The sequence below is a fragment of the Mumia flava genome (genome assembly GCF_002797495.1).
Taxonomy (GTDB): domain Bacteria; phylum Actinomycetota; class Actinomycetes; order Propionibacteriales; family Nocardioidaceae; genus Mumia; species Mumia flava.
Genome location: NZ_PGEZ01000001.1, coordinates 732282 through 844995, shown reverse-complemented (window position 1 = coordinate 844995; position 112714 = coordinate 732282). Strand labels below are relative to the sequence as shown.

The window sequence follows — 112714 nt, the reverse complement described above, 5'->3', positions numbered from 1 at the left end:
GGGATCGGCCGCGCCATCGCGGTCCGCCTCGCCTGCTCGGGGTGGGAGGTCTATGGCGGGGTCCGTACGGAGGCGGCCGGCAAGGAGCTGGCCGCCGAGTCGGAACTGATCACGCCGGTCGAGCTCGACCTCACCGTCCCCGCGCACCTCGCCGCGCTCGACCGCGAGCTCCCCGAACGGCTCGACGCACTCGTCAACAACGCCGGCATCGCGGTCGCCGGACCGGTCGAGACGTTGTCCTCGGCGGACATGCACCACCAGTTCGACGTCAACCTGATCGGCCCGCTCGCGCTCACGCGCACCGTGTTGCCGCGTCTGCGCCGGACACGTGGGCGCGTCGTCTTCATCTCGTCGATCAACGGCAGGGTGTCGTTCCCGTTCACGGGCCTGTACAACGCCTCGAAGTACGCGACCGAGGCGGTGGCCGACTGCCTGAGGGTGGAGCTGCGCCCGTTCGGCGTCCAGGTGGCCGTCGTCGAGCCGGGGGTGACCGACACCGACCCGTGGCACGAGATGGACCGGCTGCTCGACGAGCTCGAGGCCGGCCTCACCCCCGAGCACCAGCGGCTGTACGCGCCGCACTTCGCCGGCGAGCGCCGGCTGGTCGGCAGGATCCGCCGGAACGCGAAGCCGCCCGAGCGCGTCGCCGCCGCTGTCGAGCGGCAGCTCGGTCGACGGCGGATGAGGCCGCGCACGGTGGTCGGGACGGATGCGCGCACGATCCTCGCGATGAAGGCGGTGCTGCCGGCTCGCGGTCTCGACGCGGTCTGGGCGCAGGGTCTGGGGTTCTAGCGGACCTGAGCACGTCCGCGGTCAGGGCCGAAGCCGGTCGAGGAAGTCGGCGACGAGCGGGGCGATCTCCTCCAGATGGTCCTCGAGGGCGAAGTGGCCGGTCCGGAAGAGGTGCAGCTCGGCGTCCGGCAGATCCCGGAGGTACGCGGTGGCGCCGGGTGCCGGGAAGAACGGGTCGTCCGCGCCCCACACGATCAGGGTCGCGGGCCGGTGCGTGCGCAGCCACGACTGCCATCGCGGGTAGCGCTCGACGTTGGCGTGGTAGTCGAACGCGATGGCGATCTGGGCGCGGACCCTGCCGGGCTGCTCCAGGAAGTACTGGTCGAGGATCCACGAGTCGGGGGCGAGCAGCTCGGGTCGCGTCACCCCGGTCACGTACTGGCTGCGCGTGCCCGACAGGGTCAGCAGGTCGGCGATCGTGTCGGTGGCGCCGGGTGTGTCGGGCCGCAGCGCGATGAAGTCGCGCGCCCCGGCGGAGAGCCCTTCCTCGTAAGCGTTGCCGTTCTGCACGATCAGGCCGGTGATCTGCGCGGCTCGGCGCTGCGCGAGGCGGAATCCGACGGGGGCGCCGAAGTCGAAGACGTACAGCGCGAACCGCTCGAGCCCGATCGCCGTCACGAAGGCGTCGACGACCTCCGCGAGGTGGTCGAAGGTGAACGAGAAGCCGTCGGGAGTCTGCGTGTGACCGAAGCCGGGGTAGTCCGGCGCGACGAGGCGGTACCGCGACCCCAGCACGTCGAGCAGGCGGCGGAACTGGTGCGACGCCGAGGGGAACCCGTGCAGCAGCAACAGCGTCGGGGCGCCGGCGCGGTCGGGAACGGACTCGCGGAAGAAGACGCGGACGTCGCCCACGGCCAGCGTGCGGTGGACCACGCGTGCGGTCATGGTTCGGCTCCTCTCGCCGCCACCATGCTGACCCGGGCGGACGGCGGTGCACAGCGCCCCGGCAGGAACCCATCGCGACGCGGCCGTTCAGCGGCTGTCGCGCAGCTCGGCTCGCTGGAATCGTCGTGGCTACCGACGACCCCGGGAGCACGATGACGCAGACCACCACGAGCGCGACGCTCGACGAGGCGCGCGCCGTCCTCGCCGCGCAGCCCTTCAGCGCGCTTCTGGGTGCGCGGCTGGCGGAGTTCGGCGACGGGTTCGCCGTCCTCGAGATCGACCTCGACGACCGGCACCGCCAGCAGCTCGGGTACGCGCACGGTGGCGTCTGGGCGTACGCCGCCGACAACGCGATCACGTTCGCCGGGGGCAGCGTCCTCGGGCCGCGGGTGCTGACCGGCGGCATCACCGTCGACTACCTCCGGCCGGCCCGCACCGGCGTGCTGGTGGCTCGGGCCCGGGTGGTTCATCGCAGTGCGCGCCAGGCCGTGTGCCAGGCGACACTGGGCCTCGCAGGGGACGACGCCCCGTACGCCGTGGCCCACGGTCGCGTGACGGTGGCGTCGGAGAGGACGCGCACGTGAGCGCGCACCCGACGATCGCGGCGTACCTCGAGACTCTCGACGCGGCACGCGCTGAGACCCTCGCCGCGCTGTGCGACCTGATCCAGGACGTCGATCCCCGGATCGAGGGCTCGATCAAGTGGAACGCGCCCAGCTTCGCCATCACGGATCACTTCGCGACGACGGGCCTCGAACGCACCGCGCCCGCCGTCCGACTCGTGCTGCACACGGGCGCGCGCAGGCAGTCGGTGCCCGTACGGATCGTGGTCGACGACCCGCGCTCCCTGCTCTCGTGGCGTGGAGCCGACCGGGCGACGGTCAGGTTCGTCGGGGTGGACGACGTCGCCGGGTGCGCTGACGACCTGCGCAGCATCCTGCGTCAGTGGATCGACCAGACCCAGGGAGTCGCAACCCGAGGAGCGAGGACATGAGCACGAACCGAGACGTCGTGATCACCCCGGCGGCCGGCCAGGCGGCCGCGTGGTCGTGGGGCCGGGTGGCAGGACTCGGCCTCGTGGCGGTGCTCGTCAACCTCCTGCTGCTCGCCGTCGGCCACGCGCTCGGGGCCGACTACGACGTCGGCCAGGAGGTGCCGGTGCGGGTCGAGCACCTCCTGGCCGGCACCCTCGTCCCGTTCGTCCTCGCGAGCACGCTGCTGTGGCTCCTCACCCGGAACCACGCCCCGCGGCGGCGGCCCCTGGCGAGGGTGGGGCTGGGACTGGGCGTCCTGTCCGCGCTCGCGCCTGCCCTGTCGGCGGAGTCGGCCGAGTCGGCGCTCTTCCTCGCCGCGATGCACGTGGTGACGGCGGCGCTCTGGTACGTCGCCGTCGCGCCACGGCCGCGCGTGTGAGGACCGCGTGCGTCTCGGTCGTTCGCGCGCCCGCGCCCGGGCGAGCGGGGTGTGGGGCTACCCCGACCGGCGGGCGCGATAGGCGGCGACGGCGTTGCGGTTGCCGCAGGTGACCGAGCAGAACCGCTTCGAGCGGTTGCGTGAGAGGTCGAGCACGAGGCCGTCGCAGTCGGCGTCGGCGCAGACCGCGAGCCGGCTGAGCTCGTCGGCGCGGATGACGTCGACCATCGACATGGCGGTCTCGACCGCGATCCGGGCTGCCAGCGGTGCGTCGTCGCCGATGGCGTGGATGTGCCAGTCGGTGTCGCCGTGCCGGACGAGCTGGGGGAGGGCATCGTGCTCGGCGAGCAGCGCGTTCGTCAGGGCGACCGCCTCGTCGCGCTCCGCGGTCAGCAGCGCCCGCAGCGGTCCGCGCAGCGCGCGCACGTCCGCGAGCTCGGACGCGGTGCCGTCGTGGCGGCCGGTGTAGCCGTGCTCGTGGAAGAACCGGTCGAGCGCCTCGACGCTGTCGAAGTCAGACGGCGGCTCCATCGCGTTGACCAGGGCGACGGCGGCTTGCATCGCCGCCTCGGTGTCATGCGCAAAAGCCATGTTGACAGATTACACGCCTCGAGCCTACCGTCATGAGCCATGAGCACTATGGCCCATGACGCCGCCGCGGCGGGCGCGACTGCCGCCGGCCCTCGCACGGCGAGCGGGCTCGGGTTCGCTCTGACCTCGGCCCTGGCGTTCGGACTGTCCGGGCCGATCGCCAGCCCGCTGTTCGACGCCGGCTGGAGCACCGGCGCCGTGACCCTGCTGCGGATCGGGCTCGGCGCCGTCGTGGTCGTCCCGTTCGGGCTCGTCGCCCTCCGCGGTCGGTGGGGCGTCCTGCGCCGCAACGCCCGTCTGGTCGTGCTGTACGGGCTGCTGGCGGTGGTCGGCGCGCAGTTCTGCTACTTCGCCGCGATCCAGCGGATGCAGGTCGGGCCTGCCCTGCTGATCGAGTACACCGCGCCGGTCGCCGTGGTGGTCTGGTTCTGGCTCCGGCACGGCCAGCGGCCGGGACCGGTCACACTCGTCGGTGCCCTGCTCGCCGCGCTCGGGCTGTTCTTCGTCCTCGACCTGCTCGGTGGCGCGACCCTCGATCCGATCGGGGTGTTGTGGGCCCTCGGTGCCATGGTCGGCGCCGCGACGTACTTCGTGATCAACGGCGACCTGGACAACGGGCTGCCGCCGCTGGCTCTGGCAGCGGGTGGACTGCTCGTCGGAGCGACCGGTCTCGGGTCGCTCGCCCTCGTCGGGCTGCTGCCGATGACCGCGACGACGGCGCCCGTCGGGCTCGCCGGAGCGACGGTGCCGTGGTGGCTGCCCGTGGCGCTGCTCGGTGCGGTCACGGCCGGCGTCGCCTACGTGAGCGGGATCGCCGCCGGCCGGCGTCTCGGGTCACGCCTCTCGTCGTTCGTCGCGCTGCTCGAGGTGGTCGCGGCGGTGCTCTTCGCCTGGCTGCTGCTCGACGAGCTTCCGCGCGCGGTCCAGCTGCTCGGCGGTGTGCTGATCCTGGCCGGCGTGGTCGCCGTCCGCCTCGGCGAGGAGCGTACGGCGGCCGTCGTCGCGTCGGCGGTGCCGGTTGGTGACTCCGAACCGTCCACGAGACCCCCGCATGCCGGAGAATGCGAGGGCGCGCCGCCGGGCGCGGTGTGATCGACCGACGGACGGAGACGGCGATGGATCCCTGGCAGGTCGAGCTCCTGGACCTCGACGCGTACCTCGCGCGGCTGGGGATCGCCGCGCGCGAGCCGAGCCGGGACGCCCTCGACGAGCTGCACGAGGCCCACGTCCGGTCCTTCACCTTCGACAACATCGACGTGCTGCTCGGTCAGCATCCCGGCGTCGGGCTCGACGCCGTCCAGGAGAAGTTCCTCGGCCGCGGGCGGGGCGGGTACTGCTTCGAGCACACGACGCTGGTGGCGGCCGCGTTGCAGCGGCTCGGCTACGCGGTGACGCGACGGCTCGCCCGGGTCGGCGATCCGGCGAAGGAGGAGGTCCAGGGCCGTACGCACATGGTCGTCGAGGTCGCGCTCGGCGAGGAGCGGCTGCTCTGCGACCCGGGCTTCGGGATGAGTCTGCTGCGCCCGATCGCGATGGACGGCGACGGCTCGAGCGAGGACGACCAGGACGGCTGGCCCTACCGGCTGGTCCCCGCCGCCGACCCGACCCGGTGGGCGCTCGAGCGCCTGCGTGAGCAGGGTTGGGAGGTCGCGCACACCACCGACGAGCTTCCGGTCGCCCCGGTCGACATCCGGATCGGCCACCACTTCACCAGCACCTTCCCCGGGTCGCACTTCACCCGGGGGTTGCTGCTCACCAAGCACCAGCCCGGGCGACACGTCACCGTCACGACCGACCGCCTGACCGTGCGGCGTCCCGGCAGCGAGACCGAGCACCGGCCGCTGGCCGACGGCGAGCTGGACGTCTGGCTCGACGAGCTGGAGGTCGGTCTCCGAGCCGACGAGCGCCAGCGCCTGCACAGCCGGATCGGTGAGCTTCGCCGCTGACCCCGAGGGCGGTCGGCCCAGCCGTTCGGGCCGGGCGGAATGCGCGGCGTCGCGGCGGACTCATCCGTCGCCGGTGCCACCGCCGCGAGTCCTGCGCAGGCGCCGCCCCCGCGCGATGTCTTCCCGTTCCTTCTCAGCCGCCTTGTCGCTCCTGCGGGTGTCCCGCGGGGGCAGCTGGATCGCCTCCTCGGCAGCGAGCCCTGCCTGCAGCTCGCGACCGCGCTCGAGCTCGGCGTCCAGCTCGGCGCCGAAGAGCAGCGCGAGGTTGGTGATCCACAGCCAGAGCAGGAACACGACGACGCCCGCGAGCGATCCGTACGTCGTGTCGTAGCGGGAGAAGTTCGCCACGTAGAAGCCGAACAGGCCCGACGCGACGACCCAGGTGAAGATCGCGACGACGGCGCCGACGCTGATCCAGCGGAACTTCGGCTGCTTCACGTTCGGTGTCGCGTAGTAGAGCAGAGCGACGATCACGACGACGACCACGAGCAGCACCGGCCACTTCGCGATGCTCCACGCAGTCACGGCGGCGTCGCCGAGACCGATCGCGTTTCCCACCGCCCGCGCGGCCGGTCCGGTGAGTACGAGCCCGAGCGCCACGACCGCGGTCAGCGCCACCGTGATGACGGTGACGACGAGCATCGCGGGACGCAGCTTCCAGATCGGCCGACCCTCCTCGATCTCGTAGACCCGGTTCATCCCACGGCTGAACGCGTTCACGTATCCGGAGGCCGACCAGAGGGCGACCGCGAGCCCGATCACGAGGCCGAGGCCTGCGCTCTGGCTCCGGCTGAGCTGGGTGAGGGTCGGTTCGACGGTGTCGGCCGCGCTCGAGGCGCCGACGTCGCGAAGGATCTGCACCAGGGTGCTGACGGTCTCGTCGCCCTGCCCGACGATCCCGACGAGCGACAGGATCGCGATCGCCGCGGGGAACAGTGCCAGGACGGAGTAGTACGTCAGCGCGGCGGCGAGGTCGGTGCACTGGTCGTCGAGGAGCTCGCGCGCGGTCTTGCGCAGGACGTAGAGCCACGACGGCTTCGTCAGGTCGTCGGGGGAGGCCGGCTTGGTCGGCGCGTCCGGGTCCGGGGCGCGCGACCGTGGTGCGCCCGGCTCGTCGGCGCCGCGCTCAGACATCGCCGGCCTCACTGTCGTCTGCGCAGCCACGCACCGACCAGGACTGCAGCAACGGCGGCAGCTGCCACCCCCGCCGCGACCGAGGTCGCGGCGGGAGTCGGTCGCCCGTGCTCGTCGGTGGCCCCGTCACGGACCGAGCGAACGTGGCGGGCCGCGGCGCTCGTCGTCTGGTGGACCTGATCACGCACCCGCGACTTGACGTCGAGCTTGGCCGCGAGCTGGTCGACGGTCTCGGCGAGCTCGTCACGGGTGTGGTCGATCTCGGCCTGCAGGTCGGCCGCCCGTCCGTGGTCCGTACCTCGGCTCGCGTCGTTGCTGTGGGTCATGGGTCCTCCCGGACTCGTTCGGTGGGTCGGCGCGTGCGCGCGGTGCCGTTCCTGGGCGTCGAGCCGGCGTCGATTCAGGTGACGGTCAGTGGTCCCGTGCGTGCTGGATCGCGTCGACATCGGCCTTGACGTTGTCCACGGCCCGCTTCGGCAGCGGGGGCGTGGCCCTCTTGACGCGGTTGCGGCCCATCAGCGCCGCGAACCCGGCGGCGGCCAGGAGGAGCACGGCGACGATCAAGGCTGCGAGCCAGGCGTCCACGACCAGCGCCAGCGCCAGAACGGCGGTCGCGACGAGCGTCCCGACCCCGTACAGGGCGAGCAGACCGGCAGCGCCGAGGATCCCGGCTCCGATCCCTGCCTGCTTCGCCTTGCCCGTGACCTCGAGCTGAGCGAGCCGCAGCTCGTCGCGCACGAGGGTCGACAGCTCGCTCGAGAGCCGTGAGACCAGCTCGCCGGTCGACGGTTCGTCCGCCGCCGAGCCCGCGGGGCCGGCGTCCTGCCGTGGAGCCGAGCTCACTGCCCGCCTCCGCGCACGTAACCCGGTTCGGGATCGTCGGAGCCGACCCTCTCCTTGACCGTGTCTGCGACCTTCGCGCCCGCCTCGCCCGCCTTCTCGGTGACGATCGTGCCGGCCGCGTCGGCCTTCTCCCGTACGCGCGGATCGCGCCAGATCCCCTGCGCCTTCTCCGCCATCTGCTCGTAGCGCTCGCGGCCCGCCCGTGCTCCCAGCACGTAACCGGCACCGAGTCCTACGAGGAACGACAACTTTCCTGCCATGACACCCTCCTCGGACAGCCTCGTCGTAGGGAGTTCCCATCCGGGCGCGATCCCATGCGTCCGAACCGGGACCGGTTTCGAGACGACAGGTCGCTGCGGCGCACCGGCTCCCCGGCTCGCGCGTCACCGGAGGGCTGCTGGCACGGGGCTCACGCCGGCTCGGGCGTCTCGTCGACCGGCCGCGCGAGCTCGGCGAGCACCCAGCGTGCCGTCTCGGCCATCACGGGGTCGGGGTCGTCGAGTCGTGCGAGCGCGAGTGCGGCCGCAGCCGGCCCGAGCGTGGCCGGTGCCGCGTAGAGGGCGCAGACGCGCAACCACGGGTCTCCCCACGTGTCGTCGACGTCCTCGACCAGGCCCGGCACGGACTCCACCAACGTGAGGGGAGTGGTCGGTGCGTACGCGGCCAGGGCCTCGGCACGCGCCCGGTCGTCGCCGACCGGATCGACGAGCCCGAGTGCCAGACGCGCGGTGCGGTGGCCGAGGGTGACCTCGAACATCTCCAGGGCCAGCCCACGCTCGTCGGTCTCGCCGAGCGCACGGACCGCCCGCGTCACCGACTCGTGCCCGTGCGCGAGGGCGAGGACGACGGACGCCTGCTGCGCCGAGGCCTCGAGCAGGTCGCGCAGCGCCTGGCGGAGCGGGGCGGTCTGGGGCTCGTCGTCGATCAGGTCGAGCATCGCCAGCACCTGGGCCGCTCGCGCGGCCTCGGACTCCAGCGCCGTGCGCACGTCGTCACGTGACCGCGAGGGGTAGGCGGGGGTCGCGACACCCCAGGGCTGGTCGGTGTCGACCAGCGCCGCCCGGCCGACGCTCACGTCGACCGGGTCGGTGCTCGCGAGCAGCCGGTCGACCGCAGCCTGCTGGTCCGCGTCACGGATCGTCAGGGACGTGGGTCGCCACGGAGGCTCGGCCAGACGTCGCCGCAGGCCGGAGCCGTACTCGCGGTGGGCCCACAGGGTCAGGAGCAGCCACGCCGACGACAGCACGAGCGTCACCAGCTCGACCACCCGGACGTCCAGGCCGAGCGACTGCCGCAGGATCAGGAACAGCCCGACGAACCCGAGTGCCAGCGGAACACCGGCGGCCTCGACGGCGGTCTGCGCGCGGAGGCGGGCGAGCGTGGGCAGCGCCTGGTAGGTCGCGTTCACCGACGTACGGGTGGTTCCGTCCATGAGTGCGAGGTGCACGACCTGCTGGGCGCAGACCAGGACGAAGAAGGCCGTGGCGGCGGCACCGACGGCGTAGCCCGCGACCGTCGCAGCGAGCGCGACCAGCGCCAGCGCGGCCGGGTTGGCCGCGAGGCCGAACCCGACGCCCCAGCGCGTCAGCAACCGTCCCGCGAGCAGGACCACGAAGGCGATCGCCAGCACGTTCGTGAGTGCGCCGAAGAGCCCTTGGAAGCGGGTGAGATCGCCGACGTCGGGGTAGCGGACCGCCGCGCGCTCCCAGACCAGGAAGTCGAGCAGCTGCGTGAGGGCGGCCGCGAGGACCTGGTAGCCGAAGACGGCGAGGACGAGCCGGTCCGGGCGGATCCGGCGGAGCCGGGGACGTGCGGCGCTGCGCTCCTGGGGGTCGGGACGGACCCGGAGCTCGCCGGGGAAGCGACGCGCGGTCGCGTGGGCCAGCGCGAGCATGACCGCGCAGACCACGACGTCGAGCGCGAGCAGACGGGCGGGACCCCCCAGCGGTTCGACGAGGACGGCCGCGAGGATGCCTCCGAGCGCGAACCCCGCCGGGAACCCGGCGAAGACGCGCGGCAGGCTCGCCTTGATCTGGCGCACGTCCAGCAGCCGGCCGGCCTGGGCGCCGACCAGGACGAACCCGAGCGGGATGATCAGCGGGAACAGGACGATCAGGCCGAAGGTGACCCACAGGGCGTCCGTGATCTCCAGCGCGATCCAGGCCGCCAGCACGACGACGAGGTAGGTCGCCAGGACCACCGCGGCGAGGGCGGCGAGGGAGAGCCGGAGCTGGGCCCGGCGCATCGACGCCGACACGGCGACCCCGGCGGCAGCCACGGTCAGGTACGCGTACGGGAGTGCGTCCGCGCCGTAGCGCGACAGGAACAGCGCACTCGCGGGCACGACGAGGAACGCGACCATCAGCCCCAGGGCGACCGCCTGCCCGGTGAGCAGCGCGAGGCGGGTCCTCATCTCGCAGGCGGGGCGTGGATCTCGCGGATCCGGCGGACGAGCTCCGTGATGACGCCGAGCGCGACCTCGGGGCGGGCGCGGACGGCTTCGGTGAACGCCGCCCTGCTCAGGCGGAACGCGAGCACCGAGCCGAGCGCCGTGACCGTCGCGGACCGTGCCTGGGGATCGAGGACCTCCAGCTCGCCGACGACCGAGCCCGGACCCAGCCGCACCTGCCGGTCGCTGCGCACGACCTCGACGTCGCCGGTCACGACCACGAAGAGCCAGTCCTCGACGGCGCCCTCGCGGATCAGGACCTCGCCGGCCGCGAACTCCACCTCGTCGAGGGCAGTCGCGAGCCCGGCCAGGACACGGTCCGGAGTGGCCGCGAAGAGGTCGACGTGCCTGAGGTGAGCCACCCGCTCGACGGTGACCAGCATGAGGGGAGTTTAGGACGGTACGGGAGGATCGCGCCCCACGAATGCACGGGCTGCGTCGCGGCCCCTGCCCGTCAGGCGACCGTCAGGACGATCTTGCCGATGTGCTCGTGGCGCTGGAACGTCGCCTGCGCCTCCGCGAGCTCCTCCAGCCGGAAGCGCGCCGCGACGACCGGCCTGACCTCACCGTGGCGGGCGGCGTCGAGCAGCGTGGCGAAGTGCTCGCGCGTGTGCATCGACGACCCGACCAGGCTGAGGTTGTGGAGGTACAGCCGGCGCAGGTCGTACTCGACGACCGCGCCGGCCACGGCCCCGGCGATGACCCACCGCCCGTCGTCGCGGACCAGCGGGGTGAGCTCGGCGACCAGCGGCCCGCCGGCCACGTCGGCGACCGCGTCGATCCCGTCCGGCGCCAGCATGCGGACCTGCTCGGCGACGTCGCGGCCGCGGTCGACGACCTCGGCGGCTCCGGCCGCCCGGACCCCCTCGGCCTTCGCTGCGCTGCTGACGGCGATCACCCGGGCGCCGCGGGCCGAGGCGAGCTGCACGAGCGCGAGGCCGACCCCGCCGGACGCTCCGGTGACGACGACGGTCTCGCCGTCGGCGACGCCTCCACGTTCGAGCATCCCCATCGCCGTCCCGTACGCGACCGGGAGCGTCGCCAGCTCCGCGTCGGTGAGCGGCGACCCGGTGACGTCGTGAGCCTGGTCGGCCCGCACCACCACGTACTGTGCGAACCCGCCGTCGGCCTCGCTGCCGAGCAGCCCGACCGGGGGAGCGGCCGGGGTCTCGTCGCGGTACAGCGCCGGGTCGACGAGGACCCGCTGCCCGACCCGCGCCCCGTCGACGCCGTCCCCCACCTCGGTGATCTCGCCGGCGATGTCACCGCCCTGGATCCGGGGGAACGCGATCGGGCCGCGCCAGCCCGCTCGGGCGTCCGGGTCGCCCGGGAGCCCGTACGCGCCCTCGCGCGTCCACAGGTCGGTGTTGTTGAGCGCGGCCGAACGCACCCGTACGAGCACCTGGCCGTGGCCCGCCGTCGGCCTCGGCCAGTCGTCGTGCCACTGGAGCACGTCCGGTCCGCCGTGGGCGGTGAGCACCTGTGCCGTCATGGTCCGCATGCTCGCCATGGTGGCACCGGCATCAAGCCCCATTCGGCTGACGACCGGGTCGGTGGTCCCGGCAACCGGGACCACCGACCGTGGACCGCTCGATCACGAGCCGAGCAGGTCCTCCATCACGGCGATCTCCTCGGTCTGGGACGACGCGACCGACTCGGCCAGCTCGACGGCGTCGTCGAAGGCGCCGTCCGAGATCTCGGCGCGGGCCATCGCGACCGCACCCTCGTGGTGCTCGATCATCATCTCCAGCCACAGCTGCTGGAAACGGTCACCGTCGGCGCCCTCCAGCTCGGCCATCTGGTCGGCGGACATCATCCCGGGCATCGGTTCGCCCTCGCCGGATCCGGACTCGCCGTGGGCGTGACCGTGGTCGCGCACGGTGTCGGGAACGGGCTCGCCCCAGTCCTCGAGCCAGTCGGTCATCTCCTCGATCTCGGGCCACTGGGCCTCACGGATGTCGTCGGCGAGCTGCTGGACCTCGGGGTCGAGGTCGTGCTCGAGGGTGAGGTCCACCATCGCCAGCGCCTGGGCGTGGTGGGGGATCATGTCCGACGCGAACGTCACGTCGGCGTCGTTGTAGGTGTCGCCGTTGCTGGCTGTCCGGGTCTGGCCGGACGCGCCGTCCTCCGAGCACGCCGCCACCATCGAGGTGGCGACGAGCATCGCGGCGAGCACGGTGAGCTTCTTGAGCATGGGTCTCTCCTGGGAGCTGTGGGTCGATGGGCAGGCTGAGGACCCGACGCGACGTGCGCGCCGGACCGGGCTGCCCCTCAGGTCCGCAGGACCGACAGCTCGTACAGGCAGGGCGGTGGCCGGAACCTCCGACCCGGTGGTCGCATCGGCGCCCACCTGCGTGCGATCGGAGCGATGCCGATCAGCCCACCTCGCGTCCCGCGGAGCACCAGCCGCAGCGCGAAGGCGGCGAGCACCGCGAGGCACAGGCCTGCCACGGCCAGCGCCGCGGTGCCGCTCGCGTCGAGCGACCCGACGACGTGCATCGCGTCGCGGGCGTCGGTGCGGGCGCGGCCGTGGTCGGCGGTACGGGGCGAACCGCCGGCGCTCGACGCCGTGGCTGCACCGTGCTCCGTCGTGGTCGCCGACGGTGCCGCGCCGAGTGCGTGGTGGGCGGCGCCGTGCTCGCTCAGTCCGTGCATCGCGAGCACTCCGGCGATCGCGGCGACGAGCCCGAGGACGCGCAGCAGCGCACGGTGGCGGTGTCGCTGCGCTGCGTCCGGTGTCGTCATCGTCGGCCAGTCTAGGGGCTGGGCCGTGCCGGTCATCGCGCGTGCACGGCGTCGCTGCGGGCGCCCGTCGGCTGCTCGGCGTCGGCGCCGTCGCCGAGCGGCGCTGCGGCCTCGGGGGACAGGTCCAGGCGGCGCAGCAGCTGCGCGTTGAGCGCGACCACGACCGTGGACAGCGACATCAGGATCGCGCCGACCGACATCGGGAGGACGAACCCGACGGGGGCGAGGACGCCGGCCGCGAGCGGGACGGCGATCAGGTTGTAGCCCGCGCCCCAGGCGAGGTTCTGCACGCTCTTGCGGTACGCCGCCCGGGACAGCTCGATCACCGACAGCACCGAGCGGGGGTCGTCCGACGCCAGGATGATGCCGGCCGATCCGATCGCCACGTCGGTCCCGGCGCCGATCGCGATCCCGACGTCGGCCGTCGCGAGCGCGGGAGCGTCGTTGACGCCGTCGCCGACCATGGCGACCCGTCGCCCCTCGCCTTGGAGCTCGGTGACCTTCGACGACTTGTCCTCCGGTCGGACGCCCGCGTACACGCGGTCGATGTCGAGCTCGGCGGCGACGGCCCGTGCGACCGCCTCGGCGTCGCCGGTGATCATGACGACGTCGACGCCGCGGTCGTGCAGGGCTCTCACGGCCGCGCGGGACTCGGGGCGGATCTCGTCCGCGAGTCGCAGCGCGCCGGCCACGGCGTCGTCGACGACGACGTGCAGGATGATCGCGCCCTCGTCCCGCCAGGACGCGGCGACCGCGAGCTCGTCGGCTCCGGCCTGCTCCAGCAGCGCCGGACCACCGACCCGGACCGTGTGGCCGTCGACCGTCGCCGAGACGCCCACCGCCGGGTGCGAGGCGAAGTCGCGGGCGGACGGTACGGAGAGGTCCCGGTCGCCGGCGGCGCGGACGATCGCCCGGGCGAGCGGGTGCTCCGAGTCGGCCTCGGCCGCGGCCGCGAGCACCAGGACGTCGTCGGCGGCGGAGTCCGGCGCCGGCTCGACGGCGGTGACCGTGGGCTGCCCCTTCGTCAGGGTCCCGGTCTTGTCGAAGAGCACGGTGTCGACGCCGCGCATCGCCTCCATCGCGAGCCGGTCCTTGACCAGCACCCCGCCACGCGCGGCCCGCTCGGTGGAGATCGAGATCACCAGCGGGATGGCGAGCCCCAGGGCGTGCGGGCAGGCGATCACGAGGACCGTGATGGTCCGGACGACCCCTTCGTCGGGCATCCCGAGCAGCGCCCAGACGGCGAACGTGACGACGGCCGACCCGAGCGCGAACCAGAACAGCCAGCCCGCGGCGGTGTCGGCCAGCCGCTGTGCTCGGGACCCGGACGACTGCGCGTCCGAGACGAGCCTCTGGATCCCGGCCAGGGTCGTCTCGTCGCCGGTCGCGGTCACCTCCACCCGCAGTCCGGAGTCCGTCGCGACCGTGCCGGCGACGACGTCGTCGCCCGTCTCGCGCCGCACGGTCCGGGACTCGCCGGTGATCATCGACTCGTCCATCGCAGCCGAGCCGTCGACGACACGCCCGTCCGCGGGCACGCTGCCGCCGGGCCGGACCAGCACGACGTCGCCGATCTCCAGGTCGCCCGGCGCGACCGTCACGGTCCCGTCACCCTCGACCCGCTCGGCCTCGTCCGGGAGCAGGGCCGCGAGCGAGTCGAGCGCGGAGGTGGTCCGGGCCAGGGAGCGCATCTCGATCCAGTGGCCGAGCAGCATGATCACGACCAGCAGCGCCAGCTCCCACCAGAAGTCCAGGTGGTGCGCGAGCAGACCCAGCGTCGAGCCCCAGGAGGCGAGGAAGGCGACGGTCAGGGCGAGCGCGACGAGCAGCATCATCCCGGGCCGGCGGGCCCGGACCTCGGAGACGGCGCCGGTCAGGAACGGACGACCGAACCAGCCGTACAGCACTGTGCCGAGGACGGGGGAGACCCACGTGATCCCGGGAACGTCCGGCAGCGCGTAGCCGAGCAGGTCGGCGAACATCTGCGACAGCAGCACGGTCGGCACGGCGAGCACCAGCGAGCCCCAGAACAGGCGGCGGAACATCGCCACGTGGTCGCCGTGTCCGCTGTGTCCCGCTCCGCCGTGGCCGCTGTGCTCGTGGTGGGCGTCGTGGCCGGCGTGCTCGTGCTGCGTGCTCATCCTCACTCCTCCAAGATACCCTTAGGGGGTATACAGCCGACAGTAGCGCCGGACGAGGGACGATGCAAGAGGAGGGGCGTCAGAGCAGCGACGGGCCGAAGGTCATCGCGAAGTCCGGCGCCGTCAGGTGCAGGACAGGTCGCCCGTCGGCCAGCCACGCGAGGGGTCCGGCCGCCGGGATCCGCCACGCCGCGGTCGTCCGCGCGAGGGTGCCGCGCGCCACGATCCGGCTGGGCCAGGCGGTGCCGTCGGTCGTCGCCTGGATCGTGCGGGTCCGCAGCGGCAGCGGGAGCCTGACGGCCCGGCCCCCGGGACCGAAGGCGGCCGCGGCCAGGGGCGGGCCACCGGGCAGCCGTGCGGCCGTCGGGTCGTCGAACGACGCGAGCTCCTTCGGGATCCCCCAGAGCGCCCGACCGCCGGCCCGCGACTCGGGGCTGTCGACCCAGATGTCGGTGATGCACAGTCCCGGCGTGCGACCGTGGCGTACGGCGACGCCGGCGAGCAGCTCGTGGTACGCGAGCAGCCCGGACGGCGCGTAGTCGACGAACACCGACACCGCCAGCGCCGTGCGCCCGATGCGCAGCGGACGGGTCCCGTGCGGCAGCGGAGGGACCGCGTCCGTCGCGACGCGCCAGAGCGTGATCCAGCCGCGGCCGGACAGGTCCCACGGCTCCGGCGGGTACGCCCGGCCGGTCATCGGTCGCCACCGGCCGGCGCGCTGGTCTCCGGCACGAAGTCGGCCAGCGCGAGCTCGGCGGCCCGGTCGACGTACTCGCGGACGAGGCCGGGCCAGTTCGTGCTGATCCGCCCGCCCCGCTCGCGGTACCAGCTGGTGCAGCCCGCCCAGACGCTGTCGCGGAGGCGGTCCTGGATCTCGACGTCGTAGGCGTCGGCGACGTCGGCGCGCACCTCGAGCGCCCGACGTCCGGCCCCGAGCGCGGCCGCTGCCCGGCCGATCGCGCGGGCCTGCGCCTCCATCATCGTGATGATCGAGGAACCGCCGAGATTCGTGTTCGGGCCGTAGACGAGGAACAGGTTGGGGAACCCGGGGACCGTCATCCCGAGGTGGGCCCGGGCGCCGTCGCGCCACACGTCGTGGATCCTGGCCCCGTCGCGGCCGACCACGTCGACGTCCGCGAGGAAACGCGTCGCGGCGAAGCCCGTGCCCCAGATCAGCACGTCCGCGCGGTGCAGCCGGCCGTCGGCCGTGCGGACGCCGTCGCGCTCGACGCCCACGAGGTCGTCGGTCACCACGTCGACGTGGTCGCGCGTCAGCGCCGGGTACCAGTCGTTCGAGAACAGCAGGCGCTTGCAGCCGAGCGGGAAGTCGGGGACGAGCCGGGCACGCAGCGCCGGGTCGCGGACCTGGGCACGCAGCTGGAGCCGCCACACGGTCTCCAGCGCACCGACCAGCGGGCCGCGCTCGGTCATCGCGCGGTTCAGCTGCTCGGACAGTGCCCAGGTCAGCCGGCGCCCGAACCGCTGGGTGCTCGGGAACCGGCCGTACGCGCGCCGGTGCAGGGCGGTGTAGCGCCGGTCGAGCTTCGGCACGACGTACGGAGCGGTCCGCTGGAAGACCGTCATCGCGCCGACGGCGTCGACGATCCGCGGGACGAACTGGATGGCGCTGGCGCCCGTCCCGATCACCGCGACGCGCCGGCCGGCGAGGTCGACCTCGTGGTCCCAGCGCGCGGAGTGGAACGCCGGCCCGGCGAACCGGTCGGCGCCGGGGACCGGGGGGACCACCGGCTCGCTGAGCTGTCCCTGCGCCATCACGAGCAGCTCCGCCTCGTACGACCGGCCGCCGGCGACCTCGACGGTCCACGTCGCCGCGGACTCGTCCCAGCGTGCCGACGTGACCCTCGCGCCGGTCCGGACGAGGTCGAGCAGGCCCGAGCGACGGGCTTCACGACGGACGTAGTCGAGGATCTCCGGCTGGCGGGCGTAGCGGCGGGTCCAGCCGGGGTTCGGCGACCACGACCACGAGTAGAGCGAGGAGGGCACGTCGCACGCCGCCCCGGGGTAGTGGTTGTCCCGCCACACGCCGCCGACGTCCTCGGCGCGCTCGAGGACGGTGATGTCCCCGATGCCGCGTCGGCGGAGCTCGGCGGCGGCGCCGAGGCCGCCGAGTCCGGCGCCGACGACGATCGCGCGGGGGAGTCGTGGGCCCATGCCGGAACGCTAGACGCGTGCCGGGGCGACGTGCGAGACATCGGGGGACACCTGATCGATAATTTCGGCCATGATCCGGCTGGAGCCTCCCGCGGCACGAGACTGGGCGTTCCCGCGCGCGGTCACCGCGATCGCCGTCCTGGTCGAGTGCGGCCGCGAGCACGGCGTCGACGACGCGACGCTCCTCCGCGGGACCGGCCTCGCGCCGAGCGCCGTCGGTGACCACGAGCAGGTGGTGACCGCTGCGCAGGAGCTGCAGGTGGTTCGCAACCTCCGCAGGGCGGTGCCCGGTGTCTCGGGGACGACCGTGGGGTCGCGGTACCACCTCACGACCTTCGGGATCTTCGGGTTCGCGCTGCTCAGCAGCCGGACGGTGCTCGAGGCAGCGAACCTCGCCCTCCGGTTCGTCGACCTCAGCTTCGCGTTCGCGATCCCGGCCGGTGACCTCGACGGGGACGACGTCGTGGTGACGCTCGACGAGCAGGGCGTGCCGGACGACGTGCGCTCGTTCCTGGTCGAGCGCGATCTCGCGGCGATCCACACCTGCCTCGACGAGCTGCGGCCGGGGGGAGTCCCGCTGCGCCGCGCCGCGTTCACGCACCCCGCTCCGTCGGCCGGGGCCGCGCGGTCGGCCGCCGCGGTCCTCGGGCTCGAGCCGTCGTACGGGGCGGACCGCAGCCTGATCGCGTTCGACGCGGCCCTGCTGGCCGAGCCGCTGCCGCTCGGGAACTCCCAGGCTCGCGCGACGGCCGAGGGTCTGTGCCGCGCCGTCGTCTCCCGACGCCGCGAGCGGCACGGCATCGCCCAGCAGGTCCGCGTGCTCGTGACGCAGCACGTCCTGACCGGTGCGCCCATGGAGGTCGTGGCGGCCGACCTCGGCCTGAGCGTGCGGACGCTGAGGCGTCGGCTCGCCGACGCCGGCACCTCCTACCGAGCTCTGCTCGACGAGGTGCGCCGCTCGCTGGCCGAGGAGCTGCTCGCCTCCGGGGGGCTCTCGGTGGAGGACGCGGCGTTGCGGCTCGGGTACGCCGAGGCGTCCAGCTTCATCGCGGCGTTCCGCCGGTGGACGGGGGTCACCCCGACGGGCTGGCGTGATGACGACGCGTCACGGCCCGGGCTTGCATCCCGTACCCAGGTACAGGTCTAGCGTGAGGGGAGGGACGGCACACGACCAGGAGGTCGCCATGACCACGTTCTCGGCACCGGACGCCTGCACCCTTCCGAGTGCGGCCCAGCCCCTGCGAGTGGCGGAGTTCGCGGACCTGTTCGGGTCCCGCCGCGCGCTCGTGTCGCGCGAGCGCCCGACCGTGCTCCGGATCGAGCTCGAGGCCGAGCCCGGACTGGCCGCAGCCGTCGAGGACCTGACGCGGCGGGAGACGCGGTGCTGCTCGTTCTTCGACTTCGCCGTACGGGAGGTCGGCGGGGCCGTCACGCTGCGGGTCGGGGTCCCCGAGACCGAGGTCGAGGTGCTCGACGGGCTGCAGGCTCTGGCCGAGGCGGGGCCGGGCGATGCGCAGCGGTGAGGTCGCCCGTGCGGCGGACGTCAACCTCCAGACGCTGCGCTACTACGAGCGGCGCGGGCTCCTGCCCGAGCCCCGCCGGAGCAACGGCGGGCATCGGGACTACCCCGACGACGCCGTCGTCACGCTCCGGGTGATCAAGGCGGCCCAGCGGCTCGGCTTCACGCTGGCGGAGGTCGCCGACCTGCTCGAGGTCGGACGGCACCACCACGGAGGGATCGGTCCGGGCCTCCAGGCGCGGGCGAGGGCCAAGATCGCCGAGGTCGACGCACGGGTCGCCGACCTGGAGACGATGCGCGCGACGCTGGTCGCCGCGGTGGACGCCGGCTGCACCGATCTCCTGGCCTGCGCCGAGGCGGAGGACTGCCCGATCCCGTTCGCCGGGATCGCCGGGTCAGAGTCCGCCCGACACCGCTGACGGCCCCGCTGCGGGTTCCGGCCGAGGGAGACCGGTCACGCCGGGATCCGCCACCGGGTCGAGACCCGCGACGTGCGCGAGGAAGCCGTCCACGAGCGCGTGCGCGCGAGCACGGCTGCGCTCCTCGGCGGCGGCGGTCTCGCGGACGAGGCGGTCCGGGTCGATCCCGCGGGCGCGGGCGGCCTCGGCGTCCCCGCTCGCCAGCCAGCCGGCGAGCACGGCGCCGTCGAGCTCGGGGTGGAACTGCACCGCGAGGTTGCGGCGCAGGACGAAGGCCTGGGACGCAGCCGCGTTGCGGGCGATCTCGACCGCACCGGGCGGCACCGTCCAGGCGTCGAAGTGCCACTGGAACCACGGCCCGTCGGCGACGATCCGCGGGTCCGTGCTCGTGACCTCGGTCCAGCCGATCTCGGGGCTGCTCGACGCGGCGACCGTGCCGCCGTGGGCCTCGGCGAGGAGCTGACCGCCGAAGCAGATCCCGAGCACCGGGACCCCCGCGGCGTCGGCGCGACGCAGCTGCGCGAGCTCGTCGACGACCCACGAGCCGACCGACGCCCGGTCGTAGACCGACCAGGGGGATCCGAGCACGACGACGGCGTCGTAGTCGGTGGGGTCGGGGAAGCGCGGCTCGACGTCCGGGGAGGCGAACCGCTCGGCGGGCACGACCTGGTGGACGTCGAGGTCGACGCCGAGCTGCTCGAGCCGCTGCCCGACGTGGCCCGCGGGCGAGACGTGGTCGTGGGCGATCACCAGCACCTGCACGGTCGTGGCCTTCCGGTCGGGGACGGCGGTGGGGTGGGGATCCCCCTCGGACCCCCACCCCACCACGGAGCGCGGTCAGCGCGCGACGTGATCCTTCTTCGGGATCGCGTCGTCGTACGGCGCGGTGCTGCGGTCGTGCAGCGGGTGGACGGCCATGTAGATCAGGCCGACCGCGACCACGACGAGCCCGGACAGGGCGACGATCCAGTTGTCGTACCAGGCCGCGTCGGGGGTCCGCGGCCAGGCCATGTTGATCATCGCGACCACGCCGTAGACCAGGGCGGCGATGTTGACGGGCAGGCCCCACGCGCCCAGGGTGTACTTCCCGCTCGGGACCCAGCCCTTCAGGCGCGCGCGGAGCGCGGCCAGCACGACCATCTGGAAGCCCAGGTAGATCCCGAGGGCGGCGAAGCTGATGATCTTCGTGATCGCGTCCTCGGAGACCTTCGAGCCGATCACGATCACCGCCGGCACGACGGCCGCGACGATCAGGGCGTACGGCGGGACGTGGCGCTTGGCCGAGAACTTCTTCAGCAGCGAGCTGCCCATGATCATGTCGTCGCGGCCGTAGGAGTACGCCAGCCGGGACGCGGCAGCCTGGAGGCTGATCGCGCACGACAGGAACGACAGCAGCACGACGAGGAGGACGATCTTGGCGCCGGTCGAGCCGAAGGCCTCGTTCAGCACGGTGCTGACCGGGTCGGCGTCCTCGCCCGAGATCACTGCGCCGATGTCGGTCACGGCCAGGACGAGGGCGAGGCACACGAACGTCGCGGCTGCTCCGCCGATGTAGATGGTGCGGCGCATGGCCTTCGGGATCAGGCGGCCCGGGTCCTTGACCTCCTCGGCGACGTCACCGCACGCCTCGAAGCCGTAGTACTGGTAGATGCCGATCAGGGCGGCGGCCGCGAAGGCCGGCAGGTAGCTGCCGTCTCCCTCGGTGCCGAACGTGTCGAACAGGACGCCGAAGGACTGCTCGCGGTGCGCGATGAGCAGCCAGCCGCCCACGACGAGGGCGCCGAGGATCTCGGCCGTGAACCCGATCATCGCGGCCGTCGCGAGGACGCGGGTGCCCATCAGGTTGATCAGGGTCGCGAGGAGCAGCAGCCCGAGCGCGCAGAGGATCGTCGTGTTGACGCTCGCGTCGAAGCCGAAGGTGGCGGCGATGTACGGGCCGGCTCCGTAGACGACCGAGGCGATCGTGACCAGGAGGGCGACCATGTAGACCCAGCCGGTCATCCAGGCGTAGCGGCGCCCCCACAATCGTCGCGCCCACGGGTAGACCCCGCCGGCCACCGGGTACTGGGCGACGACCTCGCTGAACACGAGGGCGACCATCAGCTGACCGAGCCCGACGATGACGAAGCTCCAGATCATCGGGGGACCGCCGGTCGCGAGGGCGAAGGCGAAGAGGGTGTAGACGCCCACGACCGGCGACAAGTAGGTGAAGCCGAGGGAGAAGTTGGCCCACGGGCTCATGTCGCGTCGGAAGTCGGACTCGTAGCCCAGCGCGTGGAGGTGGGCGGCGTCGGACTGGTCTTCGTACTCGTAGTAGCCGTCGGCCTCGCCGGCCGGCCTCGTCGGAGTTGACATACGCATTCCTGTCGGTGGTGGGCACTGTGACCCGGGTAACAGACGGCGAAAGACTACAATTTTGTGGGATTTAGGGTCAAGGGGTGTGCTGCGACTGTCGCGGAGGTCTTACGCGCCCTTAACATGACGACGTCGCCACCGGCGCTCGCAGCGCCCGCGTCCGCAGAAGGAGACCGCATGTCCGGCCTGACGCCGCTGCTCGCACCCCCCTCCACCGGCGGTCGCGCCGACGAGGTCGTCGCGCGGGTCAGCGAGGCGATCCACCTCGGCCTGCTGAGCGACGGTGAGAAGCTGCCGACCGAGGTCGAGCTGGCAGCCCAGTTCGGGGTGGCGCCGATGACCGTGCGTGACGCGCTCGCGGCCCTGCGCGACGAGGGGCTGGTCGAGACCCGCCGGGGCCGCCACGGCGGCTCGTTCGTACGGCGACCGCAGTCGCCGCCGGTCGGTCCGCTGAAGCAGCGGCTGGCCGAGATGTCGGTCTCGGGCATCCGCGACCTGGTCGACGAGCACGTCGCGGTCGCCGGGCAGGCGGCGCGGCTCGCGGCCGAGCGTGCGTCGTCGGCCAACGTGCGACGGCTGTTCACGCTCACCGACCAGCTCGGCTCGGCGGACAACCGCGGCGACCGGATCCGCGCCGACTGCCGCTTCCACATCGAGATCGCCGTGGCGTCGCAGTCGACCCGACTCGCGCGGCGCGAGGTCGGTCTCCAGGCCGAGGTCTCCGGGATGCTCTGGCTCCCCTCGGACGCCGAGTCGGACGTGACCGGCACGGTCGAGGAGCACCACGCGATCGCCGTGGCCGTGACCGGTGAGGACCCCGAGGCCGCGCGCAGGCTGGCCGAGGACCACGTCGCAGGCAACCTGCGACGCCTGGTGCAGCGACATCTCCAGCTGATCGAGGAAGGAGCAACGACGTGAGCAGCGCAGACCCCCACGACGGCGCCGGCGTCGCAGCCGAGACCCTGGCGCGGATCGTCGCGCCCGCCTTCGAGCGGCTCGACGGCCTCGCGAGCGCCGTGCAGCGCAGCTGCCCGCCGGGTGCGACCGGCTGGTCGGAGGCGCAGATGCGTGACGTCCGGACCCAGATCGAGGAGCGGATCGGCGACGACCCCGTGCAGGTCGGGATGGGGTTCCTCGCCGCGCCGGGGCTGGTCGACGGCCAGGACCGCTACATGCTCTGGTGGCAGCAGCACGAGGGTCGCACGTCGCGGCTGCTGCTCAACTTCGACCGCTCGAGCATCGACGTCTACGACTACGTGGAGATGGAGTGGTTCCAGTACGGCGCCGACGGCCCGGACCGCGTCGCCTACGGCCCGTACTTCGACTACTCCGGCTCCGAGCGCTACGTCATCACCGCGACGGTCCCCGTCGAGATCGAGGGCCGCTTCGTCGGCGTGGTCGGCGTCGACCTGCTGTTCGAGGAGCTCGAGCGCCGTCTCGTCGCCGCGCTGCGACGCGCCGAGTTCGAGGCCGTCGTCGTCAACGCCGAGCGACGCGTGATCGTCGCGAACACCGCGCGCTGGATCCCCGGAGCGCGCCTGCGCAGCGCCCCGCAGGTGGGTGATCCGGTCGACGGCGCCGCGATCAGCGCAGTCGCCGAGATCCCGCTCGGGATCGGCTGGACGGTGGCGACGACGGACCAGGAGCTGCGAAAAGAGTTCGGCCGAAGGTCTTGACAGATATACCTCCATTTTTAGAGTCTTAGGCGAAAGGTCGTCCTGAGACTCTGGCTTTGGAGGTATTCGATGCAGACCCTCGCCACCGATGAGGCGCCGGTCCTCGACGTCACCGACCCCGCCTTCTCGATCACCTCCGACGCGGTGCACGACGCGCGCGAGCAGAGCTGGTACGCGACCACCCCGTACGGGCTGGCGGTGCTGCGCTACGACGAGATGAGCCGCCTGCTCAAGCACCCCAGGCTGCGGCAGGGCAGCGTCGCGTGGCCCGCTCACAACGGCGTGACCGAGGGCCCGTTCGCGCGCTGGTGGGCGAGCTGGATCCTGAACAAGGAGGGTGCGGAGCACCACCGGCTGCGCCGCCTGATGAACCCGGCGTTCTCGCCGAAGCTGATCGGCGGGCTGGTCCCGCGCTTCCAGGCGCTCGCGACCGAGCTGATCGACGGCTTCGCCGAGCCGGACCGGTGCGAGTTCGTGAGCGAGTTCGCCGAGCCGTACGCGGCGCGCGTCATCGCGATCATGCTCGGGATCTCCGAGGACGAGTGGCCGATCATCGCTCGTGAGTCCGTCACGCTGGGGCTCGCGATGGGCGTCACGATCGCCGACGACCTGCCGCAGATCGAGGGTGCGCTCGAGCGGCTGTACGCCTACTGCGACGAGCTGATCGCCGACCGGCGCGCGCATCCCCGCGACGACTTCGTCACCGCTCTCGTCCACGCCGCCCGCGCCGAGGACGGACGGCTGAGCGACACCGAGCTGCGCGACGCGATGGTGCTGCTGATCTTCGGCGGCTTCGACACCACCCGCAACCAGCTCGGGCTCGCGATGCAGACCTTCAGCCGCCACCTCGACCAGTGGGAGCTGCTGGCCGAGCGTCCCGATCTCGGGCGCGCTGCCGTCGAGGAGGTGATGCGGGTCAACCCCACCGTGCGCTGGGTGACCCGGGAGGTGCTCGAGGACTTCGAGTTCCAGGGCGTCGAGCTGCGCACGGGTACGACCCTGCACCTGTTCAGCGAGTCGGCCGGCACCGATCCCCGGACGTTCACGGCCGGCTTCGACCTCACCGCCGAGCGCAAGCCGCACTTCGGGTTCGGCGGCGGAGCCCACCACTGCCTCGGGCACTTCGTCGCGCGCTCCGACATGAGCGAGGCGCTGCCCCTGCTCGCCCGGCGGATGCGCGACATCCGTCTGCTGCCCGGCGACGACTGGCTGCCCGACTCCGGCAACACCGGTCCGACCCGGCTGCCGGTCGGCTTCACGCCGGCCTGACCCGACCACCACGAGGAGACACCATGAAGGTCACGGTCGACCTGGGCCTGTGCCAGGACCACGGTCAGTGCGCGATCGCCGCGCCCGAGGTTTTCGCCATCAACGACGAGGGCCGCCTGGAGTACGACTCCACGCCGTCCGACGAGCTGCTCGAGTTCGTCGAGGAGGCGGCCGACGTGTGCCCCGTCCAGGCGATCCTGATCGCGGACCGATGAGCAGCCAGCACGCGGTCGTGGTCGGCGCCTCCCTGGCCGGCCTGCGCGCGGCCGAGCAGCTGCGCGCCGCCGGTCACGCCGGAGCGATCACCGTCCTCGGCGCGGAGCAGCACCTCCCGTACAACCGGCCTCCGCTGTCGAAGGAGGTGCTCGCCGGGGCCGAGCCCGCGACGCCGGCCGAGCTCGCCGAGCGGCTCGCGTTCCGCCGTCGCAGGAGCGTCGCGGACGTCGACTTCCGGCTGGGCGACGCGGTCGTCGCCGCTGACCTCGCGCAGCAGACCCTCCGCACCGCCTCCGGCTCTGCCGTCGCCTACGACGGCCTGGTCGTCGCCACCGGCCTGCGGCCCCGCTGGCTCGACGTCCCCGGTCCGGTCGTCGGACGTCACGTGCTGCGCACCGTCGAGGACTGTCACACGCTGCGGACCGCGCTCGCGCGGTCCGGCCCCGCGACGGTCGTCGTGGTCGGCGCGGGCTTCGTCGGGTGCGAGGTCGCCTCGACGCTGCGCCGGCTCGGTCACGAGGTGACCGTCGTGGAGCCTGCCGGGCGCCCGATGGAGCGCGTGCTCGGTCCGGAGCTGGCGGCCGCGGTGCAGCGGCACCACGAGAGCCACGGGATCCGGTTCCGGCTCGGCGCGGGTGTCACCGGGTTCGCCGGGGACGAACGGGTCGAGGGCGTCGCCCTGACCACCGGTGAGCTCCTCGCCGCCGACCACGTCGTCGAGGCGGTCGGATCGGTCTGCAACGTCGGGTGGCTGGCCGGTGGCCCGCTGGACCTGACCGACGGCGTCCTGACCGACAACGCCTTGGCGGCCGTCGGCGCCGAGCGCGTCGTCGCCGTCGGCGACGTCGCACGGTTCCCCAACCCGCTCTTCGACGACGAGCCGCGACGGGTCGAGCACTGGTCGATCCCCACCGACACCGCGAAGCGCGCGGCGGCGACGCTCGTCGCCCTCATGCGTGGCGAGCGGCCGGACCCGGAGCCGTTCTGCCCCGTCCCCTCGTTCTGGAGCGACCAGCTCGACCTGCGCCTGCAGAGCTTCGGCTCGCCGGCCCTGGCCGACGAGGTCGCGATCTCCGAGGGCGATCCCGACGGCCTCGTCGACGGCGTCCTCGCGACGTACCGCCGCGACGGCCGGCTCGTCGGCCGGATCGCCGTCAACCTGACCCCGGCGCGCCAGCGCGACCTCCGCAACGACCTCGCGGCCCTCGTGCCCGCGTGACCCGCCTTCGACCAGAGGAAGTCCCATGACCACCAGCGCACTCGACCAGCATCGGCAGCTCAACGCCGCGAGCCCGGACCTCGTCGCCGCCCTCGACACGATCCGCGACCGCGGCGTGAAGTACGTGTACTTCCAGGCCGTCAGCATCACCGGACGCGTCGTCGGCAAGGTCGTCCCCGCGACCCACCTCGAGCGGCTCGCGGTGAAGGGCGTGCAGCAGCACCGCACGGCGGCGGCGAACCTCCAGACGACCCGCGAGGGCGTGCTCCTCGGCGGCGGTGTCGGGGCCGCCGAGTACACCGCGCTCCCGGACCTCGACACGTTCGCCGTCCTCCCCTGGGACCACGACTTCGCCCGGGTGTTCTGCCGGCTCTACGAGCCCGACCACCTGTCCGCCGGCCTCGCCGGTGCACCGTACGCGGCGGACAGCCGCGGCGTGCTCGCCCGGGTGCACCGCGAGTTCACCGAGCGGACCGGCCTGGAGATGCGGACCGGCTGCGAGCCGGAGATGACCTGGAAGGGGGACGGGCTCGAGGGTCGGTTCCGTCCGGAGTCCAGCCCGGCTTACCACATCGAGCACCTCGAGCGGAACCGTCCGATCGTCGCCAAGGTGATCGCGTACGCGCAGGCGCTCGGCCTCGACATGATCGAGGGCGACTACGAGGACGAGTACCAGATCGAGCTCAACTTCATGTACGACCGCGCGGACCTGACCGCCGACCGCCTGGTCACGTACCGCCAGGTCTGCAAGCAGGTCGCCCGGGAGCTGGGGATCGAGGCGAGCTTCATGCCGAAGCCCGCCACCGGGATGATGGGCAACGGCTGTCACCACAACCTCAGCTTCTGGCGCGACGGCGTCAACGTCCTGGAGGACCCGGGCGTCACCGAGCTGCACCTCTCGGAGGTCGGCCAGCACGCGCTCGGCGGGCTGCTGGCCCACTCCGCGGGGGCGATGCTGATCAACGGCTCGACGGTGAACTCGTACAAGCGCTACTGGGACGCCGGGCAGTTCGCGCCCTCGCGGATCAACTGGGGCCTGGACAACAAGACCTGCACGGTCCGGCTGTCGGCGAACGGCCGTCTGGAGTACAAGCTCCCCGACGCGGCCGTCAACCCGTACCTGTCGCACGCCGTGATCCTGGCCGCGTGCGAGGACGGGCTGAAGAACGACACCGACCCCGGCGCCCCCACCTCGGGATCGTCCTACGACGCGCCGGACGACCAGCGCTTCGGGCGGCTGCCGACCACGCTCGGGGAGGCGATCGGCGCGTTCCGCGACGACGCGGTCCTCACCGCGGCGCTCGGCGAGGAGCTGAGCGGACTGCTGGTCGACTACCACGCCGACGAGTGGGCGCGCTTCTGCGGCGCGGTCACCGACTGGGAGCTCGCGACCTACTGGGACGACGCGCCGTGAGCGGGGTCCTGAGGCTGGCGTGCATCGACGCCGACGCTCCGCCGCTGTTCACGCCGTACTCGGACGAGTCCGGCCGCGGCGGGTACGAGCCCGCGGTCGCGGACCTGATCGCGGCCGAGCTCGGCCGTACGGTCGCGTGGGTGCGCGTTCCGTGGACCGAGATGATCCCGGCCGTCCAGGCCGGGGACGCCGACGGCGTGCTCTGCGGGCAGGGGATCACGGAGTCGCGCCAGGAGCAGGTCGACTTCACCCGGCCGTACGCCGTGTTCCACGAGGGCGTGCTGGTGCGGCGCGGGTCGGGGATCGCCGGACCGGCCGACCTGGTCGGCAGGCCGGTGGCGGCGATCGAGGGCAGCACGAACCTCGCGCTCGCGCAGACGTTCACCGGTGCGGTTCCCGTGCCCTTCGGCTCCGGCGGCAGCGACGACGTGTACGCCGACATGCTGGCCGCGCTCGAGAAGGAGGAGGTGGACGCGGTCGTCGACGACGACGTCGTGTTCGTCCCGCTCGGCGAGAGCGACCCGCGCTTCGAGCTCGCGTTCACGGTCAGGACCGGGAACCGGTGGGGGATCGGTGTCTCCAAGGACCGGCCGGACGTCCTGGCGGAGCTGGACGGGGCGCTGGCGCGGGTGATCGCCGACGGCCGGCACCGGGCCGTGTGGCAGGAGTGGTTGCCGACGCTGGAGTACCCCTTCGAGAGCGGTGCGTGACGTGCGGCCGCTGGTGGCGGTGATCGGGCGGCGTGCCGACTCCGTGCCGATCCTGCGGTTCAGCGCCACGCTCGCGGCCGAGGCGATCTGCGAGGCGGTCCATGCCGCCGGCGGCGAGCCGGCTGTGCTCCACGGTCCGGCGGCCGACCCGTGCGCCGGTCTGGCCGAGCGGCTCGAGCGGTTCGACGGGCTGCTGCTGCCCGGGGGCGCGGACCTGGGACCGGACCGCTACGGCCAGGAGCCCCACCCGCTGACCACCGCGGTGGTCGCGTTCCAGGACGACCTCGACCTCGCCACCGCCCGGGCCATGGTGGAGGTCGGGCTGCCGTCGCTGGCCGTGTGCCGCGGGATGCAGGTCCTCAACGTCGCGCTCGGCGGGACCCTGCACCAGCACGTGACCGAGGACGGGGTCGCCCACCACGACTCCGTCCACGAGGTCGACGTGGCGCCGGGCTCGCGGCTGCGCTCGATCGTCGGGGCGGCGCGGATCGACGTGTCGTCGTACCACCACCAGGCGCTGGACGTGGTCGCGCCCGACCTCGTGGTGACGGCGAGGTCGGACGACGGCGTGGTCGAGGCGGTCGAGCACCGCACCGCTGACGTCGTCGCCGTGCAGTGGCACCCCGAGGACCTCCACGCGACCTCGGCGACCGACGCCGCGCTCTTCGCCGATCTGGTCGAGCGCGCGCAGAAGCGGATGGTGTCGAGGTGAGCGTCGTCGTCCGCCTCGAGGAGGTGCTCGCCGGGATCGAGCCTCCCGACGACCCGGTCGCGCGGGTCGCCGTGCTGGTCTCGCTGAACTTCCCGGACATGGACGAGGCGGTCGCGGCGCTGGTCCGCCGGTTCACCCGGGTCACGCTCGCGACGTTGACCGCCCTCGGGGCGTCCTTCGAGCTGTTCGACACCTCCGGTCCGCTCGCCGACCCGGCGGCCGTGCAGCGCTGCGACGGGCTGCTGCTGCTCGGCGGCGGCGACATCGACCCCGCCTGCTACGGAGCGCCCGGCCTCGACGTGCCCAACTCCTACGGCACGGACCGCCGCGCGGACCACGATGCGATGGCCGCCATCGACGCCGCCGAGTCGGGCGGTCTGCCGGTGCTGGGGATCTGCCGCGGCTCGCAGCTGATCAACGTCCATCGCGGCGGCACGATCGTGCCGGACATCACCGACTACGCGCTGCACCGCGGCGGACCGGGCGAGCCGATGTTCCTCGACGAGGAGATCGGCATCGTCGGCGAGACCCGGCTGCTGTCGATCCTCGGCGTCGACCGCGTGATCGCCCGGTCGGGCCACCACCAGGCGGTCGCGGTCCTCGGCGCCGGGCTGGTCCTGGCGGCGCGGGCGCGCGACGGGGTGATCGAGGGCTTCGAGGACCCGTCCCGGTGGACGATCGGGGTGCAGTGGCACCCCGAGGACGACGACGGGCCGACCCGGGACCGGATGCGCCTGTTCCGCAGCTTCGTCGAGGCGTGCGCCGCACGCGAACCCACGACCCCCACGAGAGGTGTTGGAGAAGATGACCGAGTACTCAGTACGTGACCCCCGTTCGGGCGAGCTCGTCCGGACCTACCCGACCGCCACCGACGAGCAGATCGAGCAGGCGCTCACCCGCGCGTACGGCGCGGCGCGCGGCTGGGGCCGCACGACCGACGTCGCCGAGCGCGCCCGGCTGCTCGGGCGCGTCGCGGACCTCCACGAGGAGCGCGTCGACGAGCTCGCCGCGATCATCGTCCGCGAGATGGGCAAGCCCGAGGACGAGGCCCGTGGCGAGGTGGAGTTCAGCGCGGCGATCTACCGCTACTACGCCGACAACGCAGCACGCTTCCTCGCCGACGAGCCGATCGCGCTGCTCGACGGCGGCGGCGACGCGGTGATCCGGCGGAGCCCGGTGGGCGTGCTGCTCGGGATCATGCCGTGGAACTTCCCGGCCTACCAGGTCGCGCGGTTCGCCGGCCCGAACCTCGTCACCGGCAACACGATCGTGCTCAAGCACGCCCCGCAGTGCCCGGAGTCGGCCGCCGCGCTCCAGGCGATCATGGACGACGCGGGCTATCCCGACGGTGCCTACGTGAACGTGTACGCGACCAACGAGCAGGTCGCGACGATGATCGCCGACTCGCGCGTGCAGGGCGTGTCGCTGACCGGCTCGGAGCGGGCGGGCGCGGCGGTGGCCGAGATCGCCGGCCGCCACCTGAAGAAGGTCGTGCTCGAGCTCGGCGGGTCCGACCCGTTCGTGGTGCTCGGCGCCGACGACCTGCCCGCCACGGTGCAGGCCGCGGTCGACGCGCGGGTCTACAACACCGGCCAGGCCTGCAACGCCGGCAAGCGCTTCATCGTGATCGACGCGCTGTACGACGAGTTCGTCGCGCTGTTCGGCGACGCGCTGGCCGAGGCCGCGCCGGCGACGCCGCTGTCGTCGGTCGCGGCCGCCGACCGGCTCGCCGAGCAGATCGATCGTGCGGTCGCGGGCGGGGCGAAGCTGCGGACCAGCGGCGAGCGCGACGGCGCGTTCTTCCCCTCGGGTCTGCTGACCGACGTCACCGAGGACAACCCGGTCTTCGGCGAGGAGCTGTTCGGGCCGGTGGCGATGGTCTTCCGGGTCTCGTCGGAGGCGGACGCGATCCGGGTGGCGAACGACACCCCGTACGGTCTGGGGTCGTACGTCTTCACCCCGGACGCCGACCAGGCGCGCCGTGTCGCCGACCAGCTCGACGTCGGGATGGTCTTCGTCAACGGCGTCAACGCGGACGGGGTCGAGCTGCCCTTCGGCGGGGTGAAGCGCTCCGGCTTCGGTCGCGAGCTCGGCCGGTACGGCATCGAGGAGTTCGTCAACAAGAAGCTGATCCGGACGATCGAGCCGTCGTGACGCACGCGGACCCAGCGGCGGCACCGTCGTCGGGCGGGAGCGCGGCACCGTCCGCGCGCCCGCTCGACGGCGTGCTGGTCGCGGACTTCAGCCGCGTCCTCGCGGGCCCGCTCGCCGCGGTCATGCTGGCCGACCTCGGCGCGGAGGTGATCAAGGTCGAGCGCCCCGGCACCGGGGACGACACCCGGCACTGGGGTCCGCCGTGGACGCAGACCGGCAGCTCGTACTTCGCCTGCGCGAACCGGTCCAAGAAGTCGGTCGAGCTCGACCTCGCCGACCCGGGCGACCGCGCGCTCGCCCACGAGCTCGCCGCGCGCTGCGACGTGCTGATCGAGAACTTCCGGGTCGGCACGCTGGACCGGCACGGTCTGGGGTACGAGTCCGTCCGCGCGATCAACCCCCGGGCCGTCTACGCGTCGATCACCGGCTTCGGCACCGCCGGCGGAGCCGACCTCGCGGGCTACGACTTCCTGGTCCAGGCCGTCGGCGGCCTGATGAGCATCACCGGTGACGACGCGCCGACGAAGGCCGGGGTCGCGCTCGTCGACGTGCTGACCGCGAAGGACGCCACGATCGGCATCCTCGCGGCGCTGCAGGCGCGCGAACGCACCGGGAGCGGGCAACGCGTGGAGGTCAACCTCCTCTCCAGCCTGCTGGGCTCGCTCGCCAACCAGGCCTCGTCCTACCTCGCCACGGGCCGTGCCCCGACCCGGATGGGCAACCAGCACCCCTCGATCGCGCCGTACGAGACGCTCGCCGCGAAGGACGGCGACCTGGCGGTGTGCTGCGGCAACGACCGCCAGTTCGGACGGCTGACCGCGGTGCTGGGGCGCCCGGAGCTGGCCGACGACCCGCGCTTCGCGACCAACGCCGACCGGGTCGGCCACCGGGCGGCGCTCGTCGCCGAGCTCGAAGGTCCGCTCGCGGACGACACCGTGGACGTCTGGGTCGAACGGCTCAGCGCGGTCGGTGTCCCCACGGGGAAGGTCGGGAGCATCGCCGACGGGTTCGCCCTCGCCGAGCGTCTCGGCCTGGAGCCGACGGTGCCCGTCGGTGCCGACGACCCGCACCAGGTCCGCAACCCGATCAGCTTCTCCGCCACCCCCGTCTCGGCCTACGCGCCGCCTCCGCGCCTGGGCGAGCACAACGACCACGTCCGCCGCTTCCTGACCGAGGAGTCCCGATGAGCACCACCACCCGCCGTCCGGTCGAGCCGCTCGACCTCGCCGGCATCGACGACCTGCTGAGCCCGGACGAGCTGGCGGTCCGCGCGTCGGTCCGTCAGCTGTGCGACGAGCGGATCGACCCGTACGTCGCGGACTGGTTCGAGCGCGGGTCGATCGACGACGTCCGCGGGCTCGCCAAGGAGCTCGGCAGCCTCGGTGTGCTCGGGATGCACCTGGAGGGGTACGGCTGCGCGGGCATGTCGGCGACGGAGTACGGGCTCGCGTGCCTCGAGCTCGAGGCGACCGACTCGGGGATCCGGTCGCTGGTCTCCGTCCAGGGGTCGCTCGCGATGTTCGCGATCTGGCGCTGGGGGAGCGAGCAGCACAAGCAGGAGTGGCTGCCGCGGATGGCGGCCGGCGAGGCGATCGGCTGCTTCGGGCTGACCGAGCCCGACGCCGGGTCGGACCCGGGCAGCATGCGGACCCGGGCGCGTCGCGACGGCTCCGACTGGGTGCTCGACGGCCGCAAGATGTGGATCACGAACGGCACCGTCGCCGACGTGGCGGTCGTGTGGGCGCAGACCGACGAGGGCGTCCGCGGCTTCGTGGTGCCGACGACGACGACCGGCTTCAGCGCACCGGAGATCAAGCACAAGCAGTCGTTGCGGGCGTCGGTGACGAGCGAGCTGGTGCTGGACGGCGTCCGGCTGCCGGGCGATGCCGTCCTGCCCGAGGTGGTCGGGCTGCGAGGGCCGCTGAGCTGCCTCAACGAGGCGCGGTACGGGATCGTCTGGGGAGCGCTGGGGGCCGCGCGGTCGTGCCTGGAGGCGGCGCTGGACTACGCCGGCGAGCGGGTGCAGTTCGGACGGCCGATCTCGGCGTTCCAGCTCACCCAGCAGAAGCTCGTCGACATGAACCTCGAGTACACCAAGGGCCTGCTGCTCGCCCTGCACCTCGGCCGCCGCAAGGATGCCGGTGCGCTGCGTCCGGAGCAGGTGAGCCTGGGCAAGCTGAACAACGTGCGCGAGGCGCTCGAGATCTGTCGTACGGCCCGGACCGTGCTCGGCGCGAACGGGATCTCCCTGGAGTACCCGGTGATCCGGCACATGAACAACCTCGAGTCCGTGCTGACCTACGAGGGGACGGTGGAGATGCACACCCTCGTCGTCGGGCAGGCGATGACCGGGCACCCCGCGTTCCGCTGAGCCGACCTATTGACAGACGTCGATACGAGCGGCAGAGTGACGCTCGTATCGACGATCGTCAATCTGAAGGTGGCTCACATGTCCGAACTCCCGGTGGTCGTGATCGGAGCGGGTCCGCAGGGGCTCGCCGCTGCTGCGCACCTGCTCGAGCGCGGGATCGAGCCGCTCGTCCTGGAGTGCGGTGACGGCCCGGGTGCGGCGGTCGCGGAGTGGGGGCACGTGCGGCTGTTCTCGGCGTGGCCGGAGCTGGTCGACCCGGCGTCGGCGCGGCTGCTCGAAGCGACCGGGTGGTCCGCGCCGACCGACGGCTACCCCACCGGCGCCGCCTGGGTCGAGCGCTACCTGGCGCCGCTGGGGCGGGTGCTCGGCGATCACGTGCGGTACGGCGCGCGGGTGACCGGGGCGTCGCGGCGCGGGCGGGACCGGCTGGTCGACGCCGACCGCGGCGCGCAGCCGTTCACCGTGCACGTCGTCGATGCCGACGGGCGCGAGTCGCGGGTCCTCGCCCGCGCCGTGGTGGACGCCGCCGGCACCTGGCGTACGCCCAACCCCGCGGGCGCGGACGGACTGCCGGCGCTCGGGGAGCGGGCGCACGCCGGCCTCCTCTCGTACGCCGTGCCCGACGCCGCGTCGCCCGAGCGGTTCGCCGGCCGGCACGCGGTCGTCATCGGGGCCGGGCACTCGGCGCTGCACGCGATCATCGAGCTCGACCGGATCGCCGAGGAGCACCCTGGCACCGCGATCACCTGGGCCGTGCGGCGCGCGGACACCGCCAACGCGTTCGGCGGCGGCGCCGCCGACCAGCTCGCCCGGCGTGGCGCCCTCGGCGTCCACGCGCGCCGCGCGGTCGAGCGTGGCCGGGTCGAGGTCGTCACCGGCTTCCGCACGGCCGAGATCCGGCGTACGGACGACCGTGCCGTCGTGGTCGACGAGCAGGGGCGTGCGCTCGCGCCCGCCGACGTGGTCGTCGTGCTGACGGGCTTCCGGCCCGACCACACGTATCTCTCCGAGCTGCGCCTCGACCTCGACCCTGCGCTCGAGGCGCCCCGGCGGATCGCCGCCGAGATCGACCCGAACATCCACTCGTGCGGGTCGGTCCAGGCGACCGGTGCGCGGGATCTCGCGCACGAGCAGGAGCCCGGTCTCTACCTGGTCGGGATGAAGTCGTACGGGCGCGCGCCGACGTTCCTCGCGATGACCGGCTACGAGCAGGTCCGCAGCGTGGTCGCGATGCTGGCCGGCGACGTCGAGGCCGCCGAGCGGGTCGAGCTCGCGCTCCCGGACACAGGAGTGTGCGGCGGATCCGGGCTGTACGACGAGCCGGCCGGCGCCGCCGGCGGCTGCTGCACTCCGGCCCCGCAGCTGCTCACGATCGGGGGGAGCTCGGAGTCGCTCGGCTGACCCGGTCGTGCCCGCTCAGGGTCGGGCGGCGACGTCCAGGCCGTCGAGCAGCGACAGCACGCGCCGTTCGATCTCGTCGCGGATCGGTCGGACGTGCGCGAGGTCCTCGTTCGCCGGGTCCGGGAGGTCCCAGTCCTCGTACCGGGTGCCGGGGTAGTGCGGGCAGGTGTCGCCGCACCCCATGGTGACGACCACGTCGGCGGCGCGGACGGTCTCCTCGGTCCACGGCTTGGGGAACTCGGTGGCGATGTCGATGCCACGCTCGGCCATCGCCGCCACGGCGACCTCGTCGACCGCTGCGGCGGGCTCGGAGCCGCCGGACCACCCGATCACGCGGTCGCCCCCGTACTGCTGGAGATAGCCCAGTGCCATCTGGGACCGTCCGGCGTTGTGGACGCACAGGAAGAGCACGGCCGGGCGGGTGTCGTCGTGTCGCTCCTCGACCCTCGCGAGCGCGTGGAGCCGTTGGCGTGCGAACCGCTCGGCGAGCACGGGCACGTAGGTCGTGACGACGGCGTGGGCGGCGAGATCGTCGAACGACGCCCGGAGGAGCCGCTCGATGGTCGCGGTGTCGAAAGTGCTCCCGAACTCGTCGGCGAGCCGGGTCACCGCTGAGTCGAGCGCGAGCTGCTGGTCGATCATGTGGAGCGGGTCGGTGCTCATCGTCGAGCCTTCCGTGCTGTGGTGCGGTGCTTCAGGGCGAGAGGCGAGCGGCGAGCGCCGTCACGCGGCCCTCGAGCTCGTCGTAGGCGGTGTCGAACGCCGCCGGCGTGCCGATGCGCACGGGGTCGGGGACCGACCAGTGCAGGTCGTTGGGCACGGCGAGCTCCTCGTGGGCCAGGTCGCACACGGTCACCACGAGGTCGCCGGCCTCGGCGACGTCGACGAGAGCGCGCGGGCGTCGCCGCGGGAGGGGGAGAGCGCGGCGCCGGGCGACGTCGAGCGCGCCGGGATCGATCGCCTCCGCCGGGTGCGTGCCGGCCGACGCCGAGCGGATCGGGCTGTGCTGACGCCACAGCGCCGCCGCCAGGTGCGAGCGCGCGGAGTTGGCGGTGCAGACGAACACGACGCGTGCCGGAGTCTCGATGCGGGGCGGTGCCGCATCGAGCGCGTCCTCGACCAGGCGGAGGTACTGACGGCGGCCGTCGCCCTGAGACGGGTGGGACGTGACCAGGCCTGCCTCGCGCAGCACCTTCAGGTGGTGGGCGAGCAGGTTCGAGGAGATCCCGAGGAGCTCGGCCAGCTCGCTGGAGGATGCGTCCCCCAGCGCGAGGACGTCGACGATCCGCAGTCGTGCAGGGTCGCTCAGTGCACCGAAGACGGCGGCACGGTGCTCCAGGGTCGCTGTTCGCTCATCGTTCATTGACTCAAGTTTGACTGAGGTAATCTGATCGGTCAAGATGCTCCCGTGACTTCATCGCTCCCACGACGGCTGCTCGCCGAGTTCCTCGGGACGGGGCTGCTCGTCGCCGTGGTCGTCGGCTCCGGCATCGCCGCCCAGCGGCTCTCGCCCGACGACGTCGGCCTCCAGCTCCTCGAGAACTCGCTGGCCACCACGTTCGGGCTGGCGGCCCTGATCCTGATGTTCGGCCCCGTCTCCGGCGCCCACTTCAACCCCGTCGTGTCGATCGCCGACTGGTTCCTGGGGCGACGGTCGGGCAAGGGCCTGCCCGTGCCCGACCTCGGCGCGTACGTGGTGGCGCAGGTGGCGGGCGGCGTCGCCGGCGCGGTGCTCGCGAACGCGATGTTCGAGGTCGACCAGGCGATCTCCACGAAGGACCGCCTGGGCGGCGGCCACCTCCTCAGCGAGGTCGTGGCGACCGCCGGCCTGGTCGCGCTGATCTTCGCGCTCGTCCGCAGCAACCGCGGCGCCCTGGCCGCGCCCACGGTCGGCATCTACATCGGCGCCGCCTACTGGTTCACCAGCTCCACGTCGTTCGCCAACCCGGCGGTGACCGTCGGACGGATCTTCTCCGACACCTTCGCCGGGATCGCGCCCGCCTCCGCGCCCGCGTTCATCGCCATGCAGGTCGTGGGCATGGCGGTCGCGATCCTCGTCGTGCTGGCGCTCTACCCCGATGCCGGCGAGAAGGCCGACGACGTGGTGGTCCCGCACTCCTCCTGACCCGTTCCCCACCGACTCGAGACGAGGACCGAACATGAAGCTGGTCGCGATCGGCGGCAGCGACGCCGGCATCTCCGCCGCGCTGCGCGCCCGCGAGCTCGACCCGGGCGCCGACGTCACCGTCGTGGTCGCCGACGCCTACCCGAACTTCTCGATCTGCGGCATCCCGTACTACGTGTCCGGCGAGGTCACGCACTGGCGCAACCTCGCGCACCGCACCCACGCCGACCTCGAGGCGACCGGCACGACCTTGCGGCTGGACACCCTCGCCACCGACATCGACGTCGACGGGAAGCGCCTGGTCGTGCGCAACCCCGACGGCAGCACCGACGCACTCGCGTACGACGCACTGGTCGTCGGGACCGGCGCGGTCCCGGCCGTGCCGCCGATCGACGGCCTGGCGAGCCTCGGGCCGGCCGACGGGGTCCACCTGCTGCACTCGATGGGCGACACCTTCGCGCTCACCGACGCGCTCGAGCGGATCGAGCCGAGGACGGCCTTGATCGTCGGCGCGGGCTACGTCGGGCTGGAGATGGCCGAAGGACTGACCGCGCGCGGCATCGCGGTCACCCAGGTCGAGCGGCTCGGCGAGGTGCTCCCGACGGTCGACGAGGAGCTCGGCGCGATCGTGCGCGACGAGCTCGTCGAGCGCGGTGTCGACGTCCGGACCGGCGCGACCGTGACGTCGATCGGCACGACCGGGTCCGGCCTGCGCGTCGACGGCCGGACCGACGACGGGGAGACCGTGGGCTGGGACGTCGACCTCGTGCTCGTCGTCGTCGGCGTGCGCCCCGACACCGACCTGCTGGTCCGGGCAGGCGCCGAGACGGGCCCCGGCGGCGCCGTGGTGGTCGAGGAGTCGATGGCGACGAACCTCCCGTACGTGTGGGCGGCCGGCGACTGCGTGGTCACGCACCACCGCCAGCTCGGGACCACGTACCTCCCGCTCGGCACGACCGCGCACAAGCAGGGACGCGTCGCGGGGGAGAACGCACTCGGCGGCGCGGCACGGTTCGCCGGCTCGGTGGGGACGCAGGTGGTCAAGGTCTTCGACGTGGTGGCGGCACGGACCGGTCTGCGCGAGCACGAGGCACGTACGGCCGGGTTCGCGCCGGTCTCGACCACGGTCGCCGTCGACGACCACAAGGCGTACTACCCGGGCGCCACCCCGATCACGATCCGGATCACCGGCGACGCCGAGACCGGGCGGCTGCTCGGGGCGCAGCTGGTCGGGCGCCGGGGAGCGGAGGTCGCGAAGCGCGTCGACACCTACGCCACCGCCCTCTTCCACGCGATGACGGTCGCGGACCTGACCGCGCTCGACCTGGCGTACACACCACCGCTCGGCTCGCCGTGGGACGCCGTCCAGATGGCGACGCAGGCGTGGGTCGCGGAGCACCAGCGCGACGCCGAGCGCGCGGCCCTCGCCGCGACTCGGTAGCGCCGGGCTACTCCTCCGGGCTGCGGGCCGACAGGTTCCACACGGCGACGGCCAGACCACCCCAGATCACCAGGATCGCCACGATCATCATCGCGATCGCCTCACCGCTCATCAGCGCACCTCCTCATCGGGTCGCGACCGGTCGGTCCGGTCCGGGCCCGGCCTGGTCGGCGGCAGGTCCGGGACCTCCAGCGAGGTGCCGGGTCGCCACGGCACGAGTGCCGCCAGGAAGCCGAACACGATCACGATCCCGGCGGCGCCCCAGCCGAAGACCGCGAGCATCCACTCGGGGTACCCGCCGTACGGCTCCTCGAGGGTGTCGAGGAAGTCCCGGATCAGCACGTAGGCGAGGGCGATCGGCGCGACCACGGCGATCAGCGCACGCCACCACGCTCCGACGTGCACCGAGGTGTGGTCGTTCAGCGCCTCGGCCAGCGACGGCAGCGCACGCACGGCGTAGGCCAGCACGACCATGCTGACGACCGCGACGAGCAGGATCCCGAACTTGTTGATGAAGTTGTCCACGATGTCCAGCACGTACAGACCGGACGTCGTGCCGAGGAAGATCAGGCTGACGATCGCCGCCGGGATCGAGACGGCGAGCGTGGCGCCGCGCCGGGTCATCTCGAACTTGTCGCGGACCGCCGAGATCACCACCTCGATCACGCTGACCAGCGAGGTGAAGCCGGCGATCACCAACGAGCCGAAGAACAGCACGCCGAGGAACGCGCCGAGCGGCGCCTCGCTGATGATCGTCGGGAACGCGATGAACGCGAGACCGACGCCGGAGCTGGCGACCTCGCTCACCTGCACGCCGGACGCCTGCGCCATGAACCCGAGCGCGGCGAACACGCCGATGCCGGCGAGCAGCTCGAAGCCGGAGTTCGAGAAGCCGACGACCAGGCCGGAGCCCGGCATGTCGGTGCCGCGCCGCACGTACGAGGCGTAGGTGATCATGATGCCGAAGCCGATCGACAGCGAGAAGAAGATCTGCCCGTACGCCGCGGCCCACACACCTGGCTCGCTCAGCGCGTCCCAGTTCGGGGTGAAGAGCGTGTTCAGGCCCTCGCCCGCCCCGTCGAGCGTGAGGGCGTAGATCACGAGCACCGCGAACGCGACGATCAGGATCGGGATGAAGATCATCGACATCGCACCGATCCCGCGCTGCACCCCCAGGACGAGCACGACGATCAGCGCGAGCCAGACCAGCGCGAGCGGGAACACGACGCCGGCGACGAAGTCCATCGTGACGCCGGGGTCACCGACCTGGAGGAACTCGCCGAAGAAGTACGCCTCGGCGTCGTCGCCCCACGCCTCGGTGAACGAGAAGAGCGTGTAGCGGACGGCCCAGGCCAGGACCGCCGCGTAGTAGACCGCGATCATGAAGCAGATCCCGACCTGCCACCAGCCCAGTCCCTCGGTCCCGCGGGACTGTCGTGCGAACGACAACGGCGCCGAACCGCGGTTGCGGTGACCGAGCGCGTAGTCGAGCAGAAGGAACGGGATGCCCGCGGTCAGCAGCGCGACGAGGTACGGGAGGATGAACGCGCCGCCGCCGTTCTCGTACGCGACGTACGGGAAGCGCCAGATGTTGCCCAACCCGACGGCCGACCCGATCGCAGCCAGGATGAAGACCCGGCGTGAGGTGAATGCGCCCCGGCGTTCCTCGCTGGGGGTGGTGTCGACGTGGCTCACGGCTCCTCCGGTGTGGTGGACGTTCTGCGGGCCGACCATAGGCCCGCCGAGCGTGGTCCGCATCACGAATTCAGCGCGGACGGCCGGGTCGGAGCGGTCCGTGGCCGGGGGTCGGGCCGGTCAGTACGACGGGCAGGCGCCCGCAGCGGGCGGCTCGACCGGATCCGACTCCAGCGCGTCGGTGGCGCGGGCGCGCCCGAGGTTCCACTCCAGCCAGCTGTCCGTGTCGGGCTCCCGTCCGGCGAGCGCGCACTGCCGGATCAGCGGCGGCGCGTCGTCGAGGACGGGCACGGCGTCGGCGGAGAGGTCGCTGAGGTAGCGGCTGTCGACCCGGCCCGAGTCCGCGTAGCGGTCCAGGTTGCGCTCGGCCACCCACGCGTCCGGGTTGATCGAGGCGAGGCCGAGGAGGGCGACGACGCCGGTGATCACCGCGAACCGCGGCAGCCACGCGCCACGCAGCGTGACCCCCGCGGCCAGCACGGCGAGCACGAGCACCCCGAGCCAGCCCTCGAAGACGTCGACGAGCAGACGCAGCCGGGTGAAGCCGTACGCGTCCTGGTACACGTCCATCCGGTACAGGGCCGAGGCCACGACGACGAGCGTCTGCACGCACAGCAGCCCGAGGGCTGCCCGCAGCCACGCCCGGTCCGCCGCGCTGTCGCGGCGGGCCTTGCGTGCGGCGACACCGACGACCAGCAGGGTCAGGGCGGTCGCGACGGTGAGCTGGCCGAAGCCCTGGTGGACGTAGTCGGCGTAGGTGATGCCGGTCGTGCGCAGCAGGTAGTCGTGACCGCCGAAGACGACGGTCGCCTGCGCCAGCAGGAACGCGGCGAAGACGGCGTCCACGACGAGCACCGGTGCGAGCCACTCGTACCGCTGTGCGACGGGTCGCGACCGGCGGCCGTCGCGCTCGACGCGCGGCGGGTTCAGTGCGACGTACGCCGCGGCGAGGACCGCGCCGCCGACCGCCACGGTGACGAAGGCGCGGAGCACGAACGTGTCCATCGTGAGGTCCGGGATCACGGCGTCGATCCACTCGGCGAGCAGGGCGTCGGCCGAGGCGAACAAAGCCCCGAACACGATCAGCGCCAGGATCGACAGCACTCCCGTCCGCAGCAGCGCGGCGCCGCGGCCGAGGCCGGTGAGCGTCGCGAGCGTCCGTCCGAGCCAGGGGACCCCGCGCAGCCCCGCGAGCGGCCAGGCCAGGCCCGACAGGACGAAGCCGAGCAGGCTGCGCGCGCCGGTCACCGCCGAGACGCACAGGGCTGCCCCGGCCAGCAGGCAGAGCACCGTGATCCACTCGGCGGCGCGGACCGAGGCGGTGGCTGCGAGCAGCGCGCACAAGCCGGCGCAGACCAGCGTGTACGGATCGGTGCGGCGCCGGCTCGCGGTCAGGACCACCGCGCCCGCGGCGAGGAGGACGAGTGTCGTGCCGAGCCCGAGGTCGTGGAACGGGAGCACGAGACCGCCGAGCACACCGACCGCGAGGGCTCCGAGGAGGATCGGGAGGCGGGCTGAGGTCCGGTCCGGCCAGAACTCGCCGAAGACGTCGTCGAGGATCGGCCGGGGCGCGACGTCGACGGGTGCCGACGGCGGGGTCGGCGCGGCCGGCGGTGGCGTGGCTGCGGGCACGGGCATCTCCTTCGTTCGTTCCTGCGGGCTGACAGGACGGTTCGCGGGGTCGGCGGCGGGCGTACGGCGTGCGCCGTCCGCCTGGGTCAGCGGCAGCTCGACGCGGACCCGGCCACCCGGCTCGCCCGGCTCGGGGTTGACGAAGCCGATCGTCCCGCCGTGCAGGTCGGTGACCCAGCGAGCGATCGCGAGCCCGAGGCCGGTCCCGCCGCCGCCCTCGGTCGCGCTCAGCGTGCCGAACGGCTCGAAGACCCGGTCACGGTCCTGCTGCTCGACGCCGGGTCCGGAGTCGAGGATCTCGAGGCGCACCCGGGCGCCGTGGCGGCGCGCCGTCACCCGGACGCTCGCCCCGGCCGGGCTGTGCCGGGAGGCGTTGTCCAGCAGGTTGGCGACCAGCTGGTGGAGCCGGGCCGGGTCCGCCTCCACCTCCAGGTCCGTCGGGTCGATCGCGACGGCGTACGACACGGGCCGGCCGAGTCCCTCGGCCTCGCGCACCGCGTCGGCCAGCAGGGTGCGCAGCGCCACCCGCTCCGGGTCCAGCGGAGCCTTCCCTGCGTCGACGCGGGCGAGGTCGAGCAGGTCCTCGACGAGCGCGCTGAGCCGCTCGGCCTGGTCGAGCGCGACCCGCAGGGCGGCGGGGTCGGCGGGACCGACCCCGTCGGCGAGGTTCTCCAGGACGGCGCAGAGCCCGGCGAGCGGGGTGCGGAGCTCGTGGCTGACGTTCGCGACCAGCTCGCGGCGCTGTCGGTCGACGGCGTCGAGGTCGCGCGCCATCGTGTTGAAGGCGCGTGCCAGCTCTCCGACCTCGTCGCCGCCGCCGTCGGCGACGCGGACCGCGTAGTCGCCGGTCGCCATCCGACGGGCCGCCTCGGTCATCTGCCGCAGCGGGGCGGTCATCCCGACCGCGAGCAGCTGGGTGACGGCGAGCGCGAGCAGGATCGTGACCGGGATGCTCAGCCACAGCGGCACGCCGCCGATCTCCCCGACCACGGCGACCGTGGCCGCCACCGCCGCGCTCGCGACCACCAGGAGCCCGAGCTTGACCTTGATCGAGGTCACCGGGGCGAGCGGTTCGCGGCTCATGCCGGGTCCTCGGTTCGCGGGTCGTCGGTGCGCGCGTCGTCCGTGCTGAGGGCGTAGCCGACGCCGTGGACGGTGCGGATCCGCTGCGACCCGACCTTCGCCCGCAGGCCGCGGACGTGGCTGTCGAGCGTGCGGGTCCCGGTGGCACCGGGCCAGCCCCAGACCTCCGCCATCAGGCGCTCGCGGGTGATCACCGTCCCGGGCGCCGACGCGAGGCAGGCGAGGAGGTCGAACTCCGTCGGCGTCAGCCGCACCTCGTCCCCGTCGCGCCAGAGGCGGCGGGCGTCGAGGTCGAGGCGCAGGCCCGCGAGCTCCAGCGGCCGACGTCCGGCGAGGTCCGCGGCGCGCTCGACCCGTCGGAGCAGCGCGCCGACCCGGGCCACCAGCTCGCGCATCCGGAACGGCTTGGTCAGGTAGTCGTCGGCGCCGACGCCCAGCCCGACCAGGATGTCGGCCTCCTCGGTCCGGGCGGTCAGCATCAGCACCGGGACGGGCTGCGCGGCCTGGATCCGCCGGCACACCTCGTACCCGTCGAAGCCCGGGAGCATCACGTCGAGGACCACGAGGTCGGCCGGCTCCCGCTCGAAGGCGGCCACGGCGCCGGGGCCGTCGGCGGCCCGCGCCACGGCGTACCCCTCGGTGGCGAGACGGTCGGCCACGGCCTGGTTGATCACCGGGTCGTCCTCGACGACGAGGACCCGCCGCTGTCGTGTGCTCATGCCGGAAGGCTACGAGCGTCGGGCTGCAGAGGGTGCGGACGACGTGTGCAGGTTTCGTGCAGGTTCGCCGGGTCAGCGGGGGTCCGGGTCGACTTCGACGACGACCTTGCCGCGGTTGTGGCCCGCCATCAGCCGGGCGAACGCCGCACCGGCGCTCTCGAGGCCACGATGGCGCTCCTCGTGCAGGCGCAGGCCGCCCGTCCGCAGCAGCGCTCCGACCGCGTCGACGAAGGCGGGCTCGAGGTCCCCGTGGTCGTGGACGACCATCCCGTGCACCTGCGCCCGCGCCGCCATGATCGTGCCGGCCGGCAGGGTCGTACGGCCCGCGCCGTTGTACTGGTCCATCAGGCCGCACAGCGACACGCGCGCGCCGAGGGAGAGCTGCGCGAGCACGCCGTCGAGCGTGGCCTGGTCGCCCATGTGCAGGTAGCAGTCGACGCGCTCGGGGCACGCGCGCCGCAGCGCGCCGGTCCATCCGTCCTCGCCGCGCACGACCGCGGCGTCGTAGCCGAGGCCGAGCGCGTCGTCGGCCTTGGCTGACGAGCCCGTGATCGCCACCGTGCGTGCGCCGCGGGCCCGCGCCAGCGCCCCGGCGACCGCTCCGACCCCGCCCGTGGCCGCGGACACGACGACCGTCTCACCGCGCCCCGGCCGCAGGTGTCGCTCGATCGCGGCGTAGGCGGTGAGGCCCGGCATGCCGAGCGCGCCGAGCGCCGCGGACGGTCGTACGCCCGTGGGCACCGAGACCGGGCGGACCGCACGGGCCGGGACGACGGCGTGGCTGCGCCACCCGGTCTCGGCGACCACCCAGGTGCCGACCGGGACGGTCGGGTCGTCCGATGCCAGGACCCGGGCGACCGACCGGCCGGGGACGACGCCGCCGATCGCGACTGCCGGGTCGTCGAGGTGGGTGCCGGCGAGCGTGGAGCGCAGGTACGGGTCCAGCGAGAGGTCGGCGACGCCGAGCAGGACGTCCTCGACGCCCCGCTCGGGCAGGTCGGTCACGGTGACGGTGACGTCGTCGGTGCGGGGGAGCCCGTCCGGGCGGCGGCGCAGCACCACCGCCCGTACGGAAGTCGGGGTCGTCACGGTCGTCCTCCCGGTCGCGCGGTGGTGGTGCCCACGATGCGGAACACCGTTCCAGACTCCCTCCGCCGGTGTCCAGCGGCTGCTAGCGTGCCGTCCACTGCGGGGGTCGTCACGACATCGGGAGGTGCGATGGCGGTACCGGCCGGTGCGTCGGGCCGACGAGCCCGGATCTACGGTCCCCTGGTCTCGGTCGCCGACCTCGACGCGCAGACCCGCTTCCTGGCGGACGTCGTCGGCATGGACGTCCGCGGCGAGGGGCGGCTCGACGCCGACGCCGGCGCGGCGCTCGTCGGGCCGGGCGCGGGCGCGGTCGACCTCCGTCTGCTCGAGACGCCCGGGACACCGACCGGGGCGCTGCTGTGCTGCTCCGGCCCGTCCGGCGACGAGCCGGGACCGACCGGCGTCCCCCGGGAGCGGTCCCTGCTGAAGGCCGTCGACGTCTACGCCCCCGACCTCGAGGCCGCGCTGGGGCACGCGCACGGACTCGGGTACGCCCGGCTCGGCGCGATCGCGCGCTACGACCTCCCGGGCGGCACGCTGCGCGAGGCTCACGTCGCGGGTCCGGACGAGGTCCGGGTCGCGATGCTGTCCGGCGACCCGACGTTCTTCACATCGTTCGTCCGGGTCACCGACCGGCGCACCAGCGAGGTCCTGAGCCTGCCGCTGCCGGTCGACGACGCCGAGCCGTCGGTCGCCTTCTACGCCGACGTGCTCGGCTGGGAGGTCGTGTACGAGTACGCGATCGACGGCCCGTCGCTGTCCGCGCTCGTCGGGTCGGCCGGGCCCGTCACGCTGCGCGCGCGCAACGTCGGCACGGCGACGCGCGACCCGTATCTCGGACTCGTGACGTACGAGACGTCCGGGCGCACGCTGCAACCCGACCGCCCGTCCTCGCACGGGCGCCGGGATGCGCCGCGACGAGGGCTGGTGGGCCTGGTCGTGGCGGGCGACGCCGACGACGCTCGGACGCGAGCGGGCGACTCGCGCAGCGGGCCGGTCGTCGACCTCGCCCTGTCGTGCGTCGGTGCCGTCCGGGCCACCCGCATCCGGCCGCCGCACGGCGTTCCCCACGTCGTGGTCGGAGGCCTCGCATGAGCGCCGTCACTGCGGCGGACGTGGTCGTCGTCGGCGCGGGTGCGGCCGGGATCGCCTGCGCCGTCCGCGCGGCCCGCGCCGGCGCCCGGGTGGTCCTGGTGGAGAAGGACACCCGGATCGGCGGGACCCTGCACCTCACCGGCGGCCATCTGGCCGCCGCCGGGACTCGGCGCCAGCGCGAGCGAGGGATCGACGACACCCCGCAGGACCACCTCGACGACCTGACGCGGATCAGCCGCGGCACCGCACGGCGCGACCTCGCCGACCGGTTCGTCCGCCACGCCGCCGCGACCGTCGACTGGCTCGTCGACCTCGGCCTGGATCTCGCGCCGGAGACCCCGAGGATCGTGCACGGCCACGAGCCGTACGGCACGCCGCGGACGTACTACGGGGTCGACGCCGGGATGTCGCTGCTCGCCGTACTGGAGCGCGAGCTCGACCACGTCGCACGACCGGGCGGGGTCGAGGTGTGGACGCGGGCGGCCGTCGTCGGCCTGCTCACCGACGCCGGCGGCCGGGTGGTCGGCGTCGAGGCGGACCGGGCCGGCGCCGACGTCGAGGTGCGCGCGCCCGCGGTGGTGCTGGCCACCGGCGGCTACGGCGCGTCGCCCGAGCTGTTCGCCGAGCTCGAGGGCGTCCCGCTGGTCTCCGCGGCCTCGCGGACCTCGACCGGCGACGGCATCCACCTCGGCCTGAGCGCCGGCGCCCGCCTCCAGGGCCAGGGGATGCACCTGCCGTCGTTCGGCGGGCTGCCGGACGCGGCCACCCCCGGGCGGGCGAACTGGGCCGACCGCCAGCTGCTCACGGCCGAGCGGCCCCCGGTCGAGATCTACGTGGACGCGCGGGGCCGCCGCTGGGTGGCCGAGGACGAGCCGTCGATCGACGAGAAGGAGCGGGCGCTCGCCAGGCTCGACGACGGCACCTTCTGGACCGTCTTCGACGAGGCCGCGCTCACCGAGGCGTCCGGGTCGCGCCGCCGGCTGGTGGTCGGCAAGGAGCCCGACGAGGTGCGGGCGATGGCGAACCGTCGCGTCGGCGTGCACGCCGCTGGCTCGGTGGCGGAGCTCGCGCTCGCGGCCGGGATCGACGCCGACGGGCTGGTCGCCACGGTCGCGGAGTACGGCGAGGCGGTGGCGGCGGGGACCGACCCTCGCTTCGGGCGGCGCCACCTGCCGGCGCCGATCGCGACGCCGCCGTTCTACGCGATCCGCAACCACGCGATCACGCTCGTCACGTTCCAGGGCCTCGACGTCGACGACGCGATGCGCGTCCGGTCCGAGCACGGCGTGCCGATCGACGGGCTGTACGCGGTCGGCGAGGTGATCGGCGCCGGGGCGACCTGCGGCAACAGCTTCTGCTCCGGGATGCTCCTCACCCCCGCCATCACCTTCGGCCGTCTGCTCGGCGACCGGCTGGGCGCGGCCACCCGTACGGGAGCCGCGTGACCCGACACTGTCAGTCGTCCGGGCTAGCGTCGTGTGCATGGGTATCGAGGTACGTCCGGCCACGTCGTTCGACGACGTCGCGACGATGGTCGGCCCCAAGCGACCGGACGCGAACGTCTGCTGGTGCCTGAGCTACCGGCTGCCGTCGAAGGAGAACGTCGCGCTCGCCGGCCCGGAGCGCGGTGAGCGCGTGCGCGAGCTCCTCGGTGAGGACCCGCCGCCGGGCGTGCTCGCGTACGACGGCGACGAGGTGGTCGGATGGGCGGCGGTCCACCCGCGCGCGCACACCAGCTTCGCCCGCAACCGCAAGATCCCGCACGTCGACGACCTCGACGTGTGGTCTCTGTGGTGCGTCCGGGTGCGTCCGGGCCACCGCGGTCAGGGCATCGCGCACGACCTGGTCGCCGGCGCGGTGGCGCACGCGCGCGAGAGAGGCGCCCCTGCGATCGAGGGCTACCCGGTCGACAACGCCGGCGCGAAGGTCGATCTGACGATGGCCTACGTCGGGACCCGTGCGCTGTTCGAGCGCGCGGGGTTCGTCAAGGCCGCCGACACGACCTCGCGGAGCAACGGGATGCCGCGCGTCCTGATGCGGCTCGACCTGCGCTGAGTGGCAGCCCGTGATGCTCAGCGGCCGGACTTGCTGAGGTCGACCCTGGCGGGGGTGCTCGCGTCGTTGCCTGCACAGCACCCGTCAGCACACCCGTCGTCGGCGACGCCCTGTCCGCGGGCATCCTCACGGAGGTCAGGACGGCCGAGCGGGGCTGGCGTGCAGGCGCACGCCTCGCCGCGCCAGGCCTCGAACCCCTCGCGGGCGGCGACGGCCGCGATCACGAGCGCCGCGACCGGGTCCGCCCAGGACCAGCCCAGCGTCGCATTCAGCAGCAGGCCACCGAGGAGCACGGCCGACAGATACGTGCACAGCAGCGTCTGCGTGGAGTCGGCGACGACGGCGCCGGAGCCGAGTGCCCGCCCCGTCCGACGCTGGGCCCACGAGAGGAACGGCATGATCACCAGCGATGCGGCGGCCAGACCGATGCCCACGGGAGAGGTGTCGGGCTCGTGACCTACGAGCAGTGCACGCACCGACTCGAACGCCACATAGCCGGCCAGCGCGAAGAACGACAGGGCCATCAGTCGGAGCGCTCGGTCTTCACGGGCCTCCGGCATCGGGTGGCGGAACTGCCAGAGGATGATCAGGCCGCTGCTGACCTCGACGGTCGAGTCCAAGCCGAAGCCCACGAGCGCGACCGAACCGGCCACCAGGCCGGCACTGATCGCCACCACGGCCTCGACGAGGTTGTAGGCGACCGAGGCGGCGGCGAGCAGCTGCGCTCGGCGGCCGAGGACGCGTCGCCGTGACGGGTCGGTCACCCGCTGGCGGCTCCCCGGGCTCACGGGGTGGTCCTGTCTCCGTAGACCGGGCACAGCACCACGGCGTCCCCGGTCTCTGCCAGCAGGACCTCCGCTGCCGCGAAGACCCGGCGCACCGCGTCAGGGTGGGACAGCGAGAACACCGAGGCGCGGCCCTGCGGGCGCGAGCTGACCAGACCGCAGTCACGCAGGCACGCGAGGTGCTTGGAGACCGTCGACTGGGCGAGGCCGAGGTGGGCCGTGAGTTCGGCGACGTTGTGCTCCCCGAGCATCAGGTGGCGCAGGATCGCGACTCGTGACGGGTCGCTCATGCCGCGGAACAAGCAAGCCGCCGCCGTGCTCGCCGCCACCTCGCGCGGTTCCGGGACGGGTCGGTGCCGCACCGAGCTCTGCATCGCCATTCGGCGATGATAGCGCCAGGTGGGACTCTGGTGGTGGTGACGTCGACACGCTAGAACGGAGACATGGACGCCCTCGTTCCAGACCGCCCCCGGCTGATCGTCCTCGACGTCAACGAGACCCTGTCGGACATGGCGCCGATCGGCGACCGGCTCGCCGACGTCGGAGCCGACCGCGCGCTCGCGCCGGTGTGGTTCTCGGGGTTGCTGCGTGACGGTTTCGCCCTCACGGTGCACGCCGAGAACCCGACGTTCGCCGACCTGGCCGCCGACGGGCTCAGCAGGCTGCTCGCCCCGACCAGCCCGGCGGCGCGGCTCGACGACGACGTCGCGCACGTCCTCGCCGGTTTCGGTGCGCTGCCGTGCCACCCCGACGTGGTCGACGGGATCGGCGCGCTCGCCGATCTGGGCATCCGGCTCGTCACCCTGACGAACGGCGCCACCGCCGTCGCCGACGGACTGCTCGGTCGGGCCGGCGTGCGTGACCGGCTCGACGCGCTGCTGTCGGTGGAGCAGGCGGGCGTGTGGAAGCCCGACGCCCGCGCCTACGCGTACGCCCTGGAGCAGTGCGGGGTCGCCGCGGCGGACGCGATGCTCGTCGCCGTGCACCCGTGGGACACCGACGGCGCCGTCCGGGCCGGGATGCGGGCGGCGTGGATCGACCGGGCCGGCTCCGGCGCGTACCCGTCGTACTTCCGTGCACCGACCATCACCGCCGGCTCGCTCGTCGAGCTCGCCGAGCGGCTCGGCTGACGCGGGTGGCGGAGTCGAGCGGGTCGGGAGAGAGCGAGCCGGGGACGAGCGAGCCCGGTCAGCGCGACGGCGGCGAGTCGCTTCTCACCGTCGTCGTCGCGCTGCTCGCGAACGGCCTGCTCGCGGTCGCGAAGACCGCGGCCGCGGTGCTGAGCGGCTCGGCCGCGATGGTGGCGGAGGCGGCGCACTCGTGGGCGGACACCGGCAACGAGGTGTTCCTGCTGGTCGCCGAGCGCAGCGGCAGCCGGCCCCGCGACGAGAGCCATCCACGTGGCTACGGACGCGCGACGTACGCGTGGTCCCTGATCGCGGGCTTCGGCCTGTTCGCCGCCGGCGCCGTGGTCTCGGTGTGGCACGGCGTCAGCGAGCTCGGCTCCGACGTCGAGGAGACCGACTACCTGATCAACTACGTCGTCCTGGCGGTCGCGCTGGTGATGGAAGGAACGTCCTTCTTCCAGGCGAGCCGGCAGGTGCGTGGGGACGCTCGACGGACGGGACTGCACCCGCTGCGCTTCGTGGCACGGACGTCGAACCCGACCCTGCGCGCCGTGTTCTTCGAGGATCTCGCGGCTCTCATCGGCATCGTCGTCGCCACGGCGGGGATCGGGCTGCACGAGCTGACGGGCGACGCGATCTACGACGCGCTGGGATCGATCGTGATCGGGATCCTGCTCGGGGTCGTCGCGGTGTTCCTGATCGCCCGCAACATGGACTACCTCGTCGGCGAGATCCCGCCGACGCGTGTCCGGTCCTTCGTGCTCGCGCGGGTGCTCGAGCACCCGCAGGTCGAACGCGTCGGCTACCTCCACCTCGAGTGGGTCGGACCGCAGCGCGTCTTCGTCGTCGTGGCGGTCGACCTGGTCGGCGACGACTCCGAGGAGCACCTCGCGGTCCGGCTGCGTCGGGTCGAGCGCGACCTCGAGCAGACGCCGCTGATCGAGGACGCCGTCCTCACTCTCGCGACTCCCGACGAGCCGTCGTTGACCGTCGAGGAGATGCACGATCCGGGGTCGGGTGAGCCGCGCTCGCTAGGCTGAGCCGCACCGTCACGAGGGACGACCGTCGTGAGGGGGATCGCTTGACGGAGCAGGCCTCGACCGAACGACTCGACCGGAGCACCGTGCTCGCGCTGGTCGCGATGTGCCTCGGGGTGTTCGTCGTCGCCAACGACTTCACCGCTCTCAGCGTCGCGGTCGTGCAGATCGAGGACGACCTCGGGACCTCACTGAACCGTGTGCAGTGGGTGATCAACGCCTACACGGTCGTCTTCGGGGTGCTGATCGTCACCGGCGGACGGCTGGCCGACATGTTCGGCCGTCGGCTCGTCTTCCTGATCGGCGCCGCCGTGTTCGGGCTGTTCTCGTTGCTCGGCGGTCTCACCGATGACATCGGGCTCCTGATCGGCGCCCGCGCCGTGATGGGGGTCGGCGCGGCCATGATGTGGCCGTCGGTGCTCGGGATGATGTACGAGATCCTTCCCGAGGCGCGGGCCAGCCTCGCCGGCGGCCTGGTGATCGGCGTCGCCGGCCTGGGAAACGCGCTCGGTCCGCTGACAGCGGGGGTGCTCACCGACACGGTCGGGTGGCGGTGTGTGTTCTTCGTGAACGTCCCGGTCGCGCTGGTCGCGATCGTGGTCACGCTGTGGGCGGTGCCGCGCAGCACGACCGGTGGGCGGCAGCGCGTCGACTACCTGGGGATCGCCACGCTGTCGGCCGCGGTGATCCTGCTGCTCGTCGGCCTCGACACCGGGACCACGGTCGGGTTCGACGATCCGGGGGTGATCGCGACGATCGTGGTCGGCGCGCTGCTCCTGCCGGTCTTCGTGGTCGTGCAGCGGCGGATGGGCGACGATGCGCTCGTGCCCCGGCGGATCACGCGGAGCCGTCGCTTCACCGCCTCGGTGGTCTCGGTCGTGCCGATGGCGGCCGTGCTGTTCGGCGCTCTCGTCTACGTCCCGCAGTACACCGAGAAGGTCCTCGGGTGGGATGCGCTGGCCGCGGGTGCCGGGCTGCTCCCGATGATGCTCGTCTTCGCCCTCGTCTCGCTCGCCGCCACCACGCTCTACGACCGCCTCGGAGCCCGCCCGGTGGTCGGCGCGGGTGCGGTCTGCCTCGCCCTCGGAGCGGTCTGGCTCGCGGCGACGATCGGGTCGGGGTACGCGGTCCTGGTGCCCGGGCTGCTCACGATCGGGGTCGGGATCGGGCTGTACTTCTCGGCGCTCACCACGGTCGCGGTCACCGCGGTCGCCGACTCCGACGCGAGCCTCGCCGGCGGCGTCGTCTACATGGCGAACATCGCCGCGGGATCGCTGTGGATCGGCGCCAACACCGCCGTCGTGCTGGCCTCCGCGGACTTCGCCGAGGGGATCCGCCGGGCGTTCGTGCTGGACGCGTCGCTCGGTGTCGTCGGCGCAGCGATCGCCGTGCTCGCGCTGCGCGGCGACGAGCCGGCGTGACGGCGGTGGGAGCGACAGCCCGGCCCCGGCGGGACTCGCGACACCACCACGGTTGACTCGCGAGGATGCGGGACGTGCTCGTCGTACGATCGGCGTCGAGCGGTGGAGGTCGCCGCACCGACGCAGGTGATCGCATGAGTCAGCCGGCGCGCGAGCCCGAGCACATCTCGGGCGCGCACCGCTCGCACGAGCCGGAGATCGACGACGACCTGCTGCGTGCGTTCGGCGACGAGGTGATGCGGATCAGCCGCCGGCGCGTCTCCGTACCGGCAGGTTCGGTGCTCGACCCGTCGGCCTACCGCATCCTGTGGTCGCTCGTCGACCACGGCCCGCTCGGGCTCGGTGAGCTCGGCGAGGAGCTGCAGCTCGAGCAGTCGACCGTCAGCCGTCAGGTGAAGGCGGCGGTGCGGCACGGACTGGTCGAGCGAGTGATCACCGAAGGGACGCGGCAGCGGGTCGTGCGGGCGACCGCGGCGGGCGAGGAGGCGTACTGGCACGATGCACGCCTGCGCGGGGAGCGGTTCCGGCAGGCCCTGGGGGAGCTCGGTGCCGAGCACGTGCGCGTCCTCGCAGCGGACCTGCGAGCATTCAACGACGCCCTGGATCGCGCGCGGGCGGCCGACCCCGACGCGTGAGCCGGGGCCGGCCGCTCCTCGCGAGGATCACCCCTCGGCTGCGACCGGTTCGAGCGGCTCGGGCACGGTGGTGTCCGCACGACGGTGGCGCGACGGGATCGTTGCCGCCAGCGCCGCACCCAGCAGCGCCGCGGCCGCTCCGATCACGAAGCACGCGGTGAACGCGTCCTGGCTCGGCACGGCGAACCCGTCGCCGAACGCGACCGTGTTGCTGCTCAGCACCGTGCCCATCACGGCCGCGGCGAGCGTCGTGCCGAGAGAGCGGGTGAGCGTGTTCAGGCCGACCGCGGCGGCAGCCTCGTTCGGCGGCGTGCTGTCGAGGATCAGGGTCGGCATCGCGGCGTAGCCGATCCCGACACCGGCGGACGCGACGATCGACGCGACCAGGAGCTGCCAGGGTGCGTCCATCATGAAGACGGCGACCACGTAGCCGCACCCGAGGACGATCGCGCCGATCACCAGCGTGATCCTGGCCCCGATGCCGGTGATCAGACGGCTGGAGACCGGGGCGAAGACCATCATCATGAGGCCGGCCGGGGCCATCCAGAGGCCGGCCTGGAGGATCGTCTGCCCGAGTCCGTAGCCGGTCGCCTCGGGGAGCTGGAGCAGCTGCGGGACGACGATCGACTGCGCCATCATGCCGAAGCCGATCGCGACCGCGGCGACGTTCGTCATGAGGACGGGCAGCTGCGCGCTCGCACGCAGATCGACCAGCGGGTCGCTCTGACGCAGCTCGTAGAGGCCCCACAGCACGAGGACGACGAGGCCGCCGACGATCGCCCCGATGGTCCTGGCGTCGGCCCAGCCCCAGGTGGTCGCCTTGGAGATGCCGACGAGGAAGGCGACGAGCCCGACCGCGAGTCCGATCGTCCCGACGAGGTCGAGCCGGGCCGGGTGGGCGTCGTGGACGTGTGGGACGACGAGCACGACGAGCGCCAGGACGATCGCGGCCACCCCGGCCGACGCCCAGAACAGCGTGTGCCAGTTGCCGACCTCGACGATCCACGCCGCGAGCGGCAGGCCGATCGCGGCGCCGACGCCCAGCGTGGCGCTCATCGCGGCGACCGCGGTGGCAGCCATGTCGGGTGGGGTGATCTCCCGGATGAGCGAGATGCCGACGGGGATGAAGCCCATCGCGAGGCCCTGCATCCCGCGGCCCACCAGCATCGGGACGAGCGAGTCGGAGAGGGCGCAGACGACCGAGCCGACGACGAGGATCGTGGCGCTGACCGCGAGCACGCGCTGCTTGCCGAACATGTCGGCGAGGCGTCCGGCGACGACCGTCGCGACGCCTGCGGTGAGCAGGGTGATGGTGACGACCCAGGCGGCGTTCGACGCCGAGGTGTCGAGCAGGTCGGGCAGCTCCGGCTGGATCGGGATGACCAGGGTCTGGGTCAGGGCTGCCGCCAGCCCGCCGATGCACAGCGCGACCACGGACAGCGCGGGAGGCAGGTCTCGCGTACGCGAGGGAGAGGACATGATGGTGGCTCCTGTCGGGGGCATTCGCATGTACCTTACATTTGATTGCCTTCAGCAACTAAGTCACGCCGTGTGATCTCGCTCTCGCCGGCCAGACCCTGTCCTTTGCCGGGCGCGGGCCCTGACCTCGCGCACCGCTCTGCCCGCGCCGGACCGGAGCGCGCTAGCATGGTCCCTGCGCGATGCCTGGAGCGACGGACGTCCGACCAGCCCGCGCGCGACCTCCGGCCGATGGACGCAGGACCGGCCGGGGCGCTTCGACGGCGTCGGCCCGCTGCGCGCGGGTGGGTGCCGTGAGGGCGCGGTCCGTCCGTACGTCGGGCCGGCGCACGGATGATCCCGGCCACGGGAGACGGGGCGACCCCGCCGCAACACCGGGCCGGTCACCTGAAGGAGAGTCTGTGGCACGTGGAGGCCAGCGCCGATCCGGCGCACGCGATCGAGCCCGTCGTGGGCGCGCGCAGGACCAGGAGGGGATCATCCCCGTCCTGGCGCGCGGCGTACGTGAGGTGGAGAACGCCGTCGCGCGTCGCCCCGCCACCTCGTCGGTGAGGGACAAGTTCCAGGTCGTCGCCCTGCTCGTCCGCGAGGAGCGGGCCCGTCTGAAGTCGGACGAGGAGCTGTCCGAGGCCCGCCGCGCCGACCAGCTCAAGCGGCTCGACGGGATCGCCACGATCCTCGCCAAGACCGCGACGCAGGACCCCAGCCTCTTCACGCTGCTCGACGAGGACGCCGGCGTCGAGCCCTCGGCGCGGCTGCTGCGGCGCGAGATGCTCGCCGCTGCCGGGATCGAGTCCGAGGAGGAGGAGCCGGCCGCGCCCTCGAGCGACGCCGCCGAGACTCCAGCGCCCCGGACGGCCGTGCCGACCTCCGTGATGGCGCGCCAGCTCGCCAACCCCTTCCTCACTCCCGACTTCTCCGCCACGCCGGCGAAGCCTCAGACGCACCGGCTCGTCACGTGGGAGCTGCTCGGCCCGCTGCTCCGGTCGTTCGAGTACGCCGCTGCCGGCGACTCCTCGTGCATGGACCTTCCGGAGCCGCCGGACCTCCAGACCCGGTCCGGCCGGTCGCTGATGCGTCACCAGGCCCAGCTCGTGGAGTCCGCTCGCGAGGGACACCGGACCTTCCTGCTGGCCGACGAGCCCGGCCTCGGAAAGACCGCCCAGGCGCTGCTCGCGGCCGAGGCCGCCGACGCGTTCCCCCTGCTCGCCGTCGTCCCGAACGTCGTCAAGACGAACTGGGCCCACGAGGTCGCGATGTGGGTCCCGAACCGTACCGCGACCGTGATCCACGGCGACGGGGACAGCGCGGACGGGTTCGCCGACGTCATCGTGGTCAACTACGAGGTCCTCGATCGCCACGTCGGCTGGATCGGCACCCATGGCTTCCGTGGGATGGTCGTCGACGAGGCGCACTTCATCAAGAACAAGTCCTCCCAGCGCTCGCGCAACGTGCTGGAGATCTCCGAGCGGATCCGCGCCCGTACGGCCCGTCCTCTGCTGATGGCGCTGACCGGCACGCCACTGATCAACGACATCGACGACTTCCGTGCGATCTGGCAGTTCCTCGGCTGGATCGACGACAAGAAGCCCATCGGCGACCTCATGGTGTCCTTGGAGGAGACCGGCCTGTCGCCCGGCGACCCCGGGTTCTACGGAGTCGCGCGCCGCACCGTCGTCGACATGGGGATCGTCCGCCGCCGCAAGGCCGACGTCGCCGCCGACATCCCGGCCCGCCGGATCGCCGACCTGCCGGTCGAGCTGGACGAGGAGGCCGGCCGGTCGATCCGGGACGCCGAGCGGGAGCTCGCCCGCCGGATGGTCTCGCGCTACGACCGTGCGCTCGAGGCCCGTACGTCCGGGGTCGTGGTCGAGGGGATCGACCACGAGCTCGTGCAGCACGTGGCGAAGTGGGAGCGCGAGGACACCGATTCCGCGACCGGCGAGAACGTCTTCAGCATGATGCGCCGGATCGGTCGCGCGAAGGCCGGGCTGGCCGCGGACTACGCAGCGCAGCTCGCGCACAGCGTCGGCAAGGTCGTGTTCTTCGCCAAGCACATCGAGGTGATGGACACGGCCGAGGAGACCTTCCGCAAGCGCGGTCTCGGGTACGCCTCGATCCGCGGCGACCAGACCACGGCCGTACGGGACCGCAACGTCGAGGCGTTCCTGCACGACCCGGAGGTCGCCGTCGTCGTCTGCTCGCTCACCGCGGCCGGTGTCGGGATCAACCTCCAGGTCGCCTCGGACCTCGTCCTCGCGGAGCTCTCCTGGACCGACGCCGAGCAGACGCAGGCGATCGACCGAGTGCACCGGATCGGACAGGACCAGCCGGTCACCGCGTGGCGCGTGATCGCGGCACAGACCGTCGACGCCCGGATCGCGGAGCTGATCGACAGCAAGGCCGGTCTGGCCGCCCGGGCGCTCGACGGTGCCGGCGAGGTGGAGTCCGCGTCCGTCGACGTCCAGCTCGAGGCCCTGGCCGCGCTGCTCACCGCTGAGCTCGAGCGGCGTGAGCAGGCTCGGGCGCGGAGCCGGTCGCTGGACCTCACTCGCTGACGCGCGCGGAGGGGTCGGGCGGACTGGTCTCGTCCGACCCGCTGCCCGACCCGTCCAGCGCGTCCAGCGCAGCGTGTACGGTCTCGGCGAGCGTGCCCGGCGCCGACCCGCTGTACCAGGCAGCGAGGCCGGTCGTCAGCGCGGCCGTCGCGGCCCGTGACCGGACGCGCGTCGCGAGGTCGTCGGCCGGCAGGCCGCGCGCGGTCGCGGCGGCCTCGGCGAGCCGGTCGGCCAGCTCCAGCGCGAACGCGAACGTGGCCCGGCGCAGCTCGGGCACGGTCAGGGCGTAGTGCATGACCCGGGCCCAGTAGCCGGAGCGGTCGGTGAACTCGGGACCGGTGAACGCCGGCACCACCGCCCGGACGGCGTCGACCAGGTCGACGGTGCCCGCGGCCGCTGCGATCGCCTCGATCGCGTCGTCGTCCTCGGGCTGGAGGAGGATGATGCCCTCCTTGGTCCCGAAGTAGCGGTACACCGTCCGTGGCGCCACCTCGGCCGCTGCGGCGATCGCCTCGACCGTGACCTGCTGGTAGCCGTGCTCGTCGAAGAGGTCGAGGGCCGACTCCTGGATCCGGGCCATCGCGGCGCGGCGCTTCGTCTCGCGCAAGGAGAGCCCCGGGGGTCCGGCCGGTCGGGTCACGGTGGCTCCTCTCACGCGTGGTGCGGTTGCCGGTGTCGTGGGCCAGATTGTACATTGACTGCCAATTGACAGTCACTGCCAAAAGGGGACGCGGATGCCCGATCCGACCACCGGTCCGACCAGCGACCCGATCGTCGACTTCGCCGGCGTCGACAAGCACTTCGGCCGTACGCACGCCCTCGACGGCCTCGATCTGCGGGTCGAGCCGGGCTCGGTCCACGGGTTCCTCGGCCCGAACGGCGCCGGGAAGTCGACGACGATCCGGATCCTGCTCGGCCTGGTACGCGCGGACGGCGGTCGGCCCCTGCTCTTCGGTCGCGACCCGTGGCGGCACGCCGTCGAGCTGCACGAGCGGCTCGCGTACGTCCCGGGCGACGTCGTGCTCTGGCCCTCGCTGAGCGCCGGCGAGTGCATCGACCTCCTCGCGACCTCCGGCCCGCGGATCAACGCCGACCGGCGATCCGAGCTGACCGAGCGGTTCGATCTCGACCCGACCAAGCGCGCCCGCGACCTGTCGAAGGGCACGCGCCAGAAGGTAGCCCTGGTGGCCGCGCTCGCCAGCGACGTCGACCTGCTCGTGCTGGACGAGCCGACGTCGGGGTTGGACCCCCTGATGGAGGAGGTCTTCCAGGAGTGCGTACGGGAGCGCGCGCAGGCCGGGACGACCGTGCTCCTGTCGAGCCACATCCTCGGTGAGGTCGACGCGCTGGCCGACACGGTCACGATCATCCGCCAGGGCCGCACGGTCGAGTCGAGCGCGCTCGCGGACCTGCGCCGCCGGACCCGCACCAAGGTGCGCGCGACGACCTCGGGCGACGTCGCGGGGCTGGACTCGGTCGCCGCGCTCGCGGATCTGGCGTCGACCCGCGTCGACGGGCAGGTCGAGTCGAGCTTCACCGTGCCGCCGGACCACCTGCCGGAGGCCCTGGTCGCCCTCCAGGACGCGGGGCTGCTCACCCTGACGGCGACCCCGCCGTCGCTGGACGAGCTGTTCGCCTCGGCGTACGAGTCAGGGGCTGCCTCGTGAGCGTGGCGACGCAGGCACCGGCACCTCCGCGTACGGATCAGCCGCGATCGGGCTCCGGCCTCGCCGCGATGCTGCGGATCCGGCTGCGCAGCGACCGCGTCCGGATCACCGTCTGGACGCTGTCGACGATCGTGCTGTTCTGGTCGGTGGTCGCGTCGATCAAGTCCCTCTACCCGACTCCGAAGCTCCAGGCCGGCTACGCCCAGGCGCTCGAGGGCAACCAGGCGTTCGTCGCGATCAACGGCATCCCGTACGGCGCCGACACGCTCGGCGGGATCGTGGCCGACGAGTTCGCGTTCATCGCCCCCGTGCTGCTGCCGGTGCTCGTCACCTCGCTGATCGCGCGCGCCACCCGCGGCGCGGAGGAGTCCGGGCTGGTCGAGCTCGTGCGGTCCCGCGGCGTCTCCCGTACGGCGCCGCTGGCCGCTGCGTCGATCGTCGTCGCCGGCGTGCTGGTCGTGATCGGCGTCGCGGCCGGCGCGATCCTCGCGGCGTACGGGGTGCCGACCGGCCCGTCGTTCCTGTACGGGGCGTCGCTGACCGGGCTCGGTCTCGTCTGGCTCGGCATCTCCGGGCTGGCCGCCCAGCTGGTCCGGCACACGCGCGGTGTGTGGACCCTCTCGCTCGGCCTGCTGCTCGCCGCGTACCTCGTGCGGGCGTACGGCGACGTCGAGGACATCTGGGTCAAGTGGGCGTCGCCGCTCGTGTGGTTCCAGGAGACCCGCGCGTTCGCCGACGACGCCCGGTGGTGGCCCCTGGTGATCCCGCTCGTCGCCGTGGCGGTGCTCGTCGGCGTGGCCGTCACCGTGCTGTCGCGGCGTGACCTCGGCTCGGGCGTGCTGGCGTCCCGGCCGGGGCCGGAGTCCGCCGCCGCGGCGCTCACCTCGCCGTGGGGCCTGGCCGCGCGTACGTCGCTCTCGCTCGTCGCCTCGTGGTCCGCGGTCTCGGTGCTGATCGGCCTGGTGTTCGCCGGGCTGACGAAGGAGGCGGCGAGTGCGCTCGACTCGAACGCCCAGGTCGCCGAGGTGCTCGGCGGGGGCGGCGGGGTGAGCCCCGAGGACGGCTACCTGTCGTTCACCCTCGTGATCGTCGCGCTGGTCGCCGGCGCGGCCGTCGTGCAGGGCGTCGCGCGCGTGGCGGAGCAGGAGACCGACGGCATCGCCGAGGTGGTCCTCGCACGGCCGGTCGGCCGGTTCTCGTGGGCGCTCGCCTGGGTGACCGCGTCGCTCGTCACCGGGGCCGCCACGCTCGTCGTCGGCGCGTTCGCGACCGGCGCCGGGGCTGCCCTCAGCCTCGACGACGGGGAGCGTGTGGGGTCGCTGACCGCGGCCGGTGCGGGGTACGTGCCGGCCCTCGTCCTGCTCGCGGGTCTGTGCCTGGCGGTGCTCGGTCTCGTGCCGCGCCTGCAGAGCGTGTGCTGGGTCGTGGTCGCGTGGGCGGCCGTGGTCGCGACGCTGGGGGACACCCTCGAGCTCGCCGACTGGCTGCGGACGCTCTCGCCGTACGACGCGCTCGGCATGCTGCCCGTCGACGACGTGGACACCACGGCCGTGGTCGTGCTCCTCGCGCTCGGGGTCGCGCTCGGCCTGCTCGGACTGGCCGGGCTGCGCCGCCGCGACCTGCGGGTCTGACCCCGCGGCGCGGCGGCGCCCCGGGCTCCGCTGCGGCGGGACCTCAGCCCGCCGGGTCAGGGCAGCGGGACGCGGAGGAACCGCGGGCGGTAGCGCAGCGGGTTGTCGATCACCTCGTCGACGTCGGTGCGATTGCGGCTGTACGAGACGACGACGGTGTCCTTCCGGGGCAGCAGGTCGGGGTGCGCGAGCGGCATGTAGCGCAGCAGCCCGCGGGTCGTGTCGCTGGGCAGCTGCGCGACGGGCGGCTGGGCGGTGAACGGGCCGGTCGGTGCCGGAGCGCTCCAGAGCACGAGGTCGTCGCCGAGGAACTCGTCGCGCTTGCTGAGCGCGTACCAGGTGCCGTCCGACTCGAAGACGCTCAGCGTCTGCGAGACCCCGCCCTCGGCTCCGATCAGCTCGGTGGCCTCGCCGGCCTCGCGGGACCAGCGGCGCCCGTCCCAATAGCGCCAGCGGTCGTGCTCGAGGATGTTCTCCGGGCGGACGCGCGCGAGGCTCAGCGAGAACCCGAACACACCGTCCGTCACCGGTCGCGCGGTCCCGTACAGGTAGACCCACCCGTCGTGCACGGCCGAGGCCGCCCCCCACGTCGGGCGGGCCGGGTCGGGGTCGTCCGGCCCGATGTCGCCCTGGGCGACGAGCTGAGGCGGCTGGCCCGGCCGCACCACGAAGATCGCGAAGGACGGCCCGAGGTTCTCGAACGACAGCGCCGTCGCGCCGGTCGTGCGGACGCGCTGCGTCGCGACGGCCACCAGGTCGTAGCCCGGGTACGCGACCGCGCCCACCGACATCGGCCAGTAGCCCACGCCGTCGCCGCGATCCGGGATCAGCGCGCCGTGGTCCGCCGGGACCACCACCTGGGCACAGTCGGGCTGGAAGACCAGCATCGAGTTGCGGACGAACCGCTGGCCGTCGAAGTCCGGCGCCCGCAGGGTGTCGCCGAACAGCATCAGCCGCCGCCCGTCCGACAGCTCCACGTCGGCGCCGACGTCGCCGCCCTGGAACTGCGGCGCTCCGCGGACGTCGCTCGCGATCCGGTTGAGGTCGGCCACGCTGGTCACGTCGCCGGTCGCCAGGCACTCGGTCTCGGTCGCGCGGCTCGGCGGGCGAGCGACCTCCGCGGAGCCTCCGGACGGGACGAGCGCGGTCGCGGCCAGCGCCAGCACGGCGACCGGGACGACCACGGCCAGGACGCGGAGCCGCCACAGGGTCGGGTGGGTCGGCGCGGCGTCGTCACTCGGGTCCGGTGGTGGGTGGATCGGTCCGAGCCGGTCGAGGGTGATCCCGTACCGCGCGCGGACGAACCGCGCCGTGATCGACGTCATGACTGCGACGGCGACCCACGTGACGAGCAGCGCGATCGCCACGGCCCAGCCGGTCCCGCCGTAGAACGCGGCGGTGGTCACGGCGTCCAGCAGGGCCCCGCTCGGGAGGACGGACGAGACCTGGTTCCAGGGGGCGTTCTGGAGCGCCGGGTCGGTGCCGCGCAGCAGGCCCGGTTCGAAGGCCAGGAACGTGATCGCCGCCAGGCCGAGCCCGGCGAGCCCGGCCAGGGACTCCAGCGCCAGCGTGATGGTCGCCGCGGCGGCAACACCGAGTGCGACCGACACCCCGATCGCCACGGGTTCGCCGGGGACCGTCAGCGGCCCCAGGCGCGGAAGCACGATCCCGCCCGCGACGGAGGCCGCGGCGATCCCGACCAGCCGGACCACCCCCAGGCGCAGCGTGAGCGCGACCGGCCCACGGGCCAGCGAGATCACGACCACCGTCCCGAACCCCAGCAGGATCGCGGACAGCACCAGCGCGTACGCGTGCCCGCGCCCGGGCGGCGCCGGCCCGACGCCGTCGGCGGTGACCTCCTCGACCGTCACGGTCCGCCCGTAGCTCTGCTCGAGGGCGTCGATCTGCTTGCGTACGGCATCCGCCAGCGCGTCGTCGGTGTGCCGGTTCACCACGAGCGTGTCCTGCGTGCCGGCGAGGTCGACCTCGATGGACGCGACGGCGGTCCCGTCCGCGACGTCGGCGCGGGCCGCGTCCGCGTCGTCGGTCGCGGCTGCGTCGAACGGCCGGTTCGCGAGGTCGTTCGCCTCGGCCGCGAGCGTGGTCGCGACCAGTGGCGGCGCCACGAGCTGGATCGGGACGCGGTGCGGCTGCTCGGGCGTCCGGAGTGCCGCGGTGAGGGCGAGGGCGGCGACCGCCGGCAGGAGCACGAGCAGCACCAGCACCGGACGCGAGACCACGCGGCGCCAACCCGTCACGGTCCCACTGTCCCAGGTCGCACGGACGCAGTTCGTGACCCCTCCACCTCGCTACGGTGCCGGACATGACGACGCAGACCGACCGCCCCGCCTGGACCCGAGGCACGTCCGTCGGAGTGGGCTTCTGCTTGCTCGGGCTCGCCGGGATCTTCCGTCTCGCGCTGACGACCGACTCCCAGCCGCGCGCGGCCGAGGTGATCGGCTGGCTGATGCTGGGTGCCCTCGCGGCGGCGGCGATCGTGTTCGCGCTGGTCGGGGTCTCGCTGGTCGTCGAGGTCACCGTGCGCCGGCTGCTGACCGAGGCGGGACTGCTCCCGCGCTCGACCGACTGAGGCCTCGCAGCCGTCGCTCAGGCCAGCAGGTCGGCCACGCGCGCGGGTCGCGCGCGGTCCGGCAAGGCCACGAGCGCGCCGACCAGCGCGCCGGCACAGGTGTCGCGGACCTCGTCGCGCGACGGGGCGCTGTCGGCGCCGGCCTCGATCCACGCGTGGGTCGCGGTGCGCAAGAGCATCAGCCACGACCGTACGGCCATCCGGAGCAGGTCGTCGGGCGCCTCCGGGCCGGTGAGGACCTCCAGGATCCGGTCCTCGTGCAGCTGGGTCGACTGCTCGATGATCGCCTGCACCTCGGGGTCCGCGCTCGCGGCGCCGCGATGGATCGTCCGGGCGGCCGACGGGTTGGCCGCGCAGTGGTCGAGGTAGCGCTCGATCCCGGCGAGCAGCTGCTGGCGTGGTGTCGCGGTCGGGTCGGGGGCGGTGTCGTGCGCGAGCTGCTCGGCCGCGCGGGCGAGCAGTGCGGCGAAGAACGCTCGCTTGGTCGGGAAGTAGTGGTAGAGCAGGCCGCGCGAGACCTCTGCGCTCTCGGCGACGCGCTCGATGTGCACGTCCTCGTACGGCTCGGTGGCGAACAGGCGTGCGCCCAGCGCGAGCAGCTGCTCGCGACGCTCCTCGGGGGAGAGCCGAGTCCTCGACGGTGCCATGCAGCGAGACTACTTGACACCGGTTCAGTAGTGAAGGACGCTTGTTGAACCGACGTGCAACGAGGAGTTACCGATGCGCAACGACTGGTCCGGCTTCACGTTCCCGCACCCCGCTGGACGGCGCCGCTGGATGAAGGACGCCCACGCCATCGACCCCGAGCGCCCCGTCCAGTCGATCCTCGAGCGCCACCGCGACCTCGGGCCGATCTTCGAGATCGTCGTGTTCGGGCAGAAGTTCGTCTTCGTCACCTCTGCGGAGCTCGCGGCCGAGCTCAACGACGAGAGCCGGTTCGTGAAGGCGAACTCCCCGGCCCTCGAGGGCCTGCGGGGGATCGCCGGTGACGGCCTGTTCACCGCGCACAACGACGAGCCCAACTGGCAGCTCGCCCACGACCTGCTCGCGCCCGCGTTCACCAAGCACGCGATGCAGCGCTACCACCCGGTGATGGCCGAGACGCTCGACGAGCTCTTCGCGGCCTGGGACGCCGGGTCGGGACGCGTCGACGTCTCGGCGGACATGACCCGGCTGACCCTGGAGACGATCGGACGCACCGGGTTCAGCCAGGCGTTCGACTCCTTCGCCACCGACGAGGTGCACCCGTTCGTGGAGGCCATGGTCGTGGCCCTGACGCTGGGCCGGCGCAAGGGCGTCCTCCTGGCGCTGCCCGGCTCGACGCTGCTCGCCCGTCGGCTGGACCGCAAGCACGCGCACCAGCTCGACTACGCCCAGCGCTTCCTCGACGACATCGTCGCGTCCCGCCGGTCGGGTGCGACGACCGGAGGCGACGACCTGCTCGGCATCATGCTGGAGCAGGCGCACCCCGAGACCGGGCAGCGGCTGTCCGACGAGAACATCCGCTACCAGATCCTCACGTTCCTCGTCGCCGGGCACGAGACGACCTCGGGCGCCCTCTCGTTCGCGCTCTACTACCTGACCCGCGACCCCGAGGTGATGGCCAAGGCGCAGGCGGAGACCGACGCGATCCTCGGCAGCGACGCGGACGCCACACCCTCGTACGAGCAGGTGCCGCGGTTCCGCTACGTCCGCAAGGTGCTCGACGAGGCGCTGCGGCTGTGGCCGACCGCGCCCGGGTACGCGCGCAGCCCGCGCGAGACCACGACGCTCGGCGGCCGGTGGACCATGACCCCGGAGGACTGGGCGCTGGTGGTGCTGCCTCTCGTCCAGCGTGATCCGGCCGCGTGGGGCGAGTCGGCCGACACGTTCGACCCGGAGCGGTCGCGGACGCGCCTGTCGAGCACGACCAAGCCGTTCGGCACGGGGGAGCGCGCGTGCATCGGCCGTCAGTTCGCGCTGCACGAGGCGACGATGGCGCTGGCGCGGATCCTGCACCGCTACGACGTCGCGGCCGACCCGGCGTACACGCTGCGGATCGACGAGCGGCTGACACTGATGCCGCAGGGCCTGGAGGTGACCCTGACGCGCCGTACGCCCGGGGCCGGCACCGAGGACGCGGTGGCGGCCGACGCGGTCGCCGCCGGGGCCGGGGCACCCGCTGTCTGCCCGCACTCCGGAGCGACCGCCTGACCTGCCCGCCGCCCGTCCCGGGGTCGCGGTGAGCTGCTGACGGGTGCCGTCAGTGCCGGCCGCCCCGCACCCGCTGGACCAGGTGCACGGCCGCGACGACGCCGGCGCCGACGAGCAGCCCGATCACGGCCGACGCGGCGGTGTTGACGAGCCACCCGGCCGCGCCCCCGAGCGCGGGAAGGGCGTCGTGCGCCGCCTCCTCGAGGTGGTGGACGGCGTCGTACAGCGCGTGCCAGCCGAGGTCGTCGACGCCGACGAGCAGGATGTGGCCGCCGACCCACAGCATCGCGATCACGCCGACCACCGACAGGGTCGCGAGCACGACCGGCATCGCGCGGACGAGTCCACGGCCGATCGCCGCGGCGGCATCGGAGCTGCGGGTCGACAACGAGAGACCGACGTCGTCCATCTTCACGATCAGGCCCACCACCCCGTACACGAGGGCGGTGATGGCGAGCGCGACGACGGCGAGGATGAGCGCGCGCGAGACGAACGGCTCGTCGGCGACCTCGTTCAGGGCGATCACCATGATCTCGGCCGAGAGGATGAAGTCGGTCCGTACCGCCGACGAGACCACGGCTGCCTCGGCGTCCGCGCCGCGTGCCGTGGACGGCGCCTCGGGCGGGTGGTGCCCCGAGACCTTCTCCCAGATCTTCTCCGCGCCCTCGAAGCACAGGTACGCGCCGCCGACCATGAGGATGGGCGTGAGCAGCCACGGAGCGAACTGGCTGAGCAGCAGCGCGGCCGGGAGGATGAAGAGCAGCTTGTTGCGCAGCGATCCGACGGCGATCTTCTTGATCACCGCGAGCTCACGCCGGGCCTCGAGGCCCTGGACGTAGCGGGGCGTCACGGCCGCGTCGTCCACGATCACGCCGGCGGCCTTTGCGCTCGCGCGCCCGGCGGCCGCGCCGACGTCGTCCACCGAGGCGGCGGCCAGGCGGGCCAGCGCGGCGACGTCGTCGAGGAGGGCGGCGAGCCCGGCGCTCACGCGCGGGTCCGAGCAAGGTGCGGGGTCAGGGTCACGGGCTCAGCGTACGGGCTCCTGCAGGTGCTCGATCACGTCCTTGGAGTGCGTCACCGGGAGGCGGTTCCCCTCGAGCTCGATGTGCGCGTCGCTCTCGTCGTCGACCAGCTCGAGGACCCGGACCATCCCGCGCTGGTGGACGTGGACCGTCAGCTCGTCGCGCGGCACCGCGAAGAGCAGGCGGTCGGGCTCGCTGCGGCGGGTGGCCGCATGCATGCCGTAGACCGTCGTCGCCGAGACGCCGACCAGCATCGAGCGCGGGAGGCCGCTGGCCTGCGAGGCGGCCTCCCCGCCGGCGATGTAGCCGACGCCGACCCCGACGGCCGACCCGAGGTTGCCGAGCTCGCCGCCGACCGTGTCGCCGATCATCCCGCCGGCGAACCGCGCTCCGGACGAGCCGCGTGGAGCGAACTGGCCCGCGGCCAGCAGCGTGTCGTGGATTCCGTGCTGCGCGAGACCGTCCTGCAGCAGCGCGACCATGCTCTCTTCGGACATCCTTCGACGCTAGACCGGTTTCAGCGGATTTGTCCGATCCATTGCCCGCGGTACGGCAGCCGCCTTCCGTTGCCGGCAACGGAAGGTGGATCAGGGCAACGGAACGGCGCGCGCTTCGTCGGTGCCCTGAACGTGTTTCCGTTGCCGGCAACGCAAACGCGATCCGGGGAAGGGCCAGCATGCGTTGCCGGCAACGCAAACCCGCGCCAGCAGGGTCCAGCTCCGATCGGCGAAACCGAGCGTTCACGCGCGCGGGCTACCGTTGTCGAGGTGAACGCGCCTGCACCGTCCACGCTCGGTGAGCTTCGCGCCTCCGGGCACGTCCAGAAGGATCTCCGATCCGAGATCCGCGACAACCTCGTGGCCGCGCTGGCCGAGGGCCGCGACCCGTGGCCCGGCCTGCACGGCCTCGACGACACCGTCATCCCGCAGCTCGAGCGGGCCCTGATCGCCGGCCACGACGTGGTGCTCCTCGGCGAGCGCGGCCAGGGCAAGACCCGCCTGCTGCGCACCCTGGTCGGACTCCTCGACGAGTGGACCCCGGTGATCGCCGGCTCCGAGCTCGGCGAGCACCCGTACGACCCGATCGTCCCCGCCAGCCGGCGCCGCGCCGCCGAGCTCGGCGACGACCTGCCGATCGCGTGGCGGCACCGCGACGAGCGGTACGCCGAGAAGCTCGCGACGCCGGACACGAGCGTCGCGGACCTGATCGGCGACGTCGACCCGATGAAGGTCGCCGAGGGGCGCAGCCTCGGCGATCCCGAGACCATCCACTTCGGTCTGGTCCCGCGCAGCCACCGCGGGATCGTGGCGATCAACGAGCTGCCCGACCTCGCGGAGCGGATCCAGGTCGCGATGCTCAACGTGATGGAGGAGCGCGACATCCAGGTCCGCGGGTACGTCCTGCGCCTGCCGCTCGACGTGCTCGTCCTCGCCACCGCCAACCCGGAGGACTACACGAACCGCGGTCGGATCATCACGCCGCTCAAGGACCGCTTCGGCGCCGAGATCCGTACGCACTACCCGCTCGAGCTCGCCGACGAGGTCGCCGTGATCCGGCAGGAGGCGTCGCTGGTCACGACCGTGCCGGACTACCTGCTGGAGATCCTCGCCCGGTTCACCCGCGGATTGCGGGAGTCGAACGCCGTCGACCAGCGCGCCGGCGTCTCGGCCCGGTTCGCGATCGCCGGGGCCGAGACGATCGCGGCGGCGGCGCTGCACCGCGCCACCCGGCAGGGCGAGGAGCACGGGGTCGCTCGTGTGGTCGATCTCGAGACCGCGGTCGACGTGCTCGGCGGCAAGGTCGAGTTCGAGACCGGGGAGGAGGGCCGCGAGCGAGCGGTGCTCGACCACGTGCTGCGCACCGCGACGGCGGCGACCGTACGGGACCGGCTGGCCGGGATCGACTTCGCGCTGCTGGTCGAGGCGTTCACCGAGGGCGCCACCGTCGTGACCGGCGAGCAGGTGAGCGCGGCCGACTTCCTCGCGGGGCTCCCTGTGCTCGGTGAGTCGGACCTCTACGACGAGGTGATGGAGCGGCTCGGCGCGACCGACGACGGCGAGCGGGCCGCCGCGCTCGAGCTGGCGTTGGAAGGGCTGTTCCTCGCCCGCAAGATCGGCAAGGACTCCGACGCCTCGGAGACGGTGTACGGATGAGCCCGGCACGCGGCGGTTCGCGGTACGGGCGCTACCACGGGGGCGATCCGCTCGCCCCGCCCGTCGACGTCGCCGAGGCTCTGGACGCGATCGGCGAGGAGGTGATGGCGGGCTACTCGCCGGAGTCCGCGCTGCGCGAGGTGCTGCGCCGCGGCACCAACGGCCAGCAGGGTCTCGACGACCTCGCCCGGCGGGTTGCGCAGCGCCGCCGCGACCTGCTCCGCCGTCACGACCTCGACGGCACGATGCAGGAGGTCCGCGAGCTCCTCGACCGTGCCGTGCTGGCCGAGCGCAGCCAGCTCGCGCGGGACCTCGACGACGAGGTCGAGTTCGCCGAGATGCGTCTCGAGAACCTCCCGAGCTCCACCGCGTCGGCCGTCTCGGAGCTCGCCGACTACCAGTGGCGCAGCAGCGACGCCCGCGCTGACTACGACAAGATCAAGGACCTCCTCGGGCGCGAGATGCTCGACGCGCGGTTCGCGGGGATGAAGCAGGCGCTCGAGAGCGCCACCGACTCCGACCGCCAGGCGGTCACCGAGATGCTGTCGGACCTCAACGACCTGCTGGCGTCGCACGCGGCCGGCCAGGACACGACCGAGCAGTTCGAGCAGTTCATGGACAAGCACGGGGACTACTTCCCCGAGAACCCGCAGAACGTCGACGAGCTGATCGACGCGCTCGCAGCCCGGTCCGCGGCCGCGCAACGGATGCTCAACTCCATGACGCCCGAGCAGCGCGAGGAGCTGATGGCGCTGTCGCAGCAGGCGTTCGGCAGCCCTGAGCTCGCACAGGCCCTCGCGCAGCTCGACGCGACCCTCCAGGCCCTGCGCCCCGGCGAGGACTGGTCCGGGTCGCAGGAGTTCGACGGCGGCGAGGGCCTGGGCCTCGGTGCCGGCGCCGGCGTGATGAACGAGCTGGCGGACCTGGACGAGCTCGCCGAGCAGCTGTCGCAGGCGTACCCGGGTGCTCGGATGGGCGACATCGACCTCGACAAGCTCGCGCACGCACTCGGTGAGGACGCTGCGGCCGACGCGCGCACGCTCTCCGAGCTCGAGAAGGCGCTGCGCGAGTCCGGGCTGCTCAAGCGCGGGACCGACGGGGCGCTGCGGCTGTCGCCGCGGGCGATCCGGCGGCTCGGCCGTGCGCTGCTCCGGGACGTCGCCGACCGGATGTCGGGTCGGCAGGGCGCTCGCGACGTACGGCGGGCCGGGGCGGCGGGCGAGCTGTCCGGCGCGACCCGAGCCTGGGAGTACGGCGACACCGAGCCGTGGGACGTGACCCGGACGGTGACCAACGCCGTCGTCCGTACGGTCGGTGAGGGTGGCGACCCGCGGGGCGGGGTCCGGCTCGAGATCGGTGACGTGGAGGTCAGCGAGACCGAGGCGCGGACGCAGGCTGCGGTCGCGCTGCTGGTCGACACGTCGTTCTCGATGGCGATGGACGGTCGCTGGGTGCCGATGAAGCGCACGGCGCTCGCGCTCCACACGCTCGTCGGGACGCGGTTCCGCGGCGACCACCTCGCGCTGATCGGGTTCGGCCCGCACGCCCAGGCGATGGACATCGAGGAGCTGACCGCGCTCGACCCGAAGTGGGACAAGGGCACGAACCTCCACCACGCGCTGCTGCTCGCGCACCGGCACTTCCGCAAGCACCCGAACGCTCAGCCGGTGCTGCTGGTCGTGACCGACGGCGAGCCGACCTCGCACCTCGAGCCGGACGGCCGGGTCTCGTTCGCGTACCCGCCGTCGCCGCAGACCGTCGCGCAGACGGTCCGGGCGCTCGACGAGGTCGGGCGGCTGGGGGCCCAGACGACGTTCTTCCGGCTCGGGGAGGATCCGGGTCTGGCCCGCTTCATCGACCAGCTCGCGCGCCGCGTCGACGGTCGGGTCCAGGCTCCGGAGCTGGAGGACCTCGGCGTCGCCGTGGTCGACAGCTACCTCGGTGGACGTGGCGGCCCGTCGGGCTTCGGCGACTACGGCGACTTGTTCGGCGGCCGCGGCTTCTGGGTCGGCGACTGACCCCGCACGGTCGGGAGGGTCAGCCGTCGAGGAGGGCCTGGACGACGGGGGCGTAGCGGGCGACGACGGAGTCCAGCGCCTCGCGGGACCGCGGCAGCTGCAGGATCCGCTGGGTGGTCGCGAGCCCGGCGAGTGCTGCCAGGGCCAGCTCGGCCCGTACGGCCGCGTCCGGGCCGTCGAGCCGAGCTGTGAGCGGTACGAGGTACTCCGCCACGAACCGCTCCCGCACGGCGTCGGGCTCGGGCGCCGACAACCGGAGCAGGACCGCGCGCGTCAGCGGCTCGACGGCGTCGACGGTGTAGCGCTCGACCAGCGCCGCGACGAGCGTCTCCCCGAGCCGGTGCGCCGGGACGTCGGGGAGTGGTGGCGCGGTGACGGTCGCGACCCGCAGGAACAGCTCCTTCTTGCTGCCCCCGCACTTCATCACGAGCGCAGGGGAGACGCCGGCGGCCTCGGCGATGTCGCGGATCGTGACCGAGGCGTACCCTCGCTCGGCGAAGAGCTCGGCGGCCGCGGCGGTGACGGCGTCGCGCGACTCCCGGGCGCCCGGTCCGGTCACGTCGGGTCCCCCGCGACGGCGGCGTCGGTCCCGATCTCCACGTCGGCGGTGCGCGAGGCACCCCAGACGGTCACCGGCCGAGCGGCCGTACGGCCGCCGTGCACGACCGAGAGCACGTACCGTCCGTTCGGCGGGAGCGGGACCTCGTACGCGCCCGCGTCGTCGGTGGTCGCCGACATCACGGCCTCGCCGCTGGTGCGGGTCAGCGCCATCACCGCGCCCGCCGCCGGGCCCGTCCGGTCGCTCACCGTGCCCGACAGCACCAGGCGTTCGTGCAGCACGATGATCGCCGGCTCCTCCTCGCACAGGCGGGTCAGACGCGACGCCGGAGTCCACCCGTCGGCGGCGGCGACCACGAGGTACTGGCCCTCGCCCGGAACGGCGACCGTGAACCTCCCCGTCGGGTCGACCTGGCTCCAGTCGACCGCCTCACCGGACGGCGTCAGCACGGTGACCACGGCGTGCCGGATGCCGCGTCCACCGCGGTCCGTGACCTCACCGCGGACCACCGTGTCGTGCCGGTGGGCCTGCTCGCCGTCCTCGCCGACGTCGCGCATCCGGAACGTCGGCACGGCGAGCGCGACCACGCCGACGGATGCGGCTGCGGCCAGCGCCATCACGGCGGTCAGCGCCCCGAAGGACGGGACGACCTGTCCGCCGATCATCACCGCGCTGCTGCTCACGACCGCGGCCATCAGCGCGCTCGAGGTCGAGGTGCCGATCGAGCGCATCAGGGTGTTCAGGCCGTTGGCCGAGGCCGACTCGGTCACCGGGACCGCGCGCATGATGAGGGTCGGCATCGCGGCGTACGTGAGTGCCGTGCCGACGTTGACCAGCATCGAACCGGTGACGACCTGCGCGAGGTCGTGCGACCAGATCACCCGCGCTCCGTACGCGACGGCCATCAGAGCTCCGCCGGCGAGCAGCGTCATCTGGGCGCCGAAGCGCCGGATCGAGGCCGCCGAGACCGGGGCCATCACTCCGAACACGATCGCGCCGGGCGCCATCCAGAGTCCGCTGTGCAGGGTGTCGAGCCCGAGCCCGAAGCCCGTCTCGGTCGGCAGCTGGAGCAGCTGCGTCGTCACGAGCATGTTGAGGAAGAGCGTCATGCCGGTCAGCAGCGCCGCGAGGTTGACCAGCAGGACCGCCGGTCGCGCGGCGACGCGTACGTCCACGAGCGGGTTGGGGACCCGCAGCTCGACCGGGATCCAGGCCACGAGGACGACGACCGCCAGCGTCGCGAGACCGATCGTCGGTGCCGACGTCCAACCCCAGTGGTCGCCCTTCGACAGCGCGAGCAGGCCGGCCGTGAGCGCGACGGTCAGCAGCGCGGCTCCGCGGTAGTCGAAGCTCCCGTGCGTGCGTACGGGCGACTCCGGCACGACCGCGGCGACCGCGGCGAGCATGATCGCGCCGACGACCGCGGTCAGCACGAAGATGCCGTGCCAGCTCGTGTGCGCCGCGATCAGCCCGGAGGCCGGGAGGCCGATGCCGGCGCCGATCGCGAGCGTCGCGCTCATCAGGGCGACGCCGAGTGGGACGCGGTCGCGCGGCAGTTCGTCCCGCATGATCGCGATCCCGACCGGGATCAGCGACATCCCGACACCCTGCATCGCCCGGGCGGCGATGATCAGCGGGATCGACGTGCCGAGCGCGCCGAGGACGGAGCCGGCGATCATCACGGCGAGCGCGACGAGCATCATGCGCTTCTTGCCGAACATGTCCGCCAGCCGCGCGATCGTCGGCGTGGCGACGGCGCCGGCCAGCAGCGTCGCCGTGACGAGCCACGACGCGGTGTCGGCGGTCGTGTCGAGCAGGTGCGGGAAGTCCGGGAGCAGCGGGAGGACGAGGGTCTGCTGGAGGGACACCGTGGTCCCGCACAGCGCGAGGACGGCGATCACCAGCCCGCCGCGTGCCCGCTCCGCCTCGCCACGCGTGCTCATCCGGACCCCCGATCGCCCCAGGCGTGAACAGATGTTCACACCTGGGCATTCCATCACGACGGACGGGAGACCGCGGCAGCGGTCCACGAGGCGGGATCCCGCCCGCACCCGCCCGGTGCGTCCACCGCGCCCCGCCGAGCTGGAGCGGCGTGGGTACTGTGACGACGTGCCCGACGACTGGTTCGACGCCGCGACGTACCGCTGGCAGGAGTGGGACCTGAACGACCTCGTCGAGGTCAAGCGGACCTCCGGCACGACCGTCAGCCTCGTCGTGCCGGCCCGCAACGAGGCCGCCACGGTCGGTGACGTGGTCGCACGCGTCCGCGAGGCGCTGGTCGACACCGTGGACCTGCTCGACGAGATCGTCGTGATCGACTCCGACTCCGACGACGACACGTACGAGGTCGCCGCCGGCGCCGGAGCGCGGGTGCACCGCGCACGCGACATCCGCCCCGACCTGGGCTCGTACCCGGGCAAGGGCGAGGCGATGTGGAAGGCACAGTTCGTCACGACCGGCGACCTGATCGTGTTCATGGACGCCGACCTGACCGACTGGGACACCCACTTCGTCCCCGGTCTCCTCGGACCGCTCCTGACCCGCGACGACGTGACGCTGGTCAAGGGCTTCTACGAGCGCCCGTTCGACGACGGGACCCGCAGCGAGGCGTACGAGGGAGGTCGCGTGACCGAGCTCGTCGCGCGACCGCTGATCGCGCGGTCCTACCCCCGGCTGGCGTGGCTCGTGCAGCCGCTGGCCGGGGAGTGGGCGATCCGCCGGGAGTGGTTCGAGGCGCTGACCGTCCCGACCGGGTACGCCGTGGAGATCGCCGCGCTGATCGACACCGCCAACGCGCTGGGTCCGGAGGCGATCGCTCAGGTCGACCTCGGACGTCGCGCGCACCGCCACCAGTCCCTGCGGGACCTCGGTGCGATGGCCACCCAGGTGATCACCGCCGTCCAGGCCCGGACGTACGGGGGCGAGCACCCGCAGGTGGTGGCCCTGCGGCAGTACGTGCCGGGCGAGGGCGGGATCGCCGCCGCCGAGCGCGAGGTCGTCACCTACGAGCGGCCTCCGGCGAGAGGCCTCCGATGACCCTGCGCCTCGGGCGCCGTCGCTTCGACGACGACGCGACCCTGATGATGGCAATCGTGAACCGCACCCCGGACTCGTTCTACGACAAGGGCGCGACGTGGGCCGAGGACCGGGCGTTCGACCGGGTCGCGCAGGTCGTCGACGAGGGCGCGGAGATCGTCGACATCGGCGGGATCAAGGCGGCGCCGGGGGCCGAGATCGACGCGTCCGAGGAGCGGCGACGCGTGGTCGGGTTCGTCGAGCGGGTCCGCACCGCCCACCCGGATCTGGTGATCAGCGTCGACACGTGGCGGGCCGAGGTCGGGCGCGCGGTGTGCGAGGCCGGGGCCGACCTGCTGAACGACGCGTGGGGCGGCCACGACCCCGAGCTGGCGGACGTCGCCGCGGCGTACGACGTGGCGCTGGTCTGCACCCACACGGGCGGGGTGACGCCGCGGACGCGGCCGCACCGGATCGAGTACGACGACGTGGTCGCCGACGCGATCGCGTCCACCACCGCGTACGCCGAGCGGGCCGTCGCGGCGGGTGTCGACCGGGAGTCGGTGCTGATCGACCCGGCCCACGACTTCGGCAAGAACACCTTCCACTCCCTCGAGGTCACCCGGCGGCTCGCCGAGATGACCGCGACCGGCTGGCCGGTGCTGGTGTCCCTGTCGAACAAGGACTTCGTCGGCGAGTCGCTCGACCTGCCCGTCGGGGAGCGGCTCACCGGCACGCTGGCGGCGACCGCGGTCTGCGCGCTCGCCGGCGCGCGCGTCTTCCGGGTTCACGAGGTGGTCGAGACCCGCCAGGTCGTCGACATGGTGCGGACGATCCAGGGCGTACGGCCGCCGTCGCGCGCGATCCGGGGGCTCGCATGATCGCCGCTGCGGCCGTGGTGCCGCCGGCGCCGGTGCTGCTCCCGGAGCACGCGAGCCTGACCGACCCGGTGCCCGAGCTGCGCCGCGCCGTCGACGAGGCGGTACGGCGGCTGATGGCGGTCGCTCCGGATCGCGTGGTCGTGGTGACCGACGCACCCGACGAGGCAGACCTGCGCCGCGGCGTCGGCATGTCGACCGGGGAGCGGGTCGCGCGGTCGCTGCTCGCCGCCGCCGGGTTCGACGGTCGTGTCGACGTCGCGGCAGGTCTGCCCGCGAGCGGCGAGCCGGGCAGCGACGCGCTGCTCGTGATGGCGAACGGCAGCGCCCGGCGCAGCGAGAAGGCGCCGGGCCACCTCGACGAGCGCGCGTTCGCGTTCGACGACGCGGCGGAGGCGGCGTTCTCCGCCGGGGACCTGACCGCCCTCGCGAACCTCGACGCCGACCTCGGCGACGCGCTCCTCGCCTCCGGGATCCGAGGCCTGCGTGCGTGCGCCACCCTGCCGAGCGCATCGGGCGCGGTGACGACGACCTACGCCGACGACCCGTACGGCGTCCGGTGGTGGGTGGTGACGATCGCGTGCGCGTCCTGATCGACGAGGTCACCGGCCTGACGTCGGGCACGGAGCCCGACGACGGCCAGCTCGACGCGCTGTACGGGGCGCCGCGGCTGCCCTGGCTGCGCGTGAACATGGTCGAGACCGTCGACGGTGCCGCGACCGGTCCGGACGGCCGGTCCGGCTCGATCAACAACGACCCGGACGGCCGCGTGTTCCACGCGCTGCGCGCCCGTGCCGACGTCGTGCTCGTGGGCGCGGGGACGGTCCGGGCGGAGGAGTACGGCACGGCCGGCGTACCGATCGTGCTGGTCTCGCGCAGCGGCGACCTGCCGGTCAGCCTGGTCGACGCGCCGCGCGGATCGGTGCTGATGGCGACCTGCGCGGCGGCGCCCGGGCTCTCCGAGACCGTCGAGCGGCTGGGGGAGGACGGGGTTCTCGTCCTCGGCGACGACCGAGTGGACCTGGTGGCGCTCCGCGAGGCGCTGGTCGAGCGGGGCTGGGGGCGCATCCTGAGCGAGGGCGGGCCTCACCTGCTCACCGACATGCTCGCCGCCGGCATCGTCGACGAGGTGTGCACCAGCCAGGTCCCGCGCCTGGTCGGCGGCGACCACCGGCGGATCACCGTCGGGTCCCACCTCGACGTCCCCACCCGACTCGCGACGCTGCTGGAGGAGGACGGGACGCTGCTGGCCCGGTGGTTCGTGCAGGCGTGACCGGGGCAGACTGGGGACGACGTCCCCGCCCCCACCCGGACCCGAGGAGTGCCTGTGCCGCGCTACTGCTTCTACCAGCAGGTCGATCCCGAGCGGCTCGACGAGTACGTGGAGCGCCACCGCGCGGTGTGGCCCGAGATGCTCGAGGCGCTCAAGACGTCGGGCTGGCACAACTACTCGCTCTTCCTCCGACCCGACGGCCTGCTGATCGGGTACGTCGAGTCCGAGGACCTGGACGCAGCCCAGGCGGCGATGGCGGCGACCGACGTGAACGCGCGCTGGCAGGCCGAGATGGGGGAGTTCTTCGTGGTCGACGGCAGCCCCGACGAGGCGTTCGTGCGTGTGCCGGAGGTCTTCCACCTGGAGGACCAGCTGGCCACGCTGGAGTGACCATGGCACCCCCACCCGACGGTCGAGGCGCGAGCGGGAGCCCCGCCTCCTCCGATGGTCGAGGCGCGAGCGGAGCGAGCGATCGAGACCCCGCTCGTACGCCCCGCCCGGTCGACGACCTCGGCACGCCGCTCGACGTCCGCCGCCCCGCGACCCGCGTCGTCTCGCTCGTCCCGTCGATCACCGAGGCGCTCGCCGAGGCCCGACCGGATGCGCTCGTCGGTGCGACCGAGTGGTGCACTCGTCCGGCCGGCCTCGACGTCACCCGGGTCCGCGGTACCAAGAACCCGGACCTCGCCGCGATCCGCGCACTGCGCCCCGACCTCGTCGTCGCGAACAAGGAGGAGAACCGCCGGCTCGACGTGCAGCGCCTCCGTGACGCCGGCGTCGCGGTCTGGGTGACCGAGATCGAGACCGTGCCGCAGGCCCTCGACTCGCTGCGGCGGCTGTTCCGCGAGGCCCTCGGCTGGCCCGAGCCTGCGTGGATCGCCGAGGCCGAGCGACTCTGGTGCGGGCCGCTGCCGCCGGTGCAGCGCCGCGTGGCTGTGCCGATCTGGCGGGACCCGTGGATGGTCGTGGGCAGCCGGACGTTCACCGGCGACCTGCTGCGGCGGACCGGAGCCGAGAACGTGTACGCCGACGACCCGGACCGCTATCCGCACGTCGACGTCGCCGACCTCGACGCCGCGGGCGCGGACGTGGTGCTGCTGCCGGACGAGCCGTACGTGTTCACCGACGACGACGGGCCGGAGACGTTCGTACGCACCCCGACCGAGCTGGTGTCCGGTCGCCTGATGACGTGGTACGGGCCGTCGCTGATCACCGCGCACGCGTCGCTCGGGCGATGATCGAGCCGTGACCGCGTCGCGCGATCCCGCCGTGGACGAGTCGTTCCTGGACCGGGTGCCGCTGCCCGTGCTCGTGCTGCGCGGGCAGGCACTCGAGCACAATCTCGCGGCGATGCGCGACTACTCCCGGCGGCACGACGTCGAGCTCGCTCCGCACGTGAAGACGCACCTGAGCCCGCAGCTGTGGCGGCGGCAGGAGGCGTACGGCGCCACCGCGTGCACGCTCGCGACGGTCGCGCAGGTCCGTGCGATGGTCGAGCACGCCGGCGTACGGCGGGTGCTGCTCGCGAACGAGGTGGTGGCGCCCGGTGACCTGGCGGCACTGTGCAGGCTGCGGCGGGAGCACCCGGACCTCGAGGTGATGGTGTTCGTCGACTCGACCGCCGCCGTGGGGGCGATGGACCGAGGCCTCGCGCGGTCCGGCGCCGACCTCGGCCCGCTGGGCGTCCTCGTCGAGGTCGGGCCCAGCGGGGGCCGGACGGGGGCGCGAGGCGTCGACGAGGCACGGGCCGTCGCCCGCGCTGCTGCGGCGTCGGAGCGGCTGCAGGTGGTGGGGGTAAGCGGGTACGAGGGCGTGCTCGCGAGCCAGGGTGCTGTCGCCGACCGGCCGCGCGTCGTCGATGCGTACCTCGGTGACGGGGAGACGGCGCTCCGGGCCCTGCTCGACGCCGACCTGGTCGACCGGCGACCGGCGATCCTGACGTTCGGCGGCTCCGACCTGTATCCGGCGGTGGTGGCGCGTCTCGCGGACGCGTTCGACCCCGACGACGTCCGCGTCGTCCTGCGCAGCGGGTGCTACGTGCTGCACGACCACGGCCTGTACGCGCGGGCGCAGGCGGCGATGCCGGACGGCGCCGGGCTGCCGGTCTTCGAGCCCGTGCTCGAGGTGTGGGGTCCGGTGCTGTCCGTCCCCGAACCCGGCCGCGCGGTCGTCGGCGTCGGCAAGCGCGACGCGTCGTACGACGTGGAGCCACCGGTCCCGCTGCGCCGTCGGCGCGACGGTCAGGAGACGGCCCTGGCGGAGCTGACGGTGGAGCGGCTCTTCGATCAGCACGCGATCCTCGTCGGCGCGGGCACCCGTGCGCTCGCCGTCGGCGACCTGGTCGCGTTCGGGATCTCCCACCCGTGCGCGACGATGGACCGCTGGCGCTCGGCCTGGATCGTCGACGCCGCGGGTGATCCGGTCGAGGAGATCGTCACGCTCTTCGGGTAGCGGCGCTCAGGCCCGCAGCGCCTGCACGGACGCCGGCACGGCGACGCCGTCGCGCAGGTCCGGTGCCGGCAACGGCTCGCCCACCGTCCGGCGCAGCGGGACCACCCCCGCCCACGCGTCGCCGGCGACGTCGGCGGGTTCGTCCTCGGGCCAGCCGTCCGACACCTTGAGGGACCACCGCTCCAGCGGCAGCGCGAGCACGAGCGTGGCCGCGAGCTCCCTGCGTGTGGAGGCGCGGACCTCCGCCGAGCGTCGGGGGATCAGCGCCTCGGTCACCAGGTCGAGGGCGCGCGCCTGCCCCCCGCCCTCGACGCGGTGCGCGACCCCGAAGACCACCGCGCTGCGGTAGTGCATCGACGACTCGAAGGCCGACCGTGCCACCACGATCGCGTCGAGCGCCGTGACCGCGACCGCGAGCTCGGCACCCCCGGCCGCGGCTCGCATCCAGCCGGAGCCGGTGGACCCGTGCAGCAGCAGGCGGTCGCCGTCGCGTGCGTACGCGGTGGGGACGACGAGCGGGTGCCCGTCGACGACCAGGGCGACGTGGCAGACCCGCTCGGCATCGAGCAACGCGTCGAGCGCGGGACGGTCGCGACGCTGCTTCTCGGCGAGGCGGGTGACGTCGGTGTTCGGCATGGCGGCAGCGTACGGCGCAGAGCGGGCAACCATGCGGACGTACGATCCTGCGTCGAACCGGGGCGCGTGCGCCTCCAACGGGGCGAGTCGTACGTCCGCATGGTCGTCCCGCGCGGCGCACCGCCCGTCAGCGGTGACGCAGCCGACGGTCGATCTCGGCCGTCGTTGCGCGGATGGCCTCGAGGACCCCCTCGACGTCGACGTCGTCGCGGGTCTCCCACGTGACCGCGACCGAGGCGCGCAGGGCCGGTTCGGTCAGCGCGACCGCGGCGGACGCGAAGCCGTCGGTGACCTCGCCGTCCTCCTCGGCGTATCCGCGGGTCCGGGTCGCCGTCAGCACCTCGCGCAGCTCCGACGGAGCCGCCGGGCCGCGCCCTGTCCGGGAGACGAACGCGGCCGCGCTCGGGTACAGCGCGCGGACCTGGGCGCGGGGGAGCGTCGCGAGGATCGCGCGTCCCGACGCGGTCAGGTGCGCGGGCAACCGGACTCCCACGTCCGTGACCAGCGGCGGGCGGCCGCGTGCGCGCTCCTCGATCACGTAGAGCACGTCCGCGCCCTGGAGCATCACGAGGTGCGCCGAGCGCCCGACCCGGTCGACGAGCCGGGCCAGCGGGAGCCGCGCGAGCCGGGCGAGCGGCTCCTGCGCCGCGAACGCCACCCCGACCTCCCACGCGCCGACGCCGAGCCCCCAGGTGCGCTCGTCGGGGTAGTGCACGACGAAGTCCTGCTCGGCCATCGCATCGAGCAGGTGGTACGTGGTCGAGCGGGCGAGCCCGATCTCCGCGGCGATCCGCGAGGCCGCGACGGGCACGGGCTGGGTCGAGAGGAAGCGCAGGACGCGCAGGGTCGCGGTCGCGGCGGGGACAGGGCGGCTCACGGGGCCAGTGTCTCGGATCCGAGATGGTTGCGCATAAGGTATGCAATTCGTAGGCTATGAGCATACGTTTCGCATAGTGAAGGGCACCTATGTCAACACCGGTGCCACGAGCGCTCACCCGGTCACCGCTCCGCACGGTTCGACCGAAGGACCTCGCTGACGTCTACCGTCATCCGCGCGCGGAGCTGGCGAGGCTGACGCGTGCCGGCGTGGTCCGCCGGCTCGGCCACGGGTACTACGTCGCGATTCCGGACGACCGTGATTCCCGCTGGCGACCGACGCTCGAGGCGGCCGCGGCCGGGATCGCCGCTGCGATCTACGGTCCGGACGACGTCGCACTCATGGGGGTCAGCGCGGCACGCGTCCACGGGGCGCTGCCTCGCGCGGTCGGAACCGCAGTGGTGGCGACCCCGCAGCAGCACCGTGAGGTCCGCCTGCCCGGTGCAGGCGATGGGGTGGTGCGGTTCGTGATGCGAGATCCCGCAGCGCTCGACCTCGAGATGCGCGCGCTCGACGAGATCGGCAGCGGACTGGTCACCACGGTCGAGCAGACGGTCGTAGACCTGGCGCGTCACGGCATCCCCGAGGTGGATGCCGGGCAAGAGCACGAGGTGCTGAGGTCGTTGTGGCGCCGCGCCGACGAGGACGTGGTTGACGAGATCGCCGCAGCTCAGCGCGGCAGGGCAGCGGTCGCCCGAATGCGGGCGGTGGTGGAGTGAGGGGCTCCGACCGGCTGCTCGGCGGCCTCAGCCGAGCGGACCTCGCGTCGCAGGTGGAGGCGTTCGGAGTGGCAGAGGAGCAGGTCCGGCGCGACCACCTGATCTCACTCGTGCTCGCCACGATCGCCGAGTCTGCGGTCGCCGGTCGGCTGACGTTCTTCGGGGGTACGGCCCTGTCGCGGACCCACCTCCTCGGGTTCCGTGGTCGCAGAGGCGTGGGAGCGCGCGGCGGCCTGAGGCAGCGGTGTCTCGGATCCGAGACAGCAACCTCCGTACGGTCGTGGTGCGGCGGCGCTCCGCGCGCTCGAATGAAGGCATGCACACCGTCGAGGTCTCCACCGGCCCGCTGCGGCCCGCCGACGTGGTCGCCGTGGCCCGTCACGGCGCCAAGGTCCTGCTCACCGATGCCGCCTGCGACGCGATCGCCGAGGCGCGCGCCGACATCGAGGCGCTGGCCGGCTCGGACGAGCCGGTGTACGGGATCTCCACCGGGTTCGGGGCGCTCGCGACGCGGCACATCCCGGCCGACCGGCGCCAGGACCTCCAGCGGGCGCTGGTCCGCTCCCACGCGGCTGGTGCCGGTCCGCGGGTGGAGGACGAGGTCGTCCGTGCCCTCATGCTGCTGCGCCTGTCGACGATGGCGACCGGCACCTGCGGCGTCCGGCTGGTCACGGCCCAGGCGTACGCCGACCTGCTGAACGCCGGTCTGGTGCCCGTGGTCCGCGAGCACGGGAGCCTCGGGTGCTCCGGCGACCTCGCGCCGCTGTCGCACTGCGCGCTCGCCGTGATGGGGGAGGGTGAGGTCGTCGACGGCGACCGTGTCCGCCCCGCCGCCGAGGCGCTCGCCGACCACGGGCTGAAGCCCGTCGTGCTCGCCGAGAAGGAGGGGCTCGCGCTGATCAACGGCACCGAGGGGATGCTCGGGATGCTGCTGCTCGCGCTCGACGACCTCGGGGTCCTGCTCGAGACCGCCGACCTCGGGGCCGCGATGAGCGTCGAGGGCCAGCTCGGGACGGACCGGGTCTTCGCGTCGGAGCTGATGGCGCTGCGTCCCCACCCGGGCCAGGCGGCGTCCGCAGCGAACCTCCGGGCGTTCCTCGCCGGCTCCGCGATCGTCGCGAGCCACCGCACCGGCGACGGCGTCGTGCAGGACGCGTACTCGTTGCGCTGCTCCCCGCAGGTCCACGGCGCCGCTCGCGACACCGCCGCCCACGCGGCGGGCGTCGCCGAGCGCGAGCTGGAGTCCGCGATCGACAACCCGTCGGTGCTTCCGGACGGGCGGCTCGAGTCGCACGGCAACTTCCACGGCGCCCCGCTCGCGTACGTGCTGGACTTCCTCGCGATCGCGGTCGCCGACGTCGCCGGGATCAGCGAGCGTCGGACGGACCGGTTCCTCGACGCGGCCCGCAGCCGGGGCCTGCCGCCGTTCCTCGCCGACGATCCCGGCGTCGACTCGGGTGCGATGATCGCGCAGTACACCCAGGCCGCCCTCGTCTCCGACCTCAAGCGTCTCGCGGTCCCGGCCAGCGTCGACACGATCCCGTCGAGCGCGATGCAGGAGGACCACGTCTCGATGGGCTGGGCCGCCGCGCGCAAGCTCCGTACGGCTGTGGACGCGCTGACCCGGGTGCTGGCGATCGAGATCATGGTCGCCGCCCGCGGGATCGACCTGCGCGCCCCGCTGGCCCCGGCACCGGCGACCGGCGCCGCGATCGCCCGCCTCCGCACCCACGTACCCGGTCCCGGGCCCGACCGGTTCCTGGCCCCCGAGATCGAGTCCACCACCGCCCTGGTCCGCGACGGCTCCCTGCTCGCCGCGGCCCGTTCGCGCTCCCGATCTGACGGGTTCCCCACCGATTCGGTCCGGGAACTCGGTGGGCAACCCGTCGAATCGGGGACGCCCGGACGCAACCACAGCGAGGAGATCTGATGACGAGCCACCGCGCCGTTCGAGCACCCCGCGGCTCCGAGCTCAGCGCCCGGTCCTGGCAGACCGAGGCGCCGCTGCGGATGCTGATGAACAACCTGGACCCCGAGGTCGCCGAGCGGCCCGAGGATCTCGTCGTCTACGGCGGTACGGGCCGGGCCGCGCGCTCCTGGGAGGCGTACGACGCGATCGTCGCCGCCCTGCGCACGCTCGACGACGACGAGACGCTGCTCGTGCAGTCCGGCAAGCCGGTCGGGGTGTTCCGTACGCACGCCTGGGCGCCACGCGTCCTGATCGCGAACTCCAACCTCGTCGGCGACTGGGCCACCTGGCCCGAGTTCCGCCGGCTCGAGGCCGAGGGTCTGACGATGTACGGGCAGATGACGGCCGGGTCGTGGATCTACATCGGGACGCAGGGGATCCTGCAGGGCACGTACGAGACGTTCGGTGCCGTGGCCCGCAAGCTCTACGCGGCCGAGAGGCTCGACCGCCCCTCCCTCGCCGGCACGCTCACCCTGACCGCCGGCTGCGGCGGGATGGGTGGTGCGCAGCCGCTCGCGGTCACGATGAACGAGGGCGTCGTGCTGATCGTGGACGTCGACGAGACCCGGCTCGCGCGCCGGGTCGACCACGGCTACCTCGACGAGTACTCCGCCGACCTCGATGACGCCGTGCAGCGTGTGCTCGCCGCGAAGAAGGACCAGCGCCCGCTCTCGGTGGGCCTCGTCGGCAACGCCGCGGAGGTCTTCCCGGCGCTGCTCGAGCGCGGGGTCGAGATCGACGTCGTGACCGACCAGACCAGCGCGCACGACCCGCTGAGCTACTTGCCGGTCGGCATCGACGTCGCCGGCTGGAAGGCCGAGGCCGACCGCGACCCGGAGGGCTTCACCGAGCGTGCGCGGGAGTCGATGGCGCGCCACGTCGAGGCGATGGTCGGGTTCATGGACGCCGGTGCCGAGGTGTTCGACTACGGCAACTCGATCCGGGAGGAGGCGCGTCTGGGCGGCTTCGCGCGCGCGTTCGCGTTCCCCGGGTTCGTCCCCGCGTACATCCGTCCGCTGTTCTGCGAGGGCAAGGGTCCGTTCCGCTGGGCCGCGCTGTCCGGTGATCCCGCCGACATCGCGGCGACCGACCGCGCGATCCTCGAACTCTTCGGAGAGGACGAGCACCTGCGCCGCTGGATCACCCGGGCCGGCGAGAAGGTCCACTTCGAAGGGCTGCCGGCCCGGATCTGCTGGCTCGGGTACGGCGAGCGGCACCGCGCCGGTCTGCGGTTCAACGAGATGGTGGCGTCCGGCGAGCTGTCCGCGCCGGTGGTGATCGGGCGCGACCACCTCGACTCCGGCTCCGTCGCCTCCCCGTACCGCGAGACCGAGGCGATGGCCGACGGCTCCGACGCGATCGCCGACTGGCCGCTGCTCAACGCGCTGCTCACCACCGCCTCCGGCGCGACCTGGGTGTCGCTCCACCACGGCGGCGGCGTCGGGATCGGCCGGTCGATCCACGCCGGTCAGGTCGTCGTCGCCGACGGCTCGGACCTGGCCGCGCAGAAGATCGAGCGCGTCCTCACGAACGACCCCGGCACCGGGGTGATGCGCCACGTCGACGCGGGGTACGACCGGGCGCGCGAGGTCGCGCACGAGCGCGGGGTGCGGATCCCGATGGAGGAGGCGTGAAGGCGCTCGACGCGATCGCGGACGTCGGTCGCGACCGGCGCACCGGCGGGTACCGCCGGTTCGCGTGGAGCGACGCCGACCTCGAGCTGCGCGAGTGGTTCGCCGGCGAGGCCGCGGCCCGGTCGATGGAGCTGACCGAGGACGGCAACGGCAACCAGGTCGCCTGGTGGCAACCCGCACTGTCCGTTGGTCGAGGCGCGAGCGCAGCGAGCGATCGAGACCCTGGGGTCTCGATCGGGGACTCGTCCCTCGCCCCCGCCTCGACCACCGGGGCAGGCGGGGGGAGCGATCCCACCGTTGGTCGAGGCGCGAGCGCAGCGAGCGATCGAGACCCTGGGGTCTCGATCGGGGACTCGTCCCTCGCCCCCGCCTCGACCACCGGGGCAGGCGGGGGGAGCGATCCCACCGTTGGTCGAGGCGCGAGCGCAGCGAGCGATCGAGACCCCAGCGCCCTCCTCCTCGGCTCGCACCTCGACTCCGTCCCCGACGGCGGCGCGTACGACGGGCCGCTCGGCGTCGTCTCCGCGTTCGCGGCGGTCGACCGGCTCCGCGCCGAGGGCTTCGTACCGTCCCGCCCGATCGCGGTCGCCTGCTTCGCCGACGAGGAGGGGGCGCGGTTCGGCGTCGCCTGCGCGGGATCGCGGCTCGCCGCCGGAACCCTCGCCCCGGACCGTGCGCTCGCTCTGAGGGACGTCGACGGCGACACCCTCGCCGACGTGCTGCGTTCCCGTGGGCGCGACCCGTACGCCGTGGGCCGCGCCGGCTGGCTGGACCGGATCGGCACCTTCGTGGAGCTGCACGTGGAGCAGGGCCGGGCGCTGGTGCACTCCGGTGACGCGGTCGGCGTCTCGAGCGCGATCTGGCCGCACGGACGCTGGCGCCTCGACCTGCGGGGCCGCGCCGACCACGCCGGGACGACCCCGATGGGCGACCGGTGCGACCCGATGCCGGTGTACGCGCGGACGGTGCTCGCCGCCACGGAGGCGGCGACCCGCCGCGACGCCCGCGCGACGTTCGGCAAGCTCCGCGTCCATCCCGGCGGCGCGAACGCGATCCCGTCAGCGGTCGCCGCCTGGTTGGACGCCCGCGCGGCCGACGACGCCACGCTCGAGCGGCTCGTCGCCGAGATCACCGACGCCGCCCGCGAGGCCGGCGACCAGGCCGGGATCGGGATCGACGTCACGGCGGAGTCGACGACGCCGACCGTCACGTTCGACCCGGCCCTGACCGACCGGCTCGCCCGCCTCCTGGACGCGCCGGTGCTCCCGACCGGAGCGGGCCACGACGCCGGGGTGCTCAGCGCGACGATCCCGACGACGATGCTGTTCGTCCGCAACCCCACCGGGGTGTCGCACAGCCCGGACGAGCACGCCGAGGACGCGGACTGCGACGCGGGCGTCGCCGCGCTCGCCGACGTCGTACGGGACCTGGCGTGACCCGTCATCCTGCGTTCGCGAACGCGCACAGCCATGTCTTCCACCGCGCGCTGCGCGCCCGCGTGACCGGCGGGGACGACTTCTGGGGCTGGCGCGAGCGGATGTACGGCGTGGCCGCCGTGCTCGACCCCGACCTGCTGCACGACCTGGCGGTCGCGACGTACGCCGAGATGCGGCTCGCCGGGATCGGCGTCGTGGGGGAGTTCCACTATCTGCACCACGGCCCCGACGGGCGTCCGTACGACGACCCGAACGCGACCGGGGAGGCGCTGATCGCTGCCGCCCGCGCGGCCGGCCTGAGGATCTGCCTGCTGGACGCGTGCTACCGCGCGTCGGGGTTCGGGAGTGCGCCCCAGGGTGTGCAGCGCCGCTTCGCCGACCCCGACGTCGACGCGTGGGCAGCCCGTGTCGCCGAGCTCGCCCGTCGGCACCGCGGCGCCGACGACGTCGTGGTCGGTGCGGCGATCCACTCCGTACGGGCAGTTCCGCCTGCGGACCTGGCCGGCGTCGCCGCGGCCCTCCCGGAAGCACCCCTGCACGCGCACGTCTCCGAGCAGCCGGCGGAGAACGCCGACTGCGTCGCGGCGACCGGCCGGACGCCGACGGCCCTGCTCGCCGAGTCCGGCGCGTTGACGTCGCGCACCACGGCCGTGCACGCGACGCACCTGACGGGCACGGACGTCGCGGCGCTGGGCGACGCCGGGTCGTACGTGTGTCTCTGTCCGACGACCGAGGCGGACCTCGCCGACGGGATCGGCCCGGCTGCCCGGTTGCGCGACGCGGGCGCGCGGCTCACGCTCGGGTCGGACGGGCAGACGGTGATCGACCCGTTCGTCGAGGCGAGGGCGGTGGAGATGGGGGAGCGGCTGACGAGCGGGCGGCGCGGCTCCTTCGACGCCGTCGCGCTGACCGAGGCGGCGACGCGGACGGGGTACGGCTCGCTCGGGTTCGACCCGGCGCTCGCCGACGCGGACGCGTTCGAGCTGCGCACCGACACCGTCCGGACCGCCGGCGCGACCGAACCGCTGTGGGCCGCGACCGCCGCCGACGTGGAGCCGCCGCAGGACCTCGCGTACGGGCCGGACGAGGTCGCGGTGCTGATGCGCAAGGCAGTCGGGGCGGTCTGGGAGCGCGTGTGAGCAGCCTGCTGGTCACCGGCGCCGCCGAGCTGGTCACCTGGGACCCCGAGCGGCCGGTCCTGGTGGACGCGGCGCTGGTGGTCGAGGACGGACGGGTGGCGTGGACCGGAGCGGCCACCGAGGCCCCTGCGGCCGACGAGGTCCTCGACGTGGACGGCGCGGCGGTGCTGCCGGGGTTCGTGGACGCGCACAGCCACCTGGTCTTCGCCGGCGACCGCGCGGGCGAGTTCGAGGCCCGGGCGTCCGGGCGCCGGTACACCGCCGGCGGGATCCGTACGACCGTCGCCGCGACCCGTGCCGCCTCCGACGCCGACCTCGCCGCGACCGTCGACCGGCTGCTCGCCGAGATGCGCCGGCAGGGTACGACGACCGTGGAGATCAAGAGCGGCTACGGGCTCACCGTCGACGACGAGGAGCGAGCGCTGCGGATCGCGCGCGGGCGGACCGAGGAGACCACGTTCCTCGGGGCTCACGTCGTCCCCGACGGCACCGACCCCGCGGCGTACGTGGACCTGGTGACCGGGCCGATGCTCGGGGCCTGTGCTCCGTACGCGCGATGGATCGACGCGTTCTGCGAGGACGGGGCGTTCGACGCCGACGCCGCCCGGGCCGTGCTGGTGGCCGGGCGCGACGCCGGGCTCGGGATGCGGCTCCACGCCAACCAGCTCGGCCCGGGACCCGGCGTCCGTCTGGCCTGCGAGCTCGGCGCCGCCGCGGTGGACCACTGCACCTACCTCTCCGACGCCGACGTCGACGCGCTGGCCGGCAGCGACACCGTGGCCGGACTGCTGCCCGGGGTCGAGTTCTCCACGCACCACCCCTACCCGCACGCGCGGCGCCTGATCGACGCGGGCGTCAGGGTGGCTCTCGCGACCGACTGCAACCCGGGCAGCTCCTACACGTCCTCGATGCCGCTGTGCATCGCGCTGGCGGTCCGCGAGATGGGGATGACCCCGCTGGAGGCGCTGCACGCGGCCACCTGCGGCGGCGCCGGGTCGCTGCGCCGCGACGACGTCGGCCATCTGCGGGTCGGGGCCCGCGCGGACCTCTGCGTCCTCGACGCTCCCTCGTACGTCCACCTGGCGTACCGCCCCGGCGTCCCGCTCGTCGCTCGCACCCTCGTCGCCGGCGCCTGACCCCCCAGGGGCGGGTCGAGGGCTTCTGAGGTACCTACGGCCCCGCATCTGAGGTAGCAGATACGGCAGTCGGCCGAGTTCCGCGCGTACCTCAGGAGACGACTCTTGTGTCATCGACGAGGACGGACGAGCACGAGGGGGCCCGAGATGCTGATCGCACCGGAGGAGTGGGTGGCGGCTCAGAACGCCTACCGCATCGAGAAGGCGCGCCCGCACGACGTGACGCCGGGTCGCAGGATCCGTCGTCGTCGGCGTCGTGGCGGACGCACGGCCTGAGCCCGACGCCGTACGAGAACTGAGAGGAGAAGGACCATGACCGAGTTCCTGAGCGCACTGCTGATCGTCGCGGGCGTGCTGGCGATCGCGATGATGACGCTGCGTACGGCGCACGACGGTGCACCGCGCCGCGTCGGCACCCACCACGACTTCGACAGCCGCACGCCGCCGCTGTGAGCGAGGCGGCCGAGATCGAGGCCGCCGCGTCGGCGGCGGCGGCGAGCCGGCTCGGGCCCGGCCGGGGGGTCGGCCCGGGCCGGCTCTCTGCGTCCGTGCCCGCGCGGCGCACTGGCGGTGCGCCGGAGCCGCTGCGAGGATCACCGCATGGCGGACGCCGTCGAGATCGAGATCGGGCCTCGGACCGTACGCGTGACGAACCCCGACCGCGTGTACTTCCCCGCCCGCGGCGAGACCAAGCTGGACCTGGTCGAGTACTACCTGGCGGTCTCCGACGGGATCGTCCGCGCGCTGCGGGACCGGCCGTGCATGCTGCACCGCTTCCCCAAGGGCGTCGCGGGCGACAAGGTCCACCAGAAGCGGGTCCCGGCCGGCGCGCCGCCGTGGCTGGAGACCGTCCGGGTGGAGTTCCCGCGCTACGGGCGCCACGCGTACGAGCTGTGCGTGACCGAGCCGGCGAGCGTGATCTGGGCGGTGCAGATGTCGACCGTCGAGTTCCACCCCTGGAACTCCCGGCGCGCGGACACCGAGTCCCCCGACGAGTGGCGGATCGACCTCGACCCGGGTCCGGCCTGCGACTACGCGACCGTACGGCGGGTCGCTCACGTGGTGCACGAGATCCTCGACGAGCTCGGGGCGACCGGATGGCCGAAGACCTCGGGCGGGGCGGGGATGCACGTCTACGTCCGGATCGAGCCGGGTCACGGGTTCGCCGACGTACGGCGGGCCGCGTGGGCGTTCGCGCGGGAGGTGGAGCGCCGCGCCCCCGAGGACGTCACGACGACCTGGTGGCGCAAGGACCGCGACCCGGCGGCGCTGTTCGTCGACTACAACCAGAACGCCCGCGACCACACGATCGCCGCCGCGTACTCGGTCCGCGGCGTGCCCGAGGGTCTGGTCTCCGCACCGGTGCGCTGGGACGAGATCGACGACGCGGAGCCGGCGGACTTCACGATCGCCACGATGCCCGGGCGGTTCGCCGAGGTGGGCGACCTGCACGCGGGGATCGACGACGCGGTGTTCTCCATCGCGCCGCTGTTGGAGTGGGCGGAGCGCGACGAGGCGGCCGAACCGGCCGAGCCCGACGCCGACAGTGGTTGACGCGGCCCGGACGCGCTAGCGTCGCAGGATCAGCCGCGACCGAGAGGAACGTACATGCGCAAGACTTCACTTCTCCTCGCCGCAGGAGTGGGATACGTGCTGGGCACCCGGGCCGGCCGCGAGCGGTACGACCAGATCGTGGCCCAGACGAAGAAGCTGGTCGGCAGCCAGCCGGTCCAGAGCGGGATGTCCAAGGCCGGAGACACGATCAAGACGCAGGCGCCGGTGGTCAAGGACAAGGTGACCGACACGATCAAGACGCAGGCGCCGGTCGTGAAGGACAAGGTGTCCGACGCGGCGCACAAGGTGACGGGTGGAGCGCACTCCGCCACCGACGACGCCGACATCGAGGGCACGTACTCCTCGACACCGACCGGGACCCCGGTGGACGTCGACGAGGGCCTGGCGTGGACCACGGCCGAGGAGGGCGACGCACCCCGCTGACGCGCCCGCGGTCGAGCAGGGCCGTCGGAGACCGGTCTGCTGTCCGGAATCCGTTCGAGTCCTGTCGGTGGCATCGGCCATGATGGAGAACATGGCCGACTGGAGGCCGACGACGCCGCTCGTGGGCCGCGTCGTCGAGCTCGACAAGCTCCTCGCCGCGGTCGGGGTCGACGACCCCGACGCGCGCGGGGCCGTGCTGCTCAGCGGCGACGCCGGCATGGGCAAGACGCGCCTGCTGCGCGAGACCGCGGTCCGCGCGTCGGACCTGGGTCATCGGGTGCTCGTCGGCCACTGCGTCGACCTCGGCGACGCGGGGATCCCGTACCAACCGTTCGCGGAGGTGCTGAGCGGCCTGGAACCGCCGACCCGCGCGGCTCTCGGGGAGCGTTCGCCGGTGCTCGCCGGGCTGCTCGGCGGGGGAGACCCGCCGGAGGCGGACCGCGGGGAGCTGTTCGCGGCGGTGACGGCGTCGCTGGAGACGCTCGCGACGGCGGCGCCGGTGCTGCTGGTGGTGGAGGACGCGCACTGGGCCGACGCGTCGACGCGCCACCTGCTGCGCTACGTCCTCACCCAGCGCTTCGACGGCCCGGTCCGGGTGGTGGTCTCCTACCGCAGCGACGACCTGCACCGCCGACACCCCCTGCGCAGCGACGTCGCCGAGTGGGGACGGCTGCCGGACGTCCAGCGGCTCGACCTGCGGCCGCTCGCCGCCGACGAGGTTCGAGACCTCGCGGTCTCCCGGGGTCGCACCCTGAGCACGGAGTCGCTGGACGCCATCGTCCGGCGCGCCGGCGGCAACGCGTTCATCGTCGAGGAGCTCCTGGACGTCGAGGACGGTCCGCTGCCGTGGACGCTGGCGGAGCTCCTGCTGGTGCGCCTCGACCGCCTCGACGACGACGCGCGCCAGCTGGTCCGGGTGATGGCGTGCGCGGGTGGCGAGGTCGACGACGACCTGCTGGCCCAGGTCGCCGGGCTCGACCCGGCGTCCCTGGAGACCGCGATCCGGTCCGCCCTGGACCACCGGATCCTGTCCCGCACCACCCGTGACACCTACGTGTTCCGGCACGCGCTGCTCGGCGAGGTGGTGCGTGACGACCTGCTGCCCGGTGAGCGACGCCGGCTGCACGCCGCCTACGTCGCGGCGCTCGATCCCCAGGCGCACGCCGCCGACGTGGCGCGGCACGCGATGGAGGCGGGGATGTACGAGGCGGCCTTCACCGCCAGCGTGACGGCGGCGGAGCGCGCGACCCGGGTCGCAGGGCACGAGGAGGCCGCGCAGCACTACGAGCGGGCGCTCGGGCTGGTCGACTCGGCGCCCGAGGGCACGGACACCGTCGAGCTCGTGCTCGCGGCGAGCGAGGCCCTGATCGCCGCGGGGTACGTCCGGCGAGCCGGCGACCTGGTCCGGGACCACATCGACCGTCTCGACCCCGAGGTCGCCGTGGACGACCGGGTCCGGCTCCTGATCGCCTTCGGGACGGCGTGCTCGCTGTCGGAGCGCAATCGCGAGACCGCCGAGACGCTGGAGACGCTGTTCACGCTCGTCCCGGAGGAGCCGACCGCACTGCGTGCCCAGGTCGAGAACCTCGCCGCATACCTGGCGATGTCGGAGCGGCGCGACGACGAGGCGCTGCGCTGGTCGGAGCAGGCGATCGCCCTGGCCAGACGGCTCGGTCTGCGGCGCGTCATCGACGACGCCGTGATCACTCAGACACGGGTCCGCTCGCGCACCGGCGACGACCCGGCAGCCAACCGCCGCAGGCTCGAGGAGCTGGTCGAGACCACGCGCGAGCAGGGCAACGAGGTCGGTGAGTTGCGCGCGCACCACATCCTCGCGTTCCACTTCCACGACCGCGGTGAGCTCGAGGACGCGGAGCGCGAGTTCCTCGCCGCGATGGAGCTGGCCGAGCGGGCGGGACGACGGTGGGCTCCGTACGGGTTCGACGGGCGGTTCTTCGGGTCCCTCACCGCCTATCTGCTCGGCCAGTGGGACCTCGTCGACACGCTGGGGGACGTCGAGCGCCTGCGTCCGCCGACGGTCGCGGCGGCGGCCCTGAGGGCGATCGGCCTGCTGGTGTCGGCGGGCCGTGCTGCGGACGACGGGATCGCGACGGCCGACGAGCTGCGCACGCACTGGAGCCGCGACGTCGCGCTGGCGATCTACGCGGGCACGGCTGCGATCGATCTGGCACCGGACGCCGAGTCGGCGATGCGGTGGCACGACGACCTCGTGCGGTGCCTGACCGAGGACTGGCACGACCGGTACGCCCCGGCGCGGGTGCGGATGTCCGGGCTCGCGCTGGGCCGGCTCGCGGCGGCGGCGACGACGGCCCGCGGTGCGCAGGCCGAGGCCCTGGGCGAGCGTGCCGACGCGCTGATCCGCGACGCGGAGCGCTCGGTGCAGACCCGGGGCCCGTTCGGCCCCGAGGGTGGCGCGTGGCAGGTCCGGGTGGCCGCTGAGGACGCGCGCCTGCGGAGGCTGCTGGGCGAGGAGACCGACGTCGAGGCGGAGACCGAGACCTGGCGCGACTGCGTGGCGCGGTTCGACGAGCTCGGCCACGTCTTCGAGGCCGCGCGGTCCCGTGCCCGGCTCGCCGCCGTGCTCCAGGCCCGCGGTGACCGGGCCGGCGCGGCGGGGGCCGCGGAGGAGGCCTGGCAGAGCGCGAGCAGGCTGCGTGCCGCTCCGCTCCAGGCAGAGCTGGAGGCGGTGGTCCCCCGGCGTCGCTCGAAGGCGCCGGTCGCGGACGAGTCCGAGACGTCGGGGCCCGAGCTCCCGACGCTGACGCCGCGTGAGCGGGAGGTGCTGGCACGTCTGACCGAAGGTTTGACGAACGGCCAGATCGCCTCGCGGCTCTTCATCTCGACCAAGACGGCGTCCGTCCACGTCTCCAACATCCTCGCCAAGCTGGGTGTCGCCACCCGGACCGAGGCCGCGGCGATCGCCGCCCGTCACCCCGAGCTGCTCGGCTGACGGGGGAGGACTGCCTGGCGGGAGTTGCGCCCTGCGCCGATGCGGGGTGGCGCCTAGCCTCGACTGGGGACGCCGGAGCGCTCGGCGGGACCACCACTGGCCCGAGGACGTCGGAGGTGCACGATGGACGACACGCAGGCGACCGCGCGGATCGGGGTGACCGGGCTCGCGGTGATGGGTCGCAACCTGGCCCGGAACCTCGCGCGTCACGGCTGGTCCGTCGCGCTGCACAACCGCACGTACGAGCGGACGCGCTCGTTGGTCGACGAGCACGGCGACGAGGGGACGTTCGTGCCGTCGGAGTCGATGGCCGACTTCGTCGCCTCGATCGAGCGCCCCCGCTCGGTGATCGTGATGGTGAAGGCCGGTGAGCCGACCGACGCCGTGATCGACGAGCTGGTGCCGCTGCTCGACGAGGGTGACGTGATCGTGGACTGCGGCAACGCCCACTTCCTGGACACCCGGCGCCGTGAGGCCGCGCTCCGCGAGCACGGCCTGCACTTCGTCGGCTCGGGCGTCTCCGGCGGGGAGGAGGGAGCGCTGCACGGCCCGAGCATCATGCCCGGCGGATCCGACCACGCGTACGAGACCCTCGGGCCGATGTTCGAGTCGATCGCGGCCGAGGTCGACGGCACCCCGTGCTGCACCCACGTCGGAGCGGACGGCGCCGGCCACTTCGTGAAGATGGTGCACAACGGCATCGAGTACGCCGACATGCAGCTGATCGCGGAAGCGTACGACCTGCTGCGGCACGGCACCGGCGCCGATCCTGCGCGGATCGCCGAGATCTTCTCGGACTGGAACGGCGGCGAGCTCGAGTCGTACCTGATCGAGATCACCGCCGACGTGCTCGGCCACACCGACGCGGAGACGGGCCGACCGTTCGTCGACGTCGTGCTGGACCAGGCCGAGCAGAAGGGCACGGGCCGCTGGACGGTCCAGAACGCGCTCGAGCTCGGCGTGCCGGTCACCGCGATCGCGGAGGCGACATTCGCCCGGTCGCTGTCCGGGCACGCAGACCAGCGTGAGGCGGTCCGGGCGGCCTATGCGCAGGTCGATCCGGCCGTTGACTCCGCCCCGCTCGCCGGTGAGGAGGCCGACCGCTTCGTCGAGGACGTGCGACGCGCGCTCTATGCGTCGAAGGTGCTCGCGTACGCGCAGGGCTTCGACCAGATCCGCGCCGGGAGCGACGAGTACGGATGGGGGATCGACCTGGGTTCGATGGCGACGATCTGGCGCGGGGGCTGCATCATCCGGGCACGGTTCCTCGACCGGATCCGCGAGGCGTACGACTCCGACCCCGACCTGACCTCGCTGCTCGTCGCGCCGTTCTTCCGCGACGCGGTGGCGGACGGGCTCCCTTCGTGGCGGCGTGTCGTCGCGACCGCCGCCCGGCTCGGTGTCCCGGCGCCGGCGTTCTCGACCTCGCTCGCGTCGTTCGACGCCCTGCGGGCCGAGCGCCTCCCGGCGGCGCTCATCCAGGGGCTGCGGGACGACTTCGGCGCCCACACGTACCGCCGGGTCGACAAGCCCGGCACGTTCCACACGCTCTGGGCCGGCGACCGCTCCGAGGAGTCTCGCGACTGACCGCCTCGCGGACTCCCCAGCCGGTCGTCCCCCGACGGTCTCCCGGCGGATCCGCCCGGGCGGTCTTCCGGCGGATCCGCCCCGGCGGTCTTCCTAGCCAACTGGGGAAGCCTTCACTGGGCTGGGGAGGTTTCCCGCGTCCAGTGCGGGACTCCCCAGCCAACTGGGCAGCCCGTCATCGGAGGCGAGCTGCGGACTCCCCAGCGCGTCCCCCGACGGTCTCCCGGCGGATCCGCCCGGGCGGTCTTCGTAGCCAACTGGGGAAGCCTTCACCGGGCTGGGGAGGTTTCCCGCGTCCAGTGCGGGACTCCCCAGCCAACTGGGCAGCCCGCCATCGGAGGCGAGCTGCGGACTCCCCAGCCGGCTGGGGAGTCTCCGGACCGGCACCCGCCCAGCCGGCTACGAAGACCGTCAGGCACTCGACGATCGGACGCGCAGCACGGGGGTGAGGACGGCGTGGCGGTCCTCCGACCGGCCCCCCGCTCGCTCGCGCAGCAGGTCGAGCGCGGTCCCACCGAGTGCTGCACCTCGCTGGTCGACGCTGCTCAGTCGGGGCCGTACGCGCGCGGCGAGATCGGTGTCGTCGTACCCGATCACCGCGAGGCGCTCCGGCACGGCGATCCCGCGGTCGACGGCGCGGTCGAGCAGGTCGACCGCGAGCAGGTCGTGGTTCGCGAACACCGCGGTCGCGTCGCTGTCCAGCACGGCGTCGATCGAGTCGTCCCGGGCGTCGTCGCCCACCACGTGCACGGTCCCGTCTCCGAGTCCGGCCGCCCGCATCGCCTCCGCGTAGCCTGCGCGGCGCGCCCGCGCTGCCGGTCGGGTCGAGGCGGTGGCGAACGCGATCCGTCGATGGCCGGCCCCGAGCAGGTGCTCGGTCGCGAGCCGGGCGCCGTGCCGGTCGTCGCCGGCGACGTTGTCGACGCCGGCCGGCAGCGACTCGGGTCGTCCGACGACCGTGACCGGGACCTCGCGCGCGACCGAGGACAGGACCTCCGGCTCGACGCGGGAGCTCACCACGACGAGGCCGTCGACGTTGAGCTCGAGGAACGTGTGGAGGTGCGCGGCCAGCCGACCGGGGTCGCGTCGGCCGTTCGCGAGCAGGGTCGTCAGTCCGGCCGTGGTCGCCGCGTCCTCCACCCCGAGGGCGACCTCGGCGTGGTACGGGTTCGTCAGGTCGGTGACCACCACGCCGACCTGCCCGGTCCGGCCCTGGACGAGCGCGCGTGCGAGCGAGTTCGAGCGGTAGCCGAGGTCGGCTGCGGCCTGCTTGATCCGGGCCCGGGTGGTGTCGCTGACGCCCGCGTCGTCGCGCAGGGCGAGCGAGACGAGGGACTTGGAGACGCCTGCGCGCTCGGCGACGTCGCGGATCGTGGGCCGTCGGCTCCTCGTGGTCACGCCCCCATCCTGCCTCGCGGCCCTCGCCCCCGCCCATGGTCACGGCGCGGATTCCTGGAACGTTCCAGATCGTTCACCTGCTGGACACCGTCCGGGCCGGTCACGTTCACCGGTGGCCACCAGCGTGGTCATCGTGACCACCACGGACCTGCCGCCGACGCTGCGGCCCCCAGCCGATCCGCATTCCCCGCGGCCGGCCGACGAGGACGCGTCCCTCGTGCCGCCGGCGCTCGCCGTACGGCCGGAGGTGCTGCTGCTCGACTTCGGCGGCGTCGTGTTCGAGACCCGCAAGCGCCCGGAGGGCATGACCGATGCGGCCGCCCTCGTCGCCGACGTGCTCGGCCGGGCGGGCCACGCCGTCGCCGTCGACGACATCGCCGAGTCGATGCGCGCGGGGACGAAGGCCCTGACCCATTGGAAGCACGCGATGGGACGGACCCAGCGACCGGCCGAGCTCACCCACCGGATGCTGTGGGAGGAGTTCCTGCTCGCCGACCAGTCGGAGCCCGTGCGCGCCACCGCTGCCGCCGCCGGCGCGCGGCTGATGGAGCTGATCAACCCGCTGCTGAACGATCACCTGGTCCGCGACGGCGCCGAGGACCTGCTCCGCACCGCGCGCGAGGCGGGGATCCGGGTCGGGATCGTGAGCAACGCTCACGCCGGTCGTGCCCACCGCCGCCTGATGCGCGAGCACGGGCTCGAGCGGTTCGTGGCGGTGCAGCTGTACTCCGACGAGGTCGGAGTCCGCAAGCCGAACCCGGAGATGATCGAGCGTGCCGCCCGTGCGCTCGGCTCCGTGCCGCAGCACTGCTGGTACGTGGGCGACACCCAGGACCGCGATGTCCAGGCGGGCCGGCGCGCCGGGGTCGGCGCGGTGCTGCTCACGCGCAGCAAGCACACCGACGCGCCGCCGTTCGGGGTTCGCGACACGGCCGACCTCGTCGTCGACGCGCCCGCCGACCTCGTGGCCGTCCTGCGTGAGGCCGCGCCGCGGGGACCCTCGACCGGGGGACCGGACGCCGGGGGACCGGACGCTACCGCAGCGACCGCGCCGCCGTCCGCGCCTGCCGCTGCCCCGCGCCGCCGCCCGCGTGCGCTGCTGCTGGACCAGGGCGGCGTGCTGACCACGTCGGAGAAGCGGACCGACGGCCTCGCGGCGCTCGCCCGCGAGACGGCTGCCCGGTTGCGTGCGGCCGGGCACCAGGTCCCGGACCTCGCGATGGCCGACGCGCTGGCGCGCGGCCGCGAGGCGTACGCCGAGCACAAGGCCGCCGAGACCGACACCGTCGACCGCACCCCGGTCGCGTACGAGGTGGACGCGCGGACGTTCTGGGGCGAGATGGTCGCTCCCGGGTTCGACGCCGGGGCGCGCTCCTGGCTGCTCGCCGAGGCCGAGGACCTGAACCACCGCTACGCCCGGGCCAAGAGCACCGCCCGGCTGCGCGACGGGGTCGCCGACCTGCTGCGCTGGTGCCGCGCGAACGACGTCAAGGTCGGCGTCGTCTCCAACACGATCTGCGGCCGCAGCGGTCGGGAGCGGCTGGAGCGCGCCGGAGTCGCCGACCTGATCGGCGTGCACCTCTACTCCGACGAGGTCGGCCGCCGCAAGCCCGACCCGGCGATCGTCGCCGAGGCCGTCCGTGCGCTCGACGTCGACCCGGCCGACTGCTGGTTCGTCGGCGACAAGCCGTGGCGCGACGTCGCCGCCGCCCGGGCTGCGGGCGTGGGCACCACGGTCGTCGTACGCGGTGGTGCCCCCGACGGCGACGCCCTGGCCGCGTCTCTGGGCGAGCACCGTCCTGACCTGCTGCTCGCTTCGATGACCGACGTGCACGACGCGTTGCGCAGCGCCGCCGACGCGCCCTGACCGCCGCACGACCACCCGCCACCCGCCGTACGACCCGTCCGACCCAGACCCCCAGGAGATTCCGATGTCCGAGTCCACCACCACCCGCAGGCGCTTGCGCGAACCTGCCCCCGACCTGACCTCGTCGCAGAAGCTGATGGTCTTCGTCCTGTCGATGACGCTGTTCGGCCTCGCCAACATCGTCACCGAGGTGCTCCCCGAGATCACCGTCGGCCCGGTCGAGCTGTCGGTGTCGTACCTCGCGTTCGTCCCCGTCCTGATGGTGAGCCTCTTCCACCCGCTCTACGCCGCGCTCGGCGCCCCGCTCGGCGAGATCGTGTTCGTGGATCTCCTGATGGGCAACTTCTCGGGCATCGGCGAGGTCGAGGGCTACCTCCAGATGGCGCTCGGGCTGTATGTCGCCGGCTCGCTCGTGCGCGACCCCCGCAAGCGCTGGCAGGTCGCGTCCGCGGCGATGATCGCGGTCCTGATCGACAAGGGAGTCGGCGGGATCGTCGACTTCACCAAGGTGTGGGTCGGCGTCGAGGACGCCGAGTACGTCGACGGTCTCCCGGAGTCGATCCTCATGCTCGAAGGGATCGCCTTCACCACCGACTTCGTGATCAGCGGCGTGCTCTTCGGAGCGATCCCCGCCGCCTACCTCGCGCCGCGGCTGTACGGCAAGATCGAGCCGCTGATGGGCATGGCGCCGCGCGATCCCGCCCGCCGCACGCCCGGGCTCGCGCGCTCCAGTGCGGCCTTCATCGCGCTGGCCGTCCTGCTGATGTTCGCCTCGGCCGTCTTCGCGTTCATGGAGGCCGCCGACATGGCGTACGGCTCGTGGGAGCCTGACTTCCTCGACCAGTACGGCCTGAGCTTCCTGTGGGTGTCGGTCGCGGTCTGCGCGATCGTGCTGATCGGCATCGTGATCACGGCGCGGATCGTGGCCCAGGAACGGCGCGACGAGGTCGGACGGCAGCGGTGACGGACCCGGTCATCGAGGTCGACGGGTTCCGGTTCCGCTATCCCGGAGCGGACGAGGACACCCTGCGCGGGGTCGACCTCACGATCGAGGCCGGCGACTTCGTCGCGGTGGTCGGCGGCAACGGCTCGGGCAAGACGACGCTGTGCAAGACGTTCAACGGGCTGGTTCCGCACTTCTGGTCCGGCGACGTCGACGGGAGCGTCCGCGTCGCCGGACACGACGTCGCCGGCTCGTCGGTCGCGGCGTTGTCGCGGCTGGTCGGCTACGTCTACCAGGACTTCGGCAACCAGCTCGTACGGCCGACCGTGCGCGACGACGTCGCGTTCGGCCCGGTCAACTACGGGCTCGCCGACCACGCCGAGCGGACCGCCGCCGCGCTCGAGACGCTCGGGATCGCCGCGATCGCCGACCGGTTCGTGTGGGAGCTGTCCGGTGGGCAGCAGCACCTCACGGCGCTCGCCGGTGTGCTCGCGATGCGGCCCGAGGTGATCGTCGTCGACGAGCCGGTGGCCGAGCTCGACCCTGCCCGTGCGGAGGAGACCTACCGGATGCTCGCCCGGATCAACGAGCGCGGCACCACGGTCGTGGTGATCGAGCACCACGCCGAGCTGGTCGCCCGCTACGCCCGCAGCGTGGTGCTGATGGCCGACGGGCGGGTCCGGTGGCACCGTGGCGTGCGCGAGGCGCTGGCCAGCACGGCCGACCTCGCTGCCCACGGCATCCCGGCACCGCAGGTCGTGCAGGCGACAGCGCGGCTCGTGCCGCACGCCCCCGTCCCGCTGTCGGTGGACGAGGCGGCGACGGCGCTGCGTTCCGCCGGGGTAGGCGCCGCGGGCGCGCCGCCGATCGCGGGCTCTGCGGCCGCGGACGCGGGTCCCCCGAGCTCGGGTGCCCCGGTCGCCACGCTGAGGGGGGTGACCCACGGCTACCGCGACGTGCACGGCCGCACGTCTCGCGTGCTCGACGACGTGGACCTGAGCCTCCACGAGGGCGAGCGGATCGCGGTGGTCGGCTCGAACGGCGCCGGGAAGTCGACGCTGCTGCGGCTGCTGACGGGGCTGATGGTGCCGAGGGCCGGCACGGTGACGGTGGACGGCGCCGACACGCGCGCGACCCGTCCGGTCGACCTCGCGGACCGGGTCTGCTACCTGTACCAGCGGCCGGAGCAGATGTTCCTGAAGGACTGCATCCGCGACGACGTCGCGATGTTCCCCACGGGTCGCGGCCGACCCGACGCCGCCGCGATCGTCGACGACGTGCTCGTACGCCTGCGGCTGGCGGAGCTCGCCGACCGCGACGGCCGGACCCTGTCGGGCGGACAGCAGCGTCGCGCGACGCTCGGGATCGGGCTGGCGACGACGCCCCGGCTCCTGCTCCTCGACGAGCCGACCGCGAGCCTGGACGTCGGCACCCGCGAGGACGTCACGGCCATGCTGCAGATGCTGGCCGAGCACATCCGCTGCGTCGTGGTCGCGACCCACGACATGCACCTGGTCGCCGAGTGGGCCGACCGGGTGATCGTGCTGCACCAGGCGCGCGTCCTGGCCGACCTGACGCCGTCGGAGCTGTTCGACACCCCGGACCTGCTGGAGACGGTCAATCTGGTGCCGCCGCAGATCACCGAGCTCGGGCGAGCGATGGGCATCCACCCGCCGCCCCTGGGAGTCGACGCGTTCGTCGGCGCGTTCGAGCACGCCGGCGCGAGCGTGCTCGCCACGATCGGGGAGGGCTGAGCCGTGCGCAAGCACCGCGACGTGCTGTCGGTGGAGTGGGTCAAGCTGGAGCTGCTGCGCACGGCGTACGCCACCCGGGGCGGGCTGCTCGCCCGGCGTGACCCGCGGGTCGTGGTCTGCTGGTACCTCGTGCTCGCGATCGTCCCGTGGCTCACCCACAACGTGACGACGCTGGCCGTGCTGTTCGGGATGTGCGCCGCGACCGTGCTGGCGTGCCGGGTCGGTCCGCTGATCCTGGGGCTCTTCGCGTTCGGGCTGCTCACCGAGACCACCTACCTGCTGATCGTCGCCTGGTTCTTCGACGGCGACGTGAACACGGTGGTCTCGCTGCTCACGCTCACGCTCAAGCTCGGGACGGTCTCGCTCGCGAGCATGGCGGCGTTCGTCTCCCTCGATCCCGAGAAGCTCTCCGACGCGCTGATCAGCATGCGTGCTCCGGCGATGCTGAGCTTCGGGGTCAGCTACGGGTATCGCATGCTGCCGATCCTGATGGACGAGTTCCACACGATCGTCGACGGGCAGCGTCTACGGACGGCCCCGCTCGAGCGGCGTGGCTGGTGGCGGCTCAAGGTGCCGGTCCGCGTCGCGACGACCCTGGTCCAGGGCTTCTACCCGATGATGCTCAACACCGCGAAGCGCACCAGGACGACCGTCGAGGCGCTCGAGACCCGCGGCTTCACCTTCGCCGGGGAGAGTGCCGCGGGACGCCGGATCAGGCTCGCGTACCTGCACGTCGGACCGGCCGACGTGGTGCTGATGGTCGCGACGCTCGCGCTGGTCGCGGTCGCGTTCGCGGTCGGCGCCGAGCACCCGGTCTACGCACGCGACTTCTGAGCCGGACGGCGGGGGTGCCGGACCCGAGGGCATCCCCGCCGTCCCTCGGGATCACACCCCGGTGGGCTCCGGCTCCGGCTCCGGCTCCGGCGACGGCCGCTCGTCGGCGTGATCGCCGGCCGGGTCGTCCGCGTCGTGCGTGCCGTCGCTCGCCGGCAGGATCCGGTCGAGCCAGCCGGGCAACCACCAGGTGCGCTCGCCGAGGAGGGTCATGGCGGCGGGCACGAGCACCAGCCGCACCACCGTGGCGTCGATCAGGATCGCGGTGGCCAGGCCGAGGCCCATCATCTTCACCACCGGGTCCGCGCCCATCGCGAACCCGAGGAACACCGAGATCATGATGAGCGCGGCCGAGGTGATCACCCGGGCCGTACGCGCGATCCCGACGATCACCGACCGCCCGTTGTCGCGGGTGCGGAGGTACTCCTCCCGGATCCGCGAGATCAGGAACACCTCGTAGTCCATGGACAGGCCGAACAAAATCGCGAACATGAACAGCGGGATGAACGACACGATCGGCACCGTCGTCTCCACACCGATCAGACCCAGGCCCCAACCCCACTGGAACACCATCACCAGCACGCCGTACGCGGCGCCGATGCTCAGCAGGTTCAGCGCCGCGGCCTTCAGCGGGACCAGCACGGACCGGAACATCACCGTGAGCAGCACGAACGAGAGCAGCACCACGGCGAGGACGAACCACGGCAGCCGCTCCTGGACACGGTCGCCGAGATCACTGAAGGCGGCCGTCTGCCCGCCGACGTGGGCGTGCGCGTCGCCGTCGAGCACCTGCCCGAACACCTCGGTGCGCAACCGGTCGATCGTGGCACGCGTGGTGTCGTCCTGCGGTCCGGTCGTCGGATAGGCGACGAGGGTGGCGACGCCCGTGTCACCGTGCAGCTGCGCCGGTGCGACGGCGGCGACCCCCGGGTCGGAGACCACGGCCGTGCGCAGCGGTTCCAGCACCGCCGGGTCGCCGGCGGTGTCGACGGCGATCACGAGCGGACCGTTGCTGCCGGGGCCGAACCCGTCCGCGACCAGGTCGTACGCGCGCCGCTCCGTCCGCGACTCCGGGTACGTTCCGTCGTCGGGGAATCCCAGCTGGAGCGAGAGCACCGGCGCGGCGAGCGCCAGCAGCGCGACGGCGGCACCGACGACGTACGCGCGGGGGTGCCGCGACACGTGGCCGCCCCAGCGCCACCAGCCGGCGCCGACGCTCGGGTGCGTCGCCGCGTCCCTGCGCCTGCGCACGCCACCGCGGCCGATCCGATGGCCCGCCAGCCCGAGCAGCGCGGGCAGCAGCGTGACCGCGGCCAGCGCCATCACGGCGACGATGAGACTGATCGCGACGCCGCCGGCGGTCACGAACGGGATCCCCGCGACGAGCAGACCGAGGATCGCGATCACCACGGTGCCGCCGGCGACCAGCACGGCCCGTCCGGCGGTCGCGACGGCGCGTCCGGCCGCCTCGTCGACCGCATGACCGCGGGCGAGGAACTCGCGGTGCCGGGTCACCACGAACAGCGCGTAGTCGATGCCGACGCCCAACCCGATCATCCCGCCGAGCACCGGCGCCCAGCTCGGCACGTCGATCAGGAACGCGACCAGCGTCATCGCGCTCGTGCTCACCGCGAGCCCGGTCAGGGCGATCCCGATCGGGAGACCGGCAGCGACGATCGAGCCGAACGCCACCAGCAGGACGAGCAGGGCGACGATCAGCCCCACCACCTCGCCGACTCCCGTCGGTGGCTCCTCGAAGGCGAAGAACAGGTCGCCGCCCATCTCGATCTGGAGGACTTCGGCCTCAGGACCGTCGGCGATCCCCTTGAGCTCGTCGAGGTCCGCCGCACGGAGGTCGTCGACCGGCGGGTACTGCACCCGGATCAGGGCGATGCGCCCGTCCTCGGAGATCCCGCCGCTCTGGCCGGCCAGCGGGTCCGTCACGTCGAGCACCGAGCCCAGCGCGAGAATCCGACCGCGCAACGCGTCGAGCGCCTCACGGGTCTGGGGCGAGTCGGCGATGGCGGCGCCGCCGCGCGGCGTCACGACCACCTGGGCGGTCACCCCCGCCTGGTCCGCACCTGCGGCGGAGAGCATCGCCGCCGCCTTCTGCGAGTCCAGCCCGGGGGCGTCGAACGAGTCCTCCAGGTCCCGGCCGACGGCACCGGAGGTGACGATCACCGCCGCGGCGACCACGATCCAGGTCGACACCACGACCCAGGGACGACGGGCCGCGAACCGACCCCAGCGATACAGACGAGACGACATGGCGAGCTCCTCCTCCTGGTCGGCGGCGGACGGACCGGGTGGTCGCGGTGCCGACGCCTCATCGTGGCGACGCGGCGCCTGGTGCCACATCGGCAACGAGGCCGGTCTCGCCTCGGCCGATCGGCCGAGCGCCACGTGGCCGCGAGAGGGACCCGCGAGCGTCCGGTGTTCTCTACGCTGAGGGCGTGATGGCAGACGTGGTCCGCTCCTGGTGGACCGAACCCCGGGCGCCGGGCGCGCCCCGCCGGGTGACGCGCGACTGGTTCGTCTCCGGCGCGATGGTGGTCGCCGTCGCGGCGGAGGGGTCGCTGCGGCCCGACGTGCCGGCGCGGGCCGTCTCGATCGTCCTGGGGCTGCTCGTCGCGGTCGCGCTGATGTTCCGCCGCACCCACCCGCTGCCGAGCGTCCTGCTGGCGTTCGGTCCGGTGATCGCGGTCGACGTGATCTCGCTGGCGACGACCCGGGCGCAGGTCGGTCTGTACGCGGTCGCGGCGGTGCTGATCCTCGCGTACGCGCTGTTCCGCTGGGGCTCCGGTCGCGAGAGGCTCGGCGGGCTGGTGGTGATGGGAGTCGCCGCGGGGCTCGGGCTCGCGCTGGACTACCAGGGCGTGGTGGACTCGATCGCCGGCTGCCTCGTGCTGCTGTTCCCCTGCGTGCTCGGGGCGACGGTCCGCTACCGCTCCACGGCGCGCACGCGCGAGATCGACCAGGTCCGGCTGCGTGAGCGCGAGGAGTTCGCCCGGGAGCTCCACGACACGGTCGCGCACCACGTGTCCGCGATCGCGATCCGCGCGCAGGCCGGCCAGGTGGTCGCGACCACCGACCCGGCCGCGGCCCGCGAGGCGCTCGAGGTGATCGAGGAGGAGGCGTCGCGGACGCTCACCGAGATGCGCGTGATGGTCGGTGCCCTCCGCGAGCACGAGGCGGAGGACCGGACGCCCCAGCGCGGGATCGCGGACCTGGACGCGCTCGCGCGCACCGTCGCGGGCCCGCCGCTGGTCGAGGTCGTCGCCGAGGGGCAGCTCGTCGGTCTGAGGCCGTCGGTGGAGGCGGCCGTCTACCGGCTCGCGCAGGAGTCGGTGACCAACGCGCTGCGCCACGCGCGCCACGCGAGCCGCGTCGAGGTCCGCGTCACCGGCACCTCCGAGCAGGTCCGTCTCGTGGTCTCCGACGACGGCGAGGTCATCACCCGCACGCGTGTGCCCGACGGCTACGGGCTGCTCGGGATGAGAGAACGGGTCGCGCTCCTCGGCGGCAGCCTCGCCGCCGGGCCGGGGGCCGTCGCCGGCTGGACGGTCGTCGCGGACCTGCCGCGGAACGGGGGCCGAGGATGACGATCCGCGTCCTCATCGCCGACGACCAGGACCTCGTCCGCACGGGGCTGGCGATGATCCTGGGCTCCGACCCCGACATCACGGTGGTGGGCGAGGCGGTCGACGGCGTCGAGGCCGTCGCGCTCGCGCGGGAGCTCCGGCCCGACGTCTGCCTGTTCGACGTGCGGATGCCCCGGCTGGACGGGATCGAGGCCACGCGCCTCCTGGCGGGCCCGGACGTCGACGACCCGCTGCCGGTCGTCGTGATCACGACGTTCGACGTCGACGAGTACGTCCACGGGGCCCTGAAGGCCGGCGCACGGGGATTCCTGCTGAAGGACGCCGGCCCCGCGCTGCTCTTCCAGGCCGTACGGGCCGCCGTGGCGGGCGACGCCCTGATCGCGCCGAGCGTGACCGCGCGGCTGCTGTCGGCCTTCGTGGAGACTCCGCTGCGAACACCGCCGATGCAGCCGACCGAGCCGCTCACCGAGCGCGAGGAGGACGTGCTGCTGACCGTGGCGCGGGGCAGGACGAACGCCGAGATCGCCGACGAGCTCTACATCAGCCTCAGCACCGTCAAGACGCACCTGGCGAGCATCATGGCGAAGCTGGGCGCACGCAACCGCGTCGAGATCGCGATGTGGGCCTACGAGACCGGGCGGATGGACGGGTGACGGCCACAGCGGTCACCGGCGGATGGGCCGGGTGGGCTCCGTGACCGCACGCCGCCCGCCGCTCGACCTGCTCGTCGGTCTGCGCCGTGCGCGCGATCTCGCGGACCGCAGCTACGCCGAGCCGCTCGACCTCGACGCCCTGGCGCGCGCGGCCAGGGTCTCGAAGTACCACTTCGTCCGCACCTTCGCCGCAGAGTACGGCCGGACGCCCGCGCAGTACCTGCGGGAGCGGCGGATCGAGCGGGCGCAGGATCTCCTGCGCGCCACCAACCTCACGGTCACCGAGGTGTGCCACGAGGTCGGGTTCACCAGCCTGGGATCGTTCAGCAGCACGTTCCGGGCGTTGGTCGGGTGCACGCCACGCGACTACCAGCGCCGCTACGCACGGACCGGTGCCCCGCGGATCCCGGGGTGCTACGTGCTCATGCACGGGCTCAGCGACCGCGCACGCCCCGACTGAGCAAGGCTGGAGAAGCGCCGGCGCTCGTGCTCCGCCTACCGTCGAGGGACGACACGAGGAGGGACGATGATCACCCACATCTCACTGGTGACGCTCTGGGTCACCGACCAGGACGCCGCGCGGGACTTCTACACCGATCTGCTCGGCTTCGAGGTGCAGACCGACCAGACCCTCGGCGACGGGTTCCGGTGGTTGACGATCGCACACCCCGATCAGCCGGAGGTCCAGGTCACCCTGATGAAGCCGGGGCCGCCGGCCGACCCGGCGCTGAGTGACGCGATCGAGCGGTCGCTCGCCAACGGCACGATGAGCGGGTTCGGGGTCGCGACCGACGACTGTCGCAAGACCTACGAGGAGCTCTCGGCGAAGGGCGTCACGTTCGTGCAGCCGCCGTCGGAGCGGCCCTACGGCGTCGAGGCCGTCATGCGGGACAACTCCGGGAACTGGCTGGTCCTGGTCGAGCAGCGCGCGTACGACGGTGGCGACTTCCCCCACGCATGACCCCGTCCTCGCACGGCCGGCTCAGTGGCCGGCGCCGAGGTGGCCGCTGAGCCGGTCGTGCATCGCGGCGCTCGCCTCGTTCAGACCGACGATCGAGACGCGGTGGCCGCGGGACTCGAACTTCGTCTGCACCGCGTCGAGCGCCGCCACCGTCGAGGCGTCCCACACGTGGGCGTCGCTGAGGTCGATCACGACGTTCGTCGGCGCGTTGACGTAGTCGAACTGCGTCGTGAGGTCGTTGCTGGTGGCGAAGAACAGCTCGCCGGTGACCGCGTAGACGTGGGTGTCGTCGCCGATCGCCGCGACGTCGGCGACCCGCGTCATGTGCGCCACCCGCCGGGCGAACAGCACCATCGCGGTGAGCACGCCGGCCCCGACGCCGATCGCCAGGTTGTGGGTCGCCACCACCACGACCACCGTCGTGATCATGACCGTGGTCTCCGACCGCGGCATCCGCCGCAGCGTCGCCGGGCGGATGCTGTGCCAGTCGAACGTGGCGGCCGAGACCATCAGCATGACCGCGACGAGCGCCGCCATCGGGATGATCGCCACGAGATCGCCGAACCCGACCACCAGCACGAGCAGCAGCACGCCGGCGAGGAACGTCGAGACGCGGCTGCGTGCACCCGAGACCTTCACGTTGATCATCGTCTGCCCGATCATCGCGCAGCCACCCATGCCGCCGAAGAAGCCGGTGACGACGTTGGCGACGCCCTGCCCCCACGCCTCACGGGTCTTGTCCGAGCGGGTGTCGGTGACGTCGTCGACGAGCTTGGCCGTCATCAGCGACTCCAGCAGGCCCACGACCGCCATCGCGAGCGCGTACGGTGCGATGATCCGCAGCGTCTCGAGGTTCAGCGGCACGTCGGGAACGAGCAGCGACGGCAGGCTCTCGGGGAGCGCGCCCTCGTCCCCGACGGTCGGGACGGCCACGGCGGTCGTCACCGTGACCACGGTCAGCACGACGATCGCGACCAGCGGAGCCGGGACCGCCTTGGTGATCCGGGGGAGGAGCCAGATGATGCCGATCCCGAGAGCGACCAGGGGGTAGACGAGCCAGTCGACGTCGACGAGGTGCGGCAGCTGCGCCAGCGCGATGAGGATCGCCAGCGAGTTCACGAACCCGACCATGACGCTGCGCGGGATGAACCGCATCAGCCGGGCGGCGCCGGACAGGCCGAGCAGGACCTGGAACACGCCGGCGAGGATCACGGTGGCGATCAGGTAGTCCAGCCCGTGCTCCTTCGCGACCGGCGCGACCACGACCGCGACCGCCGCGGTCGCGGCCGAGATCATCGCCGGCCGGCCGCCGACGAACGCGATCGTGACCGCCATCGTGAACGACGCGAACAGACCGACCCGCGGATCGACCCCCGCGATGATCGAGAACGAGATCGCCTCCGGGATCAGCGCCAGCGCGACCACGAGGCCGGCCAGGCCCTCGGTCCGCAGCAGCCGGGGCGAACGAAGGACCTCGCGGACGGTCGGGGACCCGCTCGGGGTCGGCGTGCCGCTCGCGGGCGCGGTCGGGCTCGGACGCACGGGGTCTCCGTTCGGGCAGACAGGCCGGCGTACGCAGTGGTGCCGCGGGAGCCGGAGGGGCAGGGCCGTGCCGACGCAGCGTGGGCCCCGCAGACAGCCTCGACGAGGCTAGCCGCCCGGGAGCGGCCGAGACGAACCCGTACGAGGTGAGAGCCGTCACGTCGGCCCGTTGCGGGTCCGGCCGGACGGTCGCAGACTCGAGAGATGAGACAGGCATCCGTCGTCGCGGCCGGGGCGCTCGTCGCCGGCCTGCTCGTCGCCACCGGCCCTGCCTCGACGGCGGCGCCCGCCGGTCGAGGCGCGAGCCTGCGAGCCAGCGAGCCACCAGCGGCGCCCGCCTCCGCCCGGATCGGCAGCCGGGTCGTGCTGGGCGGGCTCGACCACCCGTGGGACCTCGCGTTCATCTCGAAGAAGCGGTTCCTCTTCACCGAGCGGGACCGCTTGCGGATCTCGCTCGGCACCGTCGGTGGAGGACGCCGTACGGTCGGGCGTGCCGCGGGGCTGTGGTCGGGAGGGGAGACCGGCCTGATGGCGATCGAGCTGGCGCCCCGGTTCGCGCGGAACGGCCAGTTCTACACCTGCCACGGGTGGCGCAGCGCGGGGCGGACCGACGTCCGGGTGGCGCGCTGGCGGCTGAACGACGCCCGGACCAAGGCACGCCTGGTCCGCACGATCGTGCGCGGTCTGCCGAGCACCAGCGGACGGCACGGCGGGTGCGCCCTGGTCTTCGGGCGCAACGGTGCGCTGTACATCGGGACCGGCGACGCTGCCTCGAGCCGGACCCCTCGGCGGCTGAAGTCCGGGGGCGGCAAGGTGCTCCGGGTGAATCCGCGGACCGGCCGGGGGTGGCCGAAGAACCGGTGGGCCGGTTCGAAGAACGCGATGAAGCGGCGGGTGTTCACCTACGGGCACCGCAACGTCCAGGGGCTGGCGCGTCGAGGGACGCAGATCTGGAACGTGGAGCAGGGAACCAGCCGGGACGACGAGGTCAACCGCCTGCGTCGCGGTGGCGACTACGGGTGGAAGCCCGGCCCGGGCTACGACGAGTCCGTGCCGATGACCGACCACGGGCTGCCCGGCAAGCAGCGCAAGGCCCGCTGGCGCTCGGGCTACCCGACGATCGCGGCGAGCGCAGGCGCCTGGCTGCGCGGCAAGCGCTGGGGCAGGAAGTCCGGCCGGGTCCTGGCGATCACGGCGCTCAAGGCCCAGCAGGTCCGGTTCCTGGCCTTCAACAAGCGGGGACGTCTCGTCAAGCAGTCGCGTCCGGCGCGCCTGTACCGCCGGTACGGCCGGTTGCGCGGGATCACGGTGGCTCCCGACGGGGTCCTGTACGTCTCGACCTCGAACGGAGGCGGGCGCGACCGGATCATCCGCGTCGTACCGCGCTGAGCGCCGGGCTGAGCGTTCCGCGTTGAGCGCAGCAGCGCCGCGCACAGAGGTGCGCGCCGCCCGCTCCGGCGGACGGCGCGCACCCTGGCGCCGATCGGGGGTCGGCACCAGCTAGGCGGTCACTCGATCTCCTCTCCGGCGGCGTGTCGCGCGACCAGCTCGGTGCGGCCCGGGTAGCGGACGTCCTCCACCAGGTGCTGCATGGCCTCGGAGGGCGGCTTCGTCATCAGCGACACGATGATCGTCACCGCGAAGTTGATCAGCATGCCGATCGTTCCGAAGCCGGTCTCGTGGATGCCCCAGATGCCCTCGCTGTTGCCGTAGATGTCGATCGTCCAGATCATGTACGCCATCGTCGTCACGATGCCGGCGGTCATGCCGGCTGCGGCGCCTGCGGCCGTACATCGTTTCCAGAAGATCCCGAGGACCAGGATCGGGAAGAAGCTGGACGCTGCGAGTCCGAAGGCCAGCGCGACCACCTGGGCGACGAACCCGGGCGGGTTGATGCCGAGCCAGCCGGCGATCAGGATGGCGGCCGCCATCGCGATCCGTGCGACGAGGAGCTGCTGCTTCTCGTTCGCCTTCGGGTTGATCCGCTTGTGGTAGAGATCGTTCGCCGCGGAGGACGAGATCACCAGCAGCAGGCCGGACGCGGTGGACAGCGCCGCCGCGAGGCCGCCCGCGGCGACCAGACCGACGATCGGCGCCGGAAGGCCGCCGATCTCGGGCGAGGCCAGCACCAGGATGTCGTTGTTGATCACGACCTCGTTCGCGACGTCCGATCCTGCTCCGGTGAAGTCGAGGACCCCGTTGCCGTTGAGGTCGCTGACCGGTGGAAGCGTCCCGTCCTCGGCGGCGGGGCCGGTCACCAGCCCGACGTCGGCCCACTGGTTGAACCAGTTCGGCTGGTCGGCGAGCGCGACTCCGTTGACGTCACCCAGGATGTTGTACTTCGCGAACGACGCCACGGCCGGGGCCGTGGTGTAGAGCAGCGCGATGAAGAACAGCGCCCAGAGTGCGGAGTAGCGCGCGGCACGGACGTTCTTCGCCGTGTAGAACCGCACGATCACGTGCGGCAGCCCCGCCGTGCCGAACATCAGCGCGGCGGTGATCAGGATCATGTTCAGCATGTTCTGGCTGGTGAACGCCTCGGTGTAGGAGGCGAACCCGAGATCGGCCTGCAGGGCGTTCAGCTCTTCCAGGATCTGCCCGAACCCGATCTGCGGCAGCGGGATCCCGGTCAGCTTCTGCGAGACCGCGACCGCCGGGATCAGGTAGGCGATGATCAGCACGCTGTACTGCGTGACCTGTGTCCAGGTGATGCCCTTCATGCCGCCGAGCACCGCGTAGCAGAACACGATCGCCATGCCGATGATGACGCCCCACGTGGTGTCGACCCCGAGGAAGCGGCTGAACACGACGCCGACGCCGGACATCTGCCCCGCGACGTAGACGAACGAGACGACGATCGCACAGACCACGGCGATCAGGCGTGCGGTCTCGGAGTACCGGTCGCCCACGAAGTCGGGCACGGTGTACTTGCCGAACTTGCGCAGGTACGGCGCCAGGAGGAGCGCCAGGAGCACGTAGCCGCCGGTCCAGCCCATCAGGTAGACCGATCCGGCGTAGCCGTTGCCGGCGAGCGCGATGATGCCCGCCATCGAGATGAACGACGCCGCACTCATCCAGTCGGCTGCGATCGCGGCGCCGTTGGCCGGTGCCGGGATGCCACCGCCGGCGACGTAGAAGCCCTTCGTGTCCGAGACGCGGCTCGCCCACGCGACGTAGATGTAGATCGCGAAGGTGATGACGACGAAGACGAGGGTCCAGGCTTGGATGTCCGTCACGAGTGGTGCACCTCCTCCTCGTACTCGTCGATGCCGTACCGCTTGTCGAGCTTGTCCATCCGCCAGACGTAGACGGCGATGAGGATGACGAAGGTGATGATCGAGCCCTGCTGTGCGAACCAGAAGCCCAGCGGGAACCCGGCGATCTCGATGTTGTTGAGCGCGTCAACGAAGATGATTCCGGCGCCGAACGAGACCAGCGCCCAGATCGTGAGTAGTACCGCCATCAGGCGGAGATTGCTGCGCCAGTACTCGCGGCGCGCTTGTTCGTCCATGGCAACCTTCCCGGTGCTGTGAACCTGCATGACGCGGCCGCTGGACGGCGGCCGTCGGGACACGAGGCAAGCAAGGTCGGGACGGGGCGGTCAAGGTGCGAATGTGGTCCAACTCACACTCTTGCGGCGAGCGGCGGGGACTTGTCGCTCAGCGGTCAGCAGCCCGCGGTTCCGTGGGGATTCGGCGGTCCCGCGCCGTTCGTCGCGTCATCGCGACCGCTGGTCGTACGCCGGGTGTCGTGCAGCACCGCTCAGCGGCGCCCGGCGGTCCGTCGGAGGGGTGTGTGATCCAGCTCATGCCGGTTACGGTCGCTCCATGGCGACGAGCACCAGCCCATCGGGCGGCACCGCGGGCGGCACCCAGAGGATCTCGCTCGGGGGGTCCAACCGACCACGACAGCCCATGCATCCCGGCCGCAAGCGGCTGATCTTCGCGGTGCTGCTGGTGATGATCGGGTCGTTCCTGCCGTGGCTCCTCGTCGGCAGCCTGTCGGTCTCCGGTGCACGCGGTCCGGGCCTGTGGACGTTCTACGCGTCCGTGCTCGGCCTGGCCGGCGTGCTGCTGCCGTTCCCCCGGATCAGCGGGTGGCACGCCGTGGTCCTCGCCGCGGTCGCGATCGGGCTCCCGGTCTGGCAGCTGGTTCACGTGATCCGGCTCGTCGGGTTCGGCGGCTGGTCCCCGGGTCCGGGCATGGTGATGGTCGTCGCCGGCGGGGTGCTCGCCGCCGCGTGCGCCCGCCAGCTGCTCCGCCGGCCCGTCGAGGACTGAGCGCCGCAGCGGCTCAGCGCGCCTGCGCGACGTACTCGTTGAGCTGGTCGCGCTCGAACTCGAGCTGCTCGGTGCGGAACTTCACCACGTCGCCGATCGACAGCAGCGCGGTGAGCGCACCCTCCTCGTCGAGCACGGGGATGTGCCGGATCCGGCGGTCGGTCATGATCGACATCAGGACACCGATGTCGTCGCCGGGCTGGCACGAGTGGACGTCGGTGGTCATGATCGCCTCGACGGTCTGCGTCCCCGGCTCCGGCACGCCGCGGAGCTTGCGGACGATGTCGCGCTCGGACACGATGCCGAGGACGTGGTCGCCGTCCTCGCTGACGATGAGCGCGCCGATGTTGTGCTCGGCAAGCACGTCGAGGAGGTCCGAGACCGAGGCGTCCGGCCTGATCGTGAAGACCTCGGTGCTGCCCTTCGACGAGACGATGTCGCTGACCTTCATCGTGGATCCCCCCGGCTCACTCGGTGGTCGGTGGGCTCAATCTAGCGCGACTCGCGACGAGGGTACAGGTGAGACGTGATCCGTCTCACCATCCCGAAGGCGGCTGCTGTCCCCATCCCCCGGGCGACGAGGGCGGCTGCTGCGGGGGTGCGCCGTACGGCCCGGGCTGGCCGTAGCCCTGCTGGCCGTAGCCCTGCTGGCCGTAGCCCTGGGCCGGCGGCGCGTAGCCGCCTCCGCCGCCGTAGCCGCCGTACCCGCCTCCGGGCGGCGGCGGCCGGTGGGCGAACCACTCGTTCGCGCCACCGACGAAGAGCAGGACGATCACCGTGATGCCCGCCGCGCCCCACAGGAAGGG

At 73.1% G+C, this 112714-nt stretch carries 109 protein-coding genes (2 of these 109 only partly in view); 67 read left to right on the top strand and 42 right to left on the bottom strand.

All coding sequences use genetic code 11. The features are described from left to right. A protein-coding gene (locus tag CLV56_RS04030) for an SDR family NAD(P)-dependent oxidoreductase (RefSeq protein WP_039345763.1) crosses the window boundary here: on the top strand, positions 1-792 show its 3' portion. Its footprint begins 39 nt before the window's first position; only the last 792 of its 831 coding nucleotides appear in the window; the start codon falls outside the window, past its left edge; its stop codon occupies positions 790-792. Between the two features lie 21 nt (positions 793-813). Here the strand turns inward: CLV56_RS04030 and CLV56_RS04025 are convergent, their stop codons facing one another. Next, positions 814-1677 carry an alpha/beta fold hydrolase gene (locus CLV56_RS04025; RefSeq protein ID WP_039345760.1) on the bottom strand — a complete coding sequence of 288 codons (864 nt, stop codon included), beginning with the start codon at positions 1675-1677 and terminating at the stop codon, positions 814-816. Between the two features lie 125 nt (positions 1678-1802). On the opposite strand from CLV56_RS04025, the gene CLV56_RS04020 reads away from it, so the two are divergent. From CLV56_RS04020 to CLV56_RS04010, 3 genes are read left to right on the top strand one after another with little or no spacing between them, the layout of a single operon-like run. After that, positions 1803-2261, top strand: a complete 459-nt coding sequence (locus CLV56_RS04020; RefSeq protein ID WP_245857579.1) for a PaaI family thioesterase — start codon at positions 1803-1805, stop codon at positions 2259-2261. Continuing rightward, a complete protein-coding gene (locus CLV56_RS04015) occupies positions 2258-2671 on the top strand; it encodes a DUF1801 domain-containing protein (RefSeq protein WP_157805057.1) in 414 nt (137 codons plus the stop codon). The genes CLV56_RS04020 and CLV56_RS04015 overlap by 4 nt, the downstream gene beginning before the upstream one ends. After that, positions 2668-3090, top strand: a complete 423-nt coding sequence (locus tag CLV56_RS04010) for a DUF6069 family protein (protein ID WP_039345754.1) — start codon at positions 2668-2670, stop codon at positions 3088-3090. Before CLV56_RS04015 ends, CLV56_RS04010 begins: the two co-directional genes overlap by 4 nt. A 57-nt stretch (positions 3091-3147) precedes the next feature. On the opposite strand, the gene CLV56_RS04005 is transcribed toward CLV56_RS04010, so the two are convergent. Next, entirely contained in the window at positions 3148-3681 is a 534-nt protein-coding gene (locus tag CLV56_RS04005) for a CGNR zinc finger domain-containing protein (RefSeq protein WP_039345750.1), read from the bottom strand. Between the two features lie 39 nt (positions 3682-3720). On the opposite strand from CLV56_RS04005, the gene CLV56_RS04000 reads away from it, so the two are divergent. Beyond that, on the top strand, positions 3721-4773 hold the full coding sequence (locus tag CLV56_RS04000) for an EamA family transporter (RefSeq protein ID WP_100414420.1): 1053 nt from the start codon (positions 3721-3723) through the stop codon (positions 4771-4773). A gap of 23 nt (positions 4774-4796) precedes the next feature. Next, positions 4797-5627 carry an arylamine N-acetyltransferase family protein gene (locus CLV56_RS03995; RefSeq protein WP_039345916.1) on the top strand — a complete coding sequence of 277 codons (831 nt, stop codon included), beginning with the start codon at positions 4797-4799 and terminating at the stop codon, positions 5625-5627. Between the two features lie 60 nt (positions 5628-5687). Here the strand turns inward: CLV56_RS03995 and CLV56_RS03990 are convergent, their stop codons facing one another. From CLV56_RS03990 to CLV56_RS03940, 12 genes are all read right to left on the bottom strand, one after another. Then, positions 5688-6761 (bottom strand): YihY/virulence factor BrkB family protein, encoded by a 1074-nt coding sequence (locus CLV56_RS03990; protein WP_039345748.1) that lies wholly within the window; start codon positions 6759-6761, stop codon positions 5688-5690. Between the two features lie 8 nt (positions 6762-6769). Continuing rightward, complete coding sequence (locus tag CLV56_RS03985; protein ID WP_039345745.1) at positions 6770-7087, bottom strand: DUF3618 domain-containing protein; 318 nt, start codon at positions 7085-7087, stop codon at positions 6770-6772. A gap of 85 nt (positions 7088-7172) precedes the next feature. Continuing rightward, on the bottom strand, positions 7173-7604 hold the full coding sequence (locus CLV56_RS21165) for a phage holin family protein (protein WP_039345742.1): 432 nt from the start codon (positions 7602-7604) through the stop codon (positions 7173-7175). Next, positions 7601-7864 carry a hypothetical protein gene (locus CLV56_RS21160; RefSeq protein WP_245857577.1) on the bottom strand — a complete coding sequence of 88 codons (264 nt, stop codon included), beginning with the start codon at positions 7862-7864 and terminating at the stop codon, positions 7601-7603. Before CLV56_RS21160 ends, CLV56_RS21165 begins: the two co-directional genes overlap by 4 nt. A 149-nt stretch (positions 7865-8013) precedes the next feature. Beyond that, on the bottom strand, positions 8014-10017 hold the full coding sequence (locus CLV56_RS03975; RefSeq protein WP_039345739.1) for a hypothetical protein: 2004 nt from the start codon (positions 10015-10017) through the stop codon (positions 8014-8016). Next, positions 10014-10436, bottom strand: coding sequence for a cyclic nucleotide-binding domain-containing protein (locus tag CLV56_RS03970; protein ID WP_039345736.1), 423 nt, complete (start codon positions 10434-10436; stop codon positions 10014-10016). Before CLV56_RS03970 ends, CLV56_RS03975 begins: the two co-directional genes overlap by 4 nt. Before the next feature lie 71 nt (positions 10437-10507). Beyond that, positions 10508-11554: a zinc-binding dehydrogenase gene (locus CLV56_RS03965; protein ID WP_039345910.1), complete on the bottom strand. Its 1047-nt coding sequence runs from the start codon at positions 11552-11554 to the stop codon at positions 10508-10510. A 93-nt stretch (positions 11555-11647) separates the two neighbouring features. Beyond that, on the bottom strand, positions 11648-12247 hold the full coding sequence (locus tag CLV56_RS03960; protein ID WP_039345733.1) for a DUF305 domain-containing protein: 600 nt from the start codon (positions 12245-12247) through the stop codon (positions 11648-11650). Between the two features lie 77 nt (positions 12248-12324). Beyond that, positions 12325-12798 carry a DUF6153 family protein gene (locus CLV56_RS03955; RefSeq protein WP_100414418.1) on the bottom strand — a complete coding sequence of 158 codons (474 nt, stop codon included), beginning with the start codon at positions 12796-12798 and terminating at the stop codon, positions 12325-12327. A 32-nt stretch (positions 12799-12830) separates the two neighbouring features. Then, positions 12831-14939 (bottom strand): heavy metal translocating P-type ATPase, encoded by a 2109-nt coding sequence (locus CLV56_RS03950; protein WP_100414417.1) that lies wholly within the window; start codon positions 14937-14939, stop codon positions 12831-12833. Between the two features lie 79 nt (positions 14940-15018). Beyond that, the gene (locus tag CLV56_RS03945) at positions 15019-15636 is read right to left on the bottom strand and encodes an acetoacetate decarboxylase family protein (protein ID WP_039345730.1); all 618 of its coding nucleotides are present in this window, start codon (positions 15634-15636) and stop codon (positions 15019-15021) included. Then, positions 15633-17111, bottom strand: a complete 1479-nt coding sequence (locus CLV56_RS03940) for a flavin-containing monooxygenase (RefSeq protein WP_039345727.1) — start codon at positions 17109-17111, stop codon at positions 15633-15635. Before CLV56_RS03940 ends, CLV56_RS03945 begins: the two co-directional genes overlap by 4 nt. 70 nt (positions 17112-17181) lie before the next feature. On the opposite strand from CLV56_RS03940, the gene CLV56_RS03935 reads away from it, so the two are divergent. From CLV56_RS03935 to CLV56_RS03925, 3 genes are read left to right on the top strand one after another with little or no spacing between them, the layout of a single operon-like run. After that, positions 17182-18258, top strand: a complete 1077-nt coding sequence (locus tag CLV56_RS03935) for an AraC family transcriptional regulator (protein WP_039345725.1) — start codon at positions 17182-17184, stop codon at positions 18256-18258. A 37-nt stretch (positions 18259-18295) separates the two neighbouring features. Then, positions 18296-18634, top strand: a complete 339-nt coding sequence (locus tag CLV56_RS03930; protein ID WP_039345721.1) for a hypothetical protein — start codon at positions 18296-18298, stop codon at positions 18632-18634. Then, the gene (locus CLV56_RS03925) at positions 18621-19049 is read left to right on the top strand and encodes a MerR family transcriptional regulator (RefSeq protein ID WP_039345718.1); all 429 of its coding nucleotides are present in this window, start codon (positions 18621-18623) and stop codon (positions 19047-19049) included. The genes CLV56_RS03930 and CLV56_RS03925 overlap by 14 nt, the downstream gene beginning before the upstream one ends. On the opposite strand, the gene CLV56_RS03920 is transcribed toward CLV56_RS03925, so the two are convergent. Then, entirely contained in the window at positions 19026-19811 is a 786-nt protein-coding gene (locus CLV56_RS03920) for a type 1 glutamine amidotransferase (protein WP_100415030.1), read from the bottom strand. The two genes, CLV56_RS03925 and CLV56_RS03920, sit on opposite strands and share 24 nt — an antisense overlap. Positions 19812-19886: 75 nt before the next feature. Further along, positions 19887-21404 (bottom strand): APC family permease, encoded by a 1518-nt coding sequence (locus tag CLV56_RS03915; protein ID WP_039345715.1) that lies wholly within the window; start codon positions 21402-21404, stop codon positions 19887-19889. Between the two features lie 177 nt (positions 21405-21581). On the opposite strand from CLV56_RS03915, the gene CLV56_RS03910 reads away from it, so the two are divergent. The 13 genes from CLV56_RS03910 to CLV56_RS03850 all read left to right on the top strand — a co-directional run bounded on the left by CLV56_RS03910 (position 21582) and on the right by CLV56_RS03850 (position 34546). After that, positions 21582-22322, top strand: a complete 741-nt coding sequence (locus CLV56_RS03910) for a FadR/GntR family transcriptional regulator (RefSeq protein WP_039345713.1) — start codon at positions 21582-21584, stop codon at positions 22320-22322. Continuing rightward, complete coding sequence (locus CLV56_RS03905; protein ID WP_100414416.1) at positions 22319-23080, top strand: cache domain-containing protein; 762 nt, start codon at positions 22319-22321, stop codon at positions 23078-23080. The genes CLV56_RS03910 and CLV56_RS03905 overlap by 4 nt, the downstream gene beginning before the upstream one ends. Before the next feature lie 69 nt (positions 23081-23149). Beyond that, positions 23150-24349 carry a cytochrome P450 gene (locus tag CLV56_RS03900; protein WP_039345710.1) on the top strand — a complete coding sequence of 400 codons (1200 nt, stop codon included), beginning with the start codon at positions 23150-23152 and terminating at the stop codon, positions 24347-24349. Positions 24350-24372: 23 nt separating this feature from the next. Continuing rightward, entirely contained in the window at positions 24373-24564 is a 192-nt protein-coding gene (locus CLV56_RS03895; protein ID WP_039345707.1) for a ferredoxin, read from the top strand. Next, positions 24561-25784, top strand: a complete 1224-nt coding sequence (locus CLV56_RS03890; RefSeq protein WP_039345704.1) for an NAD(P)/FAD-dependent oxidoreductase — start codon at positions 24561-24563, stop codon at positions 25782-25784. The genes CLV56_RS03895 and CLV56_RS03890 overlap by 4 nt, the downstream gene beginning before the upstream one ends. 25 nt (positions 25785-25809) lie before the next feature. Beyond that, complete coding sequence (locus CLV56_RS03885) at positions 25810-27198, top strand: glutamine synthetase family protein (RefSeq protein WP_039345701.1); 1389 nt, start codon at positions 25810-25812, stop codon at positions 27196-27198. Next, a complete protein-coding gene (locus CLV56_RS03880) occupies positions 27195-27908 on the top strand; it encodes a substrate-binding periplasmic protein (RefSeq protein WP_039345699.1) in 714 nt (237 codons plus the stop codon). The genes CLV56_RS03885 and CLV56_RS03880 overlap by 4 nt, the downstream gene beginning before the upstream one ends. Further along, positions 27901-28620 carry a gamma-glutamyl-gamma-aminobutyrate hydrolase family protein gene (locus CLV56_RS03875; RefSeq protein WP_211287969.1) on the top strand — a complete coding sequence of 240 codons (720 nt, stop codon included), beginning with the start codon at positions 27901-27903 and terminating at the stop codon, positions 28618-28620. Before CLV56_RS03880 ends, CLV56_RS03875 begins: the two co-directional genes overlap by 8 nt. Beyond that, positions 28617-29447, top strand: coding sequence for a gamma-glutamyl-gamma-aminobutyrate hydrolase family protein (locus CLV56_RS03870; protein WP_211287968.1), 831 nt, complete (start codon positions 28617-28619; stop codon positions 29445-29447). The genes CLV56_RS03875 and CLV56_RS03870 overlap by 4 nt, the downstream gene beginning before the upstream one ends. Continuing rightward, entirely contained in the window at positions 29425-30774 is a 1350-nt protein-coding gene (locus CLV56_RS03865) for an NAD-dependent succinate-semialdehyde dehydrogenase (protein WP_039345696.1), read from the top strand. Before CLV56_RS03870 ends, CLV56_RS03865 begins: the two co-directional genes overlap by 23 nt. Then, the gene (locus CLV56_RS03860; protein WP_100414415.1) at positions 30771-31961 is read left to right on the top strand and encodes a CaiB/BaiF CoA transferase family protein; all 1191 of its coding nucleotides are present in this window, start codon (positions 30771-30773) and stop codon (positions 31959-31961) included. Before CLV56_RS03865 ends, CLV56_RS03860 begins: the two co-directional genes overlap by 4 nt. After that, entirely contained in the window at positions 31958-33145 is a 1188-nt protein-coding gene (locus tag CLV56_RS03855) for an acyl-CoA dehydrogenase family protein (RefSeq protein WP_039345695.1), read from the top strand. The genes CLV56_RS03860 and CLV56_RS03855 overlap by 4 nt, the downstream gene beginning before the upstream one ends. Before the next feature lie 78 nt (positions 33146-33223). Then, a complete protein-coding gene (locus tag CLV56_RS03850; RefSeq protein WP_039345893.1) occupies positions 33224-34546 on the top strand; it encodes an NAD(P)-binding domain-containing protein in 1323 nt (440 codons plus the stop codon). Between the two features lie 15 nt (positions 34547-34561). On the opposite strand, the gene CLV56_RS03845 is transcribed toward CLV56_RS03850, so the two are convergent. After that, positions 34562-35209, bottom strand: a complete 648-nt coding sequence (locus tag CLV56_RS03845) for an arsenate reductase ArsC (RefSeq protein ID WP_039345692.1) — start codon at positions 35207-35209, stop codon at positions 34562-34564. Between the two features lie 31 nt (positions 35210-35240). Further along, a complete protein-coding gene (locus CLV56_RS03840; RefSeq protein ID WP_039345689.1) occupies positions 35241-35909 on the bottom strand; it encodes a metalloregulator ArsR/SmtB family transcription factor in 669 nt (222 codons plus the stop codon). A gap of 45 nt (positions 35910-35954) precedes the next feature. Between CLV56_RS03840 and CLV56_RS03835 the strand changes: the two genes are divergently transcribed. Both CLV56_RS03835 and CLV56_RS03830 read left to right on the top strand, forming a co-directional pair. Continuing rightward, a complete protein-coding gene (locus CLV56_RS03835) occupies positions 35955-36671 on the top strand; it encodes an MIP/aquaporin family protein (RefSeq protein WP_039345685.1) in 717 nt (238 codons plus the stop codon). 34 nt (positions 36672-36705) lie between these two features. Then, on the top strand, positions 36706-38112 hold the full coding sequence (locus CLV56_RS03830; RefSeq protein ID WP_039345682.1) for an FAD-dependent oxidoreductase: 1407 nt from the start codon (positions 36706-36708) through the stop codon (positions 38110-38112). 7 nt (positions 38113-38119) lie between these two features. On the opposite strand, the gene CLV56_RS03825 is transcribed toward CLV56_RS03830, so the two are convergent. The 5 genes from CLV56_RS03825 to CLV56_RS03805 all read right to left on the bottom strand — a co-directional run bounded on the left by CLV56_RS03825 (position 38120) and on the right by CLV56_RS03805 (position 44330). Continuing rightward, on the bottom strand, positions 38120-38224 hold the full coding sequence (locus tag CLV56_RS03825) for a methionine/alanine import family NSS transporter small subunit (RefSeq protein WP_100414414.1): 105 nt from the start codon (positions 38222-38224) through the stop codon (positions 38120-38122). Further along, entirely contained in the window at positions 38224-39807 is a 1584-nt protein-coding gene (locus CLV56_RS03820) for a sodium-dependent transporter (RefSeq protein WP_211287967.1), read from the bottom strand. The genes CLV56_RS03825 and CLV56_RS03820 overlap by 1 nt, the downstream gene beginning before the upstream one ends. Positions 39808-39927: 120 nt before the next feature. Further along, positions 39928-42522, bottom strand: a complete 2595-nt coding sequence (locus CLV56_RS03815; RefSeq protein ID WP_039345680.1) for a DUF4153 domain-containing protein — start codon at positions 42520-42522, stop codon at positions 39928-39930. Next, positions 42519-43241, bottom strand: a complete 723-nt coding sequence (locus tag CLV56_RS03810) for a response regulator transcription factor (RefSeq protein WP_039345678.1) — start codon at positions 43239-43241, stop codon at positions 42519-42521. Before CLV56_RS03810 ends, CLV56_RS03815 begins: the two co-directional genes overlap by 4 nt. 72 nt (positions 43242-43313) lie before the next feature. Next, on the bottom strand, positions 43314-44330 hold the full coding sequence (locus CLV56_RS03805) for an MDR family NADP-dependent oxidoreductase (protein ID WP_039345676.1): 1017 nt from the start codon (positions 44328-44330) through the stop codon (positions 43314-43316). Positions 44331-44459: 129 nt separating this feature from the next. Here CLV56_RS03805 and CLV56_RS20795 point away from each other — a divergent pair, with 129 nt between their 5' ends. The 3 genes from CLV56_RS20795 to CLV56_RS03790 are packed head-to-tail and all read left to right on the top strand — an operon-like array spanning position 44460 to position 47480. After that, positions 44460-45425, top strand: coding sequence for a VOC family protein (locus CLV56_RS20795; RefSeq protein WP_039345673.1), 966 nt, complete (start codon positions 44460-44462; stop codon positions 45423-45425). Beyond that, on the top strand, positions 45422-46870 hold the full coding sequence (locus CLV56_RS03795) for an FAD-dependent oxidoreductase (RefSeq protein ID WP_039345670.1): 1449 nt from the start codon (positions 45422-45424) through the stop codon (positions 46868-46870). The genes CLV56_RS20795 and CLV56_RS03795 overlap by 4 nt, the downstream gene beginning before the upstream one ends. 37 nt (positions 46871-46907) lie before the next feature. Continuing rightward, on the top strand, positions 46908-47480 hold the full coding sequence (locus CLV56_RS03790) for a GNAT family N-acetyltransferase (protein ID WP_039345667.1): 573 nt from the start codon (positions 46908-46910) through the stop codon (positions 47478-47480). A gap of 17 nt (positions 47481-47497) precedes the next feature. Here the strand turns inward: CLV56_RS03790 and CLV56_RS03785 are convergent, their stop codons facing one another. Both CLV56_RS03785 and CLV56_RS03780 read right to left on the bottom strand, forming a co-directional pair. After that, complete coding sequence (locus tag CLV56_RS03785) at positions 47498-48268, bottom strand: cation diffusion facilitator family transporter (RefSeq protein WP_100414410.1); 771 nt, start codon at positions 48266-48268, stop codon at positions 47498-47500. Continuing rightward, a complete protein-coding gene (locus CLV56_RS03780) occupies positions 48265-48645 on the bottom strand; it encodes an ArsR/SmtB family transcription factor (protein ID WP_425437696.1) in 381 nt (126 codons plus the stop codon). The genes CLV56_RS03785 and CLV56_RS03780 overlap by 4 nt, the downstream gene beginning before the upstream one ends. A 63-nt stretch (positions 48646-48708) precedes the next feature. On the opposite strand from CLV56_RS03780, the gene CLV56_RS03775 reads away from it, so the two are divergent. The 4 genes from CLV56_RS03775 (at position 48709) to CLV56_RS03760 (ending at position 52485) form a co-directional block, all read left to right on the top strand. Further along, complete coding sequence (locus CLV56_RS03775) at positions 48709-49395, top strand: haloacid dehalogenase type II (protein WP_039345665.1); 687 nt, start codon at positions 48709-48711, stop codon at positions 49393-49395. Positions 49396-49400: 5 nt separating this feature from the next. Next, entirely contained in the window at positions 49401-50432 is a 1032-nt protein-coding gene (locus tag CLV56_RS03770) for a cation diffusion facilitator family transporter (RefSeq protein ID WP_100414409.1), read from the top strand. 41 nt (positions 50433-50473) lie between these two features. After that, positions 50474-51850, top strand: a complete 1377-nt coding sequence (locus CLV56_RS03765) for an MFS transporter (RefSeq protein WP_039345662.1) — start codon at positions 50474-50476, stop codon at positions 51848-51850. A 134-nt stretch (positions 51851-51984) separates the two neighbouring features. Continuing rightward, positions 51985-52485 carry a MarR family winged helix-turn-helix transcriptional regulator gene (locus CLV56_RS03760; RefSeq protein WP_157805055.1) on the top strand — a complete coding sequence of 167 codons (501 nt, stop codon included), beginning with the start codon at positions 51985-51987 and terminating at the stop codon, positions 52483-52485. 27 nt (positions 52486-52512) lie between these two features. Here CLV56_RS03760 and CLV56_RS03755 read toward each other — a convergent pair whose 3' ends face one another. Continuing rightward, positions 52513-53964 carry an MFS transporter gene (locus CLV56_RS03755; protein ID WP_039345659.1) on the bottom strand — a complete coding sequence of 484 codons (1452 nt, stop codon included), beginning with the start codon at positions 53962-53964 and terminating at the stop codon, positions 52513-52515. Positions 53965-54365: 401 nt separating this feature from the next. Here CLV56_RS03755 and CLV56_RS03750 point away from each other — a divergent pair, with 401 nt between their 5' ends. Then, the gene (locus CLV56_RS03750) at positions 54366-56522 is read left to right on the top strand and encodes a DEAD/DEAH box helicase (RefSeq protein ID WP_211287966.1); all 2157 of its coding nucleotides are present in this window, start codon (positions 54366-54368) and stop codon (positions 56520-56522) included. Here the strand turns inward: CLV56_RS03750 and CLV56_RS03745 are convergent. Further along, a complete protein-coding gene (locus CLV56_RS03745; protein ID WP_211287965.1) occupies positions 56512-57162 on the bottom strand; it encodes a TetR/AcrR family transcriptional regulator in 651 nt (216 codons plus the stop codon). The genes CLV56_RS03750 and CLV56_RS03745 overlap by 11 nt on opposite strands. 94 nt (positions 57163-57256) lie before the next feature. Between CLV56_RS03745 and CLV56_RS03740 the strand changes: the two genes are divergently transcribed. Continuing rightward, a complete protein-coding gene (locus tag CLV56_RS03740; RefSeq protein WP_100414405.1) occupies positions 57257-58189 on the top strand; it encodes an ABC transporter ATP-binding protein in 933 nt (310 codons plus the stop codon). Next, entirely contained in the window at positions 58186-59820 is a 1635-nt protein-coding gene (locus CLV56_RS03735; RefSeq protein ID WP_100414404.1) for an ABC transporter permease, read from the top strand. Before CLV56_RS03740 ends, CLV56_RS03735 begins: the two co-directional genes overlap by 4 nt. Positions 59821-59876: 56 nt before the next feature. Here the strand turns inward: CLV56_RS03735 and CLV56_RS03730 are convergent, their stop codons facing one another. Next, positions 59877-62078, bottom strand: a complete 2202-nt coding sequence (locus CLV56_RS03730; protein ID WP_039345654.1) for a DUF4185 domain-containing protein — start codon at positions 62076-62078, stop codon at positions 59877-59879. Between the two features lie 65 nt (positions 62079-62143). On the opposite strand from CLV56_RS03730, the gene CLV56_RS03725 reads away from it, so the two are divergent. Beyond that, complete coding sequence (locus tag CLV56_RS03725) at positions 62144-62410, top strand: hypothetical protein (protein ID WP_039345650.1); 267 nt, start codon at positions 62144-62146, stop codon at positions 62408-62410. 17 nt (positions 62411-62427) lie between these two features. Here the strand turns inward: CLV56_RS03725 and CLV56_RS03720 are convergent, their stop codons facing one another. Continuing rightward, entirely contained in the window at positions 62428-63057 is a 630-nt protein-coding gene (locus CLV56_RS03720; protein ID WP_100414402.1) for a TetR/AcrR family transcriptional regulator, read from the bottom strand. 73 nt (positions 63058-63130) lie between these two features. On the opposite strand from CLV56_RS03720, the gene CLV56_RS03715 reads away from it, so the two are divergent. Further along, on the top strand, positions 63131-64603 hold the full coding sequence (locus CLV56_RS03715) for a cytochrome P450 (protein WP_100414401.1): 1473 nt from the start codon (positions 63131-63133) through the stop codon (positions 64601-64603). A gap of 49 nt (positions 64604-64652) precedes the next feature. Here the strand turns inward: CLV56_RS03715 and CLV56_RS03710 are convergent, their stop codons facing one another. Together CLV56_RS03710 and CLV56_RS03705 are read right to left on the bottom strand one after the other, a co-directional pair. Further along, the gene (locus CLV56_RS03710; protein ID WP_039345648.1) at positions 64653-65591 is read right to left on the bottom strand and encodes a DUF808 domain-containing protein; all 939 of its coding nucleotides are present in this window, start codon (positions 65589-65591) and stop codon (positions 64653-64655) included. A 39-nt stretch (positions 65592-65630) separates the two neighbouring features. Then, the gene (locus CLV56_RS03705; RefSeq protein WP_157805054.1) at positions 65631-66122 is read right to left on the bottom strand and encodes a hypothetical protein; all 492 of its coding nucleotides are present in this window, start codon (positions 66120-66122) and stop codon (positions 65631-65633) included. Between the two features lie 270 nt (positions 66123-66392). Between CLV56_RS03705 and CLV56_RS03700 the strand changes: the two genes are divergently transcribed. Together CLV56_RS03700 and CLV56_RS03695 are read left to right on the top strand one after the other, a co-directional pair. Further along, entirely contained in the window at positions 66393-67778 is a 1386-nt protein-coding gene (locus tag CLV56_RS03700; RefSeq protein ID WP_039345642.1) for a MoxR family ATPase, read from the top strand. Beyond that, entirely contained in the window at positions 67775-69796 is a 2022-nt protein-coding gene (locus CLV56_RS03695) for a vWA domain-containing protein (protein ID WP_039345639.1), read from the top strand. The genes CLV56_RS03700 and CLV56_RS03695 overlap by 4 nt, the downstream gene beginning before the upstream one ends. 19 nt (positions 69797-69815) lie before the next feature. On the opposite strand, the gene CLV56_RS20495 is transcribed toward CLV56_RS03695, so the two are convergent. Together CLV56_RS20495 and CLV56_RS03685 are read right to left on the bottom strand one after the other, a co-directional pair. Continuing rightward, complete coding sequence (locus CLV56_RS20495; protein WP_039345636.1) at positions 69816-70355, bottom strand: TetR/AcrR family transcriptional regulator; 540 nt, start codon at positions 70353-70355, stop codon at positions 69816-69818. Continuing rightward, complete coding sequence (locus CLV56_RS03685; protein WP_170224754.1) at positions 70352-72298, bottom strand: MFS transporter; 1947 nt, start codon at positions 72296-72298, stop codon at positions 70352-70354. Before CLV56_RS03685 ends, CLV56_RS20495 begins: the two co-directional genes overlap by 4 nt. Before the next feature lie 166 nt (positions 72299-72464). On the opposite strand from CLV56_RS03685, the gene CLV56_RS03680 reads away from it, so the two are divergent. From CLV56_RS03680 to CLV56_RS03650, 7 genes are read left to right on the top strand one after another with little or no spacing between them, the layout of a single operon-like run. After that, complete coding sequence (locus CLV56_RS03680; protein ID WP_039345633.1) at positions 72465-73391, top strand: glucosyl-3-phosphoglycerate synthase; 927 nt, start codon at positions 72465-72467, stop codon at positions 73389-73391. Then, positions 73388-74251, top strand: coding sequence for a dihydropteroate synthase (gene folP / locus CLV56_RS03675; RefSeq protein WP_039345630.1), 864 nt, complete (start codon positions 73388-73390; stop codon positions 74249-74251). Before CLV56_RS03680 ends, folP begins: the two co-directional genes overlap by 4 nt. After that, positions 74248-74841, top strand: a complete 594-nt coding sequence (locus CLV56_RS03670) for a class III extradiol ring-cleavage dioxygenase family protein (RefSeq protein ID WP_039345627.1) — start codon at positions 74248-74250, stop codon at positions 74839-74841. Before folP ends, CLV56_RS03670 begins: the two co-directional genes overlap by 4 nt. Beyond that, positions 74829-75521 carry a dihydrofolate reductase family protein gene (locus CLV56_RS03665; RefSeq protein ID WP_039345867.1) on the top strand — a complete coding sequence of 231 codons (693 nt, stop codon included), beginning with the start codon at positions 74829-74831 and terminating at the stop codon, positions 75519-75521. The genes CLV56_RS03670 and CLV56_RS03665 overlap by 13 nt, the downstream gene beginning before the upstream one ends. Before the next feature lie 54 nt (positions 75522-75575). Beyond that, positions 75576-75911, top strand: a complete 336-nt coding sequence (locus tag CLV56_RS03660; protein ID WP_039345624.1) for an L-rhamnose mutarotase — start codon at positions 75576-75578, stop codon at positions 75909-75911. Between the two features lie 2 nt (positions 75912-75913). After that, positions 75914-76759, top strand: a complete 846-nt coding sequence (locus tag CLV56_RS03655; protein WP_245857575.1) for a helical backbone metal receptor — start codon at positions 75914-75916, stop codon at positions 76757-76759. A 7-nt stretch (positions 76760-76766) separates the two neighbouring features. Further along, a complete protein-coding gene (locus CLV56_RS03650; protein WP_100414397.1) occupies positions 76767-77972 on the top strand; it encodes a type III PLP-dependent enzyme domain-containing protein in 1206 nt (401 codons plus the stop codon). Positions 77973-77978: 6 nt separating this feature from the next. Here CLV56_RS03650 and CLV56_RS03645 read toward each other — a convergent pair whose 3' ends face one another. Both CLV56_RS03645 and CLV56_RS03640 read right to left on the bottom strand, forming a co-directional pair. Continuing rightward, positions 77979-78608, bottom strand: coding sequence for a pyridoxamine 5'-phosphate oxidase family protein (locus CLV56_RS03645; protein WP_100414396.1), 630 nt, complete (start codon positions 78606-78608; stop codon positions 77979-77981). Positions 78609-78735: 127 nt separating this feature from the next. Then, the gene (locus CLV56_RS03640) at positions 78736-79485 is read right to left on the bottom strand and encodes an IclR family transcriptional regulator (RefSeq protein WP_039345618.1); all 750 of its coding nucleotides are present in this window, start codon (positions 79483-79485) and stop codon (positions 78736-78738) included. A 401-nt stretch (positions 79486-79886) separates the two neighbouring features. Between CLV56_RS03640 and CLV56_RS20950 the strand changes: the two genes are divergently transcribed. The 12 genes from CLV56_RS20950 (at position 79887) to gndA (ending at position 94074) form a co-directional block, all read left to right on the top strand. Continuing rightward, positions 79887-80204 (top strand): hypothetical protein, encoded by a 318-nt coding sequence (locus CLV56_RS20950; RefSeq protein ID WP_211287964.1) that lies wholly within the window; start codon positions 79887-79889, stop codon positions 80202-80204. A gap of 316 nt (positions 80205-80520) precedes the next feature. Then, positions 80521-82134 carry a histidine ammonia-lyase gene (hutH, locus tag CLV56_RS03630; RefSeq protein ID WP_100414395.1) on the top strand — a complete coding sequence of 538 codons (1614 nt, stop codon included), beginning with the start codon at positions 80521-80523 and terminating at the stop codon, positions 82132-82134. Then, positions 82134-83807 (top strand): urocanate hydratase, encoded by a 1674-nt coding sequence (hutU, locus tag CLV56_RS03625; protein WP_039345611.1) that lies wholly within the window; start codon positions 82134-82136, stop codon positions 83805-83807. The genes hutH and hutU overlap by 1 nt, the downstream gene beginning before the upstream one ends. After that, positions 83804-85243, top strand: coding sequence for an allantoate amidohydrolase (locus tag CLV56_RS03620; RefSeq protein WP_245857573.1), 1440 nt, complete (start codon positions 83804-83806; stop codon positions 85241-85243). The genes hutU and CLV56_RS03620 overlap by 4 nt, the downstream gene beginning before the upstream one ends. Then, a complete protein-coding gene (locus CLV56_RS03615; RefSeq protein ID WP_039345608.1) occupies positions 85240-86382 on the top strand; it encodes a formimidoylglutamate deiminase in 1143 nt (380 codons plus the stop codon). The genes CLV56_RS03620 and CLV56_RS03615 overlap by 4 nt, the downstream gene beginning before the upstream one ends. Further along, on the top strand, positions 86379-87518 hold the full coding sequence (gene hutI / locus CLV56_RS03610) for an imidazolonepropionase (protein ID WP_039345606.1): 1140 nt from the start codon (positions 86379-86381) through the stop codon (positions 87516-87518). Before CLV56_RS03615 ends, hutI begins: the two co-directional genes overlap by 4 nt. 147 nt (positions 87519-87665) lie before the next feature. Continuing rightward, positions 87666-87794, top strand: a complete 129-nt coding sequence (locus CLV56_RS21330; protein WP_281254183.1) for a hypothetical protein — start codon at positions 87666-87668, stop codon at positions 87792-87794. 36 nt (positions 87795-87830) lie between these two features. Further along, on the top strand, positions 87831-87971 hold the full coding sequence (locus CLV56_RS20490; protein ID WP_157805052.1) for a hypothetical protein: 141 nt from the start codon (positions 87831-87833) through the stop codon (positions 87969-87971). A 147-nt stretch (positions 87972-88118) separates the two neighbouring features. Continuing rightward, positions 88119-89072 (top strand): non-homologous end-joining DNA ligase, encoded by a 954-nt coding sequence (gene ligD / locus CLV56_RS03605; RefSeq protein WP_039345602.1) that lies wholly within the window; start codon positions 88119-88121, stop codon positions 89070-89072. Between the two features lie 54 nt (positions 89073-89126). Continuing rightward, positions 89127-89516, top strand: coding sequence for a hypothetical protein (locus tag CLV56_RS20945; RefSeq protein ID WP_211287963.1), 390 nt, complete (start codon positions 89127-89129; stop codon positions 89514-89516). A 91-nt stretch (positions 89517-89607) separates the two neighbouring features. Then, the gene (locus CLV56_RS21325) at positions 89608-92487 is read left to right on the top strand and encodes a helix-turn-helix transcriptional regulator (RefSeq protein WP_039345852.1); all 2880 of its coding nucleotides are present in this window, start codon (positions 89608-89610) and stop codon (positions 92485-92487) included. Positions 92488-92610: 123 nt separating this feature from the next. Continuing rightward, a complete protein-coding gene (gndA, locus tag CLV56_RS03590) occupies positions 92611-94074 on the top strand; it encodes an NADP-dependent phosphogluconate dehydrogenase (protein ID WP_039345599.1) in 1464 nt (487 codons plus the stop codon). A gap of 411 nt (positions 94075-94485) precedes the next feature. On the opposite strand, the gene CLV56_RS03585 is transcribed toward gndA, so the two are convergent. Continuing rightward, on the bottom strand, positions 94486-95472 hold the full coding sequence (locus CLV56_RS03585) for a LacI family DNA-binding transcriptional regulator (RefSeq protein ID WP_039345598.1): 987 nt from the start codon (positions 95470-95472) through the stop codon (positions 94486-94488). A 133-nt stretch (positions 95473-95605) separates the two neighbouring features. On the opposite strand from CLV56_RS03585, the gene CLV56_RS03580 reads away from it, so the two are divergent. From CLV56_RS03580 to CLV56_RS03565, 4 genes are all read left to right on the top strand, one after another. Then, positions 95606-97339: an HAD family hydrolase gene (locus tag CLV56_RS03580; RefSeq protein WP_170224753.1), complete on the top strand. Its 1734-nt coding sequence runs from the start codon at positions 95606-95608 to the stop codon at positions 97337-97339. Between the two features lie 64 nt (positions 97340-97403). After that, on the top strand, positions 97404-98303 hold the full coding sequence (locus CLV56_RS03575) for a DUF8171 family membrane protein (RefSeq protein WP_039345595.1): 900 nt from the start codon (positions 97404-97406) through the stop codon (positions 98301-98303). Continuing rightward, positions 98300-100036: an ABC transporter ATP-binding protein gene (locus CLV56_RS03570; RefSeq protein ID WP_100414392.1), complete on the top strand. Its 1737-nt coding sequence runs from the start codon at positions 98300-98302 to the stop codon at positions 100034-100036. The genes CLV56_RS03575 and CLV56_RS03570 overlap by 4 nt, the downstream gene beginning before the upstream one ends. Positions 100037-100039: 3 nt before the next feature. Then, positions 100040-100870, top strand: a complete 831-nt coding sequence (locus CLV56_RS03565; protein ID WP_039345592.1) for an energy-coupling factor transporter transmembrane component T family protein — start codon at positions 100040-100042, stop codon at positions 100868-100870. Between the two features lie 51 nt (positions 100871-100921). Here CLV56_RS03565 and CLV56_RS03560 read toward each other — a convergent pair whose 3' ends face one another. Beyond that, a complete protein-coding gene (locus CLV56_RS03560; RefSeq protein WP_100415025.1) occupies positions 100922-103138 on the bottom strand; it encodes an MMPL family transporter in 2217 nt (738 codons plus the stop codon). Positions 103139-103326: 188 nt separating this feature from the next. On the opposite strand from CLV56_RS03560, the gene CLV56_RS03555 reads away from it, so the two are divergent. From CLV56_RS03555 to CLV56_RS03540, 4 genes are all read left to right on the top strand, one after another. Next, entirely contained in the window at positions 103327-104472 is a 1146-nt protein-coding gene (locus tag CLV56_RS03555; RefSeq protein ID WP_039345590.1) for a sensor histidine kinase, read from the top strand. Beyond that, positions 104469-105125, top strand: a complete 657-nt coding sequence (locus CLV56_RS03550; protein WP_039345587.1) for a response regulator — start codon at positions 104469-104471, stop codon at positions 105123-105125. The genes CLV56_RS03555 and CLV56_RS03550 overlap by 4 nt, the downstream gene beginning before the upstream one ends. 40 nt (positions 105126-105165) lie before the next feature. Then, positions 105166-105585, top strand: coding sequence for a helix-turn-helix domain-containing protein (locus CLV56_RS03545; protein WP_245857572.1), 420 nt, complete (start codon positions 105166-105168; stop codon positions 105583-105585). Positions 105586-105651: 66 nt separating this feature from the next. Further along, the gene (locus tag CLV56_RS03540) at positions 105652-106086 is read left to right on the top strand and encodes a VOC family protein (RefSeq protein WP_039345581.1); all 435 of its coding nucleotides are present in this window, start codon (positions 105652-105654) and stop codon (positions 106084-106086) included. A 21-nt stretch (positions 106087-106107) separates the two neighbouring features. Here the strand turns inward: CLV56_RS03540 and CLV56_RS03535 are convergent, their stop codons facing one another. After that, positions 106108-107628, bottom strand: coding sequence for a SulP family inorganic anion transporter (locus CLV56_RS03535; protein WP_039345578.1), 1521 nt, complete (start codon positions 107626-107628; stop codon positions 106108-106110). Positions 107629-107832: 204 nt separating this feature from the next. On the opposite strand from CLV56_RS03535, the gene CLV56_RS03530 reads away from it, so the two are divergent. Further along, entirely contained in the window at positions 107833-109017 is a 1185-nt protein-coding gene (locus tag CLV56_RS03530) for a PQQ-dependent sugar dehydrogenase (RefSeq protein ID WP_039345575.1), read from the top strand. 119 nt (positions 109018-109136) lie between these two features. Here CLV56_RS03530 and CLV56_RS03525 read toward each other — a convergent pair whose 3' ends face one another. Further along, complete coding sequence (locus tag CLV56_RS03525; RefSeq protein WP_039345572.1) at positions 109137-110864, bottom strand: sodium:solute symporter family protein; 1728 nt, start codon at positions 110862-110864, stop codon at positions 109137-109139. Next, positions 110861-111139, bottom strand: coding sequence for a DUF4212 domain-containing protein (locus CLV56_RS03520; RefSeq protein ID WP_039345569.1), 279 nt, complete (start codon positions 111137-111139; stop codon positions 110861-110863). The genes CLV56_RS03525 and CLV56_RS03520 overlap by 4 nt, the downstream gene beginning before the upstream one ends. 316 nt (positions 111140-111455) lie before the next feature. On the opposite strand from CLV56_RS03520, the gene CLV56_RS03515 reads away from it, so the two are divergent. Further along, positions 111456-111908: a hypothetical protein gene (locus CLV56_RS03515; RefSeq protein ID WP_245857571.1), complete on the top strand. Its 453-nt coding sequence runs from the start codon at positions 111456-111458 to the stop codon at positions 111906-111908. Positions 111909-111921: 13 nt separating this feature from the next. Here CLV56_RS03515 and CLV56_RS03510 read toward each other — a convergent pair whose 3' ends face one another. Together CLV56_RS03510 and CLV56_RS03505 are read right to left on the bottom strand one after the other, a co-directional pair. Continuing rightward, positions 111922-112359 carry a CBS domain-containing protein gene (locus tag CLV56_RS03510; RefSeq protein ID WP_039345566.1) on the bottom strand — a complete coding sequence of 146 codons (438 nt, stop codon included), beginning with the start codon at positions 112357-112359 and terminating at the stop codon, positions 111922-111924. Between the two features lie 85 nt (positions 112360-112444). Next, on the bottom strand, positions 112445-112714 hold the 3' portion of the coding sequence (locus CLV56_RS03505; RefSeq protein WP_157805049.1) for a hypothetical protein. The gene runs 627 nt beyond the window's last position; the window shows 270 of its 897 coding nt (coding positions 628-897); the start codon falls outside the window, past its right edge — the gene reads right to left on this strand; the stop codon is at positions 112445-112447.

Excerpts from the sequence above, each read along its gene's own strand:
- CLV56_RS04025 (WP_039345760.1), bottom strand. The coding sequence starts at position 1,677 with ATGACCGCACGCGTGGTCCACCGCACGCTGGCCGTGGGCGACGTCCGC.
- CLV56_RS04010 (WP_039345754.1), top strand. The coding sequence starts at position 2,668 with ATGAGCACGAACCGAGACGTCGTGATCACCCCGGCGGCCGGCCAGGCG.
- CLV56_RS04005 (WP_039345750.1), bottom strand. The coding sequence starts at position 3,681 with ATGGCTTTTGCGCATGACACCGAGGCGGCGATGCAAGCCGCCGTCGCC.
- CLV56_RS04000 (WP_100414420.1), top strand. The coding sequence starts at position 3,721 with ATGAGCACTATGGCCCATGACGCCGCCGCGGCGGGCGCGACTGCCGCC.
- CLV56_RS03995 (WP_039345916.1), top strand. The coding sequence starts at position 4,797 with ATGGATCCCTGGCAGGTCGAGCTCCTGGACCTCGACGCGTACCTCGCG.
- CLV56_RS03990 (WP_039345748.1), bottom strand. The coding sequence starts at position 6,761 with ATGTCTGAGCGCGGCGCCGACGAGCCGGGCGCACCACGGTCGCGCGCC.
- CLV56_RS03985 (WP_039345745.1), bottom strand. The coding sequence starts at position 7,087 with ATGACCCACAGCAACGACGCGAGCCGAGGTACGGACCACGGACGGGCG.
- CLV56_RS21160 (WP_245857577.1), bottom strand. The coding sequence starts at position 7,864 with ATGGCAGGAAAGTTGTCGTTCCTCGTAGGACTCGGTGCCGGTTACGTG.
- CLV56_RS03975 (WP_039345739.1), bottom strand. The coding sequence starts at position 10,017 with ATGAGGACCCGCCTCGCGCTGCTCACCGGGCAGGCGGTCGCCCTGGGG.
- CLV56_RS03970 (WP_039345736.1), bottom strand. The coding sequence starts at position 10,436 with ATGCTGGTCACCGTCGAGCGGGTGGCTCACCTCAGGCACGTCGACCTC.
- CLV56_RS03965 (WP_039345910.1), bottom strand. The coding sequence starts at position 11,554 with ATGCGGACCATGACGGCACAGGTGCTCACCGCCCACGGCGGACCGGAC.
- CLV56_RS03960 (WP_039345733.1), bottom strand. The coding sequence starts at position 12,247 with ATGCTCAAGAAGCTCACCGTGCTCGCCGCGATGCTCGTCGCCACCTCG.
- CLV56_RS03955 (WP_100414418.1), bottom strand. The coding sequence starts at position 12,798 with ATGACGACACCGGACGCAGCGCAGCGACACCGCCACCGTGCGCTGCTG.
- CLV56_RS03950 (WP_100414417.1), bottom strand. The coding sequence starts at position 14,939 with ATGAGCACGCAGCACGAGCACGCCGGCCACGACGCCCACCACGAGCAC.
- CLV56_RS03945 (WP_039345730.1), bottom strand. The coding sequence starts at position 15,636 with ATGACCGGCCGGGCGTACCCGCCGGAGCCGTGGGACCTGTCCGGCCGC.
- CLV56_RS03940 (WP_039345727.1), bottom strand. The coding sequence starts at position 17,111 with ATGGGCCCACGACTCCCCCGCGCGATCGTCGTCGGCGCCGGACTCGGC.
- CLV56_RS03935 (WP_039345725.1), top strand. The coding sequence starts at position 17,182 with ATGATCCGGCTGGAGCCTCCCGCGGCACGAGACTGGGCGTTCCCGCGC.
- CLV56_RS03930 (WP_039345721.1), top strand. The coding sequence starts at position 18,296 with ATGACCACGTTCTCGGCACCGGACGCCTGCACCCTTCCGAGTGCGGCC.
- CLV56_RS03925 (WP_039345718.1), top strand. The coding sequence starts at position 18,621 with ATGCGCAGCGGTGAGGTCGCCCGTGCGGCGGACGTCAACCTCCAGACG.
- CLV56_RS03915 (WP_039345715.1), bottom strand. The coding sequence starts at position 21,404 with ATGTCAACTCCGACGAGGCCGGCCGGCGAGGCCGACGGCTACTACGAG.
- CLV56_RS03910 (WP_039345713.1), top strand. The coding sequence starts at position 21,582 with ATGTCCGGCCTGACGCCGCTGCTCGCACCCCCCTCCACCGGCGGTCGC.
- CLV56_RS03900 (WP_039345710.1), top strand. The coding sequence starts at position 23,150 with ATGCAGACCCTCGCCACCGATGAGGCGCCGGTCCTCGACGTCACCGAC.
- CLV56_RS03895 (WP_039345707.1), top strand. The coding sequence starts at position 24,373 with ATGAAGGTCACGGTCGACCTGGGCCTGTGCCAGGACCACGGTCAGTGC.
- CLV56_RS03890 (WP_039345704.1), top strand. The coding sequence starts at position 24,561 with ATGAGCAGCCAGCACGCGGTCGTGGTCGGCGCCTCCCTGGCCGGCCTG.
- CLV56_RS03885 (WP_039345701.1), top strand. The coding sequence starts at position 25,810 with ATGACCACCAGCGCACTCGACCAGCATCGGCAGCTCAACGCCGCGAGC.
- CLV56_RS03865 (WP_039345696.1), top strand. The coding sequence starts at position 29,425 with ATGACCGAGTACTCAGTACGTGACCCCCGTTCGGGCGAGCTCGTCCGG.
- CLV56_RS03855 (WP_039345695.1), top strand. The coding sequence starts at position 31,958 with ATGAGCACCACCACCCGCCGTCCGGTCGAGCCGCTCGACCTCGCCGGC.
- CLV56_RS03850 (WP_039345893.1), top strand. The coding sequence starts at position 33,224 with ATGTCCGAACTCCCGGTGGTCGTGATCGGAGCGGGTCCGCAGGGGCTC.
- CLV56_RS03845 (WP_039345692.1), bottom strand. The coding sequence starts at position 35,209 with ATGAGCACCGACCCGCTCCACATGATCGACCAGCAGCTCGCGCTCGAC.
- CLV56_RS03840 (WP_039345689.1), bottom strand. The coding sequence starts at position 35,909 with ATGAACGATGAGCGAACAGCGACCCTGGAGCACCGTGCCGCCGTCTTC.
- CLV56_RS03830 (WP_039345682.1), top strand. The coding sequence starts at position 36,706 with ATGAAGCTGGTCGCGATCGGCGGCAGCGACGCCGGCATCTCCGCCGCG.
- CLV56_RS03825 (WP_100414414.1), bottom strand. The coding sequence starts at position 38,224 with ATGAGCGGTGAGGCGATCGCGATGATGATCGTGGCGATCCTGGTGATC.
- CLV56_RS03815 (WP_039345680.1), bottom strand. The coding sequence starts at position 42,522 with ATGAGCCGCGAACCGCTCGCCCCGGTGACCTCGATCAAGGTCAAGCTC.
- CLV56_RS03810 (WP_039345678.1), bottom strand. The coding sequence starts at position 43,241 with ATGAGCACACGACAGCGGCGGGTCCTCGTCGTCGAGGACGACCCGGTG.
- CLV56_RS20795 (WP_039345673.1), top strand. The coding sequence starts at position 44,460 with ATGGCGGTACCGGCCGGTGCGTCGGGCCGACGAGCCCGGATCTACGGT.
- CLV56_RS03795 (WP_039345670.1), top strand. The coding sequence starts at position 45,422 with ATGAGCGCCGTCACTGCGGCGGACGTGGTCGTCGTCGGCGCGGGTGCG.
- CLV56_RS03790 (WP_039345667.1), top strand. The coding sequence starts at position 46,908 with ATGGGTATCGAGGTACGTCCGGCCACGTCGTTCGACGACGTCGCGACG.
- CLV56_RS03780 (WP_425437696.1), bottom strand. The coding sequence starts at position 48,645 with ATGGCGATGCAGAGCTCGGTGCGGCACCGACCCGTCCCGGAACCGCGC.
- CLV56_RS03775 (WP_039345665.1), top strand. The coding sequence starts at position 48,709 with ATGGACGCCCTCGTTCCAGACCGCCCCCGGCTGATCGTCCTCGACGTC.
- CLV56_RS03760 (WP_157805055.1), top strand. The coding sequence starts at position 51,985 with ATGAGTCAGCCGGCGCGCGAGCCCGAGCACATCTCGGGCGCGCACCGC.
- CLV56_RS03755 (WP_039345659.1), bottom strand. The coding sequence starts at position 53,964 with ATGTCCTCTCCCTCGCGTACGCGAGACCTGCCTCCCGCGCTGTCCGTG.
- CLV56_RS03740 (WP_100414405.1), top strand. The coding sequence starts at position 57,257 with ATGCCCGATCCGACCACCGGTCCGACCAGCGACCCGATCGTCGACTTC.
- CLV56_RS03725 (WP_039345650.1), top strand. The coding sequence starts at position 62,144 with ATGACGACGCAGACCGACCGCCCCGCCTGGACCCGAGGCACGTCCGTC.
- CLV56_RS03720 (WP_100414402.1), bottom strand. The coding sequence starts at position 63,057 with ATGGCACCGTCGAGGACTCGGCTCTCCCCCGAGGAGCGTCGCGAGCAG.
- CLV56_RS03715 (WP_100414401.1), top strand. The coding sequence starts at position 63,131 with ATGCGCAACGACTGGTCCGGCTTCACGTTCCCGCACCCCGCTGGACGG.
- CLV56_RS03705 (WP_157805054.1), bottom strand. The coding sequence starts at position 66,122 with ATGTCCGAAGAGAGCATGGTCGCGCTGCTGCAGGACGGTCTCGCGCAG.
- CLV56_RS03695 (WP_039345639.1), top strand. The coding sequence starts at position 67,775 with ATGAGCCCGGCACGCGGCGGTTCGCGGTACGGGCGCTACCACGGGGGC.
- CLV56_RS03685 (WP_170224754.1), bottom strand. The coding sequence starts at position 72,298 with ATGAGCACGCGTGGCGAGGCGGAGCGGGCACGCGGCGGGCTGGTGATC.
- folP (WP_039345630.1), top strand. The coding sequence starts at position 73,388 with ATGACCCTGCGCCTCGGGCGCCGTCGCTTCGACGACGACGCGACCCTG.
- CLV56_RS03670 (WP_039345627.1), top strand. The coding sequence starts at position 74,248 with ATGATCGCCGCTGCGGCCGTGGTGCCGCCGGCGCCGGTGCTGCTCCCG.
- CLV56_RS03655 (WP_245857575.1), top strand. The coding sequence starts at position 75,914 with ATGGCACCCCCACCCGACGGTCGAGGCGCGAGCGGGAGCCCCGCCTCC.
- CLV56_RS03645 (WP_100414396.1), bottom strand. The coding sequence starts at position 78,608 with ATGCCGAACACCGACGTCACCCGCCTCGCCGAGAAGCAGCGTCGCGAC.
- hutH (WP_100414395.1), top strand. The coding sequence starts at position 80,521 with ATGCACACCGTCGAGGTCTCCACCGGCCCGCTGCGGCCCGCCGACGTG.
- hutU (WP_039345611.1), top strand. The coding sequence starts at position 82,134 with ATGACGAGCCACCGCGCCGTTCGAGCACCCCGCGGCTCCGAGCTCAGC.
- CLV56_RS21330 (WP_281254183.1), top strand. The coding sequence starts at position 87,666 with ATGCTGATCGCACCGGAGGAGTGGGTGGCGGCTCAGAACGCCTACCGC.
- CLV56_RS20490 (WP_157805052.1), top strand. The coding sequence starts at position 87,831 with ATGACCGAGTTCCTGAGCGCACTGCTGATCGTCGCGGGCGTGCTGGCG.
- ligD (WP_039345602.1), top strand. The coding sequence starts at position 88,119 with ATGGCGGACGCCGTCGAGATCGAGATCGGGCCTCGGACCGTACGCGTG.
- CLV56_RS20945 (WP_211287963.1), top strand. The coding sequence starts at position 89,127 with ATGCGCAAGACTTCACTTCTCCTCGCCGCAGGAGTGGGATACGTGCTG.
- CLV56_RS21325 (WP_039345852.1), top strand. The coding sequence starts at position 89,608 with ATGGCCGACTGGAGGCCGACGACGCCGCTCGTGGGCCGCGTCGTCGAG.
- gndA (WP_039345599.1), top strand. The coding sequence starts at position 92,611 with ATGGACGACACGCAGGCGACCGCGCGGATCGGGGTGACCGGGCTCGCG.
- CLV56_RS03575 (WP_039345595.1), top strand. The coding sequence starts at position 97,404 with ATGTCCGAGTCCACCACCACCCGCAGGCGCTTGCGCGAACCTGCCCCC.
- CLV56_RS03560 (WP_100415025.1), bottom strand. The coding sequence starts at position 103,138 with ATGTCGTCTCGTCTGTATCGCTGGGGTCGGTTCGCGGCCCGTCGTCCC.
- CLV56_RS03555 (WP_039345590.1), top strand. The coding sequence starts at position 103,327 with ATGGCAGACGTGGTCCGCTCCTGGTGGACCGAACCCCGGGCGCCGGGC.
- CLV56_RS03550 (WP_039345587.1), top strand. The coding sequence starts at position 104,469 with ATGACGATCCGCGTCCTCATCGCCGACGACCAGGACCTCGTCCGCACG.
- CLV56_RS03540 (WP_039345581.1), top strand. The coding sequence starts at position 105,652 with ATGATCACCCACATCTCACTGGTGACGCTCTGGGTCACCGACCAGGAC.
- CLV56_RS03530 (WP_039345575.1), top strand. The coding sequence starts at position 107,833 with ATGAGACAGGCATCCGTCGTCGCGGCCGGGGCGCTCGTCGCCGGCCTG.
- CLV56_RS03520 (WP_039345569.1), bottom strand. The coding sequence starts at position 111,139 with ATGGACGAACAAGCGCGCCGCGAGTACTGGCGCAGCAATCTCCGCCTG.
- CLV56_RS03515 (WP_245857571.1), top strand. The coding sequence starts at position 111,456 with ATGGCGACGAGCACCAGCCCATCGGGCGGCACCGCGGGCGGCACCCAG.
- CLV56_RS03510 (WP_039345566.1), bottom strand. The coding sequence starts at position 112,359 with ATGAAGGTCAGCGACATCGTCTCGTCGAAGGGCAGCACCGAGGTCTTC.